This is a genomic window from Aeromonas fluvialis (assembly GCF_000819885.1).
Lineage (GTDB): Bacteria > Pseudomonadota > Gammaproteobacteria > Enterobacterales > Aeromonadaceae > Aeromonas > Aeromonas fluvialis.
In genome coordinates this window covers 1-113,253 of sequence record NZ_CDBO01000036.1, presented here as the reverse complement: position 1 = coordinate 113,253, position 113,253 = coordinate 1, and the positions used below count along the sequence as shown (strand labels likewise).

The following is a 113,253-nucleotide window of genomic DNA, read 5'->3' as shown; positions in this document are numbered from 1 at the left end:
CAACCTGCATAGCCGTTCAAGGGACGGGCATATCCCCATCACGATCCCACTTTTCATATGGACTTTTGGTAAAAGCCTCCCACTGGCGCTATCTTGTTGCTCCCCCTTGTCAGCATCACAGAGAGCAGATGAAGATCGTCGCCGTCACCGCTTGCCCGACCGGTATTGCCCATACCTATATGGCTGCCGATGCCCTGCAAAAAGCCGCCACTGCGCTGGGGCTCAAGATCAAGGTCGAGACTCAGGGCGCCATGGGCATGGAGAATATGCTGACCGCCCGCGATATTGCCAGCGCCGACCTGGTGCTGATTGCCTCCGATATCGAGATTGAGCAGAAAGAGCGCTTCCTCGGCTGTCCCATCCGTCAGGTGAGACTGGAAACCGTGCTACTGGATGCCAAGGCCGTGCTCAAAGCGCTGCCGCTCCCGGCCTGATGCTGACCCGCGAGATCACCTTCTACTGCCAGCAGGGGTTGAGCATCACCCAGGCCAAGCAGTTGAACCGGCTGGCGGGGATGTTCAAATCCACCATCCGCTGCGCTAACCTCACCCGGCGCCAGACCGTTGCCGCCAGCAATCCGCTCTCCCTGCTCACCCTCGCCATCCAGCCCGGTGACCTCTGCCAATTGCAGATTGAAGGGATCGATGCCGAGCTGGCCCATATGGCGTTTACCTGCTGGTGCGGCGAACTGGGTCAACCGCTGGTACGCCCGCGCACCGCCGCACTGGCCGAATTGCGACTGGCCAACGCCCTGCCCGACTACCACTTCGCCCTGCACCAGCTGGCCCACAGTCCAGCGCCGCTAAGCAAAGCCGAAGCCCTCGAGCATCTGATCGATCTGCTGCCCGCCGAGCTGGTCACCGACCGCGCCACACTGACCGCCGCGGTGGAACGGCGCGAGCAGGTCTCGGCCACCATCATCCGCCCCGGCCTTGCCATGCCCCATGTATTAAGCGAAGGGATCAGCCAGCCAGTGCTGACTCTGCTCAGTTGCAACACGCCTATCCAGTGGGGCTCTCAAATCGGGCCGGTGCAGACCATTATTCTGCTGGCGGTGCCGGTCGGCAGCGGACGGGAGACCCTGCGCCCCCTCACCCGACTGGCGCAGGCGATGATCGACGATGTGGTCAGCCACGCCCTGCTGTTGGCGGGCTCGCCCCCCGCCCGTCAGGCTATCGTCATCGAGAGCCTGCTGAGCTAGCCGAATTGGCTCTGGGCGCTTCTTGCTGTAACGCCAGCCATTCATCCCGCCCTCAGCCCCCTGTGGTACACTCGCTGCCATCGTCTGTCTGAAGTGTGTATCCGATGAAATCTCCCCGCCCCCGTCTCTCTGTCAGCCGTGCGCCGCGCGATAACGCCCCGCGCTCGGCGGCCAAACCAGCAGCCCCCCGCAAACCGGAGCTGGCCCCCGAGGATCGTAAGTTACTCCTGCTGAACAAGCCCTACATGGTGCTGTGCCAATTCACCGACGAGGCGGGCCGGGAGACCCTCAAGGATTACATCACCGAACCCGGCATCTACGCCGCAGGGCGGCTCGATCGCGACAGCGAGGGACTGCTGCTGCTCACCAACGATGGTAAGCTGCAGGCGCGCCTCACCCAGCCGGGGGAGAAGACCCCCAAGACCTACTGGGTGCAGGTGGAAGGGATCCCGAGCGAGGAGAAGCTGGCCGCCCTGCGCACCGGTGTCGAGCTCAACGACGGCATGACCCTGCCTGCCGGGGCGCGCATTATGGATGAACCTGCGGTGTGGCCGCGCAATCCGCCCATTCGCGAGCGCAAGGAGATCCCTACCTGCTGGCTGGAGATCAAGATAGTGGAGGGACGCAACCGGCAGGTACGGCGGATGACCGCCCATATCGGCCACCCCACCCTGCGCCTTATTCGCTACGCCATCGGTGACTGGACGTTAGATGGTTTGGCCCCCGGCGAGAGCCGCAGCCTGCCCGCCCCAGAACTGGCGCCGATCTCCACCCGCCGCCCGCGTCCATCATCAGCACGCGCAGGCGAACATGCCAAACCGACAGGGGATGCGCCACGACGCTCAAACCAACCGAAACGGGACGAGCGCACCCGCAGCACTCACTCAACCGAACGCGCAACCCTGAACCCGACCGGCAGCAAACCTCGCAGCAGCGGGCGCAGCACGATGCGCCGACCCGCCCGCACGAGCAATCCCACTAACAACGACAAGGAGTCATGATGAGCAATCAGGTAGGATCCTCGGCCACCAGCCATCCCCCCATGGAAGCGCGCCTGACGGTCGCCGCTCTGGTGCAGTGGCAGGGCCGCTTTCTGGTGGTGGAAGAGGAGATAAAAGACCAGCGCCGTTTCAACCAACCCGCCGGCCATGTGGAGCCGGGGGAGAACCTGCTTGAAGCGGCTTGCCGCGAGCTGAAAGAGGAGACGGGACTGACCGCCACGCCAACCGCCTGGCTCGGCACCTATCTGTTCAAACCGGCCGACAGCGAGGCCACCTATGTGCGCACCGCCATCATCTTCGACCTTGAAAAGGCGCCGGGTCAGCACCATCCAGAGGATCCTGACGGCGATGTGCTGGCTTGCCACTGGCTTACGCTGGAAGAAATAGCGGAATGCAAATCGGCCCTGAGAAGCCCCCTGGTATGGCAGTGCATTCAGGACTATCTGGCGGGTACCCGGCTGCCGCTCTCGGCCCTCAAGGCCTTTATTTGAGGCCATTTGACACTCTTTTCAGGTGGCACAGGCCAACAACAGAAAAACGATTTCCTGCTACAAGGTTCCTGATGGGAACGGCGGCATGGAGATGTGACCGGGGGCGCAAAACTCTGGTAGAATACGCCCCGTTTAAACGAACTGGTAACTTCGACTAATGACAGACAACAGCCAAATCAAGGTGATCGTCGGCATGTCCGGCGGCGTGGATTCTTCCGTCTCGGCCTACCTGCTCCAGCAGCAGGGCTATCAGGTCGAAGGCTTGTTCATGAAGAACTGGGAAGAAGACGACACGGACGAGTACTGCTCTGCCGCCCAGGATTTGGCTGATGCCAAGGCCGTTTGCGACAAGCTGGGGATCAAACTCCACACCATCAACTTCGCCGCAGAGTACTGGGACAATGTGTTCGAGCACTTCCTCGAAGAGTACAAGGCTGGCCGCACGCCGAACCCGGATATCCTGTGCAACAAGGAGATCAAGTTCAAGGCGTTCCTCGAATTTGCCGCCGAAGAGCTGGGTGCCCGCTACATCGCCACCGGCCACTATGTGCGCCGTGACGACAGCACCGGCCGCCCGCGCCTGCTGCGCGGTCTCGACACCAACAAGGATCAGAGCTACTTCCTCTATACCTTGAGCGAAGCTCAGGTGGGTCAGAGCCTGTTCCCGGTTGGCGATCTGGAGAAGCCGGAGGTGCGCCGCATCGCCGAGCAGCTCGATCTCATCACCGCCAAGAAGAAAGACTCCACCGGTATCTGCTTTATCGGTGAGCGCAAGTTCAAGGACTTCCTGGCCAAGTTCCTGCCCGCCCAGCCCGGCCCCATCGAGACCGTGGATGGCAAGGTGATCGGCGAGCATCAGGGCTTGATGTACCACACCCTGGGCCAGCGCAAGGGGCTCGGTATCGGCGGTCGCAAAGATGCCACCGAAGAGGCCTGGTATGTGGTCGACAAAGAGGTCGAGCGCAACGTGCTGGTCGTGGCGCAGGGCGAACATCCCCGCCTCTACTCCGATGGCCTGATCGCCAGCCAGCTGCACTGGGTGGATCGCACCCCAATCCGCGAGCCGCGCCGCTGCACCGTCAAGACCCGCTACCGCCAGCAGGATATCCCCTGCCTGATCCAGCCCATCGACGATGAGACCATCCGGGTCATCTTCGACGAGAAACAGGCTGCGGTGACCCCGGGTCAGTCCGCCGTCTTCTATGACGGGGAAGAGTGTCTGGGCGGTGGCATCATCGAACAGCGTTTCAGCCATCCGGTTTGAATCCTTAACAGAAGGCAGCAGACGTGAGCGATAAATTTCAAGACAGAACCATGGCCTTTGCCGGCATCTGCCAGGCCGCCTATCTGGTACAGAAGGTGGCCCGTGACGGCAACTGTGACGAGGCCGCCCTGCGCGAGAGCCTCTCCAGCGTGCTGGTGACCAATCCGAGCCAGCCCCTTGAGGTGTTCAACAATACCCATCTGGCCATTCGCGACGGCTACCGTGCGCTGGTCGAGCAGCTGGGTGCCGACGGCAGCCAGAAGAATGCCGAGCTGACCCGCTACGTGGTGAGCCTGATTGCACTGGAGCGCAAGCTGGCCAAGCGCAAGGACATTCTCAATATGCTGGGTGAGCGGATCAGCCAGATTGGCCGCCAGCAACAGCACTTCGATCTGCTCGACGAGCAGATTTTGGCCAACATGGCGAGCATCTACAGCGATCTTATCAGCCCCATCGGGCCGCGCATCCAGGTGGCGGGTACCCCGCTGTTCCTGCAGCAGCCGCTGGTGCAGCACAAGGTGCGCGCCCTGCTGCTGGCGGGCATTCGTGCCTGCGTGCTGTGGCGTCAGCTCGGTGGCAGCCGCACCCAGATCATCTTCGCTCGCAAGAAGATGGTTGAGCTGGCCAAACGTTACTAATCATCGGCTCGCGTGCGGGGCCACAGGATCAATAGCAAGGTGAACAGCCGATCTCCCTTGCCAACGACCGGGCCACTGCGTGAGTGAATACGGATCCCCCACACCAATCATCAGGAGTTCACCCCATGGAGCTGTCCGCGCTGACTGCTGTTTCCCCGATTGACGGTCGTTATGGCGACAAGGCCGATGCCCTGCGCCCTATCTTCTCCGAATTCGGCCTGCTGCGTTTTCGCGTCGAAGTCGAGGTGCGCTGGTTGCAAAAACTGGCCAGCCACGCCGGGATCCCGGAAGTCCCTGCCCTGAGCGTGGCCGCCAACGCCCTGCTCGACGGCATCGTCCTCAACTTCAACGAGAGTGACGCCGCCCTCATCAAACAGATCGAGCGCACCACCAACCATGATGTGAAAGCGGTGGAGTACTTCCTCAAAGATAAAGTCGAAGTGAACCCGGAGCTGGCGGCTGTCAGCGAGTTCATCCACTTCGCCTGCACCTCGGAAGACATCAACAACAACTCCCACGGGCTGATGCTGAAAACCGCCCGCGAAGAGGTCATCAAGCCTTATTGCGAGAAGCTGATCAGCGAGCTCAAGCGTCTGGCCCATGAGTACCGTGACATGCCGCTGCTGTCGCGCACCCACGGTCAGCCTGCCACCCCGAGCACCATGGGCAAGGAGATGGCCAACGTCGCCTACCGTCTGGAGCGCCAGTACAAGCAGATCATGGCGGTGGAGATCCTCGGCAAGATCAACGGTGCCGTGGGGAACTACAACGCCCACCTCAGCGCTTACCCGGATGTGGACTGGCACCAGTTCTCCGAGGAGTTCGTGACCTCCTTGGGGCTGACCTGGAACCCCTACACCACCCAGATCGAGCCGCACGACTACATCGCCGAGCTGTTCGATGCCATGGCTCGCTTTAACACCATCCTGATCGATTTCGACCGCGATGTGTGGGGTTACATCTCCCTGGGTCACTTCAAGCAGCGCACCATCGCGGGCGAGATCGGCTCCTCCACTATGCCGCACAAGGTCAACCCCATCGACTTCGAGAACTCCGAAGGCAATCTGGGTCTGGCCAACGCCGTGTTCCAGCATCTGGCAAGCAAGTTGCCCATCTCCCGCTGGCAGCGTGATCTGACCGACTCGACCGTACTGCGCAACCTGGGTGTGGCGGTGGGTTACTCCCTGATTGCCTATCAGGCGACCCTCAAGGGGATCTCCAAGCTGGAAGCCAACGACGCCGCCATGGCCGCCGATCTGGATGCCAACTGGGAAGTGCTGGCCGAGCCGATCCAGACCGTGATGCGCCGCTACGGTATCGAGAAGCCCTACGAGAAGCTCAAAGAGCTGACCCGTGGTCGCCGCGTCGATGCCGAAGGGATGCGTACCTTTATCGACACGCTCGAACTGCCCGAGGAGGTCAAGGTTGAGCTGAAGAAGCTGACTCCGGCCAACTATATCGGCGACGCCCAGCGTCTGGTCGATCTGCTGAAATAAGCAGATAACCAATGAACAGGGGCCCTGTGCACGATACGCCACAGGGCCCCTGTTATTTTCCCAGCCACGGCAGGATCCCGAGTGGCCTTGCCCAAGCCCGCCTTGGGCAAGCCCTCTCTCACAAGATACGAGAAGCACCATGTACCAACTCAATCTGGATATCGCTCACTTCCTCGAGCACTACTGGCAGAAGCGCCCGCTCCTTATCAAGGGCGGCTTCACCGACTTTCAGGATCCCATCAGCCCGGACGAGCTGGCGGGTCTGGCCATGGAAGAGGTGATAGAGTCCCGCCTCGTCACCCGTTTCGACGGCAAGTGGGAGGCAGCCCACGGTCCCTTCGAATCCTACGACCATCTGGGCGAAGAGAACTGGACCATTCTGGTACAGGCTTGCAACCACTGGGCTCCCGAGGTGAACGAGCTGGCGCTGCCGTTCCAGTTCATCCCGGGCTGGCGTTTTGACGATGTGATGGTGAGCTTCTCCACCCCCCATGCGGGTGTCGGCCCCCACATCGACAACTACGATGTGTTCATCACCCAGGGTCTTGGCAAGCGCCACTGGCGTGTCGGCGATGCCACGCCGCGCCACGAGTTCGCCGCCCATGCCGCCCTGCTGCACTGCGAGCCGTTCGAGGCGATCATCGACGTCATCATGGAACCGGGCGACATCCTCTACATTCCGCCCGGATTCCCCCACGAGGGCTATGCCATCGAGCCCTCCATGAACTTCTCGGTGGGCTTCCGCGCGCCGGATGCCAAAGCGCTTATCTCCTCCTTTGCCGACCATCTGATCGACAACGAGGTGCGCACCGAGCGTTACGGCGATGCCGACCTCAAGCCCTGTGCCCGTCACGGCGAGATCCAGCCCCACGAGCTGCACCGCCTGCGCGAGCTGATGCAGCAGGCGCTCGATGATGAGACCCTGTTCAAGGAGTGGTTCGGCACCATGATCTCCGAGGCCAAGCACGATCTGGATGTCAACCCGGTCGAGCCGGACTACAGCGCCGAAGAAGTGGCTGACCTGCTGACCCAGGGCGAGCCCGCCATCAAGGTGCCGGGCCTGCGTAGCGTCTGGTTCAGTGGCGAGAGCCAGCAGTGCTATATCGATGGCGAAGCCTGGACCCTGCAAAGTATCGATCCCACCGCCATTTCGCTGCTGTGCGACAAGGACATCATCACTCAGGCCGACATGGTGGAGCTGGCCGATCAGGCCGGCTTCCTGCAACTGCTGACCCGTCTGGTCAACCGCGGTTACTGGTTCTTCAACTGATCCGGCGGTAACAAAGGGCGCCCTTGGCTCTCATGCTAGTCAACTGCTAGTCAACCAAGAAAATGTGAGTCCCAACCCGCGAGTGATAAGAGTTAAAGAGGGAGGCATGATGCCTCCCTCTTTTTATTGCAAGCCAATCAAGGCAAGGGTTGGAGCCAGATTGATCCTTTAACCATGACGCCGATCTCGGTTGATTAATGGCGTCAACCGCTTAGCGTACTGCTTCTTTCGCCGAATGGAGCGCCAACAGAGTGGATGGCGTCGTGCGGCCATAGTCGTGTGTTCTGCCCTCAAACAGCAGCCTCTGCTGATACCAGGTAGACGACCAGGTGAAATCACGCTGTTTGAGCGCCTCGGCATCGCATGGCAACGGCTTGCGTAGAGGCAGATCTTGCTTCCAGTTAAAGCAAGTTACCTTGTTCGGGGTGCTCATCGGGAATTCAATGACCTTGTCTCCATAGACCCGGCCCAAAGCACCGCTGGTGGCATAGATGCCTCCTTGTGGTGGTTCATGGAGCAGTGAGTGCCCGGTAAACCAAGGCGCTTTGCCACCAAGTAAATCGAGGATGGTCGGGGCGATATCTTGTTGGGCACCGATGCCAGGTTGATGGCGTGGTGCGATGGAGCCATCCGTTGCGAAGACCACGAAAGGAAGCCAATAGCGCCCCATATTGCCACTGCGCTCGCCAGAAGTGTGATCCGCCGTGATCACGAACAGCGTCGGGCCTAAATTTGCTTTTTTATACTCCTCGATAAAGTGACCAAGCGCCTTGTCGGCATAGTGCATCACGCTCATTTTACGTTGGCTGCGACTGTCGTGACCAAATGTCCAAGGCTCACCAGCGGGGAGCTTATCATCGTGAGTCGTGGTGTTGTTAACCATGTAGAAAAAGGGGCCCCGCTCTTCTTTAGCCTTACTGAGGACAAAGCGATAGAGGTCAGGATCCTGATAACCCCACCCATTTTGTTCGACCTCCGGGGCTGGCATTTCCAGTTTTCCGTAGGACGATTGTGCGCCAAGCTGTTGGACAAACTGTCCGGTTATCCCTTTATGCATGCCCTGGAAAATAGCGGTATGCCAACCGGCATCACTCAACAGCTTGGGAAGACATTCATAGCGGCGCTCTTGCAATAGGGTGTTGGGAATAGCCGATTCCAGCGGATTTTGATAGGAGCACAGCGTAGCAAAGAAGCCTTCAACCGTACGACGGCCACCTGAAATCAATCCGTCAGTACGAACCCCCTCCCCCTGGAGTGCATCCAGATTGGGAGTGATGACAGGAGACTCGGGGTTGTAACTGCGCATCATCTCGGCAGGCCAGCTTTCCAGCAGGAGCAGGACGATGTTCATCTTGCGCTGAGGCGGTTGGTAGTTCGCCGCATCATCAAACGCGCCCAATTGTGCCAATTGTGGCGAACTCGGCATTGGCAGTTGCAGATAGAGCGGCGTGCTCTTTGATTTCTTGTCTACCGCGATGGAGCTCATCAGCATGGCATAGGCCGGGTTCAGGGCGAGCAATGCCTGGTTGGGGTTGCCGATAGCATAGGCGCGATCGGGCTTCATCGGTGGTTCACTCAGTGAACCGCGAACACCGAGTACAGCGATAGCAAGCACCAATAACAGCGGCAGTTCGGTATTTTTCACGGTGATGCGCTGAGGCAGCTGCGACTGGCGGCGACACACGATGGCGCTGACGATCATCCCTACCAATAAGATGAACATCGGCAGCGGATACTGTTCAAATGCCGTGGTCAACAGGCTGCCAGCCTCACGGGTTAGCTCCCCCAATTCATAGCCGACATGGCGTCCTGAGTTATCGAAATACATCAGGTCGCCAAGATGCATACCCGCCAATGCGATGGCAGGTACCCACCACCAAAGCCAAGAGAGGCGACGTAACCCGCAGCGAACGGCTAACCAGCAAGCCAGTGCTATCGGTGCCCAAAGCAAGGCTGCCGCAGCCAGATCAAAGCGAAAGCCCCACAGTAGGGCTTCAAGCTGCTGCGCCATCGTCAGCATGCTAAAACTGTCTGGAGACCAGAACAGTAACAGGGATTTTAGTGACAGCGCGAGTAGCGCAAGCAGTGCCAAGCCAAGTAGCTGAAAGCGAGCAAACATGATTAATCCTGAGTGTTAACCTATCATCGGGTGATACTTTGTTGTCGTGTAAAGAGTGGCTGCGTATTGGGTGTAAATACCTCGGTGTCACTAGGGCTGTCGTCATAAGATAGAGGCCCATAAATACGCGCAACGGCAACGGTAATAACGCGACCTCTAATGGTTTTTTCGTGACGAACATGGCCAATCGAACAACTTGTCAGCCAGTGAGTGGCCCCAGCAAAAAGCCCCCCTCCGTAAAAAGGAGGAGGGCTTTTGTCACCAGAAGCCCTCATCGACGAGAGCTTTGTGCTACTCACACGTAGTGTGGTGCTCTGATGCCACCTCATCAGGCTGTTGATCAAACAGGGGGTGATAGAGTACCTCGCCCTGCACACCCGCAAAACCGCGCTCCTGCAGCTCCATCGCCATAAAGCAGTCGGCAGGTACCTCATAGATGCAGTGCAGGCCAAACTCGCTGGCCGGGCGGAAACCGAAACGGCTGTAATAGGCCGGATCCCCGAGTACCACCACCCCTTTCCAGTCCATCTCGAGCGCCGTATCAAGCCCTTCACGGACAAGATCCGAACCGACCCCCTGGCCTTGCCAGTCGGGATGAACCGCGACCGGCGCCAGACCGAGCCAGGGCCCTTCCATGCCGTTAATGGTGATCGGGCTTAGCATCAGGTGCCCCATGAACTCGTACTCTTCCTCTTCGACCATGGTCACCACAGCAGCGCCACATTCGCGCAGGCGGTTGACCAGTTCGGCCTCATCGGAACGACCGAAGGCGGCACTCAGCAGCTCATAAACCGGCAGCATGTCACCGGGGCGCTCGGTTCTCAACATCAGGTATTACTCCTCGTACAGCAGTGGCGGCATTATTCCACACAACGGCTGCTCACTCTGAGTACCTTTGTCCAAAAATGGGAGGGTGCACTCAGGAAAACGCGCTGCAAACTGCAGTTGCAAGGCGTTTAGCGTCGCTGGGGTGACCCTGTTCATCGCCTCGCGGTAGGCCAGCCAGAGGGAGGGTGCCTCCCGCGCCAACCGCTCGAAGGTCAATTCGGGCGCTTGATGCCAACAGCCATCCAGCTCGTCGACCAGCTCCGGCAGCTCCACCAGCAGCCGTAACTGCTGATAACGTATCTGCGGCGACTCATCCTGGTCACCCAGCGCCTGCGCCATCAATTGGTTGAACCAGTGGAGCCGTGATACACGCTCCTCACGGCTGAGCAGATCGGGCCCCTGACGCTGCAGCGCGGCCAGTTGCAGCAGCCACGCCAGCCCCTGTTCATCCCTGTCTTTCAGCAAGACGCCACCAAGATGGGACATCTGCTCCGGATCGGCCTGCTCCAGCAGATCGACGGGGTAACAGTGCAGCGCCAGCAAACGCTCAAGATGCGGCGGGCAGCGCGGAGAGCAAGACTCCTCCCCCGCGACCCTCTCATCCACAAAGAGCGAGATAGCCAGCTTGCCGTTGGCACTCTGCCGATTGGTCGTGGCGGGATCCCACAGGATCACCACGGCGATCCGCTCATCTGCCAGCCAGCGGGTAATTTCCTCGGGCAAGGGATTGAGTAAGGAGGGAGCGCGATCCAGCCGCCAGTAGCTCACCTCGCACGGCTGGCGACCACTGATATGGCGCTGACCGCGATAGTGCATCCCCACTTTTGCCATCACCCGGCCGGAGGCGAGATTGTCCGGCATATGGCGAGCCGTCAGCGCAGGCAGTTGCAGTTGGTCAAAGGCGAACCCCTTGACCAAGTGTGCGGCCCGGGTGGCCAGACCGCGATTCTGCCAGGGCACGCCCACCCACCAGGCCAGCTCGCCGTTCCAGTGCAGGGAGATCACCCCGACCAGCGCCGTCCCGTGCGCCTCTGGCAAAGTGATGGCCCAGCTCCAGCCAAGCCCAAGCGCTGCCTTGCGCCAGCTGAGGGCCAGCCAGTCGCGGGCCCCCTCCGGCGGATAGGGGTGAGGAATATTGAGGGTGTAGCGGGCCAGCGCCTCGTCGCTGCAATAGCGCACTATCTCGCGGTCATCGGCCGCCTGCAGTGGTCGCAGCACGACACCTGATAGCGGATGCCCCTCAACCAGGGTCGGCACCGTCACGCGGCGCGCCAGCAGGCGATTGAGCACGGCGCCCAAATCAGCCTCGGGGGTGAGTGGCAAATCAGCCCCCACCGGCCCCAGGGTGAGCAGCCCTTGCTCCCTGGCGAGGGTCAGCAGCGAGGTGGAGGCACTGATCAGGATCTGGCGGCTGGGATCAACATGAAAATCCGCCAGCAGATCCCCATCGAGCCAGGCAGCCAGCAGGGCCCCCGGGCAGAGCACTCCGTCAGGAGGACTGCTCGCCCAGGGTGCATCGGTTTGATCGAGGGCGGCCGCCGCCTCTTTGCCCAGCAGCAGCTGCCAGCGATGACCTTGCTGCTGCCAGTGCAGCAACAGCGCAGCCCACTGCGGTTGCCACAGACTGGCCTCGATCAGCAGTTCCATCAGCTGGCCTGACAGGCCGCTGGCAGCGTCAGATGGCGGGGATGGGCTTCGATACGGGCGATCCAGCTACGGATAGCGGGCCACCCCTGCAGGGAGAAGATCCCCTCCTCTGCCACATGGGTATAGGCATAAAGGGCGATATCGGCGATGGTAGGCGCATCACCGCACAGGTAGGGGCTCTGTTTCAGCTGCTGCTCCATTACCGCCAGCGCCTTCTCGCCACCGGCTTTCAGACCGTCGAGCCGCGCCTCCTGCGACTCGGGTCGGCCGAGATAGTGAACGATAAAACGGGCCACCGCGATGTATGGCTCATGGCTGTACTGCTCGAAGAACATCCATTTGAGCACCTCGGCCTGCTTGCGCGGATCGGTTGGCCACAATGCGCTGCCTTGCGCCAGATAGAAGAGGATGGCATTGGATTCCGCCAGCGTATCGCCCTGGCCAATCTCCAGCACCGGGATCTTGCCGTTGGGGTTCATAGCCAAAAATGCGGGGGTACGGGTATCCCCCGCCTGAATATCCACCGCTACCCACTCAAGGGGCAGCGCCAGCCAGCGGGCCAACAGCCACACCTTGTAACAGTTGCCGGAACGCAGATCACCATACAGACGCATACACACTCCTTGTGAAAACAGATTTGAACAGCGCGATCAGGGGGCCAGACGCTCGATATGCCAGCCATCCCCTTCGCGGGTGTAGTAGAAGCGGTCATGCAGCCGGTGCTCGCCCCCCTGCCAGAACTCCACCGTCTCGATCACCACCCGGAATCCGCCCCAGAAGCTCGGCAGCGGCACCTCGCCATTGGCAAACTTCTGCTTGAGCTCGAGGAACTTGGCCTCCAGCACGCCGCGGGCCGAGATGCGGGTCGACTGCTGGGAGACCCAGGCAGCGATCTGGCTATCCTTGGGACGGCTGTGGAAATACTTCATCACCTCGAAGGTGCTCATCTTCTCCACCCGGCCGGTCACATGAACCTGTCTGTCCAGCGTGTGCCAGGGGAAGAGCAGGCTGATACGGGGGTTGCCTTCCAGCTGCTGCGCCTTGCGGCTGCCCATGTTGGTGTAAAAGACCATCCCCTGGGCATCGTAATGCTTGAGCAGCACGGTGCGCTGCCAGGGCTGACCATCAGCATCGACGGTCGCCACTACCATGGCGGTGGGATCGGTCAGTTTGGCCTCACAAGCCTGCGCCAACCACTTCTCGAACAGTGCCAGCGGCTCGGCCGGCAGATCGGCCCGGTGCAGCCCGCCACGGGAGTATTCACGGCGCAGATCAGCAACATCCATCATCTTGATTTTCCTTCAAATAAATGATGGTTCCACGACCATCAAGAGAGTGACGCAGGCATTGTGCTCCGCTCATCTGCCAGTGACAAGCCATAACGCAGCGGGGAGGCTGTTGCCTCCCCGCTGTTGATTCACGACATGGTCATCACTGGTTAGAAACGCTTAATTTCAATGGGCAGTGAGTCACCATGCGCCGGTTATATTCACTGGCATAGCTGCTCAGTTTGGCGTGTGTTTCGTGCTGGCCGGGCCTGATAACATCTCCCAGCCCATCCAGATAACGCACCCCACAGCGCCCCTTGGCCTCCGCCTGCTGTTCAGCGGTAATACCGGGGGCGAACTCTCCCCGCCCGGCTATCACGATGAGACGGTAATCCTGCTTGGCAAGATTCGCACTCAGCGCCTGCTCCAGCGTGCTGGCATCAGCCTGACAACCGCCCAGCATGGCAAGCAGCAACAGAGGGACTCCCCTCATGTGCGCCTCCGTTGCCAGCCGAGCAGCGCCAGTGCCAGGGTCCACAATCCAAGCGACCCGCCGCCGCCACCGCCACCACCTGAAGTCGAGCCAGCTTGTGCCAGAGGCAACTTGAGGGGACTGATGGCAAAGAAGATGTTGTCACTGCAAGCGACTTTCAGCCTGACGCTGCTGGTGAGGTTGCCCGGCAGGGTCACGGTAGCCGATCCGCTGTTGGACTGGCTGGAGGCCAGGGGCGCCCAGCTTGCCCCCTCGTCCTGGGTCACAGATATATCCACCTTGCTGCAACTGATAGGGGCTACCGTGGTGCCCGCCACGTCCCATGTCAGTGACTGACTGCCCCCCGGCGTGAGGGTGACCCCGGAAATTGGGCTGGTGATGCGAAATGCCGTGCCGGTATTGACCACCTGCACCTTCATGTCGTCGCTGGCAACGCCCCCTTTGCCATCGCGTACCGTGAGCCGGAAGTTGAGATCCCGATTGGTGGTCGGCCAAGCCTCTCCCTTGGCGAGGGTACCCGAGAACAGAGATGGCAGGCTGGGCAGGATCCGCTCGGGTGAACTGGTGGGTGACACAAAACGAAACAGTGGCCGGGTGCCATCATCAACCATGGTGGCGATACTGCTCGATTCGTTACCCAGATCGATCTGCTCCCAGTTGTAGAGCAGAGGATCACCATCCAGATCGCCACCCGCGCCTTTCAACATAAAGGCCGTATTGGCAGGGATCACATAGTCCCCCCCTGCTGCTGCCTGAGGCGCATTATTGCTCAACGCGAGCGTGGTTCCGCAAGCCGATACACTCGCCATGTGAGCCCGCATCTGCTCGATGGATTTGCTGTGAAAATAGGGATCACTGTGCGGCTGGATATTCTCCTCTCCGCAGATGCCCGCATAGGCCATGATGGAGCTGCCACTGCCCGGCTCCCAGGCTTGATCCGCAGTCCGGTTACCCGCCCCACAATTGCCGGTCGTGCCGTTGAAGGTATGTTCAGCCCCGAACTGGTGGCCGATCTCATGGGCCACATAGTCGATAAAGAAGGCATCACCTACAGGCTCTGTTGAACCCGTCATGCCAGATGACTTGGCACCATAGGCGTAATAGGGCGGCATGGCATCGACACATAACCCCCCCAAACTCGCCACCCCCCCCTCACTGGTATTAAGGACATGACCGATATCAAATACCCCCAGATCTCCGTCAGCCAGCGCCTGCGCCTGCACATCGACGTTGCGATCAGCATCCGCATTAGTGTTATCAAACGGATCGCTGGCTGGATCAGTAAAGACCAGATTGTCATTGCCACTGGCCAATACAAACTCAGCCCCCACATCCTGTTGATAGACCTGATTCACCCGGTTGAGCAGGGTCGCGATGGCCGCCATGGTCAGCACCCTGGAGCCTCCGTGGTATTGGGTGTATTCCCCCGTCGCCGACATGGCTATGGTGTAGCGTTTGCGCACATTGCCATCCACCTGCACCCTTTGCAGCAACGCCCTGTTGGCGCCATGACCGAGCACCTTGTCCGCCTCATCGTTCAGGCGACTATGGGCATCCTGTTGGTAATAGACGGCATAGCCTTCCGCGTTGCGCAGCGGATCGACAAATACCAGCTTGCCCTGATGGCTGAACATGGCATGGAAACCTTGCGGTCCCAGATCGAAGCGCCCCGTCTCGACCGGTTGCGCCGGGTTGTACCCTTTGAAGGTGCGGATCTGCGGGTACTTGGCGGCAAGATCTGCAGGCAGCAGGTCATAAGCCTCCAGCGTAAAAGTCACCTCGCCCCCATCAGGCAGCGGCAGGGCCAGCTCACTCGCCCCCGCTTCCAGCCCGGCAAAATAGTCCAGCGGCACCTTGGCCACCCGAAACTGATGGGCACGCACCTCATAACCTTCATCCGCGGTCGCCCTGGCCGCAACCGTGCGCCACTCGCTGGCCATCAAACCGGTTGACCCCAACACACCGGCCACCAACAGGGCCAACGAACGATTACTGGTCACCTGCATCTTTGTCATCCTTGTAGTCATGCACTGTTTTGAACCATTTCCGGCTGCATTATCCCGTCGTATCAATAAGCCCGGCGCCATCGTTTCAGTCACTCATCCCATGGGGATGTATTGCACCAACTCCGTCTAACCCCTATCATTGCGCGGATTTGTCATTTTTAGAACAGCTCCTCTTCAAAGGTGCGGTTCATTTCTATCTGGCCAAGGTTAATCTCATGCTCAAATCCCCACTGTTGCCCCGTTTCGGGGATCTGGTCGTTGCCATTGTTGACGATGTGCTGGGTCAGGGTCTTACCCTGGACCGCGCTTATGCCCGTCACTTCTCCGGCATCGAACTCAAACCGCAAGAACAGGCAAGGATTGCCCTGGTCACCGGCGACCTGCTGCGTCGTCTCAGCCTCTATTGCTTCCTCACCGGCATTCAGGTACGTCAGGCCGAAAAGAATGTCTGGCCGCTGCTGCACAGCTGGCACGCTTTCCACAAAATAGCTCAACCCAACCACCCGACCCTGGATCGCTTCAATGAGGAGGCGTTTCGTCGCCGCCTGACCGAAGCCAAAAAAAACCCGGTATTGATGGATGGTTGCCCAAGCTGGCTGGAAAAGCTCGGCAGCGAGCAGTTGGGCGAGGCCTGGCCTGCCGAGCGTGCCGCCCTGGCCTGGATGCCCAAGCGCTACCTGCGGGTCAACACCCTCAAGTGCACCCGTGATGAGCTGCAGGCTGCGCTGGCCAAAGAGCAGGTCACCACCATTCCGGTTGAAGGTGTGGAGACTGCCCTGCAGGTCACCTCTGACGCAGCCCTGTTCCGCACCAAAGCCTTTGCTGACGGCTGGTTCGAACAGCAAGATGCCGGTTCCCAGCACATCGCGGCGGCGCTGGACGTGGCACCCGGCATGCGGGTGATCGACGCCTGCGCCGGAGCCGGTGGCAAGACCCTGCACATCGCCGCCATGATGAAGGGCAAAGGCCGCCTGCTGGCGATGGACGTAGAAGAGTGGAAGTTGGAGAACCTCAAGCAACGCGCCCGTCGCGCCGGCGCCCACAACGTGGAGACCCGGGTCATCACCAGCAGCAAGACCGTCAAGCGCCTCAAAGAGAGCGCCGACCGCCTGCTGCTTGACGTACCCTGCTCCGGCCTTGGCGTACTCAAGCGCAATCCGGATGCCAAGTGGCGCGATACCGCCGAGCGTCTGCCGGTGCTGGTCGCGCTGCAAGCCGAGATCCTGCAGCGTTACAGCCAGATGGTGAAGGTGGGTGGTATGCTGGTCTACGCCACCTGCTCCATCCTGCCCGAGGAGAACCGCCAGCAGGTGGACAAGTTCCTCGCGGCCAACGAGAACTTCCGCCTGCTCGATGATCACACCGTGAGCCCGGCAGCCACCGGCTTCGACGGTTTCTACCTGGCGCGTATCGAGCGCATCGCCTGATACCGTCTTGCAGCATAAGAAAAGGGGAGCCGATGGCTCCCCTTTTTGCTTAATACTGTGATGGCCTTATTCGGCAGCAGCATCATCCTGCTTGTACTTGGCGGCAGTTTCCTTGATCAGAGTCTGCAACTCGCCAGCCTGGAACATCTCGATCATGATGTCGCAGCCGCCGATCAGCTCGCCCTCCACCCACAGCTGCGGGAAGGTGGGCCAGTTGGCAAACTTCGGCAACTCGGCGCGGATGTCCGGGTTTTGCAGGATATCGACGTAAGCAAACGGCTCGCCACAGGACATCAGAGCCTGAGAGGCCTGTGCAGAGAAACCGCAGCTGGGTAGCTTGGGGGAGCCCTTCATGTAGAGGATGATGGGGTTATCAGCCAGCTGCTGTTTGATCTTTTCAATAGTTTCCATAAGTGCCTCACTAGAGCGATTTCGGTCGCCATTCTACTGCAATCCGGGCAGAGCACAAACTGGCAAACCGCGGCAACTGCAAGAAGTGACGAATCAATAAGCCGCAGCTTGATCCGGATCATGGCGCCAATCAAGAGTTGTTAGGCCATCTTTGATACTGCTACAATCCCCTGGCTTTGGGCCAACTGGCCCCATCACTTCAAAAACAACTCTTTTCAAAATAGAAAAGAGTACGCAATGTCTTGCAACCGTTGCCTTCGCACGGCCAGCCAATGGAGAGTAGAAAATGGCATTCGAACTTCCCGCTCTGCCCTATGCAATCAATGCTCTGGAACCGCACATCTCCCAGGAAACCCTGGAATACCACCACGGCAAGCACCACAACACCTATGTGGTCAACCTGAACAATCTGGTGCCGGGTACCGAGTTTGAAGGCAAGTCTCTGGAAGAGATCATCAAGACCTCCACTGGCGGCATCTTCAACAACGCTGCCCAGATCTGGAACCACACCTTCTACTGGCACTGCCTCTCCCCGAACGGCGGTGGCGAGCCCACTGGCGCCCTGGCCGATGCCATCACCAAGGCGTTCGGCTCCTTCGCCGAGTTCAAGGATGCGTTTACCAAGTCTGCCATCGGCAACTTTGGCTCCAGCTGGACCTGGCTGGTGAAGAAGGCTGACGGCTCCCTGGCCATCGTCAACACTTCCAACGCCGGTTGCCCGCTGACTGAAGCCGGTACCACCCCGCTGCTGACCGTCGACCTGTGGGAACACGCCTACTACATCGACTTCCGCAACCTGCGTCCGAAGTACATGGAAACCTTCTGGACCCTGGTCAACTGGGAATTTGTGGCCAAGAACCTGGCTGCCTAATTAGCCTCGCTTGCCAACACGCCCCGCACTGCGGGGCGTTTTTTATCTCCAGATAGCCAAGAAAGTAAAAAAGCGCCCGCAGGCGCCTTTCACATATCGAGATATGTGCGCTTACTGGTCCAGCTCGTCCATATATTCATCCAGATTGGCATCGTCAGCCTGCTCTTGCTGAGACGCTTTCAGCTCAGTCTGCTTGCCGGTCACCTTGTTCTGGTTGTACTGCAGATAGAAGTCCTTGGTCAGGGCATAGGGATCGAGCGCATTGTCGATGATCCGCTCCTGATCGATCAGCTTGGAACGGGTGCCGAGGCCATCCAGCGTCCAGTGCACCACTTTCAACGGCAGAGTCAGCAAGGCATAAGGGAAATACAAGGTATCAACGGTATCCCCCACCAGCTTGCGTGTGGTGGTCGGACCGAAGACAGGGACCATCAAGTAGGCACCATCCCCGATATCGGCGCGACCCAGCACGGTATCGAGCTCCAGCTTGTCACGTTCCAGCCCAACATTTTTAGCTACGTCAAAAATACCTAGCAGACCGAGCGTGGTGTTGAGCGTAAAACGTCCTAAATTGACACCCGCCCCCTTCACGTCGCCGGTCAGCAGATGGTTGACCATGCTGCTCGGCTCATTGAAGTTCTCTACCAGATTCTCGATACCATCCTTCATTCCTTGTGGAACATAGCGAGCGTAGCCATGCACCACGGGTCTGGCGACATGTGGCTCCAGCACATCGTAGTTAACTGCCCACATGGCCCGGTTGGCCCCTTCAAAGGGGTCGCGGGAATCATTCGCCTTGCGGGTTACTTTCGGATGATATTCTCCCACCTTGAGGTCTAGGCTCTCGGGGCCCGGCTTGGGTGGCCCACCAGCACAACCTGTTATCAAGAGAGCTGCCAATATGGCCCCTGAACGTAGATGCATATGGAAGTCCTAGACTTTTATTTTGATTAATCAGAAGTATAGACAACCCGGCCCCCATAATGGGAGCCGGGTAGAGGGTTATATTAGAGGGCGTGATCGATACGGATGTCAATCGGCGCCGCCGGGATCTCGGCCGTCTTGACCGGTACGGATAACCCTTCAAAAGCGCCTTCCTTGTTCATCACATTGCCACCGCGCGAGAGACGCGCCTTGAATTGCAGCTCCGGATAGGTCGCCAGCTTGCTGCCTTCCATCATGGCATCGCCATCTCCCAGTGACAGGGTAACTGGCAGGGTTGGCCCGGCGATACGCTTCACGGCGATGGGCATGGGCGGCCCGTTAGGCACCACAGCAAAGACGAAAAGATGGGCATCTTCCGGTATCTGAATGCCGGCCGCCAGCGTGATATGGATGGGGAACTCCCCCTCCTTCACTGCGAGTTGCTGTCCCTGCTCCGCGTCTGTTTTGGCCGCCCCCGGATGCGTCACCTCAATGCCGCGCTGCTTGAGCTGCGCGCGAGCATACTCCATGGAACGCTCCACCATCACATAGCGAGGTGTCTCTTTTTCCATCAGCGGCAGCATCTCCTGCCAGCGCGCCAGTGCGGTCTGAAAATCCTCTTTCTGCAGCGCCATAAAGGCATAGACGGAGCGCGCCTCGATATTACCCGGCTCTTCGGCAATAGCCGCCTGCAGCAGGCTGTCGGCCTGAGCTTCGTCCCCGGTCATCATCAGAGCCTGGGCGTAAGGCACCGCCACCATGGCTTTTTGGGGCGCCAGCTCATAGGCATGGGCCAGCGACTCGCGGGCCATCTCGGGATCGTTGCCATCCAGAGACAGGCGACCCAGCAGCAGCCAGCCACGGTAATCGTTCGGCTCGTCTTTCAAGCGGGTACGCAGGGCCAGGGTAAAGTCCAGCAGATCCTGCTCGGTCACCTCGGCATTGCGCTCCACCAGAATGCGATTGCTGAGCTCGCCGATGCGGCTGCTGGCATCCTGCCAGCGGGCCACTTCCTGCCAGGCGCCCAGCTTGTAGTAGAGCCCCAGACTCACGATGAGGAGGACCAGCACGCCGGGGATCCAGATCAGGCTCTTTCCGCCACGAGCGGTCTGCTCCACGTCGGGAATGTCGTCCAGCAGACTGCGTTGCAGTTCGACCAGCGAATCGGACTCCTCCGCCAGTACACCCTGCTCGCGCTCTTCGCCAATCTCCAGCAGCCGCTGACGATAGAGCTGTTTGTTGAGGGCCGAACGGCTGATGCTTTGTTTACCTTCACCACGCCACAGTGGCAATACCAGTGCCAGGCTCGTCAGCACCAGCAAGCCCGCAATCACTATCCAAAAAGCGGTCATTGTTTCTCTTCCTCTTTGAGCAGCTCGGTCAGACGACGCCGCTCCTCCTCACTCAGGGCGTTATCCAGTTGTTGTTTCATCACGGGGGGCCGGCGGCTGCGCATCACCACCACGGCCAGACCGATGACGATGACCAGCAACGGGCCGAGCCAGAGGATCAGGGTGGAGGCCATCAGGGGCGGGTTATAGAGGATAAAGTTGCCATAACGGGCCACCATGTAGTCCACGATCGCCTCTTTATCCTTGCCCTCACGCACCATCTGGTAGGTCTTGTCGCGCAAGTCCTTGGCCAGCCCCGCATTGGAGTCGGCGATATCCTGGTTCTGACACTTGGGGCAACGCAGCTCCTTGATCAGTTCGCGAAAGACCTGCTCCTGATTGTCGTTGTCAAAGGTGTAGACATCGATGGCAGCCATGGCCGGCGCTTGCACTATCCATCCCAGCAACAGCAGCAGGGAAGCAATAAATACTCTCATCAGGACTCCCCTCACTTCATGGCGTCAAAGATGGGTTTGAGGGTCGCCGCCCAGTTTTCGGGGTTGATATCCCCCACGTGGCGATAGCGGATAATCCCCTGGCTGTCGATGAAGAAGGTCTCCGGTGCGCCATACACCCCCAGATCCAGCCCCAACATGCCATCGGGATCATAGAGGTTGATCTGGTAAGGGTTGCCAAGCTCTTCCAGCCACTTGATCGCCTTGTCCCGCTCATCCTTGTAGTTCATCCCGACAATGGTGATCCCCTGCCCCGCCAGCTCCTTGAGATAGGTGTGCTCACCGTAGCAGGTCGGACACCAGGTCGCCCAGACGTTGAGCAGCATGGGACGACCGGTCAGGATGGTGCGATCATGCTGCTTGTTGAGATCATAGATATCCTGCAGGGTGAAGACAGGCACCTCTTTGCCTACCAGCACGGATTCGAGCTTGGTGGGGTCGGAGTAGAGCCCTTTAAACAGAAAAACGGCCCCCAACAAGAAGATCACGAAGGGGATCAGAAACAGCCAGGTCTTGCGAGTCATGCTTTCACCTCCTCTTCACGACGGCCGAAGCGGTAACGCTTGTCGAGCATCGCCAGCACACCCCCGATAGCCATGAAGACGCCGCCAAACCAGATCCAGCGAACGAATGGCTTGTAGTAAATACGCACCGCCCAGGCACCGTTGTCGAGGGGCTCGCCCAGCGCAGCATAGAGATCCCGGGTCACGCCAGCATCGATGGCGGCTTCGGTCATCGGCATGCGGCTCACCGTATAGACCCGTTTCTCGGGTTTGAGGGTACCGACATGCTTGCCGTTCTTGTGCACTTCCAGCACGCCCTTGAAGCCGTCGTAGTTGGGACCGTTCTTTTCGGCAATGCCGGTAAAGACAAACTCGTAATCGGCAAACTGCACCCGATCACCCGCCTGCATCCGCAGGTCCTTTTCGATGCTGTAGTTCTGGGTACAGGCGATACCTATGATGCTGACCGCAAGGCCCACGTGCCCCAGGATCATGGCCCAGTGGCTGTTGCCAAGGCGGCGCACGCCGACCGCAAAGCGGTGCTTGTGGGTGGCACGGACCCAGGTCTCCTGGGCACTGGTGACAATGATCCAGACGCCCAGGCCAATACCCACCGCAGCCCAGGGCTTGAAGTCCTCGGCAAATGTCAGCGGCAACAACAAGGCGGCCGCCAGGCTCAATACCAGGGCCAGGATCACCTTGCCCTTGAGCTCGCCAAGCTCCTGACGACGCCAGCGAAACAGCGGGCCAATCCCCAGCAGCAGGGCAAACGGGATGATCAGCCAGCTGTAGATGTGGTTAAAGAAGGGGGTGCCGATAGAGATGCTCCCCAACCCCAGCTCCTTGTGTACCAGCGGCAACAGGGTGCCCAGCAGCACGGTGAGCAGACCCGCCACCAGCATGATGTTGTTGGCGAGCAACAGGGTCTCGCGGCTCCACAGCTCGTGTTTGCCGTGGCTCTTCACATGGGAGCCCTTGAAGGCGAACAACAGCAGGGAGGAGCCGATCACCGCCAGCAGGAAGCCGAGAATGAACAACCCGCGGGCCGGGTCAGAGGCAAACGCATGGACCGATACCAGCACGCCGGAGCGTACCAGGAAGGTACCGAGCAAACTCAACGAGAAGGCTGACAGGGCCAGCAGCACGGTCCAGGCCTTGAAAGTGGCGCGTTTCTCGCTCACCGCCAGCGAATGGAGCAGCGCGGTCCCCGCCAGCCAGGGCATAAACGAGGCGTTTTCTACCGGATCCCAGAACCACCAGCCGCCCCAACCGAGCTCGTAGTAGGCCCACCAGGAGCCGAGCACGATCCCCAGCGTCAGGAATACCCAGGCCGCCATGGTCCAGGGGCGAGACCAGCGGGCCCAGGTGGCATCCAGCCGGCCGGTCATCAGCGAAGCAATGGCAAAAGCAAACGCAACCGAGAAGCCCACGTATCCCATGTAGAGCATCGGCGGATGGAAGATGAGACCGGGATCCTGCAGCAACGGATTGAGGTCGCGTCCATCCACCGGGAAGTAGGGCAGCGTACGGGTGAAGGGATCGGAAGTGAACAGCACGAAGGCGGTAAAACCGACCGAGATGAGACCGAGCACACCGAGCACCCGCGCTACCGCATCGAGCGGCAGACGGCGGCTGAACAGGGCAACGGCGGCGGACCAGCCACCCAGGGTCAGCACCCACAGCAGCAGGGAACCCTCGTGGGCGCCCCACACGGCGGAGATGCGATACGCCAGCGGCAAGCGGCTGTTGGAGTTGGTGGCCACATACTGTACGGTGAAGTCGTTGTCGATAAAGGCCCAGGTCAGGCAGAGGAACGACAGCAGCAGCAGCAAGAACTGGGCATAGGCGAGCGGGCGAGCCGTCGACATCATACCAAGACGCCCCCATTTGGCGCCAAGCAGCGGGTAGCTCCCCAGCAACAGGGCTGTGGCAAACGCCATGATCAGAGCAAACTGTCCTAATTCTGGAATCATGGACGGGTTCCTTTCTGGTGAGCCGAGCCCCTGACAGGGGCACAAAGACGATACGAGGGAATGACAGCGACGGGGATCATTGCTTGGATCCCTTCAACTGCGCGTCGGTATATTCCGGCTTGTAGTGCATACCGCTGGTGGCTTCCGCCACTTCCGGCGGCATGTAGTTCTCGTCATGCTTGGCCAGCACCTCGAAGGCTTCCACCGTAGTGGCATCCTTGAGGGTGCCCTGAGCGACGATGCCCTGCCCCTCGCGGAACAGGTCCGGCAGGATGCCGTCATATTCGACCGTCACCAGATGGCCGCCGTTGTCCACCAACTGGAAGGCAACCCTGAGGCTCTGGGGATCCCGCTTGACCGAACCGGGCACCACCAGCCCCCCGATGCGCAGACGCTGGCCCTCTTCCGGCTTGATCTTGTCCGGTCCTTTGCCTTCAACCAATTCGCTCGGGGTATAGAAGAGATCGATATTCTGGCTGAGGGCATAGAGCACCAGCCCGCTAACGGTGGCCAGACCCAGGGTGATGGCTAGGATGATGGTGAGGCGTTTCTTGCGTCTCGGGTTCATAGGGTGTTCTCCATCTGCTGGGCCGCCTTGCGACGGGCCTCGCGTGCCTGCTTGCTACGCAATTCGCCGAGCAGGTTGCGGGTTTTCATACGGGTAGAAATGACGATGCCGACTAGGCAAAGCAGGGTCAGGCCAAAGGAGAGCCAGACGTAGAAGGCGTAGCCACCCATCGCCAGAAAGTCACTGAAAGAGGCAAAGTGCATGCTTACTTCTCCTGCTCGGCAATCTCTTTGACCCAGGGGCGATGCCACTCCCGCATCAAGAGCTCGTTACGAAAACGCATCAGGGTCAGGGCCCCGAGGAAGGTGGCAAATGCCAGGATCATGATGAGCAAGGGCCACAGCATCTCGGCCGAAATAGAGGGCTTGTCGAATTTGGTGATGGTGGCCCCCTGGTGCAGGGTGTTCCACCACTCCACCGAGTAGTGAATGATGGGCAGGTTGATGACCCCCACCAGCGCCAGAATGCCGGCGGCACGGCCAGCAACCACCTTGTCACTGAAGGCGTTGTAGAGGGCAATCACGCCGAGGTAGAGAAACAGCAGGATCAACTCAGAGGTGAGTCGCGCATCCCACACCCACCAGGTGCCCCACATGGGTTTGCCCCAGGCGGCACCGGTAAAGAGCGCGATGAAGGTGAACACGGCGCCAACCGGCGCGATGGCTGCCACCGTCATGTCCGCCATGCGCAGTTGCCACACCAGTCCGATAAAGGCAGCCACCGCCATGGTGGAGTAGGCCCCCATGGAGAGAATGGCGGAAGGCACGTGGATATAGATGATCCGGAAGGAATCCCCCTGCTGATAATCGGCGGGGGCGAATGCCAACCCCCAGATAGTGCCGATCACAAACGAGAGCAGACTAATCACAGCAAACCAGGGCAGCAGGGTACCAGCCAGCTGATAGGCCCGCTCCGGTTTGGCATAAGGGTGCAACCATTTCCACATAGCTCACAAAACCTTTTGTTATTAATCATTTGGCGAGGCATACCATACCTATCACGGGTTTACATCAAATACCCCGAAAGCGATAAGCGAGCCTCTCCTTGATCCACAGCAACTTAATCTTTTCAAAAAGAACCCCATTCGGGACCTTTGCAATCTAACTAACTGTGAGGTCAGTTGAGGCTGACCCGTAATGCGGCCGAAACGGCCAGCGGCGTCAGGGTCAGGGTTCCCACCAGCATGGCGGCCAAAATAGCGAGCTGGCCGCCATAGGGCAAGCCCATCCCCGCCGCATCAATGGCGGAGGTAGCAAAAATCAGTACCGGAATATAGAGCGGCAAAATTAGCAGGCTGAGCAGGACACCGCCCTTGCGCAGACCGACAGTCAGGGCCACCCCGACTGCGCCGAGCAGGCTCAGCACGGGAGTACCCAGGGCCAGAGTGGCCACGACCGCCAGATAGCTGTTCATGTCCAGCGACAACAAGATGGCGAGCAAGGGGGAGATCAGCAGCAAGGGCAAGCCGGTCAGCAGCCAGTGAGCAACCACTTTGGCCAGCGCCAGCAGCCCGAGCGGATGAGGCATCAACATCATCTGCTCCAGCGAACCATCGCTGAAATCATCGCGAAACAGCCGCTCCAGCGACAGCATGGCCGCCAGCAGGGCCGCCACCCAGATAATCCCGGGGGCAATACGGGCCAGCAACTTGGGCTCTGGGCCAATACCGAGTGGAAACAGGGTGATAACAATAAGGAAGAACCAGAGCGGGTTGAGAATATCGGAGCGCTGGCGCAGGGCGATCAGCAGTTCACGATGAATAAGGTGCATAACGGCGCGCAGCATGAGCTTACTCCTGCAATAGAGGGGTCAGCGACAGGGTTTTCAAACGTCCCTGCATCAGGGTGAGATCCTGGTGGGTGGTCAGGATCACCATGCCCCCCCGATCTGCATGGGCCAGGAACAGTTGCTCAAGCACCTTGACCCCCTGCTTGTCGATGGCGGTAAACGGCTCGTCCAGGATCCATAGAGCCGGTTTGTCACTGAGCCAGAGCCTGGCCAAAGCAACCCGGCGCTGCTGACCGGCAGAGAGCTGCCCGGTCGGATTCTCTTCGAAACCGGCAAGCCCTACCCGGGCCAATATCTGCCACAGGTCGTAGTCCTGTTGCTGAGGGTGATGCAACTGCTGATAGAACTTGAGGTTTTCAAAAGGGGTCAGCGCCGCCTTGACCCCGGCATGGTGGCCCAGATAGAGCAGATTGGCATGATATTCGTCGCGGCAGTGGCGAATGTTCTCCCCATTCCAGCACACCTCGCCGGCAAATGGCTGTGACAACCCGGTCAGCAGACGCAACAAGCTGGTCTTCCCCACCCCGTTGGGACCTTCAATCTGCAGCAGATCGCCAGGCGCTACCGTAAAGGAGAGATGTTCAAACAGGGTGCGATCTTCACGCACGCAGCTCAGATTGTTGACTTGAAGCAGCATGAGGGTGTTGTCAGGTGGAAAGAAGCGGCGTGCATATTAACATAGTATTGAAGGGGGTCTTTTCAAAGATGCCAATAATCAGCAGGATTTGTGGCGAAGATCGCGCCACAAACGCTTAGAAAAACGGCCAAAACAAATCAGGAATGCCGTTGCCTTCCTGACCCATCAAGAACGCCCTTTTCGTAATGAGATCAAGAGCTCGGCTTCTGCCTTTGGCAACTCGCACTCACTCATGACCTCATCAAGATCGGCGCCCAGTTCAACCATTTTGGCCGCTCGACTGTAAAGACGTCGCTCGGGATCCTGCAGGGTGAGCTCTTGCTGGCGATCATTGACCTGCTGCATCGCCCCTTCTACCGACTGCAGCCGCTGTCCCATGCCGATGGCGCCGGTATGAAGCTCCATCATCTGTTTGCGCAAGCTTTCCAACTGCCCCTGCAACGTGGCCACACTGGCCTCGGACTCCTGCTTGCTACGCTTGCTCTTGAACCAGATATAAGAGGCAAACACCAATGCAATCAGGGACAACCCCAAGGCAACCATCTCGATTATCAAAACATCACCTTATTTATCAGAGGGAACCGATATCTTCCCACTCTTCATCGGAGAGCAGCTTGTTGAGGTCGACCAGGATCAGCAGCTGACCATCACGGTTGCTGACTCCCTGGATGAACTTGGCACTCTCTTCGGTACCAACGGCAGGCGCAGCATCGATTTCGGACGATTTCAGATAAACCACTTCCGCCACGCTGTCGACCATGATGCCGATCACCTGCTTCTCCGCCTCGATGATGACGATGCGAGAGTTTTCACTCACATCGCCGGAGGGCAGGCCAAAACGGGAGCGAGTATCGATGACAGTCACCACATTACCGCGCAGGTTGATGATCCCCAGCACATAATCAGGAGCCCCCGGCACCGGCGCAATTTCGGTGTAGCGCAACACCTCCTGAACCTGCATCACATTGATGCCGTAGGTTTCATTCTCCAGCTGGAAGGTTACCCATTGCAGCACTTCATCTTCGGCCAGATTCTGTGCGATATTGCGCTTTTCTGTCATGTTTTTATTCCTTTTATGAAAACGTCTAATGCTAAAACTAGCAATAAAACAGCTCGATTGCAGAAGTTATCAGCGACCTTCTATGTTAACCCCGCGCTCCAGCAAGAGGAGCAGTTCGCGGACGTGTAACAGGGCACACATTTTTTCTTTGACCATGCCCGCCAACCAGGGGCGCTTGCCCTCCTGATGGCGCCATTTCACCTGGTCACGGTGTAACAATTCAGTCCCTTTGAGATGATGGCAGGCTAATCCCCACGGAGATTCACCAAGCATAATCAGATACTTGTAATCATCCATCTCGAGATGCTGACCCGGCATGACCCACTGGGCAGTATCGACCACATTCATCTTCTGCTCGCGAGAGGTCATGATCCCCTTGTACCAGCCAGGCTGGCCAAAGAGGGAGCTGATCTCGCCCAGCTGATGAATACCACCCAGCTCGGTCAACGGCACAGCAAACGTCACGCCCGCGACTTCAAAGAAAAGGGCCTGAAACTCGTTACCGGTATCGATATTCTCCCAGGCAACAGGTTCACTGGCCTCTACCGGATCAACCTCCAGCGCAGTCTCGGTCAGGATGGTTGTATGGGGCTCCGCAACCTCGGGAAGCAGCACCTCCGCAGGCCATTCAGGCTCCACCGGCAACAGTGACTCCTCCGCCACAATCTCCAGCGGAGCGGTGAGTGTTATCTCCTGGGTGAAGGCATCATTTTCGAACTGAACTTGCCCTACCTGTGCGAGCAATTCACCCAGCTGGGCAAGGCGTGGATCGCTTTCGAGGTAAGGTGCGGCGACTACCTCGGGGACGCTCTGGGGCTGACGTTGCAACGGTAAAACAGGGGCAGATTGAACCTCTTCCACCTCATCCAGCACCAGCGGCTCATCGAGCAGCAGGGAGTGGAAGTAGTCATCCATCGCACGAACTTGAATGGTGTCGCTCATGACATCACCTCATGAGCCCGCTGCCGCTCAAGGGCATCAAGATGATTGAGCAGCGTCTCATAGGCATAGGTGCCGCGACTCCCGGGGGAATAAATAGATGGGGGAATATGCAATAAACTGGCATCCCGAAACTTGGTGTCGATAGGGATAACGGCATTCCACACCGATTCACCATATTGATCCTTGATCGATTTCAAGGTCATCAGAGAAGCACGGGTGCGCTTGTCGAACATGGTCGGGATCACGGTATAGCGGAACTTGTCACGCTTGGAACGCTGCATGATCTCGAATGTTTTCATCATCCGCTCCAACCCTTTGAGGGCCAGAAATTCGGTCTGGACCGGTACCAGAATGCGATCGCAGGCAGCCAGCGCGTTGACCATCATCACCCCCAGTACTGGCGGGCAGTCGATCAGCACATAATCATATTGATCCTGAATGCGCAGCAGTGCCCGCTTCAGTACCAGTCCCATACCTTCACGATTGCCCATCACTCGATCAAGGGTCGCCAAGGTAATAGATGCTGGCAGTAAGTTAATATTTTCGAATTTGCTCTTGAGCGTCAGTTTATTGACAAGCTCGGCTGTCGGTTTGACAGCTTGAAACAACTCATAGAGGGTTCCATCCAGGCGATCTGAATCAAAATCAAGATATGCAGTCAACGAAGCATGGGGGTCGGTATCAATCAACAGCACCCGCTGGCCACGCTGGGCCAGGATCCCCGCAAGCGAGACCACTGTGGTGGTTTTACCCACACCACCTTTCTGGTTGGCAACCGTCCAAACAATCACTGTATCAATCCTGCCTTGTTGTTATGCGTATGCCACCACCGGGCAAGGTGATCACCTTTATCTCTCCTGCCTCCACCGCCTGCTGTACAGCAGGAACCGGTTCGGCAACTACCTTAGGCGTTGCAACCACAGGTGCCGGCGGCACCCAGGCAAATTTGGAGATAGCGACGACCACCTTGCGATTCTGCAGTCTGCCCTGCTCGCTGCCGTTGTCAGCAAAAGGGGAAAACTCGCCATATGCCTCGAACGCCAAACGCTGAGGGGCGATCCCATCGGCAATCAAGCCATTGAGTACCGCCTCGGCCCGAGCAGCAGACAGCGCCCAGTTAGAACGATAAATTTCATTATTTATCTGTTGGTTATCGGTATATCCCCGAACTCTTACGTAGTTATCGACCGGTTTGAGAATACTTGAAAGAGTATTGATAACCGGTGCAGCATTCGGTCCCATGAAGGCACTACCACTGCCAAACAGCAGACCAGAACTGAGTTCAATGGTCAGCCAATTCTCATCTTGCGTCAGTTTAACGATGCCGGCGTCCACCAGCGATCCCATGCTTTGTTGCAACTGCATATCGAGTTTGGCAAGTGTCGTGCCATCTTGCAGCACTGGCACACCAGAAATGGGAGCAAGTGAAGGGGAGGGTGATGCTACGCTTTCCAGCAACGACGGAGAGGCAGAGGCCGCGTTATCCAGCAGGGAACTGCCCTGCCCTTCAAGCAAGCCATTGCTGCCAGACTGCACAACACTGAATGCCTGACTCATGCCATCGATCACCGCTCGATATTTGTCCTTGTTCACCAGCGCAACGGAGTAGAGCACCACGAACAAAGCAAATATCAGCGTCATATAATCGGCATAGGAGACCAGCCAGCGATCAAGGTGCTCACGCCCCTGCAAGTGCAACCGATAGCGCTTGCGCATGGCTACTCTCCTTTTAAATAGGCCCTGAGCCGACGTTCAACCTGTAAACCATTCTCACCATGGGCGATGGCTAACAGCCCTTCCAGGGTCATCTCCTGAAACAGTGCATAGTGATAGTGAAATGCGCGCAACCGGTTGGCGATCGGCAGATAAATGAGGTTGGCAAATCCCACCCCATAGATGGTTGCCACAAATGCAACTGCAATACCCGCCCCCAGTGCTGACGGATCTTCGAGATGAAACATGGCCTGGATCAGGCCCAGCACGGCACCGATGATCCCGATGGTCGGACTGTATCCCCCCATGGCTTCAAACACCCGGGCCGCATGTTCATTGCGCTCCTGCTCGATATCGATATCGGCTTCGAGCAACATGCGAATATCCTCCGTAGATACCCCATCGACAATCAAGTTCAACCCTTGACGGGTAAAGTGTTCTTCCTCCTGATCAGCCTGATTTTCGAGGGCCAGCAGTCCCTGCTGGCGCGCAAAAGCAGCCCAGGATTGCAGTCGTTCAGCCTGCGCAGAGAGATCTTGCCGGGGAGGGGTAAAAATCCATAATAGCTGACGCAACGCCAGCAGAATGTACTTGGCAGGAGTCTGCAGTGTGACGGCACCAACAGTGCCTCCCAGCACGATGAGAAAAGCGGGCCCGTCCAACAACGTCAACAGGGAGCCACCATGCCACAGCTGGGCAATAGCAATAGCCCCCAATGCCAGGAGCAGACCGAGCAAGCCCATGATCAGCGCCCCAACTCAACCAGAATACGCTGGGCCACCTTGTCCAGAGGAAGTGATTCACTGGCAATCCCTGCCTTGGCAACCGCTTGGGGCATGCCATATACCACGCAGGATGCCTCGTCCTGAGCCCAAATAGTCGAGCCCTGCTCTTTCAGCAACCGGGCCCCATCACGACCATCGGCCCCCATACCGGTCAGCACAATCGCCAACACCTTGTCGGCATAGGTCTTGGCAGCAGACGCGAAAGTAATGTCGACACAAGGCTTGTAGTTCACCTTGTCATTGCCATCAATAATCCGGATGCGGGCTCCTGATCCACGCCCCTCCAACAGCATCTGCTTGCCACCGGGCGCCAGGTAGGCATGTCCCGGTTTGAGCACATCACCATCCTCCGCCTCCTTGACACCAATCTGGCATAAGCCGTTTAGACGGGCAGCAAAAGCCGCGGTGAAAGTAGCGGGCATATGCTGGATAAGCAAGATTGGATGGGGAAAGTCCCCCGGCAACTTGGTCAGTACGTTTTGCAAGGCGACTGGGCCACCGGTAGACGTCCCGATCGCCACCAGTTGATAACTCTTGCCACTTCGCTTGAATGAGGTGCCTGGAACAGTACGCTGCAGTTCAGACTGACGTTCAGCCGTTCTGGGTACTGTACTGCCCTGTATCATGCGCTCAACAGGCTCCGGTGTTTTAGGTCGTGCTGCCGTCGTCATCAGGAAACGCTTGCGGGATATCTCTTTCACCCGCTGTTGCAACAGCCTGACCGCTTCATCCTTGTCTCTGGCAATGTCTTCAAATTTCTTGGGCAAGAAGTCGAGGGCACCAGCATCCAGGGCATCCAGCGTCGCTTTGGCCCCTTCATGGGTCAGTGAGGAGAACATCAGAATAGGGGTCGGACACTTGGCCATGATCTCCCGCACCGCACTGATACCATCCATCACGGGCATTTCTATGTCCATGGTGATCACATCAGGGCGCAGCGACATGGCCTTATCTACCGCTTCACGCCCATTCTGGGCAGTATCAAGCACCGTCAGCATGGGATCCTGATTGATTATCTCGCTCACCCGACGGCGAAAGAAGCTCGAATCGTCGACAACTAATACCTTGACTGCCATTGTTATTTTTCTAACTCCTTGGGCCTGAGCGATTAATGTCTACGCGCATATGCTTTTAGCAGACTCGGCACATCCAGAATAAGGGCAATACCGCCATCACTGGTAATGGTCGCACCAGCCATCCCCGGGGTGCCTTGTAGCAGGTTATCGAGCGGCTTGATCACCACCTCTTCCTGTCCAATCAGACTGTCGACCACAAACCCGATTTGCTGAGTGCCAATCTGCACGATCACCACATGTCCGGAATCCTGACGTGAACGCTTATTGGCGCCACGAATCAACCACTTGTGTAGATAAAAGAGTGGAATCGCCTTGTCACGCACTATGATTGTGAGCTGGCCATCGACCATATTGGCCTTTTTCAGATCCAGATGGAAAATCTCGTTCACGCAACCGAGTGGCAATGCGAAGGTCTGTTCACCCACCTCCACCATCAGGGTAGGCAGGATAGCCAGTGTCAGGGGAACCTTGATTTCGAGACGGGTGCCTTTCCCCCACGTAGAATCGATATGCACCGAACCATTGAGGCTGACAATACTGGTTTTGACTACATCCATCCCGACACCGCGGCCGGATATATCGGAGATCTCGGCCTTGGTCGAAAATCCGGGGGCAAAGATCAGGTTATAGGCATCGTTATCGCTCATGCGAGCAGCCGTATCGGCATCGAGCACGCCACGACTGATAGCAATAGACTTGAGTTTTTCCGGATCCATCCCGGCACCGTCATCCTCAATGCAAAGCAGGATATGGTCACCTTGCTGGGAGGCGCTAAGGGTTATAGTCCCTTGCCGCGGCTTACCGGCTTTCTCCCGCACATCCGGCATTTCGACCCCGTGATCGCAGGAGTTGCGAACAAGGTGAACCAGCGGATCGGCGAGCGCCTCCACCAGGTTTTTATCCAGGTCGGTCTCCTCCCCCACCATCACCAGCTCAATCTCTTTTTTCAGCGTTCTGGCCAAATCACGCACCACGCGCGGGAAACGACCAAACACTTTCTTGATTGGCTGCATGCGGGTTTTCATCACCGCACCTTGCAGATCAGCCGTGACCACATCCAGATTGGCAACCGCCTTTGACATCTCTTCATCATTGCTGGCAATACCCAGGCTCACCAAGCGATTACGCACCAGCACCAGCTCGCCCACCATGTTCATGATGACATCGAGTGTTTTGGTATCGACACGGACAGTCGTATCGCTCTGCACCGCACTGTTTTCGGCTGGCGCTGGCGCAGCCTTGGCGGCGGGCGCGGGTGTCTTGGGGCTCTCTGCTGGTTTCGCAGGAGCAGCTTGTACGGGTTTCGCTACAGGCGCAGCCGGTTTGGACGGAGTCACCGCGGCTGGTGCCATCGTACTCTGTGGCCCCTGGCCACGACCATGCAATTCATCAAGCAGACGCTCAAACTCATCATCATCGATAAGCTCGTCCACCTCTTTTTGCACGGACTTCAAGGGGTTAACCTCTGGCGCCCCCATGTGCTGCCCCTGACCATGAAGCTGATCCAGCAAGGCCTCAAACTCATCATCGGTGATATCACCAGAACCGCCAATAACAGGAGGGGCTGTCGTCATTTTGGTGGGTGTACCACCCACGCCATGAAGTTCATCCAGCAAACGCTCGAATTCATCCGCAGAAATCTCGTCGATCGATCCACCACCATTGACAGGTGCTGGCTCATTGCTGACGATAACGGGCTCGACAATTTTGGGGATAACCTCGACGATCGGCGCAACAGGTTCCGGCTCGGCGTCACCAGCAGAGCTGGTAGCAGTACGCAACTGCTCTTCACCTTCAGGCTTGCACAGCTCATGGAGGTCATGAAGCAAATCATCCGACGCAGGGCTAGGCGCTTCGCGATTTTGAACCTGAGTGAACATGACATTGATGGCATCCAGCGCTTGCAGGATCACATCCATCAGTTCGGCGGTCACGGTTCGCTTGCCATTGCGCAAGATATCGAACACGTTTTCCGCACCGTGACATACATCAACCAGTTCACCGAGCGACAGGAAGCCGGCCCCCCCTTTCACGGTATGGAAACCGCGAAAGATGGCGTTCAACAGGTTCTTGTCGTCGGGCCGCTTTTCCAAGTCGACCAGTTGTTCAGACAACTGTTCCAATATTTCGGATGCTTCGACCAGAAAGTCTTGCAGTATGTCTTCATCAACTTCGAAGGCCATGCGTCACTCCATTAGAATCCCAGGCTAGACAGCAGATCGTCCACATCATCCTGACCATTAACCACATCGGCGCGAGCCTCCGGATTCATGATCGGTCCTTCTGCTTCAATCCCGCTGACAGGAAGAGTACGAGTTGAATGCTCAGCAGAAGCCTCACCAAACATGGTCAGCATTTCTATTAATTTTGTTTCAACTTCCTGAACCAGTTTGATGACCTTGCGGATCATCTGACCGGTCAAATCCTGAAAATCTTGCGCCATCAGGATTTCTGTCAGCAGTTGCCGTAATTTATCGGCATCAGACTCTGAAGCCTTAATAAAATCATCAAGTTGGTGACATAAGGATTTGAACTGCCCCACGCTCATGTCACGAGACATAAGGGCATTCCAGTTCGGCATCACCAGCTGGATATTGTCATTCAGGCGATCCGCTATCGGCAAACTGGCTTCCACCGCATCCATGGTGCGATTGGCAGCTTTGTCCGTCATATCGATAACGTAGCTCAAACGTTCCCGTGCATCGGGAATGTCATGAGTAGCCAAGTCAGGAATACGGGGGTCAATGCGAAATTCTTGAAGTGAATCATGCAGTTGTCTGGTCAGCTTACCTACTTTTTCAAACAGATCGGCTGCGTTGGGGGCACATACATTGGCAAGCAGTTCATCGGCCTGCTCGAATTCACCTTGCTCCAGATGAGCAACAAGCATCCTTGCCTGGTCGAGCGAAATCATTGCTCTCATTTTGGCCATCATCCCTGCAGTTCCTTAGCCGAGGCGTTCAAAAATTTTGTCGAGTTTTTCTTTGAGCGTTGCTGCAGTGAAAGGCTTGACGATATAACCGTTAACGCCAGCTTGGGCGGCTTCGATGATCTGCTCACGTTTGGCTTCCGCCGTCACCATCAGCACCGGCAGATGCTTGAGCTTTTCATCGATACGAATGGCTTTCAGCAGGTCGATACCTTGCATCCCTGGCATGTTCCAGTCAGTCACTACAAACTGGAAATCACCATTTTTCAGCATCGGCAGTGCTGTGTTGCCGTCATCCGCTTCATGGGTGTTATTAAACCCAAGGTCGCGCAGCAAGTTCTTGATAATCCGGCGCATCGTTGAAAAATCGTCAACAATGAGGATTTTCATGTTCTTGTCCAAAATTCCCTCCTCAATAGCCACCTGAGTGGCTCACTTACATGATGCTAAAAACGGGGTGTGTCATGCGGATTATGCCTTAGAGTTTCATCTCAGTGTAGCCAATACAAACACTTATAGATGCCAATCTCTCAAACGAGCGCGCAGTCTGTGCATTGCTTGGCTGTGTATCTGACTCACACGCGACTCGCTCACACTCAAAACCTCGCCAATCTCACGTAAATTCAACTCTTCATCGTAGTAAAGAGAGAGAACCAGGGCCTCTCTCTCCGGTAAGCGACCAATTTGCTCCGAAAGTTGAATTTGAAATCGTTCTGCAGCCAATTCATCAAACCCCGAACCTGACGGGGCGTCATCAGGATTGCCGATCACATCCTCACTGACGCCAAGATCCTCGATACCGATGATCTTGCCGCAGGAAACATCCTGCAACATGGCATGATAATCAGCGAGAGAGACCCCCATTTGCGCGGCGACTTCCGTGTCACGAGCATCTCGCCCATTGGCTTGCTCCACATTTTCGATCGCCTCGGCGATCGCCCGGCTGTTGCGATGAACGGAACGGGGCACCCAGTCACCACGACGGATCTCGTCCAGCATGGCGCCACGGATGCGGATCCCGGCATAGGTCTCGAAACTGGCCCCCTTGCTGCCATCAAAGTTACGCGATGCTTCGATCAGCCCAATCATACCTGCCTGGATCAGGTCATCCAGCAAGACACTGCTGGGCAGGCGAGCCAACAAATGCTGGGCAATTCGCTTGACCAGAGGAGCGTGACGCTCCACCAGCACATAGGAATCCTGATGACGCAAGTACGCTTGGGCTTTATTCACGGGAACCTTCCTGTGTGGTGGCCGGTTTTTGCAACAAGTTCTCCAGGAAAAACTCTAGGTGGCCGCCCGGTTGGTTGGGCACAGGCCAGCTTGCTGCCTTGTTGGCCAGGGCTCGGAATGCCAGCGCCGCAGGTGACTTGGGAAATGCCTCGACAATCAGTTTTTGCTTGCGCACGGCAGCGCGCAAATTGGTGTCATAAGGTACGCAAGCGACCAGCTCCAGCGAGGTGTCTAGGAAGCGATCGGTCACCCGGGTCAGCTTGGCAAAGAGCTCCTGCCCCTCGCGCAGGCTGCGCACCATGTTGGCCACTACCTTGAAGCGAAACACGCCGTGATCCTTGGAGAGGATCTTGATGAGGGCATAGGCATCGGTGATGGAGGTTGGCTCGTCGCACACCACCACCATGATGTCCTGGGCGGCGCGAGTGAAACTCAGCACCATGTCGGAGATCCCCGCCGCCGTATCCACCATCAGGATATCGACCTGGGTCTTCATCTCACTGAAGGCACGGATAAGCTCGGCATGCTGTACCGGCGAGAGTTCGACCATGGACTGGGTCCCCGAGGTCGCAGGGACAATCATCATGCCATACGGGCCCTCAACGATAATGTCGTCGATAGTGCACTCCCCTGCCAGCACATGAGAGAGATTGCGATGAACCCGCAGTCCCAGCATGACGTCAACATTCGCCAGACCAAGGTCGGCATCCAGCACCATCACCCGCTTGCCTTGGGCCGCCATGGCTCCCGCCACGTTAAGGGTCACGTTGGTTTTGCCCACGCCACCTTTACCACCGGAAACGGCGATCACTTTTACTCGATTGTTTTGACGCATTTTGCGCAGACCACTCGCCTGATCCATATACATGTTACTCATAAAACTCCGAATCTTCGGCCTCGCCAAAGCCTGTGCCCCAGAAATAGGGCTCTGCTGTTTCCTGCTCCAGCGAGCCCATGGCCGCGCCGACAAGCTGCGCCGCATTGGCAACCTGAATATCTTCCGGAACCCTTTGTCCGTCAGTGATATAGCTGATGGGCAAGGCATTCTGGATGCAAACGTTAATCACTTCGCCAAGATTCAGACTCTCATCCAACTTTGTAAGTATGCAGCCGCTCAAGGGAATCCGCCGGAAATGGTCCACCGCCTCCTGCATCACCCGGCGCTGGGAGGTTGCCGACATCACCAGATAACTGCGGATCCGCACCTTGGCATTCTTGACTAGGGTATCGAGCTGCTCGGTCAAGCGGATATCCCGCTGACCCACCCCTGCCGTGTCGATGAGCACCAGCCGACGATGACGGAACTGATATAGCGCATTGGCCAGCTCTTCGGCATCTCTTACCTGACGCACCGGGCAACCCATGATACGGCCATAGGTCTGCAGCTGTTCATGGGCACCGATCCGGTAATTGTCGGTGGTGATGAGCGCCACCTGCTCGGCGCCATACTTCATGGCAAAACGGGCTGCCAGCTTGGCGATAGTGGTCGTCTTGCCCACCCCTGTGGGTCCTAGGAGGGCGACAGCGCCCCCCTGACGTAAAATCTCGTCCTCACTGATCTTGAGCTGTGCGGTCAGCACTTCGGCCAGTTGCGCCATCGCCTGATGGATGGACATATCTTCAGGGATCAGCCCGGCCAATTGATCGGCAAAGGCGTCATCAAACCCTATTTTCTTGAGCTCCTTGATCAGCAGCGCCCGCATCGGTTCGCGGCGCTCCACCTCTTGCCACATCAGCCCGGATATCTGATGCTCCAGCAGTTTGCGAATGCTGGCCATCTCCTTGCGCATCCCCTCCATCTCCTGATCCCGCTGGGCAGGTTGAGACGCGCGCTGGCCGGAGGCAACCCGGGCCTTGGGCTTGGCTGGTTCCGGGGTTGCGCCCCACTGTCCCTGCTCGGCCAATGTTCTGGGCGCGGCATTGGCTGCAGCCAGACCGGCTGACTGGGTGTTGCCCATCGGAGCCCCATTGCCAGGCTTGAGCTTCTGCTGGCGAGCCAGGAGGGCGGCCAGGGTATCGGCATAATGTTCGTTCTGTTCCTTCGCCGAGGTTGGCTCCGGACGGTTCATCTGCCGCGCGGCAGACGAAATATTGACGCTCTCATCGTTCAGCTGACGGCGAACCGGCGCATCCTTCGGACCCGGAACCTGGGATTGATAATCGACTGCGGCGACTATCTCTACCCCTCCGGTGACCTTCTTGTTGGACATGATGACAGCGTCTGGCCCGAGCGTCTCCTTGACCTCGGCCAAAGCCGTTCGCATGTCCTTGGCAAAAAACCGCTTAATCTTCACCCGTCATCTCCGCTAACTAGTTCTGCCCTACCGCACTGACGATACGGATCTGCTTGTCGTCGGGCACTTCCTGATAAGACAGAACGCGCAATCCAGGAATGGCATTCTTGACAAATTTCGCCAGGGTATTGCGCAAGATCCCCGATGTCAGAAGCACGGCCGGTTGACCTTCCAACTCTTGTCGTTGAGTGGCTTCGACCAGCGAACGCTGCATCCGCTCCGCCAGACCCGGCTCAATACCGGCACCATCACCGCCACCCGCCTGCAGGGATTGATGCAATATACGTTCCAATTCCGGCGCCAAGGTAATCACCGGCAGCTCGGGATCGGGGCCTGCAATCTCCTGCACAATCAGACGGCGCAGGGCAATCCGGCAAGCCGCAGTGAGCACTTCCGGATCCGGACTGCGCGGCGCGTATTCAACCAGGGTCTGCAGGATAGTGCGCATATCGCGGATTGGCACGCCTTCATTGAGCAAATTCTGCAATACCTTCACCAGGTTACCCATGCTGATCACTTCCGGCACCAGCCCTTCGACCAGCTTGCTCTGATGTTTGCCAATCATGTCGAGCAGTTGTTGTACCTCGTCATGCCCCAGCAGCAGAGCCGCATGGTTGGTCAGGATCTGGCTCAGATGGGTAGCCACCACGGTCGCGGTATCCACTACCGTATACCCCAAGGTTTGAGCCTGTGACACCTGCTCCTTGGCGACCCATACAGCTTCGAGCCCAAATGCGGGATCCCGGGTGGCTATCCCCTGGATCTGGCCGAACACCTGCCCCGGGTTGATGGCCATCTCCTTATCATGGTAGACATTGGCCTCGCCGGTACTGACCCCCATCAAGGTGATACGATATTGGTTTGGCGCCAGATCCAGGTTGTCGCGAATGTGGACGGCCGGGACCAGAAAGCCCAGCTCTTGCGAGAGTTTCTTGCGCACCCCTTTGATCCGGTTGAGCAACTCGCCACCCTGATTGCGATCCACCAACGGGATCAGCTGGTAACCCACTTCCAGCCCGACGATGTCCACCGGCATCACATCGTCCCAGCTCAACTCTTTCTGCTCATGGGGCTGTTCAGCACTGGTCGGCATCAACTCACCACTGGCCGCTTTGGCGGCCGCCAGTTTCTCGCGGCGCAGCAACCACCAGGCGCCAGCGGCGGCGAGAGCCCCCAGACTCAGGAAGGCGAAGTGCGGCATCCCCGGCACCAGCCCCATCATCAGCAAGATACCTGCAGAGATGATCAAGGCCTTGGGATTGTCAAACAGCTGGCCTAGTACTGCGGTACCCATGTCCTGATCGGTATTCTGACGGGTCACTATGATAGCGGCGGCAATGGAAAGCAGCAGGGAGGGGATCTGCGCCACCAGACCGTCACCGATAGCCAGCAGGGTATAGATCTCGGCCGATTCACTGAAGGTAAGCTGGTGCTGCATCATCCCGATGATGAAGCCGCCGATGATGTTGATAAAGAGGATCATGATGCCTGCAATGGCATCCCCTTTGACAAACTTGGAGGCACCATCCATGGAGCCGTAGAAGTCGGCTTCCTGAGTCACATCCTGGCGGCGCTTCTTCGCCTCTTCCTGATTGATGAGACCGGCGTTCAAATCAGCATCGATGGCCATCTGTTTGCCCGGCATCGCATCAAGGGTAAAACGGGCACTCACTTCCGCGATCCGCCCTGCACCCTTGGTGATCACCACAAAGTTGATGATCATCAGGATGGTAAAAACGATGATGCCGACCGCATAGTTGCCGCCGATCACCACGTTACCGAACGCCTCGATCACATGGCCGGCCGCCGCACTGCCATTATGACCTTCCAGTAACACCACCCGGGTCGAGGCGACGTTCAACGCCAACCGCAGCAAGGTAGCGAGCAGCAGTACGGTCGGGAAGGCAGCAAATTCGAGGGGGCGGCGGGTATAGACGGATACCAGCAGCACCACGATGGAGAGAGCAATGTTAAAGGAGAAGAGCACGTCCAGCATCAGCGGCGGGATGGGTAACACCACCATGCCGAGCGCGGCCAATACCAGCAGAGGGGTACCAAGGCCTTTGCCCAATACTCCCCGGTACTCTTTGAACTGGCCCAATACTGCCTTGAATTCCATCGCGCTTCTCAATTTCAACCTGCTGGTGCCAGATTAAAGCAAACATCAAGCCAACAATACAAGACATTGAAATGCAATGGATTTATTTTGACTACGTCAGAACTTTGTCATTTTCGATATTCGGTCGGAATAGGCAGATCTTTAGCCAGCGGCTGGGGACGGCGCCCCTGACCACGGCGGAATTTCTTGAGCTGGAAGACATAGGCGAGCACCTGGGCAACCGCCGCAAACAGCCCTTCCGGGATCTCGTGGCCCAGCTCGGTTGAGTGGTAAATAGCCCGGGTCAAAGCCGGTGACGGCATGATGGGGATCTCGTACTCTCTGGCGATCTCCCTGATCTTCATTGCAATTTCATCGGTGCCCTTGGCTACGACCTTGGGCGCGGCGCCGGGTTTGCCCGCATCATACTTGAGCGCTACCGAGTAGTGGGTCGGGTTAGTGATTACAACGTCGGCCTTGGGCACATCCCCCATCATCCGGCGCATCGCCATCTGCATCTGCAACTGGCGGATCCGCCCTTTCACTTCGGGTTTGCCCTCACTGTCCTTGAATTCGTCCTTCACCTCCTGCTTGGTCATCTTGAGCTGACGCATGTGGTTCCACTGCTGGAACGGCACATCTATCGCAACGATGGGAAGCAGGGCGCAGCAGAGGATGATCAACATCCAGAGAAACAACTCCAGCGCATCGATAATGCCGCCGGGAAATCCCTCCATGGAAAGGTTGAGCAGGTGATTGAACTGGCTCGATAACATCCACCAGGCAAACAGGGTGATGAATATCACCTTGGCGATGGACTTAACCAGCTCAATCAGTGACTGCACCCCGAACATTCGCTTCAAGCCGGCAAGCGGACTCAGTTTGCTGAACTTGGGCATCATGGCCTCGGTGGAGAAGTTCATTCCCCCCATCAGGGTGTTGCCGATAAAGGCGGCAATCGCCACCAGCGCAAACAGAAGCCCCAGCGGAAGCAGCAGTTCCCCCAGCAGCGCAGGCACCATGGCGATCATGGCGTTGGGATCGAAAGCCTGCTCCCGATCCAGAGTAAAGCCCATGGTGACGACCTTGATCATGGCGGTCGCCAGCGAGCCCTTGAGCATCAGCAGGCCAAATACCGCCGAGAGCAGGACGCTGGCGGTGCCAAGCTCCTTTGAACGTGCAATCTGCCCTTTTTCACGGGCCTGTTGCAGTCGTTTGCCCGTGGGTTGTTCGGTACGTTCCTGATCGGTATCAGCCATGGGTACCGCCAAAGCATTGGGTGTCGATCAACTCGCAGCTAACCTCCTGCACCCGCTCCCACATCATGTCAAAGTGGCCGAGGAAGCCGCCGATAGTGAGCCAGAGGATCAGCAGACCCGACATCATGCTGACCGCAAAACCGATACTGAAAATGTTGAGCTGGGGGGCCGCCCGGGTCATGACACCAAAGGCAAAGTTGATCAGCAGCAGGGCGACGATGGCAGACAGCGCCATCACCAGCGAGGCCTGATACATGATCCCGAGAAAACCGATCAGGGTACGGATGGCGGGCAGAGAGAGCCCGGTATCCGATACTGGCAAGGTCTCGAAACTGAGGATCACCAGCCGCAGCATCACCAGATGGCCATCCAGCGCCAGAAACACCAAGGTCGCCAGCATCAGATAGAACTGGCCCACCACGGGGGCCGACTGACCATTCATGGGATCCACCAGGGTGGCAAAACCCAGGCTGGTCTGCATGGCGATGACCTGACCGGCCATCACGAAGCTCTCCATCAGAAACTGGGTCATCAGGCCGAGGGCAATCCCGATCAGCAGCTGTTGGCCCAACACCAGAAAGCTGCCGGCAGAGAAGAGTTCAATCGCTGGCATTTTCGGCAGCAGTGGCGCAATCAGGAAGGTGATGGCAACTGCCAACCCCATCCGCACCCGCGCAGGGACCAGACGGCTGCCGAATACCGCCATCACCATCAGCAGGCTACTTACCCGCGCCAGCGGCCAGAGGATGGAAGACAACCACTCCATGATCAGAGCGGTTGTGTAGGTCATCCCACCACCTCGGGGATTTGATTGACCATCAGTACGAAGAAGTCCATCAGGCTCTGCAAGCCCCAGTGTGCCCCAGCCCCCAGCGCAAACAGGGTCACGATGAGGCGGGGCAGAAAGCTCAGGGTCTGCTCGTTGATGGAGGTCGCAGCCTGAAAGATGGCCACCACCAGACCAATCATCAGACTCGGCAGGATCACGGCGCACACCATGATGGTCACCAGCCAGAGCGCCTCACGAAAGACGTCGACAAAGGTTTCAGGACTCATGTTCGGGCTCCTTGCACTCGACCGGCTAACCGGCACCCAGTCCGAAGCTGTTGGCCAGGGAGCCCAGGATCAGGTTCCAGCCATCCACCATCACGAACAGCATCAACTTGAAGGGTAGCGAGACGATCATCGGCGACAGCATCATCATCCCCATCGCCATCAGGATACTGGCCACCACCAAATCGATGACAAGAAACGGCAAGAACAGCATAAAGCCAATCTGGAAGGCGGTTTTCAGCTCGCTGGTGACAAACGCCGGGATCAGCACCCGTAGCGGCACATCGGCAGGTTTCTCCACCTGCACGTTGGCGATCTCCATAAAGGTATTGAGATCCTTGATCCGGGTCTGGGCCAGCATGAACTGGTGGATGGGCAACTCGGCTCGCTCCAGCGCCTCCTTTGCCTGAATGGTCTCGGCAAGATAGGGCTGCAGCGCCTCATCATTGATCCGATCCAGCACCGGCGACATGATGAAAAAAGACATGAACAGCGCAATGCCGATCAACACCTGGTTGGAAGGGCTCTGCTGCAGACCGATCGCCTGACGCAAGATACCCAGCACCACTATGATGCGGGTAAACGAGGTCATCATGATCACCATGGCCGGCAAGAAGGAGAGCGCAGTCATCAGCGCCAGCACTTGCAGGGTCAGGCTGTACTCCTGGGAGCCATCCCCCATGGTCTTGACGGTCACCGCCGACATGGCATCCTGCGCCAGCACAGGCCAAGAGCAGAGCAGTGGTAGCAGCAGACTGGCCAGCAGCCCTGTTTTCAGCAATGCGCCGTTAGCTTTTTTCATGCTTGCCCATCAATTTGCCAAGCTGCTGGGAAAACGCCTGAGGCTGGTTTTCGTCCAGTGGCTCCTCCAGCCGGTAGAGAAAATTGACCTGCTGCGGCGTGACCCCGAGCAGCAGCTGCTGCTCGCCCACCTTGACCACCAGCAGCTTCTCCTTGTAACCCACCGGCAACGAGGCGATGACCCGCATCTGGCCGCCCCCCATGGCGGTCGCCAGCTTGCTCTTCTTGAGCAGAAAACCCAACACCAGAATGAGACCGATCACCATCAGACTGGAGAGCAGCCAGGAGCTCAGAGTGGGCGCATTGACTGCCCCCTGAGTGTCAGCAAAGGCTGGCAGAGACATCGACAGTAACAGCAGCAAACGCATCATTTGAGTTTCTTTATCCGCTCGATCTGGCTGATGACATCGGTCAAACGGATACCAAACTTGTCGTTCACCACCACCACCTCGCCATGGGCAATCAGGGTGCCGTTGACCAGCACGTCCAGCGGCTCACCCGCGACGCGATCCAGCTCCACCACCGAGCCTTGGTTGAGCTGCAGCAGGTTGCGAATACTGATCTGGCTGCGGCCTACCTCCATGGCGATGGTCACCGGAATATCGAGAATGGTATCGAGCTTGCGCCGCTCCTCGGCACTGATGGGGGCATCGTCAGTCAGCTCTTCAAGGGGGGCAGGCTTGGCTTCGGCAATCACCTGCTCTTCCAGCGCTGCAGCCCAGGCATCAGCCATCAAATCCTCTTCCTCAGTTCCGCTCATCTTGTGTCCTTATGCTACTTCGTGACCGTTTACCGCAATAAACCGTCGATTATCGTTGTTGATCTTCGATACTGCGCTCGAGCTCTTCCAGCTCGGCCTCACCATCAATACGTACACCGCCCCGGGTCACCAAATGCATCTCGGTCTTGACCCCTTCCGGGCGCTTGAGTTTGTCGGTTATCTTGAGTGCCACATTCTCTTTGGTCCGCCCCATTTTGGCGTGGAAGGTGGGCAAATCTTCCACCAAGACCAGCAGATTTTCCGGCATCTCTACCGGGATGATGTCACCGGGCTGCAACTCCATCAGTTCACGCAGGGTGAGTTCCGTCTCAAGCAGTTTGGCCCTCAACTCGACCTTCACATCCATGATCTCGTCGCGCAGCGCCTTGCTCCAGCGCACGTCGGTGTCCCCCTTGTCACTCTGCACACCGGCATCAAGCAGTTCACGGATCGGCTCCAGCATGGAGTAGGGCATGGCCACATGGAAATCACCGCCACCACCATCAAGTTCGATGTGAAACGAGCTCACTACAATCACTTCGGTCGGACTGACGATGTTGGCCATCGCCGGGTTCACCTCGGAGTCAAGATACTCGAAGCCCACATCCATCACCGGCGCCCAAGCATCCTTGTAATCCTCGAACACCAGCTTGAGCAGCATCTGAATGATGCGCCGCTCGGTGGGCGTAAACTCACGCCCCTCTATCTTGGCGTGATAACGACCGTCACCACCGAAGAAATTCTCCACCAGGATGAAGACCAGACGCGCCTCCATAGTGATAAGAGCCGTCCCTTTCAGCGGTCGGAAACGCACCATGTTGAGGCTGGTCGGCACAAACAGGGTGTGAACATATTCGCCAAACTTCAGCATCTGTACCCCATTGATGGAGACCTCGGCAGTACGACGCATCATGTTGAACAGGCTGATCCGCATGTGACGGGCAAAACGCTCGTTCACCAGCTCCAGGGTCGGCATGCGGCCACGGACGATGCGGTCCTGAGAGGAGAAATCAAACTGGGCAACGCCGGGGTCTCCGGCAGCGCCTATCTCTTCCTCTTCGACATCATCGACACCGTGCAAGAGGGCATCAATTTCGTCCTGACTTAACAGATCGCTCACGTTTCACCTACTGCATTACAAAGCCGGTAAACAGCACTTGTTCGATAACGGGGGAAGAGACCAGCTCATTGAGCACCCGACGGCACTCTTCCAGTGAATCCTTGCGCAGCTTCTCCTTGCCTTCAAAGGTCATCAGCTGTTCGGCACTGGCCGCACTGAATACCCGCAGCAAGGTGCCCTCAATCAGGGGAATATTCTGTGTGGCCAGCGTCTCGTCGGCGGTACCGCGTACCATCAGCTGGATCTTGATCTGCACCAGTCGATCCCGCTGTGCGCCCACGACATTGAACACAAAAGGACGGGGCATCCCCACATAGAGAGAAGGCTTGATCGCCTCAGCCTCCTTGGGTTTCCCTTCGCCCCCCTCTGCCGATTCGGCAGGGGGCGTATCCGAGCCGGACAGCATAAACCAGACGCCAGCACCACCACCGCCTAGCAAAACGACCGCCAGGGCAATGATAATGATCAGCTTCTTTTTCTTGCCCGCGGCCGGAGCTTTTAGCGTCAATTCGTTATCGTCAGCCATCCCTTGTCCACCCTAGTCTCAAACTTGTTCGATATCATAAACTTACTCGGGATTGCATCAAGCATAGAAATCTATTCCTGAATCATTTGGCGATTCCACCAGCAAACTGAGGTTGGCTGTGGTGAGTCCCCCTTCAACCAGCCCGTTACCGGTACGTGGCTGACCGCCACTCTGACCCTGCTGCCCCTGCTGCCCCTGCTGCCCCTGCCCGCTAAAGGCAGGCTGGCCCTGTTGTTGCTGTTGCTGCGACTGCTGTTGAACCTGCGTCTGGCCAAGCTGGATCCCCTGCCCGGCCAGCATGTCACGCAGACGGGGCATCGCCTGCTCCAGCATCTCGCGGGTCTGCCCATGTTGTACCACGAAATGGACGTTGGCCTGGCTGTCGGCCCCAATCTGGATCTGGATCTTCATCTTGCCAAGGCCGAGGGGGTCGAGCTGAATTTCCGCCTGTTGCAGTTTGTCGGCCAGCATCACATTGACCTTCTGGTGCAATTCGGCAGGCGCTTCCTGACTGGCCAGTTTCAAATGAGGTAAATTCTGCGGTTCACGGCGCACGCTCCCCTCTGCAGCAGATATCCGGTTTTCAGCGGCCTGAGGTTGAGGCTGACCCTGCTGATTATGCTGTACTGGCTGATGCTGGTTACTGTCATCGGCAGAGGCGGTAGTAAGAGAGCCCATGTCCGGCTCCCCCACTTTCGCCTTCACCTCCGGCTGTACCGCTTTACGTACCTCCTCGCTGCCCGTCACTTCCATCTGCCTGATCCCGGCTGAAAGGGTCGACAGCGGCGCTTGCGGCCCCTGAGATTCGGCCTGTGCCAACACCTGTTGCGGCGCCACCATCACGGGTGCGGCAGCGCTATCGGTCTGAGTCGTCGCATTTGGCGTCACGCTGCTCTGGGCTGCGGCACGTTGCGCCGTCGTCACGTGCGCCGAACCTTGATTGACGGCAGTGGCTGGCTGCGGGCTTCCCTCGGCGGCACTCTTCTCAGCCCCCTTGCCAGTCGAGCCATTCGCGGTGCTCTCTACGGCAGTGGAAGTGGGTGTGCTACCCGCATCAGGTTGTTTGACCCCCTCACCGAATGCCTTGAGGGTAGCCCCCTGAGTCGCGGCTTGCGCCGTTTGCCCCTTACCGGTCACGACGCTGCTGGCTGCGGGGCCGGATTTGCTCTCGCCCCCCTCTGTTGCCGCGAGTAACTCATCGCTTTTGACCCCGTTTGCCGCCTCATCGACCGGCAGCCCCCTGGCCAGCTGGGCAATCCGCTCGGCCCCCGTGAGAGGCTTGGTGTGCTTGCCATCTGTCCCGAGGGTTTCGCCCTTGGCAGAGGCTTTCTCCCCGGACTGGCCATCTGCAGTAGTGGCGGTATCTTCACCCTCAGAGGAGAGAACGGCAGAAGAGGCATCGCCCTGCGCCACCACTCGCGCCGCAGAGGGCGATACGGTGGTTTCAAGAGTCGATTTGGCGGTCGTCGCCAGCGGCGACTGCGCCTCGGCCTGACCGTTAGCAAGCTGGCGGGCAAGCCTAGCAGCCGCAGAGGCCTGTTCACTGTCATCAAGCGCAATGCCCTCCTGCTCACCCTGTTGCGGCAACGGATTGCCGTCTACCGCCGGTGCGCTCTGCTGGATCGCCAGCGGTGGCGGTGGCGGTGGCGTCACCAGCGAGGTATCGAGTTTGAGGGCGTCTTGCAAGCGCAGCAGAAAGTCGTTGGCAGGGATCTCCTCCACCTTGTTGACGGCGTCAGGAGCCGGTTCCTTGCTGGTCTCATTGTTGGAGGAAGCGCCCTCGGTCGCCAAAGATTTGGCTGACTGGAGACTGTTACCGCTCCGGCTGCTATCAACCATGCTCTGTTCACTGCTTTGGACCTTGGCAATCAGGGAGGCGAAATCGTCATTGCTATCGCAGCCTGCCCCTCCATCGATACTCGTGCTGTCAGCGGAACCGCCTAGAGGCGCTTTATCCAAACCGTTAGCCGGCACCGAAGGGGTTTGTGTCAACACTGTCTGCATCATGATGGGATTCCTGAATTCTGGCAGCCCCAACGAGATGGCCGCCGGCAATGTTCAGATCAAAGCAAGTTACAGGCCAGATTGATGAAAACGCCGCAACATGGCGTACTCATCCAGCATTTTCTGCTCCTGACGTTGGGCTTTCTGCCGCTCGCGGCCTGCCTGCTTCTCCAGCAACAGCTCTACCGCCTTGCGCCGCTGCTGAGCTGCCAACCACTCTTCGCGGCGCAGCTCAAGCGCCTGGCGCACCTGCAGCACCCCTTCGTACTGCTGGGTGGCGGCTTGTTCGAGTTTGTTGATAAAGGCGTGATACTGGCTATTTTGCTGGGGCGAGATCCCCTGCAAACCACGATCGGTCCACTGCTGGTGATAGATCTGCCGGTACTGGTTGAGGGCATTTTGCTGATCCATAAACAGCTTGAGATCCTGCTGCGCCTTCACCAGCGCCAGTGCACACTGCTGCTCCGCCTCCACCAGCCGATCGGCCAACAATAGCAACCCTTTACTCATCGTCGACCTCTCTGTTCCCGACCGTCATCAGCGCATCAGTGGCATCGCCACCATCTGCAAGGCTTGCAAGCCATCATCGTAATGAATGACCTCGCGCATCCCCTGCTGCAAGAACTGATCCAGATAGGGTTTTTGAATGATGGCGCGGTCGATGCGCGGATCAGAACCCTGGCTATAGGCACCTATGGTGATGAGATCCCGGTTCTGCTGATAGAGGGAGTAAAACTGCTTGAGGGTACGCGCCAGCTCCATGTGTTCCGGCGAGGTCACCATAGGCATGACCCGGCTGATGGACTTCTCGATGTCGATGGCAGGATAGTGCCCCGCATCAGCCAGCTCGCGTGACAGCACTATGTGGCCATCGAGGATCGCCCGCGCCGCGTCGGCAATGGGGTCCTGCAGATCGTCCCCCTCGGTCAATACGGTAAAGAAAGCGGTGATGGAACCCTGCCCATCGCTGCCGTTACCGGCCCGCTCAACCAGCGCCGGCAATTTGGCAAACACCGAGGGCGGATAACCCTTGGTAGCCGGCGGCTCGCCCACGGCCAGCGCAATCTCGCGCTGGGCCTGGGCATAACGGGTGAGCGAGTCCATCAGCAGCAACACGTTGAGCCCCTGATCGCGGAAATACTCGGCAATGGCCAGTGCGGTTTCGCACCCCTTGAGACGCATCAGCGGCGAGGCATCGGCGGGAGCCGCCACCACCACGGAACGGGCACGCCCCTCCTCTCCCAGAATGTCTTCGATAAACTCTTTTACTTCCCGACCCCGTTCGCCGATGAGCCCCACGACTACCACGTCGGCCACCGAGCCGCGGGTCATCATGCCGAGCAGCACCGATTTGCCGACGCCGGAGCCAGCAAACAGCCCCATCCGCTGGCCCTGACCGATGGTCAGCACCGCATTGATGGCGCGCACCCCCACATCCATCGGCTGATGAATGGGGCGACGCGCAAGCGGATTGATGCGGTGTTGGGCAAACTGCACCGTTTGGGAGGAGAGAATGGGGCCGAGGCCATCGAGGGGCTGGCCAATACCATCGATGACCCGGCCAAGCAGGTTCATGCCGACCGGAATACCGTGTTCTTCGGTGATGGGCACCACCCGGGCACCGGGGATCACCCCCTTGAGCTGTTCACTCGGCATCAGAAAGAGGCGATCGCCCGAAAACCCCACCACTTCGGCCTCAAGGGTTCCCTCGAGCGTGTCGATGCGACACAAGGCGCCGATAGCAGCGCGACAACCGATGGCTTCGAGGGTCAGCCCCACCACCCGGGTCAATTTGCCGGCGACCGGCGGTTTGGGGGCGCTATCGCGCACCTTGTACCCTTGCAACCGGTTCAGTAGCGAGCCGCTCATCTGGCCTCCTGAGAGCTAAAAAGTGCAGCCGGACGGCAGCGTCCGGCATCGGTTATGGGCGTGAGTCTTGCGAGGCTGGGGTCTACGACGCATTGTCTCGCAAGAAGTTGCGCAGCAGCTGATCGATACGCCCCGAGAGGGTCAGGTCAATGCTGGAAAGCTCGGTGGCCAACTGCAGATCGCCGGGGGAGAGGGTGGGATCGCTCTGAAGTCGCCAGTGGCGTCTGGCGCACTCGTCGGCGCCAAATGCCTGCTCGACGCGAGCGATATCATCGGGATGCAGCATCAGGGTGACCCCCTGATCGGCTGCGGGTAGCAACGCCAACCCCTCCTTGAGCGCCTCCAGCAGGGTACGGGGAGAGGTCTCTGCTTCATGGCGAATGAGCGCGCGGGCCAACTGCATCACCAACGAGACCAGCTGCTGCTCTACCGCCTGATCCAGTTCGCTCAGGGGATTGGCGAGGCGAGCGGCGAGCCCCTGCCAGTGGGCAATCTCCTGCTCCACCAGATCGCGCCCCATGGCCAGCCCCTCCTCGCGCCCCTGCTCGAGACCAGCGGCGTGACCCTGTTGCAACCCCTCCAGCTTGCCCTCTTCCAGTCCCTTGGCAAAGCCGGCTTCACGACCTTCGGCCATCCCCTCTTCCCAAGCGGCCTGACGAATTGCTTCGAGCTCTTCTGCGGTAATTGTGGGGGCCGGTTCCTGCTCGGGCTCCGGCTCTACCACCTCCTCTTCCTGCTGATACCAGTCGGGGGCAAGACCGAGTGCATTGGTCCCAACCTCCGCTGCTACGTCCATTTCGGGCCAGCCCCAGGTCTCTACCCGGGTCTCTTCCCCTTCAGGCCGCACATAACCACGCAGCTTGTTGTTCATCTATTTGCGCCGCTCCTTGCCAAGGCCGTATAAAGGACAGGCAGACAGGTTCCATGAGTTCGCCATGGCTTAGAGGAACTCCTCGCCGCCACCGGCACCCAGCATGATCTCGCCGGCATCCGCCAGACGGCGGGCGATGGAGAGGATCTCTTTCTGGGCCGCTTCCACTTCGGAGACCCGGATCGGCCCCATGGCCTCCAGATCGTCCGCCAGCATTTCGGCCGCCCGTTTGGACATGTTCTTGAAGATCTTCTCGCGCATCTGATCGTCGGAGCCCTTGAGGGCTCGTTGCAGCAGATCCCCCGGCACTTCCCGCAGCATGGTCTGGATGCCGCGATCGTCCACATCGATGAGGTTTTCGAACACGAACATCAAATCCTGGATCTGCTGGCTCATCTCTTCGTCCGACTCGCGGATGGAGTCCATCAGCTGGCCTTCGATATTGGTATCCAGGTAGTTCATGATGTTGGCGGCTGCCTTCAGGCCACCCATCTTGGCTGCCTGGGCACCGGCCGCACCGGCGAACTGTTTCTCCATGATGTCGTTCAACTCTTGCAGTGCCGCCGGTTGCACCTCTTCGAGGTTGGCGATACGCATCACCAGATCGAGGCGCACCTGCTCCGGGAACTGGCTCAGGATCTCGGCGGACTGCTCCGGCTCCAGATAGGAGAGCACGATGGTCTGGATCTGCGGGTGTTCGTTCTGGATGATGCTGGCCACCTGACGGGCATCCATCCACTTGAGCGAATCGAGGCCGCGGGCGCCGGAACCAAGAATGATCTGATCCACCAGATTGCTCGCCTTGTCCTCGCCAAGGGCCGCCACCAAGGCCTTGCGCACGAAGTCTTCGCTGCCGATACCGATGTTGGTGTACTTCTGGATATCGTCGATAAATTGACGGTGCACCGCCGCCACCCGATCGTGACTGAAATCGGACATGGAGGCCATCGACATACCGAGCCGCTGCACCTGCTTGGGTTCGAGATGACGGAAGATCTGGGCGGCATCCTCTTCATTGAGGCTCAGCATCAGCACCGCAGCCATCTCCATCCCCGACATCTGGTCGAGGATCTGGCGCTGACTGTCGGTGATGTCATTGCCGGTGACTTGACTCTTCTTTTCTTCAGGCATCTTTGTTCGTTACCCATTCTTTAATGACCTGAGCGGCCAGATCCGGCTCGTTCGCCACCAGCGCACGCACCGCCTTGAGCAAGTCTTCGTCACGGTGCAGATCCGGTAGTTTCAGCTGGCCATCGCGCACCCCGAACACCGGCTCTCCCTCAACCTGGGCTGCCAGCAGGCTGAGCTCGTCGTCACCACCCAGTACGGTGTGGTTGTCAAAGTCCACTTCCCCTTCCTGCCTGGCATCCGGATAGAGCAGCCGCTTGAGCATGGGGCGAACCACGGTGACGATCAAGACAATAATCACCAGTACAGAGCCCGCTATCCGTACCGCACGCCAGAACCAGGGTTGATCGTAGAGTGGCACCTCGGCTACGGTATCGAGCTCGGGGCGATTGAACGGAATGGCGACCACCTCGAGGGTATCACCACGGGTCACATCAAAGCCAAGGCCACCGCCGAGCAAACGGCGCAGGGTATCGAGCTCTGCCTGGCTGCGCGCCTCGCGGGTCACGACCCCGTCGGCACCGGGCACCGCCTTGTAATCCACGGCAACCGAGACGGTCATGCGGCGAATCCCCCCCATCTGGCGACGGGTATGGCTGACAGTAGTATCCAGCTCGAAGTTGCGGGTCGCCTCTTTACGGGAACGACCGGAGGCCACCGCACCGGCGCCATCGCCGCCAGTGGCCTGTTCAGGAATATTGGACGCGGCAGGCGGCTGGTTGCTGAGCGCCCCCGGCACACCGCCATTGCTGCCGCTGGCACTGTTCTCTTCCAGCGTCATCTCTGATCGCACCGCTGGCAGGTCGGGGTTGTAGGTTTTTCGGGTCTGCTCCTGCTGGGAGAAGTCGAGGGAGAGGTCCACTTCCGCCGTATAGTTGTCAGCCCCGAGCACCGGGATCAGGATGGCGTCAATTTTTTGCTTGTACTCCAGCTCCTGCTTCTGCTGCATGGCAAACTCTTTGCGAGTCTGGGCCGAGATCGGGTCTTGCGAGCCGGAATTAAGCAGGCGGCCATTCTGGTCGGTCACAGTGACACGGGTCGGCTCGAGACCGTGTACTGCAGAGGCGACCATATCGACGATGGAGTCCACCTCCCCCTGCCCCAGCGCCGCCCCTTTCAGATTGAGTACAACGGTGGCACTGGGCTTGCGCTCGTTGCGGGCAAACACGTTGTCTTTCGGGATAGCCAACAGCACCTGGGCCTTCGCCACATTCTGGAACTGCTCGATGGCGCTCGCCAGCTGGCGCTCGCGGCTCAGTTTCAGACGCTCGCTCTCCATTCGCTGGCTAACACCGAAGCTGGAGTCCTTGAGCAGAATATCCTCTCCACCATTGGTCGCATCGGCCGCATTGGTGAGGCCGGCCCGGGTCAGCGCCAATCGGATGCTGGCAAAGTTTTCGGCACTGACCAGCACACTCTTGCCATCCACCTCATAGGGGATCTTCTGCTGATCGAGAAAGTCGAGGGTCTTGACCAGCTCCTGGGTGGTGTAGGTGCCGAGGGGACGCATATCCGGCTCCTTTCCCCACAGCAGGATAAAGACGGCGATAGCCAGACAGATGGCAAGCCCCAGGATCAGGGTGATCTGGCGCAGCATATCGGTATTGGACAAGAATCCCAGTGCCGAGCTCTTCTGCTCATTGGCATCGAGGGCGGCGGTGCCCTCATCGTTTATCAGCAGATCGCCATTTTGGTCAGTAGCCACGATTTATGTCCTTATTGCTGACAGGTCATGATGCACGGTCATCGCTTATACCGGCATATTCATGATGGTTTTGTAGGCATCGACCATCTTGTTGCGCACCTGTACTGTCGCCTCGAAGGCGATGGAGGATTTCTGGCCAGCGATCATCACCTCGGCCAGATCCACCGACTTGTCGCCCATATCGAAACGGGTGCGCAGATCATTGGCGGCCCCCTGCAACTCGTTGACGTTACCGAGCGCCTGCTGCAACAGCAGGCCAAAATCGGAAGTCACCTGACGACCCGGCTGTGACAGCGGGGTTGCACCAGCCTCTACCTTGAGTGCCTGCATCTCTTGCATCAGGCTGCTTGCACTTATTTCCATTTTCTGTCCCCAGACAAATCATTGACGCTGACAGACCAAAGCAATAAAAGTGCCAATTAGTTAAAAATGGTCTCAAACCGCAGAAATGGAGGGAAAAAGAGGGGAAGAGGGGAAGAGGGGAACCTTACCGCCGCAAGCGTGGCACACCCCCCTCGCTGGCCACCCTGTCGAACCATGATGGTTGCCGAGCCACTTGAACAGTAGTTCGTTGTGAAGATTAATCACTCGACGCGCTATTAGTCAGGGCGGGATGGCGAGTGCAGAGCTGGCTATCCAGCTCTGCACGCTTGCGGGCTGATGTGTTCCGGGTGCCCCGGTCACAGCTGACATCGGGCACTGCCGTTATGGCGCAGGGGTATCCCCCCTGGCGGCCAGCGCCTCATCCACCTGCTGATCCCGCGCCCCTGTCATGCCGGCGTGGCGCGCCAGCAGATGGTAGATGGCGGGCACTACCAGCAGGGTGACCAACGTTGCCAACGACAATCCGAAGAAGACCACGGTACCCACCGCCATCCGGCTCTCGTAGCCCGCCCCCATCGAGAGCATCAGCGGCACCGTGCCGATAATGGCGGTGAGCGAGGTCATCAGGATTGGCCGCAGGCGGCGCACCGAGCCTGCGATGATCGCCTGCTCGAACGACTCGCCGCGCTGGCGCAGCTGGTTGATGAACTCGACGATGAGGATGCCGTTCTTAGTCACCATGCCGATCAGCATGATCATCCCGATCTGGCTGTAGATGCTCATCTCCTGCCCCGTCAGCCAGAGGCCCAAAAGGCCGCCGAAGATGCCGAGCGGCACCGTCACCATCACCACCGCCGGGGTCAGGGTGCTCTCGAACTGGGCCACCAGCACCAGATAGACCACCAGCAGGGCGAGGCCGAACACCAGCACCATCTCCCCCTGATTGTCGCGGTAATCCTTGGAATCACCGGCGTAATCCACCGTCATGCCGGTGGGCAGGTTGGCGTTGGCCCAGCCGTCGAGGAAGTCGAGCGCCTCACCCAGAGTGTGATCGGGGTGCACGTCGGCGGTCAGGGTGATCGCTTTTTGCCGCTGGTAGTGGTTGAGGCGGTTGGCGGTCGCTACCTGCTTGACGGTCGCCAGGGTCGAGAGACTGACCATCTCGCCATTAGCGGCCTTTAGATAGATGCGGCCGAGATCCGAGATACCGTTGAACTCGGTCTGGTTGCCGCGCAGGTAGACGTCATACTCCTCGCCCCTGTCGACATAGGTGGTCTTGCTCGTCCCGCCCAACAGGGTCTGCAACGTGCTGGCGACGGTGGAGACCGGAATGCCGAGCTGGCTGGCGCTGTCGCGATTGATGGTCACCTGCAGCTCGGGGGTCTTCTCGGCATAGTCGAGATCCGGGCTCAGCATCAGGCCGCTGCCCTGCGCCGCCTGTTGCAACGCCAACCCTTGCTGGTAGAGTTCGGCATAGTCGTTGCCCTGCAGCACGAACTGCACCGGCGCGGTGGAGCCGCCCCGGAAACCGGGCTGGAAGGTGCGGATCATCACATCGGGAATGCCGGATAGCTTGGCCCCCAGCGAGCGGGAGAAGTCGGTGGCAGTGACGTCGCGCTCGGCCCAGTCGGTGAGCTGGATGATCACCATACCGGTCTGATCGCCGCCACGACCAAAGGCGGGGGTGCTGAAGCTCAGCGCCTGCACCACCCCTTTGCCGAGCATCGGCATGATGGCGGACTCCACCTGCTGCATGTTGCGCTTCATCCGCTCGATGCTGGTCCCCTCTGCCCCCTTGACGAAGACGTAGATGACGCCGCGATCCTCGGTCGGGGTGAGGCTGGTCGGCAGCTGGCTAAACAGGGCACCGATACCGCCCAGACAGAGCAGCAGCACCAGCGGCACCCAGCGGGAGCGCTGCAGCACCCACGCCAGCAGGTGGCGATAGTGCCCCTCCAGCCAGCCCAGCCCGCGATCGAGCCCGGCAGTCAGCCGGTTCGGCTTGTCGAGCGGGCGCATCAGCCAGGAGCCCATGGCCGGGGTCAGGGTCAGCGCCACCAGCGAGGAGCAGAGCACCGCGAGCGATAGCAGGATGGCAAACTCGGTAAAGAGCCGCCCCACCATGCCATCCATAAAGGCGATGGGGACAAACACCATCACCAGCACGGCGGTGGTGGCTATCACCGCAAAGCCTACCTCGCGGGTACCGTGCCAGGCGGCCAGCAGCGGTGGTTCGCCCCGCTGCAGATGGTGGTGGATGTTCTCCACCACCACGATGGCGTCATCCACCACCAAGCCGATGGCTAGGATCAGCGCCAGCAGGGTGATGAGGTTGATGGAGAAGCCGAGATACCAGGCGCCGATAAAGGCGGAGATCAGCGACACCGGCACCGTAATGGCCGGAATGAGCGTGGTGCGCCCCTGCCCGAGGAACAGATAGAGCACAGCCACCACCAGCACGGCACAGATGGCCAGGGTCTCGTACACCTCGTCGATGGCCTGCTTGATAAAGATGGTAGAGTCGTAGTCGACCTCAAGGGTCGCGCCCTCCGGCAGGAAGCGCTGCATCTCGCCGAGCTTCTTCTCCACCCCCTGCGCCACTGCCAGCGGGTTGGCGGTGGACTGGGCAACGATGCCGATACCCAGACTCTCTTTGCCGTTACGCTGGTAGGCGCTGTCCTCGTTCTTGGCCCCCACCTCCACGTCGGCAATATCGGCCAGATAGACGCTCTGGCCGTTGGCGGCAGTGCGGATCTGCAACTGCTGGAAATCCTCCGCGGTGTGGTAGAGACGGGCGATCTGCACCGCCATGGTCATGGCGTTGTTGCGGATCTCGCCCCCCGGCAGCTCGATGTTCTCCCGCTTGAGGGCATCTTCCACATCGCTCACCGTGATGCCACGGGCCGCCATGTCGGCAGGTCGCAGCCGCACATACATCACCTGGGTCAGATCGCCGGAGAGCGCCACTTCACTCACCCCGTCCACCAGGCTCAAGGGGTCGACCAGCACCCGGTTGGCGTAGTCGGTCATGGTGGTACGATTCATCTGGCTGCTGCTGAAGTTGAGCCAGACCGCCACATCGCCGTTGCCGCTGTCCTTGGTCACCAGCGGCTCGTCCACATCATCGGGCAGCCGGGGCCGGGCGCGGGAGAGAGCATCGCGCACATCGGAGATCCCCTCCACCATGTTCCAGCCGAGCTTGAACTCGACGGTGATCATCGAACGCCCCTTGCGGGTCATGGAGTTGATGTTCTTGATACCGCTGATGCCGGAGAGCTGATCTTCGATGGGCTTGGTGACCTGACTCTCCATCACCGAGGGGGCCGCCCCCTCATAGGTGGTGGTGATGGAGACCGAGGGGATCTGCACGTCCGGCATCTCCCGCACCGTCAATTTGCTGAACGCGACCAGACCAAACACGGTGAGCAGGGCGCTGAGCACCACCGCCACCAGCGGGCGACGTACTGAGATATCGGAGAGCCACATCAGCCGTTCACCTCGGCCAGATCGCGCACCTGCACCCCATCACGCAGATTGACCAGCCCCTCGACCACGATGCGATCGCCGACGTTCAGCCCCTCGGTGACCCAGACGGTCTCCCCTTCGGTTTCGCCGAGCACCACAGGTACCCGCTTGACCCGGCCATCGGCCTCGAGACGGTAAACAAAGCGCTGCTCACCGGCGTACTCCACCGACTGGGCGGGGATCAGGGTGAGCTGCTGGGCGGGCAGCGCCAGCTCCACATTGAGCTGCATCCCCGGGCGCAACTGGCCGTTGCCATTGGGGATCATCACCCGCGCCTTGATGTTCTGGGTATCGTTGGAGACGCGGCTATCGAGGGTGGTCAAAGTGCCGTTAAATTGCTGATCCGGCCAGGCGCTGCTGGTGGCGGTGACTGCCATGCCCGGGCGCAGCAGGGAGAGGTAACGCTCCGGCACCGCCAGATCGAGGCGCAGTTTGTCGAGCTCATCCAGATGCAGCAAGGTATCGCCGCTGTTGACCAACGCCCCTTCGCTGAGATCAATCAGACTCACGGTGCCGGCAAAGGGCGCCTGCAAGGTACGCAGAGAGAGTTCGTAGCGGGCGGCATCGAGGCGCGCCTGCACCTGTGCCACCATGGCCTCCTGCCCCTCCAGCTCGGATTGGGTCACGGCGCCACGGGCCACCAGCTTGCGCATATCCCCCAGCTTGCGGTGCTCGTCACGCAGGCTGGCGCTCTGCTCGGCCAGTTCCGCCTGCTGCTTGCCCGCATCCAGTGCGATCAGGGTCGCCCCCTTCGCCACGGTCTGACCCGACTGCATCGCAATCTTCACGATGCGACCGGTCACTTCGGGGCTGATGATGACGGAGCGATTGGCCGCCAGCTTGCCCACCAGCTTGAGGGTCGGCTCGGCCAGACTCTGCTTGACGGTTTGAGTGCGGATATTGACCTGTCTGGCCGGTGCTTTGGCGGCGGGTTCGCTGTGACGCAGCGCCCAGACGCCGGCAACCACGATTAGAAGAAGGCCCAAGCCGAGCCAGATACGCATTTTCATCTAACGGTCCATGAAGAGTGATAGGGTAAATCCAGATTGGGCCATTTTAGCCCCAGACTATGCCGTGACTATGTATAAATGTGACAAAAGGTAACAGCAGTAGAAATAACGCACCCTCATCCGGGCAGGTTGATGCTTTTCATCATGGCGCTTTCATCATGCCCTTTAGCCTCAACCAGCCCAACAACCTCCATGATGGTGAAGATCAGGGCGATGGTGAAGATCAGGGCAGCACCACAGTGGCAACCAACCGGATTGGTGCCAACTGCCACAAAATATGGAGGAGTGACGTCAACTGACTCTCGGGTTAAGCTGACTATCCCCATCAAGATAAGGAGATCAAAGTGTCACGTAAACCCCGTGTTGGCCTCGCTCTGGGAAGCGGGGCCGCCCGAGGATGGGCGCATATCGGTGTGATCCGCGCCCTCGAAAGAATCGGTGTCAAACCGGACCTTATCGCCGGTTGTTCCATCGGTAGCTTTGTTGGCGCCGCCTATGCCACCGGTGAGCTCGACAAGCTGGAGTCCTGGGTGCGCGGCTTTAGCCGCATGCAGGTGGTCAGCCTGCTCGATCCGGCGCTCACCGGTGGTCTGTTCCGGGGGGACAAGGTATTTGGCCTCGCCGCCAGCCATCTCGGCAACCCCGCTATCGAGACACTCCCGATCCCGTTCGCCTGTGTCGCGACCGAACTCGATACCGGCCGCGAAATCTGGCTGCAACAGGGACCGCTGCGCCAGTCGGTGCGCGCCTCTTGCGGCATGCCGGGGATCCTCACTCCGACTCGGGTCAACGATCGCTGGCTGGTGGATGGCGCAGTGGTCAATCCGGTCCCCATCTCACTGGCCCGCGCCATGGGGGCTGAAGTCGTGATAGCGGTCAACCTCAACACTGACATGCATCAACCCTGGGCTGACGAACCGGATCAACCGGGGGGCAGCGGCCTGCTCAGCCAGTGGCTCAATCGCGGTGAATCCGCGCCAGCCCCCCCAGGTCTGTGGAGCGTCATGAGCGGTGCCATCAACATCATGCAAGAACGGATCACCCGCGCCAGGATGGCGGGTGATCCGCCGGAAATCCAGCTCTGCCCACGCCTTGGCAGCTTCTCCATCATGGATTTCCACCGAGCCAGCGATGCCATCAACGAGGGGGAGGCCTGTGTCGAGCGCAACCTCGATCAGCTCAAGGATGAACTGGGCCGCCTCGGGTTGCTGGGCAGCTAGTTGTCACCATGCGGCGATCCTAAATGAAAAAAGCGCCATTTGGCGCTTTTTTTTCAACTTCCTTACTCAGTCACATCCTTACGGTAGAAGAGCAATCCGAGCAGAATGACTGCCACCGACACCAGCAGATACAGCCCCAGGCTGGGATTGGTGATACCACCATAGAGGATGATGAGCGCCCCCAGGGTGGCACAGGTCGGGATCATAAACCGCTTCACCCAGCCCAACTCGGTAAAGGTGCGCATATACCAGACATAGAGGAACAGATAGAGGCCATAAATCAGCACGATCGGCATTTCATCAAGGGCGATGTAACGACCGAATGTCTCGTTGATGCTGCAATACCACAGCACCGAGTAGATCACCGACAACAGCGCTGCCGCCCGGGCCGAGTTAATGGGCATGTGGTGATGAGGTTCAATACGGCTCATCCACTTGGGGGCTGGCCCCTGATTGCGGATCGCCAGCGAGTAGGGAATACGCATGGTCGCCAGCACCAGACCATTGAGGGTCCCGAGACAGGAGATGATCACGAACACGGTCAAAATGGTCGAGGCAGTCCCGCCAAACAGGCTGTTTGTTGCGATATTGACCGCGTTATCCCCTTGCGCCACTATCTCGTCCGTCGGCAAAACACTGGCGATCCCCAGAAAATAGGTGACATAGACCACAAAGACGATCAGGGTGCCAATCACCAGAGCTCTGGGCAGGTTCTTCTTGGAATCGCGAATTTCGCTGTTGATGGTCACGGCGGCGATCCACCCTTCATAGGCGAAGGCGGTAGCAACCACGGCCGTGGCCAGAGTGCCTCCGGTGCTCCCTATCCCATCCATCGCCTGCACAAAGTTGGTCACGGTGACACCATTGATCAGCCCTGAAATGGTGCCCACAATGGCAACCAGGATCAGCGGGATCAACTTGATCAGGGTAGATCCCACTTGCAGCTTGCCCGCCAGGACCGGGGTATAGAAGTTGATCAGATAGGTGACCGTCATATAGACAGCCGCCAGCATCCAGGTGGCACCAGAGTTGGTCGGATTATCGCTGCCGAGCAAGATCATGGTGTATAGCGCCGCAACCCAGGCCAGGATGGCAGAGAGAGGCGCATAATAGAGTACGCCTTTGAACCACCCCACCAGGTAGCCAAACATTTTGCCGTATGCCGCTTCGGCATAATCGACGATACCATTGGACTTTTCTATCCGCTGGGCAAACTCGGCAAACACCAGCGCCCCGAAGATCATGGAAAATGCACCCAATGCCCATGCCAGCAGCGCAATGGCCAGATTACCGCCAGTCAAACGCAATACATCATCGGCCTTGAAGAAGACGCCGGAGCCGATCACCACGCCGACTACCATAGCGATGGCTGTCATCAGGCCATAGCGTTTATCCAACTCATTACTACTCATACCCATTGCTCATATCTTCCTGAATGTAATCGTTCTCGGGTGGTTCGGTACCACCAGGGGACCCATTTTGCGGGGCTGCCTATTCTCGTTGGCCTGCATAGATAATTCAAAGCATGTTAGATAAAAAAATCGATCTGCGACCCAAAAAAATACCGCCCGAAGGCGGCATTTCTATTCACATCGATGATCAGCCCTTGGCGAGGTCATCCGGTCCGATCTGACCGATCTCTGCAACTTTTTTGTCCGCCAACAGCCAGAGGGTAAACTTGTGCAGGTCAGGGTGGTGAGCAAGGGCTACCAGGAAGGCGCCACCTACTTCACGATAACCCAGCTCGTAGTTTTTCAGGGTTGTGGGGGGAACACCGAGCAAATCAGCAAACTTCGGACGGCTCAAACCGACCGCTTCGCGGATCTGACGGATCTTCTTGCCAACAGTGACGATATTTGAATTCATAATGTTCCATACTCCGTCTTTATTTTTCGCGACGACTCGTAGTCAAGTGTATCAGTTTTGTACGGACTCGTTATGGTCGAGCCTCTATCTTATGAGCGCCTTTCGGCGACAACCCTTATTTTCAACGGGGATGGTAATCGCTCAGCTGCCTCAGGTAAACAGTCTCGAAAAGAAACCTTTATTGTCGCCCCCTCAATAACTCGTATAATCCGCAAGCTACCCATTAAGAGGAATAAGTATGGCGTTTCCCGGCATTATCTCTCGCCTTCACCCCGTTTCCAGCCCAGCAAAACTGGCGCAACAGCGCCTGCAAGGTGAACAATATCGCGCCGAAGCATTCTGGCTTCCGGCTCTGCTGTCCCACCACGCCAGCGAGCTGCTGGCCGCCCTGCCGGAGAGTTGCAACCTGTTTCTTGAACAAGCGTCGCAGAACCTGCCCTTGCGCAGCCACGACGGCATCCTGCATAACAATGAGCAGCTCATCTTGATAAATGGTCAGTCTATTGCTCTGGCAACCACCCCGGGTGACGGCGGTCTGGTACCCGAATCCGGCATGGCTGAGATGGCAGAGTGGCTGGAGATGGGACACCGTCATTTCATCTTTTCAGCCGCAGTTCAGCCTGTGGCACGCGCCATCCTCAACATCTGGCCCCTTGATCCCTATCTGGCCAGACATTTCTTGATGACATTTACCCCCCTGCTGAAAAGTGCAACGGAAGCAGACTACCTCGAGGTGTTTCATGTCAGAGCAAACCCTGCCAATCCGCACAGTGACTGGGCTCAGGCCTATATGAAACTGGAGAAGAAACTGCACAGGGCCTATCTGGATCACTAATTAATCAAAATAAACAGCCGGTTAAGGGCACGACACAATTTGCCATAAGGCTCATTTGTGAGCTTGATCATGTTTTAAAATCGGCATAGAGTGCGCCTCGTCATCGGAATGACATCAGTTGCCTGGCAGCGGTTTATCACGCTTTGCGTGCCATGCCAGTGCACTCGACACACCAGGAGAGTGTGCAACCCGGCACAGCCGGGTCATCTGTCAGACTCGACGCCAGCCGTACGGCGGAGCCTGCAGCTTACATAAATGAAAAAGTGCTAAGCACGTGCACTACGTGTGATCTCAACGAGGATTTTTTTATGATGAAAATGGCCCCTTCCATGATCGCCATCGCCATGGCTGCTCTGGGTGCTACCGCTGCTCACGCCGCTGACGACATCTACTTCGGTGCCGGTGTCGGTGTTGCCCACTTCAACGGTCTGGGAAAAGTGACCAGCGATAACACTGGCGAAGAAAATGCAGCTGCGGCCAACGCCTTTGTTGGTTACAACTACACCGAAAATTTTGCAACCGAGTTTGGTTACCTGTACACAGGTCGTGGCAATAGTGGTGGCCAACGCTACGAAAACCAGGGGGCTACCCTGTCCGGTCTCGCTCGTCTGCCGGTTGGCAACGACTTCTCCCTGTTCGCTGAAGGCGGCGCCTACTGGGCTCACACCGACGGCTTGGGCGTGAGCGATACCAAAGTGTCTCCGCTGGCCGGGCTCGGTGTGACTTACCAAGTTAACGATGCACTGGATATCCAAGCGCGTTACCGCTACATGTGGGATGTGGCTGATCTGCATGCTGACAATGGCGACAGCTACAAATCCAACCAAAGCGTGACAACTCTGGAAGCGGTATACCACCCGTTCCGTACTTCCTACGTCGCCCCCGTTGCAGCACCGGTTGTTGAAGAAGCGCCTGCTCCGGCTCCGCAAGTTGTCGAGAAGAACTTCGCCCTGAACTCCGACGTGCTGTTTGCCTTTGGCAAAGAGACCCTGAAGCCGGAAGGCGTTGCAGCCCTGAATGCGCTGTACCAGCAGATCGTTGATTTCCAGCCGAAAGATGGCAACGCTGTTGTTGTTGGTTACACCGACCGTATCGGTTCCGACGCTTACAACCAGAAGCTGTCTGAAGCCCGTGCCCGTACCGTTGCCAACTTCCTGGTGAGCAAAGGTATGGCTGCCAGCAAGGTTGCCATCGAAGGTCGTGGCGAAGCCAACCCGGTTACCGGCACCAAGTGCAACGGCGTAACCGCTAAAGCTCAGCTGATCTCCTGCCTGGCTCCGGATCGTCGCGTAGAAGTTCGCGTATCTGGCGTACAAGAAGTTCAGCAATAATCTGACCTCGTTCAGATAGTGCGAAAAAAAGGGATGCTGCGGCATCCCTTTTTGTTTGTCTCATTCTCGCTTGCATCCCTCATTTGCCCCTCCCTGCGCTTGCCTGCCCCGCCCCGAAAGCATAAAGTAGTTGCGCCTGTAAGATATTGGATAAGCACTAAAAAGCGCTTCTTGTCCGGTCTGTTATCCATGACGCCATTGCATCATGAGAGTCCAAAGCCTTCGCTATCCACTTTGCTGGCGATTTTTCGCAGCAATAAAAACAAGTGCATTGCCCGACCCGGGCTAACACAACGAGGATAAACCGATGAAACTCAAAATGGCTCCTACCCTGATTGCACTGGCGCTGGCCGCCGCTGGCACCACGGCTCAGGCTGCTGTCGATGACTGGTATGGTGGTATCGGTGCTGGCTGGGCCTATGCCCACAATCTGGATGATTTTGGCAAAGACACTGATAAAGATGCCACCGCACTGAGCCTGTTCGGCGGTTACAACTTCAACGACTACTACGCGGCCGAACTGGGCTACCTCTACGCCGGTAAAGCGGGCGTTGACGGTGTCGATTTCAAAACCCAGGGGGCAACCCTCTCCGGTATCGCCCGCCTGCCGCTGGGCGACATCGTCTCCGTGTTTGCTGAAGGTGGAGCCTACTTCAATCACGTCAACGGCAATGACAACAGCGACAACGGCACTGCACCACTCGCGGGTCTGGGCCTGACAGCCAAGGTCTCTGACCTTGTCGATGTGCAAGCACGCTATCGCTACCTGTGGAATCTGGGTGACGAGCAGAAGACCTGGGAGAGCGACATGAGCGTTGCGACCCTGGAGCTGGTACTGCACCCCAACCGGACATCTTATGTCGCCCCGGTGGCCGCTCCGGCCCCCGAGCCGGCTCCCGAGCCGGTACTGGTGGACAAAAGCTTCGCCCTGAGCTCTGACGTGCTGTTTGCCTTTGGCAAATCCACCCTCAAGCCGGAAGGTGTCGCAGCGCTCAACACGCTGTATCAGCAGATCGTTGATGTTCAGCCGAAAGATGGCAGCGCCGTGGTCGTCGGTTACACCGACCGTATCGGCTCTGACGCCTACAACCAGAGACTCTCCGAAGCACGCGCCCGTACCGTGGCCGACTTCCTGGTTGGCAAGGGCCTGCCGGCTGGCAAAGTTGCCATCGAAGGACGCGGTGAAGCCAATCCGGTCACCGACACCCAGTGCAACGGGGTCAAGGGCAAGGCTCAGCTGATCTCCTGTCTGGCGCCGGATCGCCGTGTGGAAGTGCGCGTCACCGGTGTGCAGCAAGTCACACAATAATCCTGATCACCAGGATAAGCAGGAGGCCGAATGGCCTCCTTTTTATTGCCTGCCATGCGACCCACTTCTGGCGCTCTTCCTTCTTCCCGCATGGTTTCAGTGAAATAGGATCACTTATTGCCGCTATCCATACCTCTTGAGTGGTTAAAAACAGCCCGTCACCTATACATAAGTGTGGGGTTTGGCCAACAAGGATCCCCACTCAACCACACATCGACGAGGATACGCGATGAACATAAGATTAAAACCTGTGTGGATTGCACTGGCATTGGCGAGCACAGGCGCACATGCAGTACCGGTCCATGACTGGTATGCCGGGATAGGCGGTGGTTGGGCGATAGCCCACGACCTGAATGATTTCAGCCAGGATGTCAGCAAGGATGCGACTGCACTCTCCCTGTTTGGCGGCTACAACTTCACGGAGAACCTGGGCGTCGAAATGGGTTATCTCTCCACCGGCGACTGGGATATCAACGGTCATGACTTCAATAGCAAGGGGGCTACCCTGTCTGTGATTGGTCGTTTGCCACTCAGCGAGATGTTCTCGGTGTTTGCCGAGGGCGGCGGCTATATCTATCACGTCGAATCGGTCAACGGCGGGGACGACAACCTGGCGCCGCTGGCCGGCCTCGGCCTCACCGCCAGGCTCCATGACTGGGTCGATATCCAGGCCAGGTATCGGTATCTGGTCAGGGTAGGGGACGATCCTGACAACGACAAGGTGAACAGCGCCACCCAGCGCTGGGTCAGCGACATCAGCACCGCCACCCTGGAGCTGGTGATCCATCCCAACCGCAGCAGACCGGTCGAGCCAGCCCCCGCCCCCATGGTCGTTCCCCCGCCACCACCGGCTCCGGAGCCGGTCGATCAGACCTTCAACCTCAGTTCCGATGTGCTGTTTACCTTTGGCAAGGCCAACCTCAAGCCGGAGGGGATGAGCGCGCTGGAAGCGCTCTATCAGCAGATCGTCGATGTTCAACCCAAGGATGGCAGCGCCGTGGTGATGGGCTATACCGACCGCATCGGCTCGGATGCCAGCAATCAGAAGTTGTCAGAAGCACGCGCTCAAACCGTAGCAGACTTTCTGATCGGCAAAGGGCTGCCCGCCGACAAGGTGAGCATTCAAGGCAATGGCGAGAGCAACCCGGTCACCGGCAACCAGTGCGACGATATCAAGGCCAGAACCGCCCTCATCGACTGCCTTGGGCCGGATCGCCGGGTTGAGGTGCGGGTGACCGGCGTAAAGAGCGCCCACGAGTAGTTCATCTTGAGGCGATAACCATGTCAGACGTGCAGTAAAAAGGGATGCTTGCGCATCCCTTTTGCTTTGCCGTGATAGCTATGCCCGTCCAATCAGAACGAGGTGCGGCGGTAGCGACGATACTCCGGATGCCAGAAGTTGGCCTCGATAGCCTGATCGATCACCTCGTCCGGGGTCTGTACCGCCTTGCCCTGCAGCATGGCGGTCTTGGCCACCATCTTGGCGATGTAGCGGGAGACCTGGTGAATCTCCGCCAGATCCGGCAACAGGGAGCCCTCCTCCCCTTTCACCAGCGGAGAACACTCCGCCAGCGCGCGGCTGGCCGACATCAGCATGGCGTCGGTCACCCGGGTAGCGCCGGAGGCGATAACGCCAAGGCCAATCCCCGGGAAGATAAAGGAGTTGTTGCACTGGGCGATGACGTAGCGTTTGCTCTTATACTCCACCGGCGCAAACGGGCTACCGGTGGCTACCAGCGCCTGACCGTCAGTCCAGCGGATAAGGTCTGCCGGCGTCGCCTCGACCCGGGAGGTGGGGTTGGAGAGCGGGAAGATGATGGGACGGGCACAGTGCTTGTGCATGGTCTTGACCACCTCTTCGGTAAACAGCCCCGGCTGACCGGAAACCCCGATGAGGATGTCAGGACGACCGTGCTCCATCACCTCCAGCAGGGAGATATTGTCCCCCACCGGCCAGTCAGCAATCCGCTCCACCGGCTGGGAGAGACGGCGCTGGAAGTCGAGCTGGTTGGGGATCTTGTCGGTGATAAGACCAAAACGGTCCACCATAAAGACCCGGCCACGGGCCTCTGCATCCGTCAGCCCCTCGGCCTTCATCTGCGCCACAATCTGCTCGGCGATGCCGCAGCCGGCGCTACCGGCGCCGAGGAAGGCGACCCGCTTCTCGGAGAGCTTGGCGCCGGAAGCCTTGCAGGCGGCAATCAGGCTACCCAGGGTCACGGCCGCGGTGCCCTGGATATCATCGTTGAAACAGCAGAGTTCGTTCTTGTAGCGGTTGAGCAGCGGCATGGCATTGTTCTGGGCAAAATCCTCGAACTGCAGCAGGATGTCGGGCCAGCGGCGCTTGACCGCCTGAATGAAGGCGTCGACGAACTCGGCATACTCTTCGCCGGAGATGCGCGGATTGCGCCAGCCCATGTAGAAAGGGTCATTGAGCAGCTGCTGGTTGTTGGTGCCCACATCCAGCACCACCGGCAGGCAGTAGGCGGGCGAGATGCCGCCACAGGCGGTGTAGAGCGACAGCTTGCCGATGGGAATGCCCATACCGCCGATCCCCTGATCCCCCAGCCCCAGGATCCGCTCGCCATCGGTGACCACGATCACCTTGACGTTCTGCTTGGTGGCGTTTTGCAGCATGTCATCGATCCTCTCCTTGTCTGGGTAGGAGATAAACAGGCCACGGGCGCGGCGATAGATGTTGGAGAACTCTTCACACGCCTTGCCCACGGTCGGGGTATAGATGACCGGTAGCATTTCGGTCAGGTGGTTGTGCAGCAAGCGGTAGAAGAGCGTCTCGTTGGTATCCTGGATGTTACGCAGGTAAATGTGCTTGTCCATGTCGTTGCCGAACGCCATGAACTGACGGTAGGCCCGCTCGGCCTGCTCTTCGATGGTCTCGATATTCTGGGGCAGCAAGCCTTCGAGGTTGAAGTTGCTGCGCTCTTCGCTGGTGAAGGCGCTGCCCTTGTTGAGCAAGGGGGTCTCCAGCAGGGCGGGACCGGCATAGGGAATATAGAGGGGACGTTTCTGATTATTATCTTCAAACATGGATCTTGATACCTAAACGGTTAGCGAGATGCAGGAAGCCGGAGATCCTAGGGGCTTGTGTCATAAATTTCAAAGAGTTTGCATATCCGTTGCAAAAGGTTTGCGACCCAATCGACGAAAGGCACCGGGGGTCAGACCAGTGAGCCGGCGAAAGCGGTTGGCAAAGTTGGCCCCATCGCTGTAGCCGACCCGGGCAGCCAGCTCGCCAAGGGGCCAGTTGGTGTAGAGCAGTAGTTGGCGCGCCTTGTTCATTCTGAGCTCGGTCACCCTCGCCATCGGTCCCATGCCGAACACTTGCTGGCAGAGTCGGTGCAGATGGGGTACAGAACAGGCCATCTGCTCGGCCAGCCGGGCCACGCTCCAGGGCTCATCGAGACGCGCCTCCACCCGGCGAAACAGTGCCTGTAATCTGAGTTCAGGGGTACCGCGCACCTCCCCTTGCAGGGTGCGTTCCAGCAGCGCCAGCAGCAGGTTGAGCAGTTGAGGTTGCAGCGGGGAACGCACCCCCTCCCCCTGCATCAGGCTGAGCAGATGGTAGAGCTGATCGCCGCCATCCCCTTGCCAGATACGGTGCCCAAGGCGATGCAGGTGCTGCCAGCGCAGCACGTCATCGAGCAGGATCCAGCTGGTGTGCCACTGCTCGCCCACCAGCTTGAGGCCACCCGGCACGGCAGCGGGCAAAAAGATAAGCGACCCGGCCGGGATAGGCTGCTCGCCGCCATCGGTGAGCAGCGCCCCACCCTCGCTGTGGCTCACCATCAGGATGTGAAACTCGGGCCGGTTGCGACGGATCAGGTAGTGATCCCGGATGATCGAGAGGCCGGTCAGGAAGATACCCGCCTCGCCGAGCAGGGGCAGACCTTCACGCCCCAGCATCCGCTCTTCGCAAGAAGGTGCAATTTCCAGACACTCGCTGACAAAGGGCATAAGACCTCAACAGGATAGTTTTACACAAAAAAATCGAGAGCTACTCACAGTGAGTAGCCACACTATCACCCCTTATCATACCCCCCGACAACCCTTGCTTTTCTCATACCCGGTTAACAACGATGAATTATTGGCAAGCGATTTTAAAACAAACCACCGATCGCGAGTTCATGGCCAGACTGTGGCGACTAGCCCTGCCCGTCTCACTGCAATCCATGATGTTCTCCCTGCTCGGCCTCATCGATATCATGATGGTGAGCCAGCTTGGCACCACGGCCGTGGCGGCGGTCGGCTTGGGTAACCGGGTCTTCTTCTTCAATCTGCTGGTGATAGCGGGCCTCGCGGGCGGGGTTTCGGTATTGGCAGCACAATATTACGGTCGCGGCGAGATGGCCGGGGTGCGCCGATCCCTGGCTCTGGCGCTGGTGGGCGCCCTGCTGGTCTCCCTGCCATTTGCCTTTGTCTATGTATTATCGCCGGGCAGTGTGCTGGGCTTTGCCAGCCAGGAGCCCGCGCTGCGCGAGCTGGCGGATCAATTCTTGATGATCACCGGCGCCACCATCCTCTGCACCGCCATCGTGGTACCACTGGAGTCGGCGTTGCGCTCGGTCGGCAATGCCGCTGCCCCCACCCGCATCGGCATTATCGCCATCATCGCCAACGTCATCCTTAACTATGCCCTCATCTTCGGCCATTTCGGCTTCGAGGCGATGGGCGTAGCCGGTTCGGCCTGGGGCACCACCCTCTCGCGACTGCTACAAACAACCCTGCTGCTGATCTACGTGAGACGCTATGAATCGCGGCTGATCCCGCGCGTGCCAGACTGGCTGGCCGCCTTCAAACGCAAGGAGGTGGTGCGCTTCACCCTGATCGCCCTGCCACTACTGTTCCATGACGGCCTCTGGGCCTTCGGCATGCTGATTTACGGCTTTCTCTATGCCCATCTTGGCACCGATTCACTGGCCATCATGACCACCCTGGGGACGCTCGAGAGCATCCTTATCTCCCTCTTCTTTGGGTTGGCGGTCGCCTGCTCCACCCTGCTCGGCCACCGGCTCGGGGCCGAGGAGTACGAGATTGCCTGGCAGCACTCCCAGCTCTTTCTGCTGCTCGCCCCCATCGGCGCCATGCTGGCGGGGATCGCAGTTTGGCTGCTGCAGACCAACCTGTTGCAGTGGGTGGGCAACCTGCCCCCCGAGCTGATGGCCGAGGCGGGCCAGGTGCTCGGCATAATGTGTCTGGGGATGCTGCTCAAGGTATTCAACATGGTGGGCATCATAGGGGTGCTGCGCTCGGGCGGGGACGTGAACTACACCATCTTCATCGATATCGTCGGCATGTGGTGCATCGGTCTGCCACTCGCCTGGGTGGCGGTCAGTCTGCTCGGCTGGCCCCTCTCCTGGGTGGTGGCGGTGGTCTTGCTGGAGGAGCTCAGCAAGGTGCTGCTGGTGCAGCGCCGTATTCGCCAGCGCCGCTGGTTGAAGAATCTGGTGATGGGATAAGGGGCATGGCAAAGGGGGAAAATACGGGATCATATCAATGACAGAAAATCCCCGTTTGCAGTATGCTGGGCGCCTCTTCAATCAGAGGCAGGGATCCACGATCTCCCTGTCCAGTAGTCGTTTAAGGAGACGAGCATGCAACCACAGAAAGAGCTGATCACCGAGACTGCCCTGCTGGAGATGGCCAACAAGATCATCAAGGAACACGAGGATTTCATCCACGGCATGCGCGCCGATTCGGTGGAGCAGAAGGGGGATATTCTGGTGTTCAAGGGGGAGTACTTTCTGGCCGAAGATGGTACTCCGACCGGCAAGACCATGGCCGTGTTCAACATGTTCAAGCTGCTGGCCCAGCAGCTCTCCGGCAAGTACAAGCTTGCCTGATGTCGCCAGCACATTGTCAACACGATGCCGCCCTCAGGCGGCATCTGTTTTTCCACTACTCAGCCCCTCTATCACCACGCAATTGCGCCCGGCCATCTTGGCCTGATAGAGACACTCGTCGGCGCGGTTGATCAGCAGATCCGTGCTCTCGCCGGGTCGGGCCAGCGCAATCCCTATGCTCACCGTCACCTCCAGCAATTCGTCCGAGATGGGGCTTTTCACCAGCCGCGCCTCGACGGCAATGCGCAGCCGCTCCGCCATTTTCCCCACCTGTGCCGGATTGGCGCTGTTGAGCATCAGGATGGCAAACTCTTCGCCGCCATAACGCCCCAGCACCATGTCTGGCTCCAGCTGCTCACCCAGGGTAATCGCAACCTCCTTGAGCACTGCGTCTCCCGCCAGATGACCGTAAATATCGTTGATCCGCTTGAAGCGATCGAGATCCAGCAGCATCACAGCAAAGGGCTTCTTCCTGCTCTGCAGCCTCTCTCTGGCCTGCTCAAGCTGCTTCATCAGCAAGCGGCGGTTCATCATGCCGGTCAACTCATCGGTGGTGGACTCCCGATAGAGCCGCAGCAACATATTAAGTTGACCGCACTGCACCCAGCAGCTGGCCAGAGTAAACATGCCGAGCACCCATACCTGATTCAGGGTGGCCTGACTCCAGATGGTCTGCCCTACCAGCACCCAGTGACCCAGCAACATGGTCACCAACACCACGCAGGCCAGCTGCAGGCCGAGGGAGAGGGGGATGGGGAAGATAGCAAACAGGGAGATCAGCAGATAGGGAAAGGCCGCATAGCCCGCCTGCAACTCCTGTCCGGCACCAAAACTGTGCAGGCAGAAGAGGGAGAAGAGCATCATCACTGCCATCAGGTAACCCAGCGCCAGCTTCATCCGTTCCCGCTTGAAGTGAATAAGGTAGGAGAGCGGGATCAGTGGCGAGAGCGCCAGGGTGCAGAAGATCCTGGCTTGAAACAACTGCTCGAAATGGCTGGGCGGCAAGGTGATCCAGTCAACCAACGCCCAAGCGGGCAGCCCGACCATTAGCAGGCAGGTGAGCAGGCGCAGACGCACAGTCATAAAGCCCATACGGGTGCGGGTAAAATCTTCGGAGTGAACTCTGGCACTCCAGAACTCTGACAACTTGAGCATCCATCGCTTCCACGTCAAGGTCGAGTGGTTCATTCTACACCTACAAAGTAGTAAAAATGTCATGAGAGGGGGAATAAAAGTAGAGGGCGCTCACACAAAACGACAGATGATAATCGCAGCACGCAAACGTTTCAACCCATCAAAAAATAAACCTTTTATCGCAAAATTAGCGCTGGTCAGCCTCATTTCAATCACTACAATAGCGCCCAATTTTTTCCCCTTTCCCACATAATTTGAGGTACTTATGGAACAGGCTGCCGACACGCGCATCACCCCGGAGGCACACCCCCCCAGACGAGCCCAGAGCGAACTGGTCTACGGCATAGATGATGTCCCCCCCTTGCCCCAGACACTGTTCGCCGCCCTGCAGCATATGCTCGCCATGTTTGTCGCCATCATTACCCCGCCCCTGATCATCGCCAATTCCCTCGGCCTCCCCGCCGCTGACACCCGTTATATCGTCTCCATGTCGCTGGTCATGTCCGGCATCGCCTCCTTCATCCAGACCCGCCGTTTCGGCCCCATCGGTTCCGGCCTGCTCTCGGTGCAGGGCACCAGCTTCAACTTCCTCGGTCCCATCATCGCCTCCGGACTCGCCCTCAAACAGGCGGCCATGCCGACTGAAGATATGCTCGGCACCCTGTTCGGCACCATTATGGTGGCGGCACTGACCATGGTGATCCTCAGCCGCTTCCTCCATCTGGTCCAGAAGGTGATCACCCCGCTGGTGACCGGGATCGTGGTCCTGCTGATCGGTCTGACCCTGATCAAGGTGGGACTCATCAGCATGGGCGGCGGTTACAACGCCATGGCCGATGGCAGCTTCGCCAGCCCGAGCAACCTGTTGCTCTCCCTGCTGGTACTCGGCATCATCGTGCTGCTGCAGCGCAGCCGCAATCCCTGGCTGCGCCTCTCCGCCATCATGATCGCCATGCTGGCCGGTTATGCCGTGGCCCTGCTGATGGGCAAGGTCAGTGCGCCGACCTTTACCGGCCCCATGGTGATGGTGCCGGAGCCCTTGCGCTATGGTCTGGGTTTTGACTGGCAGCTGTTCGTGCCCCTGGCCATCATCTTCGCCGTCACAGCACTGGAGGCAATCGGTGACATGACCGCCACCTCGGATGTGTCCGGTGAACCCGTGACTGGCAAGGTCTATATGAAACGCATCAAAGGGGGGGTACTGGCCGATGGCTGCAACTCCATCCTGGCCGCCATCTTCTCCACCTTCCCCATGTCCACCTTCAGCCAGAATAACGGAGTTATCCAGCTAACCGGGATGGCCAGCCGCTACGTCGGCCTGTTTATCGCCGCCATGCTGGCACTGCTCGGCCTGTTCCCGGCGGTCGCCAGTCTGGTGCAGCAGATCCCCGAGCCCGTACTGGGTGGCGCCACTATCGTGATGTTTGGCACCATAGCTGCTGCCGGGGTGCGGATCATTTCCCGCGAGGAGCTGGATCGCCGCGCCCTGATGATCCTGGCCGTCTCCATCGCCATGGGACTGGGGGTCGCCCAGGTACCCGAGGTGTTGCAACACATGCCGGAGCTTATCAAGAGTGTGCTCTCCTATGGCGTCGCTACTGGCGGCATCACCGCCATCGTGCTCAACCTGCTGCTGCCCAAGCGCAGCGCACAACCCGCCTGACACTGCGCCTGGCTGTCACCAGCGCTACGCGTCCATAAAAAAGCCACGACCCGAGTCGTGGCTTTTCGTTTGAATGGATGGTCGTTACATCAGGCCGTCTGCGGCTCCGGTTCGGCTTCACCATCCTGTTCGCGACTAAAGTAGGCACGGGTCTCGGCGATCACCACATGGCGCAGGCCAATGAGGCCGATGAGGTTGGGCACCGCCATCAGGCCGTTCACGATATCGGCCAAGAGCCAAATCATGTCGAGGTGGAGGAAGGCCCCGCTCGCCACCAGCGCCAGATAGATAACACGGTAGGGCTTGATCGCCTTGACCCCGAACAGGTACTCGGTACAGCGCTCGCCGTAGTAGTTCCAGCCAAGGATGGTGGTAAAGGCGAAGAACAAGAGGCCAATGCTCACCAGATACTGGCCAACATGGGCATCGAGCCCCTGGGCAAAGGCCAGACTGGTCATGGCCGCGCCGCTCGCATCGCCGCTCCACACCCCGGTCACCACCAGGGTCAGGCCGGTCATAGTGCAGATGATGATGGTGTCGATAAAGGTACCGGTCATGGAGACCAGCCCCTGCTCCACGCAGGAATCGGTCTTGGCCGCCGCCGCCGCGATGGGCGCAGAGCCCAGCCCCGACTCGTTGGAGAAGACCCCGCGCGCCACCCCGGACTGAATGGCCAGCATGATGCTGGCACCGACGAAGCCGCCGGTCGCCGCATGGCCGGTGAAGGCACTCTCAATAACCAGCATGACGGCATCGGGCAGGGCGCTGGCGTTGTTCACCAACACGCCGAGGCAGGCGACGATGTAGAAGATAGCCATGAATGGCACCACCTTGCTCGACACGCTGGAGATGGACTTGATCCCCCCCAGGGTCACCAGTGCCACGATCAGGGTCAGCACCACGGCCGTCACTTCACGGGGTACCGAGAAGGAGAGAGTCATGGCGTCGGAGATGGCGTTGACCTGCGGGAAAGTCCCGATACCGAAAAAGGCGACGCCAATGCCGAACAGGGCGAACAGCTTGGCCAGCGGCTTGGAGCCGAGTCCCTTCTCCAGATAGTACATGGGGCCACCCGCCATCTGGCCGCTAGCATCCTGCTCGCGGTATTTGACCGCCAGCAGGCACTCGGCGTACTTGGTGGCCATGCCGAACAGCGCCGCCATCCACATCCAGAACAGGGCTCCGGGGCCACCCAGCTTGATGGCGGTAGCCACCCCGACGATGTTGCCGGTACCAATGGTGGCTGAAAGCGCAGTACAGAGGGCGCCGAAGCTGGAAACATCCCCCTGCTTGCCCTTCCCCTGATCGCGGCCAAAAACCAGCCGCAGAGCGAGGGGCAAGCGCACCACCTGAAGCAGACCCAGACGCAGGGTGAGATAGATACCGGTCCCGACCAGCAGGATCAGCAGGGGTGGTCCCCAGATAAAGCTATCGATGGCGGTTAACGCCGATTGAATTGATGACATGCATCCTCCTTAAAAAACAAAAATTAAGGAGGAGAAGGATGATCTTCCCATAGGTGTCGCGATCGGCCAAAGGCGATCGGATGCGGGCCAAGAATGTGTTCACACTCTTACTGCGAGGCCGTGATCAAGGCTCATGCGCTGCTCGCTTATGTGGGACCAAGAGGCTCATGTATTTACATACACTCCGGTTCCTGCGCTGCTCTTTACCTTGCTGACGACCTCTCGTTACAGATCGTGAACAGTTCCAAGCTCAGGTACAACCATCCCATCCCCTCTGTCCTTTTGCCTGAGAGTTTCCGGCGCCAGCCTGCCCTTGCGGGTGGTCATGGTGCCTTGCTCCTTCGGCGCCCGATTTAACGGGTCTCTCCAGAGTATCGTCCAGTAGCAGTCCACACCGGTTGCCCGGTACCTGAAAGATTCACTTCTTCGGTGGATGGTTGCCCATCGCTCTCCTGCTACCTTCATCCGAACTAGTTTGGATTAGGAAGTCGGCATGTTAATCCAAAAAATGTGAGCTGTCTCGCACTTGGCTGCCCCCATTTATATTTTTTAGTGACCGCCAGAACCGCAACAAGAATGTTAAATGTTAGTTAAGTATCAATAAGTTAGGCTCTCACCGATCAAATGTGGCCCAAACGGGAAAAATGGCGGATAGAGAACAGTGATCCCTCTCGTTTCGCCAAGAAAATCTTGCCGACATATCCAATCAAAATGCTTGCACAAAGAATCAATAAGCCGATAATCCGCTGCATAACCAAGCACTTTACCATCAATTTATGCACTGTGTTCGGTTGGTCCCACCGGACCGCTCGCCTGACCCGGCCGTCGCCGGTTCAATCGCATATGGCTTGGGCATATCACGCCCCCTAAGGATGACCAAAAGAGAATGAACGAGACCCTGGTTGCAAAAGATGTGGTCGCACAAGATTACCGTCAGCTGGTTGAACAATTCGGCTCCCCCCTGCTGCTGCTCGACAAGGCAGCCGTCCGCAAACAGTATCGGGCGCTGGCCGCCGCCCTGCCCGATGTACGATTGCACTATGCACTCAAACCCCTGCCCCACGAGGCAGTGGTCTCTGTCTTGAAGGAAGAGGGGGCTTGTTTCGATCTGGCCACCAATGGCGAAGTGGATCTGGTGCGCAGTCAGGGGGTTCGCCCGGGACGTTGCATTCATACCCATCCCATCAAGCGCGACAGCGATATCCGTTATGCGCTGGAGTTCGGCTGCACCGTGTTTGTCTACGACAACCCGCTGGAGCTGGAGAAGTTCATTCCCTACAAGGACGAAGTAACACTGCTGCTGCGGGTCAGCTTCCCGAACCCCGAGACCAAGGTCGATCTCTCCAAGAAGTTCGGCTGCACCCCGGAGCAGGCGCTGCCGCTGCTGCAGCTGGCCCACGCCAAGGGGATCAAGGTGATGGGGCTGTCGTTCCACGTCGGCTCTCAGGTCCCCCACGCCCGTCGCCACGTGCAGGCCATCGACGCTTGCCGCGAGATCATGGAGCAGGCCTGGTCGATCGGGCTCAAGCCCTGGGTACTGGATATCGGCGGCGGTTTCCCGGTCGATTATGATGGCGGCGAGTTCGATATCGACGGCTTCTGCGCCCCGATCCGCGAGGCACTGGCCAAGTTGCCCGCCACCGTGCAGAAGATCGCCGAACCGGGCCGCTTTATCAGCGCGCCAGCCATGACCTCGGTCGCCAGCGTCATGGGCAAGGCACACCGCGGCGACAAGATCTGGTACTACCTGGATGACGGCCTCTACGGCAGCTATAACGGCCAGCTCTATGACCATGTCATCTATCCGGTCAGCACGCCCTATGCCCATGGCGAGCTACACAATGCCGTACTCTCCGGCCCTACCTGCGACAGCGTGGACGTGATCCGCGATGGCATCATGCTGCCGGATCTGGCCATCGGCGAGCTGGTGGTGGGCAAGGTGATGGGGGCCTACACCTGGGCATCTGCCTCTACCTTCAACTTCTTCCCCAAGGCGAGCATCCTCATTCTGGACAGCAGCCAGAAAGGACAGAAACTGGTGGCGGTCGCCTGACGACGCCGTTCGCCGGCCCAAAACAAGAGGGGGAAGCTCGAGCTTCCCCCTCTCTCATTTCATCGCGGCTGGTCAGATAAACTGACTGGTCAGCAGCCAGCCGGTATAGGCGACGAAGCAGGTGAGCAGTACGCCCCCCTCCACCCGGTTGATCCGCCCCTTTCCTTTACGGCCCAGACACATCACCAGCAGCAACAGGGTCAGCCCCATCATGATGCTCCAGTCACGGGTGAGCACCTCGGGTGCCACGTCGAGCGGATGGATGCCTGCCGCGATCCCCACCACCGCCAGGGTATTGAACAGGTTGGAGCCAAGCACGTTACCCAGCGCCAGATCGTGCTCGTTTTTCTTGATGGCCATCAGGGAGGAGGCCAGCTCCGGCAACGAGGTACCGATGGCCACTATGGTCAAACCAATCACCAGATCGCTGATACCAAACGCCTGAGCGATGGTCACCGCTCCCCACACCAGCAAACGGGAAGCCCCGACCAGCAACACCAATCCGACGATCAGCCAGAAAATGGCTCTCTTCAGCGGCATGGCTTCGCTGTCGATGTCGTCATTGACGTCGGCATCCAGCGCATCCCCTTTGCCGGTGATCCCGGCCCAGATAGACCAGCCCATCAGAACGACGAAGACGGCCCCCAGAATAGCCGCATCCATGGCACCGAGATGGCCATCTATCAGCAACGCACCGGAAAGCAGGGTAATTGCAAGCAGGATGGGGATCTCCTTGCGCACCACCTGGGAAGAGACCGCAATCGGGCTGATCAGGGCGGTGAGACCCAGGATCAGGGCGATATTAGTGATGTTGGAGCCATAGGCATTACCGAGCGCCAGACCCGGATTCCCCTGCATGGAAGCCAGCGCCGACACCACCATCTCGGGCGCCGAAGTGCCAAAACCGATGATCACCATGCCGATCAGCAGCGGTGGCATTCCCGCATAACGGGCGGTCGCCGCAGCGCCATCGACAAATTTATCCGCACTCCAGACCAGCAGCGCCAGTCCGGCAATCAGGGCAACAAAAGCCAGGGTCATATCGTCTCTATTCCATGGTCTGCAAACACAAAAGCCAGGCACAAGCCTGGCCTCTTCCAGAAGCGGGCCCAGTGTAGCGGGCCCCCTTTCTATTTCAAGGGGAAATCAAACTGCAATTAACATTTCACAGTGCTGCCAGCAGGCTCTGGGCATCCGACACCTCGAACTTGCCCGGTTCCTCCACAAAGAGCTGCTCGACCACACCGTCGTTGGCGATCAGGGCAAAGCGCTGGGCGCGGATGCCACCAAAGGTACCGGTATCCTTGGCAAGGCCCAACGCCCGGGTCCAGCTGCCGTCGCCATCGGCCAGCATGGTGATGGCCTCGGCATTCTGGGCATCCTGCCACGCCTTCATCACGAAGGGGTCGTTGACCGACAGACAACAGATAGCATCCACCCCTTTGGTGATGAACTGATCGGCCAGCACCACATAACCCGGCAAATGGGCGTTGGAGCAGGTTGGGGTAAAGGCGCCGGGTACGGCAAACAGCACCACTTTTTTACCGGCAAAGAGCGTCTGGCTATCTCGCAGCTGCTTGCCCTCGGCGGTGATAAAGGTAAATTCGCCCGCAGGCAGGGGGTGTCCTACAGCAATCATGATTTCTCATCCTGAGTCGTGGTGGCAAGTCACCAGTTTATCCCAGAGTGACGACACCGCCTAACCGGGCCCCGGAGCCGGACCACTGCTGACGGCAGGCATTTTCCCCTTGGGCAGACTACTCTTGAGCTGGTTTCACGGCGCCAGGAGGCCTCATGCAACACTACTACGATGGTCTGGAAATTCGTCCCCCTGCCCTGCGCGAGCAGCAGCAACTGGATCAGCTCAATCATCAGCTTACCCATGTCAGCCAGTATTGCGCCGGTTACTCCAGCGCCTATCGCCACTGCCGTCTCGAGGATCTGGCAGAGCTGGCCACCCTGCCCCTGCTCGACAGCCAGGAGCTGTTTGCCGCCCAGCAGGCTCATCCCCCCTTTGCCGGACTGACCGGCCGCCCAGCCAGCCAAGCGCTGCGGGTCTTCTGCTGTCCGGGCCAGCTGGCGATCCCCGAATATGCCGGGGCGGACTGGTGGGGGGCCGCCCGGGCGCTGTTCGCCGCCGGTTTCAAGGCGGGGGAAGTGATGCTCAACGGTCACGACTATCACGCCGGTCCCACCGCCTTCATCTTCGATAACGGAGCCCGTCAGCTCGGCGCCCCCGTGGTGCCCTGCGGGCCTCACGATACCCTGCGCCAATTGGAGGCGCTGCAGCGCTATCAACCCACCGGTTACGTCGGCCCGCTGGTGACCCTGCTCGATCTGCTGGAGGCCGCCGAGGCAGCGGAGATCGCCACCGACTCGCTGCGCTGCGCCCTGCTGTGCGAGGCCACCCATCCCGAAACGGCGCCGCTGCGCGCCATTCACGGCATTGCAGCCCTCAACTGTCTGGTGTGGCAGGATGTGGGGGTGGTGGCTTACGAGAGCCAACCAGGACAGGGATTTATTGTCAACGAGAGTTGCATCATCGAGATCATCGATCCCGCCAGCGGCGAGCCGGTGAGCGGCGGCGAGACCGGCCAGTTGGTGGTGACCCGGCTCGATCTGGAGTACCCCCTGCTGCGCCTCGCTACCGACTGGCAAGGACACTGGCTCACAACGCCAAGCCCGTGCGGTCGCACCAACCGACGCCTCAAACTGGTCTAGTCACACAAACCAAATGCAAACGGGCAGCCATCAGGCTGCCCGTCTTGTCTCTGGCGAGGCGTATCTGAAAGTGGTCAGCGTCTCGCCTGCCAGGTGGCGATGGCGAGCAGGGAGTCGGGGGTAAACTCGCCCCTGCGATCAGCAATCTCGGCCAGGCTCATCCAGTGCACCTCGCTCACCTCTTCGGCCTGCAGCCGGAGCGGCCCCTGATAGCGGCAGCTGTAGAGGCCCCCCCAGACCCGATACCCCTCCCCTTCGGCATAGAAGGTGCCAAAGCCTTCCAGCGGCACCCCTTTAATGCCCAGCTCCTCTGCCAGCTCGCGGCGGGCGGAGGGTTCCATCTGCTCGCCTGCGGTGACCACGCCACCGGCGCAGGCGTCCAGCATGCCGGGGCAGAAATCCTTGCTGAGGGTACGCCGTTGCACCAGGATGCGGTCCGCGTCGTCGAGCACCAGAATATAGCTGGCGCGATGGCAAAGATTATCCCGTCGCACCCGAACCCGCTCGGCCACGCCAATCACCCTGTTCTCTTCATCCACCACATCAACCCATTCCACGCACAGGCCCTTTCGTTCGTTCCATTGCCCGCAGTATATCGGGGCAGCTTGTTGTTATGGCACTACTTTTCGGCCGGAGGTGCCGTTTTTATGATGCCCGTCGCCCGAGTAAGGATTCATGCAATTCTATATAAACCGTCATATCAGTGTCATCGAGCGACACCATAGTGTCGCCCAGTCTAGGCAATCAGGGAACTTGTGATGAAGGTATTCAAGCAGTTATCCCCACGGCAAATCGCTCGCTACATCAAGTGCTTTCACCGAGGCTATTTTGCCATCGAGTCGCTGGGGACATTTGAATTCAACGCGGGCAGGATCAGCCTCCATGGCCAGACCTGTCGCCAGCGGCTGAGGTTGGCCCGCCAGATCAATCAGGCGGTCAGTCAGCTTGGTCACAGCGAGCCTTTGTCAGACATGTGAGTCAAAGGGTCTTGCCTTACCGTCTGTTGTGCAGCCATGCCTTGCCCGCCGGTTAATCGCCGCGCGGGCCATTTTCGATCTCGGTGATGATGCCGTTACGCACCGTCACGAAGCGCATGAACTCGTTCTTGCCAAAGTTGTAGGTCCAGCGTTCGCCATATCTGACCTGGACCAGATTGCCAAACTGGTTCTCTTCATTGCGGTTGAGATCTTCGCGCAACATGGGCTCACCGCACTTGAGCAACATCTCGGCTGTGCTGTCTCCCTCGGTGATAAGGGCGTTCTTGCAACGCATGGCATCGGCACTGGCCGGGACGCTCAACAGCAGTAAAGTGAATGCCGCCACCCTGGTCATCTTCTTGCTCATCGGGATCTCCTCCTGTCGCATCACTTGCAGTATGCCTGTTCCTGTGGCCGAAAAAACCGCTACCTGAGCAAAAAAACGGCCCCTCGTCATCTCATGCTGGCCCGGCCCGCCGCAGGCTGCCTGCGGGCACAAAAACAAACGGCGACCCAATGGTCGCCGTTTGCATCAAGTCAGCAGGATCACAGGATGTCCAGCAACTCGACTTCAAATACCAGTGCAGAGTAGGGCGGGATGGAACCTGCACCACGGGCACCATAGGCCAGGTCGTGGGGGATGTAGAGCTTCCACTTGGAACCAACCGGCATCAGCTGCAGGGCTTCAACCCAGCCAGCGATCACGCCGGTCACCGGGAATTCAGCCGGCTGACCACGGGCGACCGAGCTGTCAAATACACCACCGTGGGTAAAGGTACCGTGGTAGTGCACGCGCACGGACTGGCCGGCTACCGGAACGGCACCCTTGCCTTCAACCATGACTTCGTACTGCAGACCGGAGTCGGTCACCTTCACTTCGCCGCGCTTGGCGTTGTCAGCCAGGAAGGCTTCGCCGTCAGCAGCGGCGGCCTTGGCAACGGCTTCCTGCTCTTCTTGCATACGAGCGGTGATCACTTGGAAGGCATCATTGATCTCGTCACGGCTGACCGCGAACTCCAGACCATTCAGAGCATCTGCCAGGCCTTGTTGCAGGGCCGGGATATCCAGACCGGCAAAGGCTTGCTGCGCTAGCTGATCACCCATGTTGCGGCCGATGCCATAGCTGGCCTTCTGTTCGATAGAGTCGTATTGGGACATTGAGATGTTGCTCCAGATCCATGTAGTAAAGAGGCGGGATAATATCAGACTTTTGGCCAAGGTGCTGCCGGGGGCGCCCCTGATTTCCCCCCTGTGGAAGGAACTTCACACAAGAAGGGGATGAACGCCGCCCAATGGCGGCGATCTGCTTAACTGCGATCCAGCAAGGCTGCTGACTACCACAAGACTAGAAAAACACCATCCGGCTTTCCTCACGCCTTGTCGAGCAGTGCCCTCACCGCGGCAACCTTGGCGCCGTCGGTAATATTGAACCGGCCGTCATCCGAGGTGCCCATATTCACGCCGTGCGGCACCATGCCACCACGCCAACCCATGCCGGACATATGCACTTCACTCACCCCGGTGAACTCGATAATGGTACTCACGTTGTCGGCATCGACCCCGGCCCCCGGCATCAGGCTGGCGCGACCCGCCAGCGCCTGCTGCATCGCCTGCAGCGTCTCCAGACCCGCCAGCGCGGTCGGCGCATGACCGGAGCTCAGAATACGCTCACAACCGGCGTTAACGATGATCTCCAGATCCGCTCGCCAGTCGGAGGAGAGGTCGATGGCGCGGTGGAAGGTGACCCCCAACGGGCCGGCGGCATCCACCAGCTGTTTGAGTTTGGCGGCAGGTACCCGTCCCTCCTCATCCAGCAAGCCGACCACCACCCCCTGCAGGCCCGCAGTGCGCGCGGCCGCGATATCCAAAAGCATCATCTCGAACTCGCCGTCGTTGAAGCAAAAATCCCCGGCGCGCGGGCGGATCATAGCGTACACCGGCACGCTGGCGTGGCGGGCAGCCAGTTGCATAAAGCCATGGGAGGGGGTCAGGCCACCCAGCCCCAGCGCAGAGCAGAGCTCGATGCGATCCGCCCCGGATTGCTGGGCGGTGAAGAGGGATTCCAGATTGTCGATACAGATTTCAAGACGGGTCATGAGGACACCTTTTTCGGGGAGATCAGACCCCACATCTGATCTCATAGATTAAGTAAGGCCGCGCCGCGCACCCCACCGCCGCCGCCGAAGCGGGCCTGGCGGATTTCGGGCAGGGCCACACCGGGCAGCAAGTGACCGGGCAGACGCAGCGGCAGCTGTTCATAGAGGGCCGGCAGGCCGCTCAGGCCGCCCCCCAACACCACCACCTCGGGGTCAATCACCGAAATGGCGGTGGCCAGCCCGGCCGCCATGATCTCCAGCCAGCAGTCGACGGTGGCAACGGCATGGGGCTCGTGGGCGTCGAAGCGTCCCACAATCTGGTGCCCCGTGGCGCGCTGGCCATGGAAATGGTGATAGAGGCGCTCCAGACCGATGCCGGAGGCATAGGTTTCAAAACAGACCAGACGGCCGCAGCCGCAACGGGGACGGGGCAACTCGGGGTATTTCATCAGCATGGTCGCGGGCAGGGGGTAGTGACCAATCTCGCCAGCCAGCCAGTTGCGCCCCTGGATAAGCTGGCCCGCCAGATAGACGGCGCCGCCGATGCCGGTGCCGATGGTGACACCGAGCGCGCTGCCTGCGCCGTCGGCGGCGCCTTGCTGCACTTCCGACCATAGGAAGCAGTTGGCGTCGTTATCCACCTTGACCGGCCGCGCCAGCAGCTCGGCCAGATCGGCGCCCAGATGGCGACCATTGATGGAGGGCAAGTTGGCCGCCACTATGCTGTGATCCTGGCTATTGATGACGCCGGGAAAACCAATACCGACCGAGCCTCGGGTGCCAAAACGGATATCCGCCAGCTCAACCCGGGAGCGGATCAACTGCTGCAACACCTCGTAATCGTTGCCCGGGGTGCTCATGCGCTCCTCATGGCAGAGGTTCAATGCACCGTCATAGACCGCGAAGGCGATCTTGGTTCCACCGATATCAAAGCCGTAATACATGCCCGCACTCCCTTGTCAGCCCGTGTTTATCCCACTCCGTCCAGGCGGAACATTGTATTAATTCGCAAAATAAATAAAGTGACCGGGGGCGAAAAACCGGAGAGCGCTCATAGCAAACGGCTCATTTGTCGCTGCAGGCAGGGCTGACCGAGGCTTATCAGGATGCGCTCTTCGCCGTCCAAGACGAAGCCGCGGCGCAGGTAGAACCCCTCGCCGATGTGGTTGCCATCGAGCAGCCACAATTTGACGCTATAGCAACCGGCGCGGCGCATCTGCATCGCCACCGCCTGCCACAGCCGTTTACCATAACCTTGCCGCCAGTGATCGGGATGAAGGTAAAACGCGCGGATCAGGGCACGGGTCTGCCCCTCTTCCTGCTGTGGCTGCCAGTAGAGCAGGCCGATCACCACCTCATCAAGGCAAAGCAGCATGGGCCTTGGGCACGGCTCGGCCAGACGGTTCTGCCAGATCTGCAGATGAGCGGCGACCTCCAACTGCGCCAGCAGGTCGGCGCCGAGTACCTGGCCATAGGCAGCGAGCCAGCTGGCTCGCTGCATCACCGTCATGGCGGCGGCATCGTCGCTGCGCGCCATGCGCAGGCTTATGCCTTGCATTGGGGCACCAGACCGTTGGCACGGGCCTGCTGATAGAGCGGCAGCACTTGCGCCTGTTGCGCCTGCAACTCGGCGATCCGGTTCTCGTTGCTGGGGTGAGTGGAGAGCAGTTGCGGCGGCGTGTTGCCACCGGCTGCGGTACTCATGTTCTGCCACAGGGGGATCGCCTCGGCCGGATTGAACCCGGCGCGCGCCATCAGATCCAGCCCCAACCGATCCGCTTCGCTCTCCTGAGTGCGGCCATAGGGCAGCATTACCCCGACCTCCACCCCGAGGCCAAGGGCGGCCATGGTGGCACCGCGATACTCGCTGGTGCTCATGGCGATGTCGGCCGCCGCCAACCCAAGGCCGGCCAGCTGACTGCGAGAGAGCCGCTCGTTGGAGTGCTGGGCCAGCACGTGGGTCAGCTCGTGGCCGATGACGGTGGCGAGCTGATCCTGATTCCTGGCCACCTTGAGCAGGCCGCTGTAGACCCCGATCTTGCCGCCGGGCAGGGCGAAGGCGTTGACCTGCTTGGAGTCAAACACCACCACTTCCCAGCTGGTAATGCCATAGCTGGCCGGCACCTGGGCGGTCACCGCCTTGGCAACACAGGAGACATAAGCGTTGAGTTTGGCATCCTTGCTCACCTTCTCCTGCTTTTTCATTTGCTCGAAGGAGTCGGCACCAAGCTGGTTCATCTGCTGGGGGGAATAGAGCAGCATCTGGCTGCGGCCGGTCGGCGACTGGGCGCAGGCGACCAGCAGGGAACTACAGAGGGCTACCAGGCCAAACTTGGAGAGGGACGCAATCATGAAGGGATCCTTTGCCATAACGTTGCCCTATTCTCGGAAATGCCGCCCTGCTACGCAAGGGAGCCAGCCCCCGGCTGGCGGAAAAATATCCATCTGGCGCTATTAACAGAACTGACAGCCACCAAAAACAAAACGAGCCCGCTTGGGGCCCGTTTTATCAGGAGGTGTGGGTAGCAAGCCGTTACATAATGCCCAGCTTTTTCAGATCTGCCTGCACCACCTTGGCCGGTACCGGCACGTAGCCATCTTTGGCAACGATGCTTTGGCCCGCCTTGGAGAGCATCATCTTGACGAACTCCTGCTCCATCGGCGAGAGCGGCTTGTTCGGATGCTTGTTCACGTAAACGTAGAGGAAGCGCGACAGCGGATATTTACCGGTGATGGCATTATCAGCCGTGGCTTCGACAAAGGTCTTGCCATCCTTGGAGAGCGGAATGGCACGCACGCCGGAGGTAACGTAACCGATACCGGAATAACCGATACTGTTGAGGGAGGCGGAGACAGACTGCACCACGGAGGCGGAACCCGGCTGCTCGTTCACACCGCTCTTGAAGTCACCGTTACAGAGCGCGTGCTCCTTGAAGTAACCGTAGGTGCCGGATACCGAGTTGCGACCAAACAGTTGCAGATCCTTGCCGGACCAACTGCCATCCAGACCCAGATCAGACCACTTGGTCGCCGCCTTGGCTTCGCCGCACTTGAGGGTGCTGGAGAAAACGGCATCAACCTGCTGCATGGTCAGCCCCTTGATGGGGTTGTCCTTGTTGACGAATACCGCCAGGGCATCGACGGCCACGCGGATGGCGGTCGGCTTGTAGCCGTAACGCTTCTCGAACGCTTCCTCTTCACCGGCCTTCATGGCACGGCTCATCGGACCGAACTGGGCAACCCCTTCGGTCAGGGCAGTCGGCGCGGTAGAAGAACCGGCAGCCTGGATCTGAACGTTAACGTTGGGGTAGACGCGCTTAAATTCTTCTGCCCACAGGGTCATCATGTTGGCCAGAGTATCAGAGCCGACCGAGGACAGGTTGCCAGAGATGCCGCTGGTCGGTGTGTAATCCGGCAGGTCTTTATCCACACCGGCAGCCAGAGCGCTGACAGAAAACAGGGTTGCTGCGGTGAATCCGATTACACCAGCCAGTTTGTTGAGTTTCATCCAATCTCTCCAAAGTTACAGAAGGTCCGTTCTTAAGACGGCGCCAGTATCTGACCTGGCAGTGACAAATTTATGGATTTAATGTGACACTTTAATGACATGGCGACAGATTTGAACAAATGAAAAGAGGGCCCGTTAAAAGGCCCTCTTGTTGCAGCTAACCTATTGCCACAAAAGACTATTTAATCACCACCATGCGACTCGGGATGAGAAAGCTGAAGCGGCTGCCAAAGCCAACACGGCTCTCGATATCGAGCTGGCAGTCGTGATGACTGAGGGCATGCTTGACGATGGCAAGGCCGAGCCCGGAGCCGCCAGTGTGGCGGGAGCGGGCCTTGTCGACCCGGTAGAACCGCTCGGTCAGCCGCGCCAGATGCTCGGGGGCAATTCCCTCCCCTTCATCACTCACGGCAAACAGCGCCATCGCCCCCTGCTTGCGCCACTCCACCCGGATCTTGCGCCCCGCCGGCGTATAGTGGATGGCGTTGTAGACCAGGTTGGAGACGGCGCTGCGCAACTGCTCCTTATCGCCGCGCACAAACAGGCCGGGCTGCACCATGAAGGCGATCTGGTGGGCCCGTTCGCCCGAGAGCGCCCGCGCCTCCAGCTCCAGCAGACCCAGCATGGCGGGCATGTCCACCAGATGGGAGAGATCGACGGTCGGAGCCGCCTCGATGCGCGACAGGGTGAGCAGCTGGTTGACCAGATTGTCCATCCGGATGGTCTGTTCCATCATCACCTTGTGCGCCTTCGCCCACATGGCCGGAGGGGGCGGCTCTTCGGTCATTTCCAGATAGCCCTTGAGCACGGTGAGCGGGGTGCGCAGCTCGTGGGAGACATTGGAGACAAAGTGCTTGCGGGTCTTCTCCAGACTGCGCAGGCGGGTGACATCGCGCACCACCAGCATCGCCTGATCGGAGGCATAGGGCATGATGCGAAACTCGAGAAACTTATCCTCATTGATGGGAGAGTTCATCTCGAACGGTTCGTCATACTGCCCCTTGCCCAGATAGGCGCCAAAGGCCGGACTACGAATGAGGTTGCCTATGTGCTGACCGGCATCTTCCGGCCAGCGAAAACCAAGCAGTTGCTCCGCCAGCCGATTGCACCAGAGGATGCTGCCGTCGGTGCGAAACACCACGGCGGCATCGGGCAGTGCCTCAGCACCTTCCCGAAAGCGGCGAATAAGACCCGCCAGCTCACGGCGACGGGCCCGGTGACGCTGCTGCAACTTGTAGATGCCGTTGAAAATATACTCCCAGCTGCCACTGCCATTGGGGGGAACCAGGCTGCGATCGTGCCACAGCCAATCCGACAGCCGCTTCAGGAAGCGATAGTGCCAGCCCAGGTGCAGCACAGTAGCTGCCAGCAGGCAAAGGGCGAGGGTATTCGTCAACCAGCCGACCAGAACGAAGGGCGCATAGAAGAACGCCATCCGCCACAACTGTCGCCGCCAGGCATAAGGTTGCAACATAACTTCCTCTACAGACGGGTTGAGAAGCGATAGCCTGCGCCGCGCACCGTCTGAATCAATCGATCGTGACCCGTCTCTTCAATGGCCTTGCGCAAGCGACGAATATGCACATCCACGGTTCTGTCCTCGACATACACATTGGTACCCCAGACATTGTTGAGCAACTGCTCGCGGCTGTACACCCGCTCGGGGTGAGTCATGAAGAAGTGGAGCAACTTGAACTCGGTCGGTCCCATGTCCAGCGCCCTCTCTTCGGCACTGACTCTATGGGAAACCGGATCCAGCTTGAGCCCCTGCACCTCGATCACCTCGTCCACCGAGGTGGGGGAGACGCGGCGCATCACTGCGTGCAGGCGGGCGGTCAACTCCTTGGGGGAGAAGGGCTTGGTGATATAGTCATCGGCACCGGCCTCAAGGCCGCGTACCTTGTCCTCCTCCTCACCGCGGGCGGTCAGCATCACCACAGGGATCTGGCGGGTCACCTCATCCTGCTTGAGTTGCTTGATAAACTGGATGCCACTGCCCCCCGGCATCATCCAGTCCAGCACAATCAGCTCCGGATAGGGCTCACACACTTTCGCCAGTCCGTCGGCGAAATCTTCCGCTTCAACCGTCTCATACCCCTTCTGCTCCAGCACGAAACAGAGCATTTCGCGGATCGGTGCTTCGTCCTCGACCACCAGAATTCGCTTAGCCATTCCCTTCTCTCTCCTCTGTGAAGATGGGTGCGCCAATTATTAGAATTTTCTGTGACACTTTTATGACTTTATGACAGGCGGGATGATAAACGTTTTCAGATTCAGTTGGCAGCCGTGCGTTGCAGCAAGTCCCAGCGGTTGCCACTGATATCTTCAAACACCACCACGCTACCATAAGGCTCGTCGCAAGGCTGTTCACAAAAATGTACTCCGTACGCCTGCATACGTTGGTTGTTGCGCCAGAAATCATCGGTTTCGAGGAACAGGAAAAACCGTCCGCCCCCCTGTTTGCCGATGGCGGCCTGCTGCTCCGGGGTCACAGCCCGCGCCAGCAACACTCGATCGGACTGGATTGGGATAGTTCGCTCATCACGCCTCCTGTTCACAAATGGCACGGCTGTCACGATCACTGTCCAGAAATGGCACAGTTTCATGGCCACAGCCGGGGTCACTGGTTAACCAAGATACGCTGCCGCCCCCCGCTTGATAACGTTGTTGTAACTTTTAAAGCGCTGGTCAGACCCTCTGGCACGCCCTTTGCGATATCCTTGGCAACCAGCCCCTCCCGCGCCCGCACTCTCGTGCAGGGCAACCCCCTCGACACCCATACCCAGGTGGGCGCTCAGGCGTCCCGCGAGCAGTTCGACAAGATCCTGATCTACATGGAGAGCGGCCGCGGTGAAGGGGCAAAAATGCTGATCGGTGGCGGCGCGGCCAAGGTGAGTGGGCTGGAGGGAAGCTTCTACATCCAGCCCACCATCTTCCACGGCCAGAACAAGATGCGGGTGTTCCAGGAGGAAATCTTCGGGCCGGCCCTCGGGGTCACCACCTTCAAGGGCGCGGCATCCAGGCTGGCCGGGTCTGGGTCAACTGCTACCACGCCTACCTGACCCACGCGGCCTTCGGTGGCTACAAGAAGTCGGGGATCGGCCGCGAGGCCCACAAGATGATGCAGGACCACTATCAGAACACCAAGAACCTGCTGGTGAGCCACGACATCAACCCCCTCGGCTTTTTCTAAACCGAGCTCCTTCTATAAACAAGGACACGCCATCAAACAAGGCGCCTGCGGGCGCCTTGTTGTTTTTGCACTGCTTGCCAGTGGCCGTCTCAACCTGCCCGACGCCAGCGGTAGCGCCGCTCGGGCCGACCTCGCTGACCGTAGTTGAGGTCCACATCCACCCTGTCTTCCGACTCCAGATACTCCAGATAACGGCGCGCTGTGGTGCGGCTGAGGGACAGCCGCAGCGCCACCGTGTCGGTGGAGAAGACGCTCTCCGGCTCGCCCGCCAGCAGATCCAGCACCTGACGCAGGGTGATGCTGTCGATCCCCTTGGGGGTGACGCGCATCTCCTTGATCTGGGAGCGCCCTCCCTTGCCCAGCAGCTTGTCGAGATCGTCCTGCTCCAGCCGACCTCGCTCGCACAGACGGCTGTGCAGTTGCAGGATCTCGTCCAGACTCTGCTGGATGCGAAACAGCCGCAATGGTTTGATGACGTAGTCATGAACCCCCAGATTGAGGGCCTGCTGGATGGTCTCCACATCCCGCGATGCGGTCACCATGATGACATAGGCTTCGCGGTTGTGGCTGCGCAGGCGGCTCACCCACTCAAGGCCGGAGCCATCGGGCAGGGAGACATCCACCAGCAGCAGTTGGGGCACCACACCGGCCATCATGGCATCGGCCTGGGCCAGGGTGCCGGCCCGCCCCAGCAGGGAGAAACCGGGTGTCGCCGCCACCAGTTCTGACAAGATGGCACCGCTCCGATCGTCATCTTCAATAACAAGCGTGATTATTGGGACCATGGCTCACATTAATTGGTTTTTATTCAAGTAGATACCAAACAGGGTGGTCTGCTCGGCGGTTCGCCGCCATTCTATCACACCCTCGTGCCGACCCACGGTCTCCTTGACCAGGAACAGACCCACCCCGTGATCGCCGCTCTGGCGACTCACCCCGTAATCGAACAGATGATCGGCCAGCTCCTCGTCGACCCCCTCGCCGCTATCCTCCACCTCGATCACCAGTCGCCGCCCCACATCGCACAGAGAGAGCAGCACCCGGGGCGGCCGCTGCTGGCGGTTGCGCCAGGCCGCCTGCAAGCCGTTATCCAGCAGGTTGCCAATGAGGGTAATGAGATCAGCAGAGACCGAGGCAGGATACTCCGCCAGCGCCGAGTCGGGATCGAGCTCCAGGGTCACCCCCAGCTCGCGGGCCCGGCTGAACTTGCCGAGAATAAGCCCCGCTACCGGCTTGTTGTCGATCAGCCGCAGCAGCTCCTGCAACATGGTCTGGCACGCTTCGTTCTCCTGCTGGATCAACTCCACCGCCTGATCCACATGACCCAGCTGCAACAGGCCGGAGAGGCTGCTCAGCTTGTTGGCAAACTCGTGGCTCTGCATTCGCAGCATCTCGGCATACTGGCGCAGATGGGTCACCTGCACCCCCAGACTGGCGGTCACCTCCGGACGGCTGAAGATCAGCAGCCGCCCCGGTGCCTTGCCCTGCACCGCCTGCCAGCGGCCGACAAAGGACTCTCCCTGAATGGTGAAGCTCACCTCCCCCGCCTCCTGCTCCAGACAGGTACTCAGCGGCGGCACCAGCTCCGCCAGCGACTGCCCCAGCAGGGCGTGACGCCCGGTACCGGGCAGCCGCAGCTGATAACTGGCGGTGCTGTTGATCATGTTGATGTTGCCGCGGCCATCGAGCGCGATCACCCCCTCGGTAATGTGCTCCAGCACCAGATCCTGCAGGGTGAAGCGGCGCACGATCGCCTCCGGTTCCAGATCGAGCAGGGTCTTGCGCAGCAGGTATTGCACCCAGAGCGCCAGCAACAGGCCGCATCCCAGCACCGCCACGATGGCGCAGATGAGCAGGGCCACCTGCTCCATATAGATGCCCTCCACCTGCTGCATCAGGTAGCCCACCACCACAGCCCCCATGACACGCCCGTCACCGCCCACCACCGGTGAGAAGCAGCGGATCGCCGGCCCCATGGTGCCCCGATCCTTGGAGCAGTAGCTGCGCCGCTCCTGCAACGCGGGCCAGATATCCTCGCCACGGAACTTCTGCCCCACCAGCTCGGGGTTGGGGTGGCTGAGGCGGCGGCCATGCTCGTCGGTCACCACCATATAGGTGGCATCGGTGCGGTTGCAGACCGCCTCCATGTAGTCGCGCAGGGTCGGGGCACTGCCCTGACGCAGAGCCTCGACCACCCGGGTATCGGCCGCCATGACCCGTGCCAGATCGCTCCCCTTATCCTGCAGGTTGCTCTCCAGCAGATGACGGATAAAGAGGGCCAGCAGGCTGCCCAGAATGAGGATCAGCAGCAGGGAGAGCCCAAGAGAGAGGGTGACCAGCTGGTGGCGAAGTTTCATACACATACCTTAAAAGGTCAGGACGCTGCCCAATAGTGCGGATGCCACCAGACCTGGTCAATCAAAGCTCGACCCGGTGGAGCAGGTCTGGAGCTGGTTGCGACAACATACGCTAGCGAATCGAACCTTTAAGGGGTATGACGATATTGTCGACGCCTGCAGCAATGCCTGGATGGTTTTCATCGCGGACGTAGAGCGGGTGAAATCGCTCTGCCATCGGGATTGGATAACAATGACCTAATGCTTAATGTGATTGGTATTACACCCTGTCCCAGGCCATTGCTGCCTCTGGAGCCCGCTATACGGACGAGTACGAGGCCGTCTGGTGGAGCAAGGGGGATGAGGGCTTTGTCGAGCTGCGCGATGAGGCTGGCGAGTGGCAGACCACCTACAACGACTGCAAACAGCAATAAACGTGACCCTGGCCGGGGTCACGCTTTCTCTGGCATCAGAGTGGTGGGGGGATCAGTTGATCTCGATCTCGAAGCGGTTGGTCACCTCGACCGGAATGGCATCCGGGTTGTCCTCTGCCGGGCTGTAGCGGATCCGCGAGAGGGTCACCAGCGCGCTCTGCTCCAGCTCTCCGGGGGGCTCGGCCGCCACCACTTCGGGCTTGATCGGCGTGCCGCTGGCGTCGATTTGATAGCGCACTTCCACATACCCCTTGACCGGTTTGGCCGGCAGGGCGGGCTCATCATTGTCAAACCATGACCACTGCTTCTCCTGAACCCAGTAGCTTGATAGCTGCTCAAGGGAAATAGCGATCGGATCGCGCTCACGCGCCACCTCCTGACGGGATGAGCACCCCAGCAACAGTGTCACTGCCAGACCTGACCATATTGCGACTTTCCACTTCATGTAACGCTCCTTGTTCTTTGCCGGTGCTTGTTACCGGACTGCGAGAGATCGACTCGCATCCCCCTTGGTCAGTCACCCATCCTAACGAAAAAGCTTTTGTATGAACATGAACAAAAGGGCCAACCCCGAGAGGTTGGCCCTTTTATCGTCAATGAGCTCATTAGCAAGTATCAGCCACGCTTGTCACTCACTACCAACCAGAGCGCATGGACCATGCCCGGCAGGCCGCCCAGCAGGGTCAGCACGATGTTGATTAAAAAGTGCAGGCTAAAGCCCACCTGGATAAAGGCACACACAGGGGGCAGAAAAATGGCCAGCAGGATCTTGAGCAGATTATTCATCTCGGCGCTCCTCTTCAAGAATGTGGTCAGGATTGGCGTGGGCTAACCATAAACATCCCTGACTTTAACTGCAAACCAGACAGGGGATCCGCTCATCCGCATCACGCCAGGCATTGAGGTCGTGGATCTGCTGATTGCTGCTGCCACGCCAGAGCAGGCCCGGGTCTGCCAACTCCTTTTCAAACTTGCCATCCACCAGCACATCCAGCAAGGCCACCAGCTCGCGCTGGGCCTCTGACAGTTCGCCGAGCTGATAACCGGTCCAGCACCAGATATCCTTGCCCGGACACTCGGCGCGCACCCGTTTCACCAGCACCAGCACGTGGGGCACGTTGGCCGGGTGGAGCGGATCGCCGCCGGAGAGCGACAGACCTCGCCGTTTGATGCGGCTGTCGTTGAGATCCGCAATGATGCGATCGCTCATCGCCTCATCGAACGGCTTGCCGCCATCGAGTCGCCAGGTGCGCTGGTTGTAGCAACCAGGGCACTGATGCTCACAACCGGAGACAAACAGGGTGGCACGGGTGCCGGGGCCGTTGATCACATCGACCGGGTAGTATTGGTGGTAGTGCATCGCTTGTTTCCTGCCTCGTTCACGGGACAGCGGCATAACTGCCGCCCTCCAATGAAAATGGCCCCTTGAGTCAGGGGCCAGCTCTTCATCGCTTGTGCGCTTACATATGTTTGACGCGGCGCTTCACCTCTTCCTGCTTGCCCGCATTGAAGGGGCGCGCATCCGGGCTGCCGAGGTAGCCGCAGACACGGCGGGTCACCGACACCTTGGCGGGGTCATGGTTACCGCAGCGCGGGCAGGTGAAGCCCTTGGAGGTACACTCGAACTCGCCGGTGAAGCCGCACTCGTAGCACTCGTCGATGGGGGTGTTGGTGCCGTAGTAGGGCACCTTGTCATAGCTGTAGTCCCAGACGTTTTCGAGCGCCTCCAAGTTGTGCTGGATGTTGGGGTACTCGCCATAGCAGATGAAGCCGCCGCTGGCGATAGGCGGATAGGGCGCCTCGAAGTCCAGCTTGTCGTACGGATCGACCTGCTTCTCCACGTCGAGGTGGAAGCTGTTGGTGTAGTACCCCTTGTCGGTCACACCGGATACCACGCCAAACTCCTTGGCATCGATGCGGCAGAAACGGGTGCAGAGGTTCTCGCTCGGGGTGGAGTAGAGGCTGAAACCGTAGCCGGTCTCCTCTTTCCACTCGTCGATGGCCGCCTTGAGACGGGCGATGATGGCGATGGCCTTCTGTTGCAGCTCGGCGCTGTCAAACAGGTGCACCTTGTCACCAAACAGGGCGTTGATGGTCTCGTGAACGCCGATATAACCGAGGGAAATGGAGGCGCGACCGTTCTTGAAGATCTCGCTGACGTTGTCGTCCGCCTTCAGCCGCACGCCGCAAGCCCCTTCCATATAGAGGATGGGAGCAACCCGCGCTTTCACCCCGTCCAGACGGGAGATGCGGTACATCAGCGCCTTCTTGGCGACCCTCAGAGAGGCATCCAGACGATCCCAGAAGTCCGCTTCGTCACGGGATTTCAGGGCAATGCGCGGCAGGTTGAGGCTCACCACCCCCAGGTTGTTGCGACCTTCGTGGATCAGCTCACCATTCTCCTCGTAGGCACCGAGGAAGGAGCGGCAACCCATGGGGGTCTTGAAGGAGCCGGTCACCTTGACCACCTGGTCGTAGTTGAGGATGTCCGGATACATCCGCTTGGAGGCACACTCCAGCGCCAGCTGCTTGATGTCGTAGTTGGGATCGCCCTGCTTGTGGTTGAGGCCATCCTTGATGGCGAACACCAGTTTCGGGAACACGGCGGTCTTCTTGTTCTTGCCAAGGCCAGCGATACGGTTGCTGAGGATGGCGCGCTGGATCATCCGCGACGCCCAGCTATCCCCCAGACCAAAACCGAAGGTGACGAACGGCGTCTGGCCGTTGGCGGTGTGTAGGGTGTTGACTTCGTACTCCAGCGACTGGAAGGCGTCGTAGCACTCCTTCTCGGTGCGGGCCATGGCGTAGGCCTCCACATCGGCAATGCCCCACTCTTCGGCCACTTCACGGTGCTTCTGCCAGCTGATGGTCACATAGGGAGCCAGCACTTCGTCGATGCGGTTGATGGTGGTGCCACCATAGATATGGCTCGCCACTTGGGCGATGATCTGGGCAGTCACGGCGGTAGCGGTGCTGATGGATTTGGGGGTATCGATCTCCGCATTGCCCATCTTGAAGCCGTGGGTCAGCATCCCCTTCAGATCGATCAACATGCAGTTGAACATCGGGAAGAAAGGCGAATAGTCGAGATCGTGGAAGTGCAGATCACCGCTCTCGTGGGCCTGGACCACATCACGGGGCAGCATGTGGCTGGTGGCGTAGTGCTTGGCGACGATACCGGCCAGCAGGTCGCGCTGGGTCGGGATCACCTTGGAATCCTTGTTGGCGTTCTCGTTGAGCAGGGCTGCGTTGGTCTGCTCGACCAGACCGCGGATCTCCTGCGCCAGACGACCGCGCGCCTCGCGGGCCTGATCCCGATCGTGGCGATATTCGATATAGGCACGAGCGATGGCCTTGTCGTCGGAAGCCATCAGGTGGTTTTCAACCCGGTTCTGGATCTCGTGGATATCAACTTCACCACGCCCTTCCAGCTCCTGACTCACCGAGCTTGAGATACGCTGTGCCAGTGCCGGATTGGCCTGATTGACCGCTTCCGCCGCTCGGCTGACCGCATCGCTAATCAGCTGGGCATTGAATGGTGCGCGACATCCGTCACGTTTGATCACAACCGGTTTCATGAATTTTCCCCGTTAAAAGGCCAGGCATTTGCCTCTGGCTCACCCTTGTTGGCCCCCCTCCCTGCATCTCGTCCTGGACACAAATAAATTCAGCCGAGGCTTGACAAGCCTGGGCTGAAGATTGGAGGGAAACAGCTTATACACAGCTTAACAACACAACATATAGGCATAAAAATCGAATACATCCCTATATATGGTGTCTATTAGGCACCAAAGCGCGTCCTCATTTCTTGATCCAGAACAGGTTTTTCAGCGAGCGGGACAGTTCACGACCAACCATAAAAAGCTCCATTCGAATCAAACCTCAAGCGTAGTGCGGGCTGGAGTCCGATCCTGATACCTGAAAATAAATCGCGTCTCGCCGCACCGATTTCGGGATGACAGTGCCAGTCAAAACCACACATACTGAGCAGGTACACACTATCCCTTGATACCGGAGCCGTTATGCTCAAGTCGCTGCTGTTATTGCTGCTGACCAGCCTATCTTTACCGCTCTATGCCGCCCATATTCTGGTGATCAGCAGTTACCATCCCGAATACCTGTGGGACCAGAGCTACAACGAAGGTTTGCTCGATGGATTAGATGGGGAACACCAGATTTCTCACTTCTATATGGATACCAAACGCTATCCGCGGGAAGCGTTTGACGACATTGCCCAGCAGGCCATCGCCTTCTATCTCAAGAGCAAACCGGATCTGGTGGTGCTGGGCGATGACAACGCTATCAACTATCTGGCCAACGATATCGCCTCGCTGGGCACCCCTGTGGTGTTTCTCGGTATGAGCGAGAATCCGCGCCTCAAGGGATTTGTCGGCCACCCCAAGATCACCGGGGTACTGGAACGCCCCCTGCTCAAACGCAATATCAACGAGATAAGCCAGATGATGGGGGGGCTCGACAAGGCACTGGTGCTGTTTGATTCCAGCAATGTGGCCCTCACCGCCATCGAGGATGAATTCAAGACCCGAACCGAACTGCGGGTCGGCCAGACCCTGATCAACAGCCAGCTGATAGGCGACTACAGCCTCTGGCAAGAGGCGGTGCTCAACGCCAAGAAGAACGGCTATCAGGCGATCTTCCTCGGCCTCTACCACACGCTGGTCGACGATAATGGCAAGCATGTGAGCGAACAGACGGTGCTGGAGTGGACCAGCGCCAACACGCCGGTGCCGCTCTTCTGTTTCTTGGAGTTTACCGTCGGCAAGGGGATGGCCATCGGCGGGCTGGTGCTGGACGGCCACGATCAGGGGATACAGGCAGCCAGCCTCATCAACACCATACTGGCAGGTACCCTGCCCCGCACCCTCTCCCCGCGCGCGGCCCTGCGCGGCGAATATGTCTTCAGCAAGAGCGAGCTGGCCCGCTGGCAGCTCACCGTGCCCGACAAATGGCGCAACAAGATAATGTGGCGTGAGTAACAATAAATAACCCGGCACATCGGCCGGGCAACACATGCACAGTCAGATGACTGATGACAAAAAGTGGCGCTCGTCAGTTGACAGAAAAAGGCAGAGAGAGACGCTTGGCCAGCGCCTGGAAGTGCTGGCTGACCTCGGCGCCAAACAGGGGATCACCAATGGCGCGGTTCTGCCAGACTTGCTCCAAATGACGCCAGTCATCCTCGGTCAGGGAGTCACGCAGATGGGGGAAGAGCACCCCCTCTTCGTAGTTCATGTGCGCCTCTTGCAACGCTACGAAGCGCTCCAGCTTGGCGGTGAACTGATCGAGCGGTATCACCGCATCCATCAGGATCATCTCAACCATTTCCTTAAGCTCGGTCCCAGCCTCTAGCAGATTGAGGTGCTCCTCATGCAAACGGTTAGCGACATCCCCCTCTACCACCCGGTATTTCAGGTAGTAGTCATAGATAAGGTCTTCCTTGGGATGGTGATACGTGTCAGAGACCTCCCGCAGATAATCGATGACATCGCGCACCAGAAAATAGCTGATAGGCTGCTCGGCACGAATGGCCGCCAGCTTCTGCTTTAGCAGATCCAGCAGTCGGGTGATATTCAGGTGATCCTTGTGCAGACTCGATAACATGGGCACTCCTTGGCGCTGAAATAAAATGTTACTGTCCTGAGTATACGGTCATTTGTCGCCCGAACGTTGCACTCAATCAAATGGTTGGCAGACTGATTGCCACTCGATCGGGCTTTTGCCCTGTAATTCCAGCAGGCGATTGGTCTCGGAAAAGTGGCCGCAACCGATAAAACCACGGTGGGCAGAGAGGGGACTGGGATGGGGTGCCGTCAACACGTGATGGCGCTGCCGGTCGATGAAACGCCCCTTCTTCTGGGCATGGGAGCCCCACAACAGGAAGACCACGCCCTGACAGCTTGCATTGATCTGCTCGATGACCCGATCGGTAAAGGTTTCCCACCCCAGATAGGCATGAGAGTGTGCCTGACCGGCCTGCACCGTCAGCACAGTGTTAAGCAACAGAACCCCCTGCCTGGCCCAGGACTCCAGAAAACCGTGATTGGGTATGACGAAACCGGGCAGATCCCGCAGCATCTCCTTATAGATGTTGACCAGTGAAGGGGGCGTGCGAACCCCGGGCAGGACGGAGAAACAGAGACCATGTGCCTGATTGGGTCCGTGGTAGGGATCCTGCCCCAAGATCACCACCTTGACCTGATCCAGTTCGGTCAGTTTGAAGGCGTTGAATACATCGGCTGCAGGAGGATAGACCACCTTGCCTGCTTCCCGTTCGGCCCTGACGGTCGCCAGCGTACTCTTGAAATAGTCCCGCTCTTTCTCAGAGCCAATCACATCACTCCAGGTCAGCACCCCGGCCTCCTCACTTGATACGGCGAAGGGGTCAGGATAGGGGGGCAGCCCGCAAGACGCAACCGTGGCTCACACTTTCCAGAGCTTGGCGAGCTGGCCGGAGCGTTCCAGTTTGTGCTGACCGGCGTTAAACCGCAACAGAACAGAGCCAACCATCCCCACCTTCATCACTTGATATTCATCCGACACTCTCCTTGCTTTCTGCTGAGTGTAGCCATCCCCTCAATTAACCATAGAAAAGCAGAAAAAAGGTGTAGTTAAATTACTACATTTACAGGATAAAAGATGCATGATTAGGATATCTTACAAAATCAGAAAAATGACCTATTCTTGATTCAACTCAAGAATTTAATCCCACCAAAATGGAGTTTTATCGACTTTTGTTGATTTGGATCAATTTTTGTAATATTACCAACGTGGTATATATGACCCCATCAAAGCAAAGGTGTAAGGCAAGGGCCCTTTAAGCCATCGCAATTAACGGTAGCTTAAATACATCAGGGTAATTTCCTTACAATTGGATTCGCGTTCCCATTGAGGAGTCATACCATGATCAAAGGCATTCAAATCACCCAAGCTGCCAACACCGCTCTGCTGAACTCTTTCTGGCTGCTGGACGAAGAGAAGCAACAGGCTCGCTGCATCTGTGTCAAAGGCGATGCCTTTGCCGCCGATCAGGAAGTCGCACTCTCTGACCTGGGCCAGTTCGAATACCGTGAACTGCCGGTTCAGGCCGAGCCTGCTGTTGAAGGTGGCCAGCACCTGAACGTCAACGTGCTGCGTCGTGAAACCCTGGAAGATGCTATCGAGAACCCGGAGAAGTACCCGCAGCTGACCATCCGTGTATCTGGCTACGCAGTGCGTTTCAACGCTCTGACCCCGGAACAGCAGCGTGACGTGGTCACCCGTACTTTCACCCAGAGCCTGTAATCAGCGCCCTGCGGTGAACCGCTGATACTCGTGGTATCAGCACCAAAAAAACGGCCAATCGGCCGTTTTTTTATGCGCGCTTTTCACTAGGTGAGCATAAAAAAACAAGGCCTCGCATTGCGAGGCCTTGTGATAAGAGCTTGCCCAATCAGGCTGAGGTATCGAGGGGTTCAAAACCCTTGATGAGATCGTCGATGGCCTTCATCTGCTTGAGGAAACCTTCCAGCTTCTCCAGCGGCAACGCGCTCGGGCCATCGCAACGGGCAATTTTCGGGTCCGGGTGGGACTCTATAAAGAGACCAGCCAGACCGACCGCCATCCCGGCGCGCGCCAGCTCGGTCACCTGTTCGCGGCGACCACCGGAGGCCGCCCCCAGCGGATCACGGCACTGCAATGAGTGGGTGACGTCAAAGATCACCGGATAGCCGCCGGTGCTCTTCTTCATCACGCCCAGACCCAGCATGTCCACCACCAGGTTGTCGTAGCCGAAGTTGGCACCGCGCTCGCAGAGGATCAGCTGATCGTTGCCGCACTCCTCGAACTTGTCGGTGATGTTCTTCATCTGGCTTGGGCTCAGGAACTGCGGCTTCTTGATGTTGATGACGTTGCCGGTGCGGGCCATCGCCTCCACCAGATCGGTCTGGCGTGCCAGGAAGGCGGGCAACTGGATGACGTCAACCACTTCGGCGACCGGCTTGGCCTGATGGGGCTCGTGCAGATCGGAGATCACCGGCATGCCGAAGGTCGCTTTCAGCTCCTGGAAAATCTTCATCCCCTCTTCCAGACCCGGGCCGCGGTAGGAGTGGATGGAGGAGCGGTTGGCCTTGTCCCAACTCGCCTTGAAGACGAACGGGATGCCCAGCTTGCTGGTCACTTCCACATACTTTTCGCACACCGCCATCGCCATGTCGCGGGATTCCAGCACGTTCATACCGCCAAACAGCACGAACGGTTTGTCATTGGCAACGTCGATCTGGTTGATCTTGATATTCTTCTGTTCCATCTAAGACATCCTTAATGAAGGGGCCTGAAGCCAAGTTAGTCCGTTGCAACCGGGCGCAGCGGCCTTGATATTCTTCTGTTTAAGTTTCAAGCCGTCCTTAATGGAGGGGCTTGGGGCTCAGATCCAGCGCGGCCAGCTGCACTTTCAGCACGTCGGCTACCGGATCGTCCGGGCATTGCTCAATAAAGTATTCAAAATCGTCGGCGGCCTGACGGGGACAATCGAGCTGCTCGTAGATAAAACCGCGATCCCGCGTCTCCAGGGGATCGCCAGGCTTCATCCGCAACAACAGCTCGCTGCAACGCAGCGCCTCGGGCATGCGATCTTCCCGCAGCAAGGCCCCCTTGCTGACGTTGAGCAGCCGCTCGATGATCTCCCACTGGCCGGAGGGCTGCAGATAGTCGGGGGTCAGGGTCGCCAGATCCCCCAGCGCGCCGCGCAGCAGCAACTCGATATGGGCCAGGCTCAGCTCGTCGCCGGTGAAAGGATCGACATAGACCTCTCCCTCGTCGCCGGCAAAGCTCACCAGGAAGTGACCGGGGAAACATATACCCTCTACATCGAGTCCAATCTTGCGCCCAAGCTGGATAATGAGAATGCCGAGGCTGACCGGGATCCCCTTGCGCTGAACCAGCACCTGATTGAGATCGCAGTTGTTGGCCGAGAAGTAGTCCTGCCAGTCGCCGTGAAAGCCGAGGCGATGGTAGACCCCCTGCAGCAGCTGTTGGCGTACCTCATCGCAAGTGCCTTCGGAGATCTGCTCGTCAAGCCACTCGTCCAGCAGGTTCAGCTCGCGGATCCCCTCCTCAACCGAGCCATAAATCTCGTCGCTGACTGACAACGCCAGCTCGACCAGCTCATGGGCTTCAAAATCGGTCCATTCGTCTATGTGTAACATCTTCTTCATGCCTTAGCCGAACACACTCGCCTGTTTGAGCACTGCCAATTTGGCAATAAAGTAGATCCAGCCGAGCGCCCCCAGAAAGGAGCACCAGCGCACCAGATTGCTTTTGGCCAGTCGCAGCGCCATCGCGGCCAGAAACAGCAGCACCAGAATCGCCATCAACTTCTCGCTGAGCCAGGGCGTCCCGTTATTGAGCGGGTTGAGATCCAGCACCATGCAGAGCAATACGCCGGAGAGCACCACCAGACCGTTGAGCCAGCCGCTGACCTTCATCACCAGCGCGCTGTAGGCACGGCCAGTGGCGGTCTGAACCCAGTAAAAACGAACCATGAACAAGAGCAGGGCCCCGGCAATCAGGGTCAGGTGCAGATGCTTGAGCACAAAAACCATATTCAATCCTTGGCCGCTGGTCATCACCCAGCGACGCGTCAAACCGGTAGTAAAAGCGTTCAGCAGGCCGGGCACATGCCCAGAGTGACCCGCTCGTTATCCCCGTAATCGCGCACCGTGGCTACCTCGCGGTAGCCACCATCGCGCAGTAACTGACGCACCGCCTCCCCCTGATCCCAGCCATGCTCCAGCAGCAACCAGCCGTCAGGCAACAGATAAGCGGGGGAATGGGCCACGATGTGGCGGATATCCGCCAGCCCGGCGTCATCGGCAACCAGCGCCGAACGGGGTTCAAAGCGCACGTCACCCTGCTCAAGATGGGGATCGGCGCCATCAATATAGGGGGGATTGGAGACAATCACCGCAAATCGTGGCGTTTTGTCGCGATCCGGCTCGCCAAGGGGCTCGAACCAGCTGCCGTCGCGCACCTCGACGGGTAACCCCAGCGCGGCGCTGTTCTCGCGGGCCAGCGCCGCGGCATCCGCCATCCGATCCACTGCCCATACATCGACCTCAGGCCGCTCGGACTTGAGCGCCAGCGCGATGGCGCCGGTGCCAGTGCCGAGATCCAGCACGGCGCACGGCCCTTGCGGGATTCTGGTCAGCGCCTGCTCCACCAGCACCTCGGTATCGGGGCGCGGGATCAGGGTGGCCGGGCTCACTTTCAGCGGTAGCGACCAGAACTCTCGCTCTCCGATGAGGTGGGCGATGGGCTCGCCAGCCAGGCGGCGGTCAAGCCACTCCTGCAGGGTAGCCTGCTGGGCGGCATCCAGCTCACGCTCCGGCCAGGTCATCAGATAACTGCGACGACACCCGAGCAGATGGCAGAGCAGCACATCGGCGTCGGCGCGGGGGGATTCCCCCCCAGCCAGCACGGTCATGATATGGGCGCGAGCCTGCTGGATCTGCATCAGTTGTTTTCAGCCAGCGAGGCGAGCTGATCTGCCTGATACTCCTGCACCAGCGGGGTGATGATGCAGTCCAAATCACCTTCCAGGATCTCCGAGAGACGGTAGAGGGTGAGGTTGATGCGGTGCTCGGAGAGACGCCCCTGCGGGTAGTTGTAGGTACGAATTCGCTCCGAGCGATCACCGGAGCCCACCAGATTGCGACGAGTGTTCTGCTCGGCGGCGCGGTGGCGCTCATCCTCGGCCGCTTGCAGGCGGGCGGAGAGCACCGACATCGCCTTGGCACGGTTCTTGTGCTGGGAGCGCTCGTCCTGACACTCCACCACCAGACCGGTCGGCAGGTGGGTGATGCGAATGGCCGAGTCGGTCTTGTTGACGTGCTGACCACCGGCGCCAGAGGCGCGGAAGGTGTCGATCTTCAGATCCGAGGGATTGATCTCGATCTGTTCAGCTTCCGGCACCTCCGGCAGCACGGCGACGGTACAGGCGGAGGTGTGCACCCGGCCCTGAGATTCGGTCTCCGGCACCCGCTGTACCCGGTGACCACCGGATTCAAACTTGAGGCGGCCATAGACGCGCTCGCCATCGATCTTGGCGATCACCTCCTTGTAGCCGCCATATTCACCGTCGTTGCAGCTGACGACAGAGACGCGCCAGCCCTGACGCTCGGCAAACCGCGAATACATGCGAAACAGGTCACCGGCAAAGATGGCCGCCTCGTCACCACCGGCTCCGGCGCGGATCTCCAGATAGCAGTTGTTGTCATCCTTGGGATCCTTGGGCAGCAACATCAGTTGCAGCTCCTGCTCCAGCGCCTCCAGATTGGCCTTGGCCAGCGGCAGCTCCTCCTGCGCCATCTCGCGCAGGTCGGCATCATCCTCTTCCAGCATCATCTGGGTGGTCTCCAGATCATCCTGCGCCTGGCGGAAACGCTGGAAGGCGTGAACGATATCTTCCAGCTGGGCATATTCACGGGTCAGGGCACGATAGCGCTCCTGATCCGAGACCACGTCCGGCTCGCCGAGCATGGCCTGTACTTCTTCGTGGCGCTCGATGAGGCCTTCCAGCTTTCTGATCAGTGACGGATTCATAACTATTGCTATCTCGAATGGAGGAGAGGGCAACCAGCATGGTAGCCCCAAACAATTACTCTTGTGACAACCCCAGCGCCTGCCGCAGCCGGGACAGCGCACTCTCGTCGCCCCGGGAGGCCGCCTGGCGCAGGGCCTGGGTCGGCGCATGGATCAATTTGTTGGTGAGGCGATGGGCCATCGCCTTGAGCGCCTGCTCGGCACTCTCGCCCTGAGCCAGTGCCAGCAGGGCCCGTTGCAGCTCCTCGTCAGCGACCTGCTGGGACTGCTGGCGGTAATCGCGGATGAGATCGACCGAGCGCTGGCCGCGATACCAGCCCATAAACTCGTCGCGCTCTTCCTGCACGATCACTTCCGCCTGCGCGGCAGCCCGCTTACGGGTTTCGAGATTCTGCTCGATGATCCCCTGCAGATCGTCCACCGTGTAGAGATAGGCATCGGAGAGCTCATCCACTTCGGCCTCGATGTCGCGCGGCACGGCAATATCCACCAGAAACATGGGCTTGAAGCGACGGGCCTTAAGCGCCCGCTCAACCATCCCCTTGCCGATGATGGGCAGCGGGCTCGCCGTCGAGCTGATGACGATATCCGCCTCGTGCAGATAGTCGGGAATCTCTTCAAGCGTCATCACCTGGGCGCCGAATTCGGTCGCCAGGGTCTGGGCGCGCTGCAGGGTGCGGTTGGCCACCATCATCTTGGTGACGTTCTGCTCGCGCAGGTGACGGGCCACCAGTTCGATGGTCTCCCCCGCCCCGACCAGCAGTACCTTGGTCTGGGAAAGATCGGAGAAGATCCGCCGACCCAGGCTGACCGCTGCAAACGCCACCGACACGGCACTGGCGCCAATCTCGGTATCGGTACGTACTCTTTTCGCCACCGAGAAGGATTTCTGAAACAGCCGCTCGAGCGCCCCCTTCACCGACTCGGCCTGCTGGGCATGGGCGTAGGATTGCTTGATCTGCCCCAGGATCTGCGGCTCTCCCAGCACCAGCGAATCTAGCCCGCATGCTACCCGCATCACGTGGCGCACCGCCTCTTCATCGTGATGCTGATAGATGGCGGTGACCAATTCGGCTGCGTCCAGCCCGTGGAATTGCTGCAGCCAGCGCAACACCTCACCCTGCTGCTCGCCATCCAGATTGCAGTAAAGCTCGGTGCGGTTGCAGGTGGAGACGATCACCGCCTCGTTGATGCCGGGCTGGTTCACCAGCTCACGCAGGGCACGATCGATGCAGTCCGGGCCAAAGGCGACCCGTTCCCGCAAGGCGACACTGGCGGTGTTGTGGTTGATTCCGAGGGCAAGCAAACTCATGAGTGGGCGACGATCATTTCATACGCTGGGTGCAAAGGTTGCCAATTGTACGAGAAAGGGTAAGTCTTTAAAAGCAATACGGCCGCCCCGTATACTGTGGCAAATTTCTCTCTCTGGAGCCTTGCCGTGCTGCTGCGTATTTTTACCCTCACCTGTCTGTTCATCCTTGGCGGTTGTGCCACCACCCAGCCCCAGCGTGACCAGGTGAACTGGAACCAGGAGCGAGCCCGCCTCGAACAGCTCACCCATTGGGAGCTCTCCGGCAAGATGGCCATCATCACCCCCCAGCAAAAGGGCAGTGCCCGCCTCAACTGGCAGCAGGAGGGCGATGACTATCGCCTCAACCTCACCAGCCTGATCGGCACCAGCATTCTGGAACTCTCCCGCAGCAAAGGGGAGATCACCCTGCTCGACAGCGACGGCAAACGCCACCAGAGCCAGGACGCCGAAGCGCTGATCTATCAGCTCACAGGCTGGAATATTCCGGTTGCCGGACTGCCGCAGTGGATCAAGGGGCTGCCGGGTCAGGCCGACTTCGAGCTCAATCCCGACAGCAGTCTGGCCCGCGTCCGTGATGGCCAGTGGCAGATCGTATATGGCGACTATCGGGATCAGGATGGCTACCGCCTGCCGCACCAGCTGACCATGACCGGCCAGAACAGCCGCCTCAAGCTTCAGATCAACCAATGGACTCTTGCACGCTAATGGCTTCCACCCGCTGGCCGGCACCGGCCAAACTCAACCTGTTTTTACACGTCAATGGCCGTCGTCCCGATGGCTATCACGAGCTGCAAACCCTGTTTATCTTCCTCAATCACAGCGACTGGCTCGAATTTGAGGTGATTCCTGATAGCGACACCCTCACCCTGAGCCCGGCCATTCCCGGTGTGCCGGATGAGCAGAATCTGATCATCCGCGCGGCGCGCCTGCTGCAGGCCAGACTGCCGAGCCCGCAGGGGGCCCATATCCGGCTGGAGAAGGTGTTACCCATGGGAGGCGGCATTGGCGGCGGTTCGTCCGATGCGGCCACCACGCTAGTGGCGCTTAACCACCTCTGGCAAGCGGGTTCGAGTGAAGATGAACTGGCAGCGCTCGGCGTCCAGCTCGGCGCCGACGTGCCGGTGTTTGTCCGCGGCAAGGCGGCCTTTGCCGAAGGGGTCGGTGAGCGGCTGCAGCCGGTCGAACTACCCGATGCCTGGTATCTGGTGCTCAAGCCCGATTGCCATGTGGCGACGGCGGCGGTATTTCAAGATCCAGACCTGCCCAGAGCCACCCCTAAAGTGGCATTGCACAACCTGCTGGAAGGGGTGTGGAAAAACGATTGCGAATCACTGGTGAAAAAGCGCCACCCCGAGGTTGCCAATGCGCTCGGCTGGTTGCTAGAATACGCGCCGTCAAGAATGACGGGCACAGGAGCTTGCGTCTTTGCTCAGTTTGAAGACGAAGTGACTGCTCGGGAAGTGTTGGTCAGAGTGCCGAAGGGGCTGGATGGGTTTGTCGCCAAGGGCGAGAACATATCACCACTCCTCGCCACTTTGCAACAGCTCAAATGATTGGGGTATCGCCAAGCGGTAAGGCAGCGGGTTTTGATCTCGCCATTCCTAGGTTCGAATCCTAGTACCCCAGCCAATTTGATGTCATGGCAGTGACGCGGGCGAGGTCGTGCTCGCCCACGCTCAAGGGCTCACCCCCCTTGCAGCCATCCCGATGCGGCCAATCCCTTGCTCGTTATCTGGCTAAATCGTTTGCCCCAAAACGATAAGGGTCTGATTTCAGACTCCCCCACATACTGGATGCAACCCCGAGGTTTCAAACCGTGCCTGACATGAAGCTGTTTGCTGGTAACGCAACGCCGGAACTAGCCCAGAAGATCGCAGATCGCCTGTTTATCAAACTCGGCAATGCTGCCGTAGGTCGCTTTAGCGACGGCGAGATCAGCGTACAGATCAACGAGAATGTACGTGGTGGCGATATCTTCATCATTCAATCCACCTGTGCCCCGACCAACGACAATTTGATGGAATTGATCGTCATGGTGGATGCACTGCGTCGTGCTTCAGCTGGCCGTATCACTGCCGTTATCCCCTACTTTGGTTATGCCCGTCAGGACCGCCGCGTCCGCTCCGCCCGTGTCCCCATTACCGCCAAGGTTGTCGCTGACTTCCTCTCCAGCGTGGGTGTGGATCGCGTGCTGACCGTTGACCTGCATGCCGAGCAAATTCAAGGTTTCTTCGACGTTCCGGTAGACAACGTGTTCGGTAGCCCGGTGCTGCTGGAAGACATGAAGGCCAAGAACCTCGAGTCTCCTGTTGTCGTCTCCCCGGACATCGGTGGCGTTGTGCGTGCCCGCGCTATCGCCAAGCTGCTGGATGACACCGACATCGCCATCATCGACAAGCGCCGTCCCCGCCCGAACGTCTCCCAGGTCATGCACCTGATTGGTGACGTGGCCGGCCGCGACTGCGTCATCGTCGATGACATGATCGACACCGGCGGCACCCTGTGCAAAGCCGCAGAAGCCCTGAAAGAGCGCGGCGCCAAGCGAGTATTCGCTTACGCCACTCACCCGGTCTTCTCCGGCACTGCCGTCGAGAACATCAAGAACTCCGTGATCGACGAACTGATCATCACCGACTCCATCCCGCTCACTGCGGAGATGAAAGCGGTAGGCAAGGTCAAGCAGCTGACTCTGTCAACTGTACTGGCCGAAGCCATTCGTCGCATCAGCAACGAAGAGTCCATCTCTGCCATGTTTGAGCATTGATAGATTCAGCAATAACGAAAACCGCCATCAGGCGGTTTTCGTCTTTCTGGACTTTCTCTTTCCCACTTTCTGCTATCTGGTACGACCCTGCCCCCGGCAGGCTTAAGGATTTACCCATGAATTGCTTGCGTCCCCTCCTGCTCGCGACCCTCACCTCCGCCCTGTTCGCCTGTCAGCCCGTCAAAGAGAACCCGCCCTTCGTGCTGACCCTGGCTCACATGAACGACACCCACTCCCAGTTTGATCCGGTCAATGCCGAGCTCAAAGGGCAGATCTTTGCCCAGCAGGAGGAGACGGACACCCTCTATACCCGCTTTGGCGGTTATCCGCGCTTGCTGACCATGGCGAAAGCCTATCAGGCCGATGCGCTGGCCAAGAACCAGCCTATGCTGTTGCTGCACGGTGGCGATGCCTGGCAGGGCAGCGGCTACTTCAAGCTCAATGAGGGGATGGCTAACGCCGAGTTGCTGAGCCAATTTGGCCTCGATGCCATGGCGCTGGGCAACCACGAGTTCGATCTGGATAACCAGAAGCTGGCCCGCTTCATCGAGGGAGTCAACTTCCCGGTGCTGGCCGCCAACCTGGATACCCAGGCCGACCCTGACCTTGGCAAGGCCACCAACCTCAAGCCCTTCGTGGTCTACGCCTTTGACGGCAACCAGAAGAGCCCTGTCACCGACATCAATAACCTGCCGCAAAGCAAACAACTGGTTGCCGTCATGGGCTTGGTGCTGGAAGACATGGGCAATATCGCCCCCAATGTCGGCAAACTGCGCTTTGGCAAAGAGGTCGCCTCGGCTCAGGCCACGGTCGACATGCTGCAAGCCAGGGGGATCCATCAGATCGTCGCCCTGACCCACATCGGCAACGAGCGGGATCTGGCGCTGGCCGCCAAGGTAAACGGCCTCGATGCCATCGTCGGCGGCCACTCCCACAGCCTGCTCGGCGATTTTCGCAATATCGGCTGGGGCAAGACCGGCGACTACGCCAAGCTGGTGACCAATCCGGACGGCATCGGCCAGACCTGCGTGGTGCAGGCGGGCTCCTATGCCCAGGCCATCGGTCTGGCGCAGGTGACCTTTGACAGCAAGGGTCAGGTGACCGACTGCCAGGGCCACAACCGCCTGCTGGCCAGCCGCGACTTCTTCGCCGATGCGGCGCGCAAGCAGGCGCTCGATGAGGCCCGCAGCAGAGAGGCGAGCCAGTTTGTCGACAACCAGCCCAATCTAGTGACCGTGGATGAAGATCCGCGCCTGCGCGGCATCATCGACAGCCACTACAAACCGGCGCTGGAGAAAGCCTACGGCCCAGTGATCGGCACCATCCCCGCGCAGCTGCAAAATGCCCGTCGCCCCGGCGACAACGGCAGCGACAACCATGGCTCGGATATCGCTCCCCTGGTTGCCGAAGGGGAGTTCTACTGGGCCAATACCCCAGCAGTACAGGCCCTGACCGGTGGCCCGGTCGACTTCGCCCTGCTGGCGGTGGGCGGCGTGCGCGCCGAGCTGCCGGCCGGCGAGTGGCGCGAGGGGGATAGCGCCCTCACCCTGCTGCCGTTCAAGAACCAGCTCTCGGTACTGACCCTTACTGGCGCTGAGGTACGCGCTCTTTTGACCGAGACCATCACCGCCACCCTGCCCGCCAGCGCCCATGCCGGCAAGTTCCCCTATGGCGGCCACCTGCGTTACACCTTCCAGGAGACCGACGCAGGCAAGGCGGGCACCCTGACCCAATTGCAACGCAAGACCGCAAGCGGCGAGTGGCAAGATCTGGTGGATAGCCAGCGCTATCGGGTGGTGATGAACGCCTACAGCGCCAACGGCAACGATGGCTGGCAGGCACTGGCCAATGCCCAGCGCCACCAGAGCGAGCGGGTCGACATCGCCAGCGTCAATGGCAAGCTGACCGCCTTCCCGGTGCTGAAGGTGGCACAAAACGGTGAACTGCTGAGCGCCGTCTATGCCCCGGGCCAGGCCCTCGATTGCAAAGCCAGCGGCGTGGATTGCGGCACCGATGCGGCCTCTTTCGTCGAGTATGTGCGCGATGCCCGCCCCACCCTGACCGCGCTGAATGAAGAGACGGTGACCCTGCTGCGCGCCAACTAACCGCCAGCAAGTGACAACGAACGGGCCTCTTGCAAGCGGCCCGTTTAGCCACTGTTTACCGCTTATTAGCCGCAATAGGGGTGCAAATCCCGCCATAACATGCGCATTGGTTGAGTGATCGCCACTCGGCGGCTAGAATATTGCGTCCTATTGCTCTGGGTAGTGTGCCCACGGCAGCTGCGAGTGAAGACATCAAGCGTGACAAGCGAAATCAAACTGATCGTCGGACTGGGCAACCCCGGCCCGGAATATGCCAAGACCCGCCACAATGCGGGCGCCTGGTATGTGGAGCAACTGGCCCGCTGGCACAATGTCAGCCTGCGTGAAGAACCCAAGTTCTTCGGCCACACTGCCCGCATCCTGGTCGAGGGGCAGGATGTGCGGCTGCTCATCCCGAACACCTATATGAACCTCTCTGGCAAAGCGGTGGCCGCACTGGCGCGTTTTTATCAGATTGAGCCGGAAGCGATGCTGGTGGCCCATGACGAACTGGATCTGCCGCCTGGCATCGCCAAGTTCAAGCAAGGTGGTGGTCACGGTGGCCATAACGGCCTCAAGGACATCATCGCCAAGATGGGCAACAACAATAACTTCTTCCGGCTGCGTCTCGGGATCGGCCATCCCGGCAGCAAAGAGCAGGTGGCCGGCTTCGTCCTGACCAAGGCCCCCGGCAGTGAACAGAACCTGATCGACGCCGCGCTGGACGAGTCGCTGCGTGCCACCGACATCCTGTTCAAACAAGATATGACCAAGGCCATGAATCGCTTGCACAGCTTCAAGGCTGAAAAAGTTTGAATACAGATGCCTGACACGCGTCAGGCTCGAACAATATGACGGGGACGCCCAAGAACCTGTTCACACTCTGTAACGAGAGGTTGTCAGCAAGGTGAAGCGCAGCGCAGGAACCGGAGCGTATAGTCATACGTGAGGATTCCGAGCAGCACATGAGCCTTGATCACAGCCTCGCAGTAAGAGTGTGGACAGGTTCTGCGACCCTCAACAGCATCCATCAAGTAAGGTAACAATCCATGGGTTTTAAATGCGGTATCGTGGGCCTGCCCAATGTAGGTAAATCCACCCTGTTCAACGCGCTGACCAAGGCCGGTATCGAAGCCGCCAACTTCCCGTTCTGCACCATCGAACCGAACACTGGCGTGGTCCCGATGCCGGATCCCCGCCTCGATCAGCTGGCTGCCATCATCAATCCGCAGCGCGTTGTGCCGACCACCATGGAATTTGTCGACATCGCAGGCCTGGTTGCCGGTGCCTCCAAGGGTGAAGGTCTGGGTAACCAGTTCCTGGCCAACATCCGTGAAACCGAAGCGATCGGCCACGTGGTGCGCTGCTTCGACGACGAGAACATCATTCACGTTGCCGGCAAGGTCTCCCCTGCTGACGACATCGAAGTGATCAACACCGAGCTGGCCCTGTCGGATCTGGACGCCTGCGAGCGCGCCATTCACCGTCAGTCCAAGCGCGCCAAAGGCGGCGACAAGGATGCCAAGCTGGAAGTGGAAGTGCTGGAGAAGATCCGCGTCGCGCTGGAAAACGATCAGATGATCCGTGGCATGAAGCTGGACAAGGAAGAGCTGGCTGCCGTGAGCCACCTCAACTTCCTGACCCTGAAACCCACCATGTATATCGCCAACGTGGCAGAAGACGGTTTCGACAACAACCCCTACCTCGACAAGGTGCGTGAAATCGCCGCCGCCGAGAACGCGGTTGTGGTGGTGGTCTGCTGCTCCATCGAGTCAGACATCGCCGAGCTGGATGACGAAGACCGCGCCGAGTTCATGGCTGATCTCGGCATCGAAGAGCCGGGCCTGAACCGGGTGATCCGCTCCGGTTACGAGCTGCTCAACCTGCAAACCTACTTCACCGCCGGTGTAAAAGAAGTGCGCGCCTGGACCATTCCGGTCGGAGCCACTGCCCCGCAGGCGGCAGGCAAGATCCACACTGACTTTGAAAAAGGCTTTATTCGCGCCCAAACCATCGCCTTCGAAGACTTTATCACCTACAAGGGTGAGCAGGGCGCCAAGGAAGCGGGCAAGATGCGCGCCGAAGGGAAAGATTACATCGTCAAAGATGGCGATATCATGAACTTCCTGTTTAACGTCTAATCCCATGACAGGCCAGCATTTGCTGGCCTGTTTTTTATCTGCCATCACCCGGCCCATGATGGCCATGTCTTAAAAAAACCAGATTGTTGGGCTTTTGCGCAACAGAGGCCAATAACTGGTCAAACGCACTCAAATTGCGTTTTTCTGGCAAAAAAAGGGTTGACGCCCCAGAGCCAGATACGCATAATTCGGCCCGCACGGTGACGAGGCAACGAATCATCGCGGTGACGAGGCAACGAATCATCGGACGCAAGGTTGGCTATGTAGCTCAGTTGGTTAGAGCATCGCACTCATAATGCGGGGGTCACAGGTTCGAATCCCGTCATAGCCACCATTTCTAGTTGGGGTATCGCCAAGCGGTAAGGCAGCGGGTTTTGATCTCGCCATTCCTAGGTTCGAATCCTAGTACCCCAGCCATCTTTAAAAGTTTTTTGCCAGTCTAATGACTGTTGAGGAACGCTGTTGGGGTATCGCCAAGCGGTAAGGCAGCGGGTTTTGATCTCGCCATCCCTAGGTTCGAATCCTAGTACCCCAGCCATTTTTAAAGTTGGTGTTTGATGGTTTCTGTCAGGCATCACTGTTGGGGTATCGCCAAG

Annotated in this window: 111 protein-coding genes, 4 tRNA genes, 4 pseudogenes and 1 riboswitch; of the genes and pseudogenes, 36 read left to right on the top strand and 83 right to left on the bottom strand. The window is 58.9% G+C overall.

What is annotated here, in order from left to right:
* Positions 1–128: 128 nt before the first annotated feature.
* From BN1125_RS08265 to BN1125_RS08230, 8 genes are all read left to right on the top strand, one after another.
* Positions 129–434 (top strand): PTS fructose transporter subunit IIB, encoded by a 306-nt coding sequence (locus BN1125_RS08265; protein WP_042011708.1) that lies wholly within the window; start codon positions 129–131, stop codon positions 432–434.
* Positions 434–1,201, top strand: a complete 768-nt coding sequence (locus BN1125_RS08260; RefSeq protein ID WP_042011705.1) for a PTS sugar transporter subunit IIA — start codon at positions 434–436, stop codon at positions 1,199–1,201. The genes BN1125_RS08265 and BN1125_RS08260 overlap by 1 nt, the downstream gene beginning before the upstream one ends.
* Positions 1,202–1,305: 104 nt before the next feature.
* On the top strand, positions 1,306–2,202 hold the full coding sequence (rluE, locus tag BN1125_RS08255; RefSeq protein WP_042011704.1) for a 23S rRNA pseudouridine(2457) synthase RluE: 897 nt from the start codon (positions 1,306–1,308) through the stop codon (positions 2,200–2,202).
* A complete protein-coding gene (locus BN1125_RS08250; protein ID WP_042011700.1) occupies positions 2,202–2,693 on the top strand; it encodes an NUDIX hydrolase in 492 nt (163 codons plus the stop codon). Before rluE ends, BN1125_RS08250 begins: the two co-directional genes overlap by 1 nt.
* A 157-nt stretch (positions 2,694–2,850) precedes the next feature.
* Complete coding sequence (gene mnmA, locus BN1125_RS08245) at positions 2,851–3,957, top strand: tRNA 2-thiouridine(34) synthase MnmA (RefSeq protein ID WP_042011699.1); 1,107 nt, start codon at positions 2,851–2,853, stop codon at positions 3,955–3,957.
* A 23-nt stretch (positions 3,958–3,980) separates the two neighbouring features.
* Entirely contained in the window at positions 3,981–4,595 is a 615-nt protein-coding gene (gene hflD / locus BN1125_RS08240) for a high frequency lysogenization protein HflD (RefSeq protein ID WP_042011698.1), read from the top strand.
* 125 nt (positions 4,596–4,720) lie between these two features.
* Complete coding sequence (purB, locus tag BN1125_RS08235; protein WP_042011696.1) at positions 4,721–6,091, top strand: adenylosuccinate lyase; 1,371 nt, start codon at positions 4,721–4,723, stop codon at positions 6,089–6,091.
* Positions 6,092–6,230: 139 nt separating this feature from the next.
* Entirely contained in the window at positions 6,231–7,361 is a 1,131-nt protein-coding gene (locus tag BN1125_RS08230) for a ribosomal protein uL16 3-hydroxylase (RefSeq protein WP_042011695.1), read from the top strand.
* A 211-nt stretch (positions 7,362–7,572) separates the two neighbouring features.
* Here BN1125_RS08230 and BN1125_RS08225 read toward each other — a convergent pair whose 3' ends face one another.
* From BN1125_RS08225 to BN1125_RS08195, 7 genes are all read right to left on the bottom strand, one after another.
* On the bottom strand, positions 7,573–9,480 hold the full coding sequence (locus BN1125_RS08225) for an LTA synthase family protein (RefSeq protein WP_042011694.1): 1,908 nt from the start codon (positions 9,478–9,480) through the stop codon (positions 7,573–7,575).
* A 291-nt stretch (positions 9,481–9,771) separates the two neighbouring features.
* Positions 9,772–10,308 (bottom strand): GNAT family N-acetyltransferase, encoded by a 537-nt coding sequence (locus BN1125_RS08220; protein WP_042011693.1) that lies wholly within the window; start codon positions 10,306–10,308, stop codon positions 9,772–9,774.
* Positions 10,309–10,314: 6 nt separating this feature from the next.
* Complete coding sequence (locus BN1125_RS08215) at positions 10,315–11,955, bottom strand: GNAT family N-acetyltransferase (protein ID WP_042011691.1); 1,641 nt, start codon at positions 11,953–11,955, stop codon at positions 10,315–10,317.
* On the bottom strand, positions 11,955–12,569 hold the full coding sequence (locus BN1125_RS08210; RefSeq protein ID WP_042011690.1) for a glutathione S-transferase family protein: 615 nt from the start codon (positions 12,567–12,569) through the stop codon (positions 11,955–11,957). Before BN1125_RS08210 ends, BN1125_RS08215 begins: the two co-directional genes overlap by 1 nt.
* A 36-nt stretch (positions 12,570–12,605) precedes the next feature.
* A complete protein-coding gene (gene pdxH, locus BN1125_RS08205; RefSeq protein ID WP_042011689.1) occupies positions 12,606–13,244 on the bottom strand; it encodes a pyridoxamine 5'-phosphate oxidase in 639 nt (212 codons plus the stop codon).
* Positions 13,245–13,386: 142 nt separating this feature from the next.
* The gene (locus BN1125_RS08200) at positions 13,387–13,716 is read right to left on the bottom strand and encodes a hypothetical protein (protein WP_042011688.1); all 330 of its coding nucleotides are present in this window, start codon (positions 13,714–13,716) and stop codon (positions 13,387–13,389) included.
* The gene (locus tag BN1125_RS08195) at positions 13,713–15,722 is read right to left on the bottom strand and encodes a reprolysin-like metallopeptidase (protein WP_042011686.1); all 2,010 of its coding nucleotides are present in this window, start codon (positions 15,720–15,722) and stop codon (positions 13,713–13,715) included. Before BN1125_RS08195 ends, BN1125_RS08200 begins: the two co-directional genes overlap by 4 nt.
* Before the next feature lie 215 nt (positions 15,723–15,937).
* Between BN1125_RS08195 and BN1125_RS08190 the strand changes: the two genes are divergently transcribed.
* Complete coding sequence (locus BN1125_RS08190) at positions 15,938–17,149, top strand: RsmB/NOP family class I SAM-dependent RNA methyltransferase (protein ID WP_042011684.1); 1,212 nt, start codon at positions 15,938–15,940, stop codon at positions 17,147–17,149.
* A 66-nt stretch (positions 17,150–17,215) separates the two neighbouring features.
* On the opposite strand, the gene BN1125_RS08185 is transcribed toward BN1125_RS08190, so the two are convergent.
* Positions 17,216–17,560: a Grx4 family monothiol glutaredoxin gene (locus BN1125_RS08185; RefSeq protein WP_042011682.1), complete on the bottom strand. Its 345-nt coding sequence runs from the start codon at positions 17,558–17,560 to the stop codon at positions 17,216–17,218.
* A 286-nt stretch (positions 17,561–17,846) separates the two neighbouring features.
* Here BN1125_RS08185 and sodB point away from each other — a divergent pair, with 286 nt between their 5' ends.
* Positions 17,847–18,431 carry a superoxide dismutase [Fe] gene (gene sodB, locus BN1125_RS08180; protein ID WP_011705306.1) on the top strand — a complete coding sequence of 195 codons (585 nt, stop codon included), beginning with the start codon at positions 17,847–17,849 and terminating at the stop codon, positions 18,429–18,431.
* Positions 18,432–18,542: 111 nt separating this feature from the next.
* On the opposite strand, the gene BN1125_RS08175 is transcribed toward sodB, so the two are convergent.
* From BN1125_RS08175 to BN1125_RS19020, 42 genes are all read right to left on the bottom strand, one after another.
* Positions 18,543–19,355, bottom strand: coding sequence for an MlaA family lipoprotein (locus BN1125_RS08175; protein WP_042011680.1), 813 nt, complete (start codon positions 19,353–19,355; stop codon positions 18,543–18,545).
* Between the two features lie 83 nt (positions 19,356–19,438).
* Positions 19,439–20,707, bottom strand: coding sequence for a c-type cytochrome biogenesis protein CcmI (ccmI, locus tag BN1125_RS08170; protein WP_042011679.1), 1,269 nt, complete (start codon positions 20,705–20,707; stop codon positions 19,439–19,441).
* Complete coding sequence (locus BN1125_RS08165) at positions 20,704–21,183, bottom strand: cytochrome c-type biogenesis protein (RefSeq protein ID WP_042011677.1); 480 nt, start codon at positions 21,181–21,183, stop codon at positions 20,704–20,706. Before BN1125_RS08165 ends, ccmI begins: the two co-directional genes overlap by 4 nt.
* Positions 21,184–21,194: 11 nt before the next feature.
* On the bottom strand, positions 21,195–21,725 hold the full coding sequence (locus BN1125_RS08160; protein ID WP_042011676.1) for a DsbE family thiol:disulfide interchange protein: 531 nt from the start codon (positions 21,723–21,725) through the stop codon (positions 21,195–21,197).
* On the bottom strand, positions 21,722–23,677 hold the full coding sequence (locus BN1125_RS08155) for a heme lyase CcmF/NrfE family subunit (RefSeq protein ID WP_042011675.1): 1,956 nt from the start codon (positions 23,675–23,677) through the stop codon (positions 21,722–21,724). Before BN1125_RS08155 ends, BN1125_RS08160 begins: the two co-directional genes overlap by 4 nt.
* A 76-nt stretch (positions 23,678–23,753) precedes the next feature.
* On the bottom strand, positions 23,754–24,245 hold the full coding sequence (gene ccmE / locus BN1125_RS08150) for a cytochrome c maturation protein CcmE (protein ID WP_026456547.1): 492 nt from the start codon (positions 24,243–24,245) through the stop codon (positions 23,754–23,756).
* Positions 24,242–24,448 carry a heme exporter protein CcmD gene (gene ccmD / locus BN1125_RS08145; protein WP_042011673.1) on the bottom strand — a complete coding sequence of 69 codons (207 nt, stop codon included), beginning with the start codon at positions 24,446–24,448 and terminating at the stop codon, positions 24,242–24,244. Before ccmD ends, ccmE begins: the two co-directional genes overlap by 4 nt.
* 2 nt (positions 24,449–24,450) lie before the next feature.
* Entirely contained in the window at positions 24,451–25,191 is a 741-nt protein-coding gene (locus BN1125_RS08140) for a heme ABC transporter permease (protein ID WP_042011672.1), read from the bottom strand.
* 170 nt (positions 25,192–25,361) lie between these two features.
* Positions 25,362–26,030 carry a heme exporter protein CcmB gene (ccmB, locus tag BN1125_RS08135; protein WP_042011671.1) on the bottom strand — a complete coding sequence of 223 codons (669 nt, stop codon included), beginning with the start codon at positions 26,028–26,030 and terminating at the stop codon, positions 25,362–25,364.
* Positions 26,031–26,034: 4 nt separating this feature from the next.
* Positions 26,035–26,670 (bottom strand): cytochrome c biogenesis heme-transporting ATPase CcmA, encoded by a 636-nt coding sequence (ccmA, locus tag BN1125_RS08130; RefSeq protein WP_042011670.1) that lies wholly within the window; start codon positions 26,668–26,670, stop codon positions 26,035–26,037.
* Between the two features lie 165 nt (positions 26,671–26,835).
* Complete coding sequence (locus BN1125_RS08125) at positions 26,836–27,213, bottom strand: DUF2802 domain-containing protein (RefSeq protein ID WP_042011720.1); 378 nt, start codon at positions 27,211–27,213, stop codon at positions 26,836–26,838.
* A 28-nt stretch (positions 27,214–27,241) separates the two neighbouring features.
* Positions 27,242–27,730 carry a chemotaxis protein CheW gene (locus BN1125_RS08120; RefSeq protein ID WP_042011669.1) on the bottom strand — a complete coding sequence of 163 codons (489 nt, stop codon included), beginning with the start codon at positions 27,728–27,730 and terminating at the stop codon, positions 27,242–27,244.
* Between the two features lie 69 nt (positions 27,731–27,799).
* Complete coding sequence (locus BN1125_RS08115; protein ID WP_042011668.1) at positions 27,800–28,672, bottom strand: chemotaxis protein CheW; 873 nt, start codon at positions 28,670–28,672, stop codon at positions 27,800–27,802.
* Complete coding sequence (locus BN1125_RS08110; protein ID WP_042011666.1) at positions 28,669–29,463, bottom strand: ParA family protein; 795 nt, start codon at positions 29,461–29,463, stop codon at positions 28,669–28,671. The genes BN1125_RS08115 and BN1125_RS08110 overlap by 4 nt, the downstream gene beginning before the upstream one ends.
* Before the next feature lie 4 nt (positions 29,464–29,467).
* Positions 29,468–30,388 carry a flagellar motor protein MotB gene (locus BN1125_RS08105; RefSeq protein ID WP_042011665.1) on the bottom strand — a complete coding sequence of 307 codons (921 nt, stop codon included), beginning with the start codon at positions 30,386–30,388 and terminating at the stop codon, positions 29,468–29,470.
* Between the two features lie 2 nt (positions 30,389–30,390).
* Positions 30,391–31,128, bottom strand: coding sequence for a flagellar motor protein (locus BN1125_RS08100; RefSeq protein WP_042011664.1), 738 nt, complete (start codon positions 31,126–31,128; stop codon positions 30,391–30,393).
* Positions 31,129–31,130: 2 nt separating this feature from the next.
* Positions 31,131–32,246 carry a protein-glutamate methylesterase/protein-glutamine glutaminase gene (locus BN1125_RS08095; protein ID WP_042011663.1) on the bottom strand — a complete coding sequence of 372 codons (1,116 nt, stop codon included), beginning with the start codon at positions 32,244–32,246 and terminating at the stop codon, positions 31,131–31,133.
* 32 nt (positions 32,247–32,278) lie between these two features.
* Complete coding sequence (locus BN1125_RS08090; protein ID WP_042011662.1) at positions 32,279–34,429, bottom strand: chemotaxis protein CheA; 2,151 nt, start codon at positions 34,427–34,429, stop codon at positions 32,279–32,281.
* A gap of 11 nt (positions 34,430–34,440) precedes the next feature.
* Positions 34,441–35,181, bottom strand: coding sequence for a protein phosphatase CheZ (locus tag BN1125_RS08085; protein WP_042011661.1), 741 nt, complete (start codon positions 35,179–35,181; stop codon positions 34,441–34,443).
* 12 nt (positions 35,182–35,193) lie between these two features.
* Complete coding sequence (gene cheY / locus BN1125_RS08080) at positions 35,194–35,565, bottom strand: chemotaxis response regulator CheY (RefSeq protein WP_425283627.1); 372 nt, start codon at positions 35,563–35,565, stop codon at positions 35,194–35,196.
* 123 nt (positions 35,566–35,688) lie between these two features.
* A complete protein-coding gene (locus BN1125_RS08075) occupies positions 35,689–36,408 on the bottom strand; it encodes an RNA polymerase sigma factor FliA (protein WP_042011659.1) in 720 nt (239 codons plus the stop codon).
* A complete protein-coding gene (locus BN1125_RS08070) occupies positions 36,401–37,276 on the bottom strand; it encodes a MinD/ParA family protein (protein WP_042011658.1) in 876 nt (291 codons plus the stop codon). Before BN1125_RS08070 ends, BN1125_RS08075 begins: the two co-directional genes overlap by 8 nt.
* 1 nt (position 37,277) lies before the next feature.
* Complete coding sequence (gene flhF / locus BN1125_RS08065) at positions 37,278–38,702, bottom strand: flagellar biosynthesis GTPase FlhF (protein ID WP_042011656.1); 1,425 nt, start codon at positions 38,700–38,702, stop codon at positions 37,278–37,280.
* 16 nt (positions 38,703–38,718) lie between these two features.
* Entirely contained in the window at positions 38,719–40,821 is a 2,103-nt protein-coding gene (gene flhA / locus BN1125_RS08060; RefSeq protein ID WP_042011655.1) for a flagellar biosynthesis protein FlhA, read from the bottom strand.
* Positions 40,822–40,928: 107 nt separating this feature from the next.
* A complete protein-coding gene (gene flhB / locus BN1125_RS08055; protein ID WP_042011718.1) occupies positions 40,929–42,059 on the bottom strand; it encodes a flagellar biosynthesis protein FlhB in 1,131 nt (376 codons plus the stop codon).
* Positions 42,052–42,849 carry a flagellar biosynthetic protein FliR gene (gene fliR, locus BN1125_RS08050; RefSeq protein WP_042011654.1) on the bottom strand — a complete coding sequence of 266 codons (798 nt, stop codon included), beginning with the start codon at positions 42,847–42,849 and terminating at the stop codon, positions 42,052–42,054. Before fliR ends, flhB begins: the two co-directional genes overlap by 8 nt.
* On the bottom strand, positions 42,846–43,115 hold the full coding sequence (fliQ, locus tag BN1125_RS08045; protein WP_042011652.1) for a flagellar biosynthesis protein FliQ: 270 nt from the start codon (positions 43,113–43,115) through the stop codon (positions 42,846–42,848). Before fliQ ends, fliR begins: the two co-directional genes overlap by 4 nt.
* 25 nt (positions 43,116–43,140) lie before the next feature.
* On the bottom strand, positions 43,141–43,914 hold the full coding sequence (fliP, locus tag BN1125_RS08040; protein ID WP_042011651.1) for a flagellar type III secretion system pore protein FliP: 774 nt from the start codon (positions 43,912–43,914) through the stop codon (positions 43,141–43,143).
* Positions 43,901–44,284, bottom strand: coding sequence for a flagellar biosynthetic protein FliO (fliO, locus tag BN1125_RS08035; protein ID WP_042011649.1), 384 nt, complete (start codon positions 44,282–44,284; stop codon positions 43,901–43,903). Before fliO ends, fliP begins: the two co-directional genes overlap by 14 nt.
* Positions 44,281–44,673 carry a flagellar motor switch protein FliN gene (gene fliN, locus BN1125_RS08030; RefSeq protein ID WP_042011648.1) on the bottom strand — a complete coding sequence of 131 codons (393 nt, stop codon included), beginning with the start codon at positions 44,671–44,673 and terminating at the stop codon, positions 44,281–44,283. The genes fliO and fliN overlap by 4 nt, the downstream gene beginning before the upstream one ends.
* A gap of 49 nt (positions 44,674–44,722) precedes the next feature.
* Entirely contained in the window at positions 44,723–45,793 is a 1,071-nt protein-coding gene (gene fliM, locus BN1125_RS08025; protein WP_042011646.1) for a flagellar motor switch protein FliM, read from the bottom strand.
* A gap of 7 nt (positions 45,794–45,800) precedes the next feature.
* Positions 45,801–46,319: a flagellar basal body-associated protein FliL gene (gene fliL / locus BN1125_RS08020; RefSeq protein WP_042011643.1), complete on the bottom strand. Its 519-nt coding sequence runs from the start codon at positions 46,317–46,319 to the stop codon at positions 45,801–45,803.
* A gap of 57 nt (positions 46,320–46,376) precedes the next feature.
* The gene (locus tag BN1125_RS08015) at positions 46,377–48,326 is read right to left on the bottom strand and encodes a flagellar hook-length control protein FliK (RefSeq protein WP_042011642.1); all 1,950 of its coding nucleotides are present in this window, start codon (positions 48,324–48,326) and stop codon (positions 46,377–46,379) included.
* Between the two features lie 66 nt (positions 48,327–48,392).
* Positions 48,393–48,833, bottom strand: a complete 441-nt coding sequence (fliJ, locus tag BN1125_RS08010) for a flagellar export protein FliJ (protein ID WP_042011641.1) — start codon at positions 48,831–48,833, stop codon at positions 48,393–48,395.
* Positions 48,834–48,860: 27 nt separating this feature from the next.
* Positions 48,861–50,192: a flagellar protein export ATPase FliI gene (gene fliI, locus BN1125_RS08005; RefSeq protein WP_042011639.1), complete on the bottom strand. Its 1,332-nt coding sequence runs from the start codon at positions 50,190–50,192 to the stop codon at positions 48,861–48,863.
* Between the two features lie 82 nt (positions 50,193–50,274).
* Positions 50,275–51,063 (bottom strand): flagellar assembly protein FliH, encoded by a 789-nt coding sequence (gene fliH / locus BN1125_RS08000; RefSeq protein ID WP_042011638.1) that lies wholly within the window; start codon positions 51,061–51,063, stop codon positions 50,275–50,277.
* 69 nt (positions 51,064–51,132) lie between these two features.
* Complete coding sequence (fliG, locus tag BN1125_RS07995; protein ID WP_005334749.1) at positions 51,133–52,194, bottom strand: flagellar motor switch protein FliG; 1,062 nt, start codon at positions 52,192–52,194, stop codon at positions 51,133–51,135.
* Positions 52,187–53,896, bottom strand: coding sequence for a flagellar basal-body MS-ring/collar protein FliF (gene fliF, locus BN1125_RS07990; RefSeq protein WP_042011637.1), 1,710 nt, complete (start codon positions 53,894–53,896; stop codon positions 52,187–52,189). The genes fliG and fliF overlap by 8 nt, the downstream gene beginning before the upstream one ends.
* A gap of 45 nt (positions 53,897–53,941) precedes the next feature.
* Positions 53,942–54,259 (bottom strand): flagellar hook-basal body complex protein FliE, encoded by a 318-nt coding sequence (gene fliE / locus BN1125_RS07985; RefSeq protein ID WP_042011636.1) that lies wholly within the window; start codon positions 54,257–54,259, stop codon positions 53,942–53,944.
* 342 nt (positions 54,260–54,601) lie between these two features.
* Positions 54,602–57,706: an efflux RND transporter permease subunit gene (locus tag BN1125_RS07980; RefSeq protein ID WP_042011635.1), complete on the bottom strand. Its 3,105-nt coding sequence runs from the start codon at positions 57,704–57,706 to the stop codon at positions 54,602–54,604.
* Positions 57,706–58,755 carry an efflux RND transporter periplasmic adaptor subunit gene (locus tag BN1125_RS07975; protein WP_042011634.1) on the bottom strand — a complete coding sequence of 350 codons (1,050 nt, stop codon included), beginning with the start codon at positions 58,753–58,755 and terminating at the stop codon, positions 57,706–57,708. The genes BN1125_RS07980 and BN1125_RS07975 overlap by 1 nt, the downstream gene beginning before the upstream one ends.
* A gap of 116 nt (positions 58,756–58,871) precedes the next feature.
* Positions 58,872–59,084: a hypothetical protein gene (locus BN1125_RS19020; protein ID WP_156993204.1), complete on the bottom strand. Its 213-nt coding sequence runs from the start codon at positions 59,082–59,084 to the stop codon at positions 58,872–58,874.
* A gap of 15 nt (positions 59,085–59,099) precedes the next feature.
* Here BN1125_RS19020 and BN1125_RS07970 point away from each other — a divergent pair, with 15 nt between their 5' ends.
* The gene (locus BN1125_RS07970) at positions 59,100–59,975 is read left to right on the top strand and encodes a patatin-like phospholipase family protein (protein WP_042011632.1); all 876 of its coding nucleotides are present in this window, start codon (positions 59,100–59,102) and stop codon (positions 59,973–59,975) included.
* Positions 59,976–60,037: 62 nt separating this feature from the next.
* Here the strand turns inward: BN1125_RS07970 and BN1125_RS07965 are convergent, their stop codons facing one another.
* Both BN1125_RS07965 and BN1125_RS07960 read right to left on the bottom strand, forming a co-directional pair.
* Entirely contained in the window at positions 60,038–61,387 is a 1,350-nt protein-coding gene (locus BN1125_RS07965) for an APC family permease (protein ID WP_042011717.1), read from the bottom strand.
* 187 nt (positions 61,388–61,574) lie between these two features.
* A complete protein-coding gene (locus BN1125_RS07960; protein ID WP_005343938.1) occupies positions 61,575–61,841 on the bottom strand; it encodes a helix-turn-helix domain-containing protein in 267 nt (88 codons plus the stop codon).
* A gap of 238 nt (positions 61,842–62,079) precedes the next feature.
* Here BN1125_RS07960 and BN1125_RS07955 point away from each other — a divergent pair, with 238 nt between their 5' ends.
* The 4 genes from BN1125_RS07955 (at position 62,080) to BN1125_RS07940 (ending at position 66,577) form a co-directional block, all read left to right on the top strand.
* Positions 62,080–62,676 (top strand): hypothetical protein, encoded by a 597-nt coding sequence (locus BN1125_RS07955; RefSeq protein ID WP_042011631.1) that lies wholly within the window; start codon positions 62,080–62,082, stop codon positions 62,674–62,676.
* Positions 62,677–62,984: 308 nt separating this feature from the next.
* Entirely contained in the window at positions 62,985–64,007 is a 1,023-nt protein-coding gene (locus tag BN1125_RS07950) for a porin OmpA (protein WP_042011630.1), read from the top strand.
* A gap of 307 nt (positions 64,008–64,314) precedes the next feature.
* Complete coding sequence (gene ompA, locus BN1125_RS07945; protein ID WP_042011629.1) at positions 64,315–65,316, top strand: porin OmpA; 1,002 nt, start codon at positions 64,315–64,317, stop codon at positions 65,314–65,316.
* A 229-nt stretch (positions 65,317–65,545) separates the two neighbouring features.
* Positions 65,546–66,577, top strand: coding sequence for an OmpA family protein (locus BN1125_RS07940; RefSeq protein ID WP_042011627.1), 1,032 nt, complete (start codon positions 65,546–65,548; stop codon positions 66,575–66,577).
* A gap of 92 nt (positions 66,578–66,669) precedes the next feature.
* Here BN1125_RS07940 and BN1125_RS07935 read toward each other — a convergent pair whose 3' ends face one another.
* Together BN1125_RS07935 and BN1125_RS07930 are read right to left on the bottom strand one after the other, a co-directional pair.
* Positions 66,670–68,364, bottom strand: coding sequence for an NAD-dependent malic enzyme (locus BN1125_RS07935; protein ID WP_042011626.1), 1,695 nt, complete (start codon positions 68,362–68,364; stop codon positions 66,670–66,672).
* A gap of 69 nt (positions 68,365–68,433) precedes the next feature.
* On the bottom strand, positions 68,434–69,291 hold the full coding sequence (locus BN1125_RS07930) for a helix-turn-helix transcriptional regulator (RefSeq protein WP_042011624.1): 858 nt from the start codon (positions 69,289–69,291) through the stop codon (positions 68,434–68,436).
* Positions 69,292–69,413: 122 nt separating this feature from the next.
* Here BN1125_RS07930 and BN1125_RS07925 point away from each other — a divergent pair, with 122 nt between their 5' ends.
* Positions 69,414–70,793, top strand: a complete 1,380-nt coding sequence (locus BN1125_RS07925; RefSeq protein ID WP_042011623.1) for an MATE family efflux transporter — start codon at positions 69,414–69,416, stop codon at positions 70,791–70,793.
* Positions 70,794–70,928: 135 nt separating this feature from the next.
* Positions 70,929–71,177 carry a YciN family protein gene (locus BN1125_RS07920; RefSeq protein WP_005338382.1) on the top strand — a complete coding sequence of 83 codons (249 nt, stop codon included), beginning with the start codon at positions 70,929–70,931 and terminating at the stop codon, positions 71,175–71,177.
* A gap of 33 nt (positions 71,178–71,210) precedes the next feature.
* Here BN1125_RS07920 and BN1125_RS07915 read toward each other — a convergent pair whose 3' ends face one another.
* Positions 71,211–72,332, bottom strand: coding sequence for a GGDEF domain-containing protein (locus tag BN1125_RS07915; RefSeq protein ID WP_042011622.1), 1,122 nt, complete (start codon positions 72,330–72,332; stop codon positions 71,211–71,213).
* Between the two features lie 244 nt (positions 72,333–72,576).
* On the opposite strand from BN1125_RS07915, the gene BN1125_RS07910 reads away from it, so the two are divergent.
* Positions 72,577–73,974: a nucleobase:cation symporter-2 family protein gene (locus BN1125_RS07910; protein ID WP_042011621.1), complete on the top strand. Its 1,398-nt coding sequence runs from the start codon at positions 72,577–72,579 to the stop codon at positions 73,972–73,974.
* Between the two features lie 89 nt (positions 73,975–74,063).
* Here BN1125_RS07910 and BN1125_RS07905 read toward each other — a convergent pair whose 3' ends face one another.
* Complete coding sequence (locus BN1125_RS07905) at positions 74,064–75,440, bottom strand: alanine/glycine:cation symporter family protein (protein ID WP_042011620.1); 1,377 nt, start codon at positions 75,438–75,440, stop codon at positions 74,064–74,066.
* Positions 75,441–75,704: 264 nt separating this feature from the next.
* A riboswitch (glycine riboswitch) is annotated at positions 75,705–75,820 on the bottom strand.
* Positions 75,821–76,326: 506 nt separating this feature from the next.
* On the opposite strand from BN1125_RS07905, the gene BN1125_RS07900 reads away from it, so the two are divergent.
* The gene (locus BN1125_RS07900; RefSeq protein WP_042011619.1) at positions 76,327–77,493 is read left to right on the top strand and encodes a type III PLP-dependent enzyme; all 1,167 of its coding nucleotides are present in this window, start codon (positions 76,327–76,329) and stop codon (positions 77,491–77,493) included.
* A 72-nt stretch (positions 77,494–77,565) separates the two neighbouring features.
* Here the strand turns inward: BN1125_RS07900 and BN1125_RS07895 are convergent, their stop codons facing one another.
* Both BN1125_RS07895 and BN1125_RS07890 read right to left on the bottom strand, forming a co-directional pair.
* A complete protein-coding gene (locus BN1125_RS07895; protein ID WP_042011618.1) occupies positions 77,566–78,534 on the bottom strand; it encodes a calcium/sodium antiporter in 969 nt (322 codons plus the stop codon).
* 124 nt (positions 78,535–78,658) lie between these two features.
* Positions 78,659–79,132 (bottom strand): peroxiredoxin, encoded by a 474-nt coding sequence (locus BN1125_RS07890; RefSeq protein WP_042011616.1) that lies wholly within the window; start codon positions 79,130–79,132, stop codon positions 78,659–78,661.
* A 155-nt stretch (positions 79,133–79,287) separates the two neighbouring features.
* Here BN1125_RS07890 and BN1125_RS07885 point away from each other — a divergent pair, with 155 nt between their 5' ends.
* Positions 79,288–80,214: a phenylacetate--CoA ligase family protein gene (locus BN1125_RS07885; RefSeq protein ID WP_042011614.1), complete on the top strand. Its 927-nt coding sequence runs from the start codon at positions 79,288–79,290 to the stop codon at positions 80,212–80,214.
* Between the two features lie 74 nt (positions 80,215–80,288).
* Here BN1125_RS07885 and yfcD read toward each other — a convergent pair whose 3' ends face one another.
* A complete protein-coding gene (gene yfcD / locus BN1125_RS07880; RefSeq protein WP_042011613.1) occupies positions 80,289–80,771 on the bottom strand; it encodes an NUDIX hydrolase YfcD in 483 nt (160 codons plus the stop codon).
* A gap of 201 nt (positions 80,772–80,972) precedes the next feature.
* Here yfcD and BN1125_RS07875 point away from each other — a divergent pair, with 201 nt between their 5' ends.
* Positions 80,973–81,191, top strand: a complete 219-nt coding sequence (locus tag BN1125_RS07875) for a DUF1107 family protein (RefSeq protein ID WP_042011612.1) — start codon at positions 80,973–80,975, stop codon at positions 81,189–81,191.
* 52 nt (positions 81,192–81,243) lie between these two features.
* Here BN1125_RS07875 and BN1125_RS07870 read toward each other — a convergent pair whose 3' ends face one another.
* The 10 genes from BN1125_RS07870 to BN1125_RS07825 form a co-directional block, all read right to left on the bottom strand.
* On the bottom strand, positions 81,244–81,558 hold the full coding sequence (locus BN1125_RS07870) for a DUF2845 domain-containing protein (protein WP_042011611.1): 315 nt from the start codon (positions 81,556–81,558) through the stop codon (positions 81,244–81,246).
* A gap of 179 nt (positions 81,559–81,737) precedes the next feature.
* Positions 81,738–82,349 carry a BamJ family beta-barrel-assembly machinery protein gene (gene bamJ, locus BN1125_RS07865; RefSeq protein WP_042011610.1) on the bottom strand — a complete coding sequence of 204 codons (612 nt, stop codon included), beginning with the start codon at positions 82,347–82,349 and terminating at the stop codon, positions 81,738–81,740.
* A 212-nt stretch (positions 82,350–82,561) separates the two neighbouring features.
* Entirely contained in the window at positions 82,562–83,287 is a 726-nt protein-coding gene (locus tag BN1125_RS07860) for a copper homeostasis protein CutC (protein ID WP_042011609.1), read from the bottom strand.
* A gap of 41 nt (positions 83,288–83,328) precedes the next feature.
* Positions 83,329–84,231 (bottom strand): ROK family protein, encoded by a 903-nt coding sequence (locus tag BN1125_RS07855; RefSeq protein ID WP_042011608.1) that lies wholly within the window; start codon positions 84,229–84,231, stop codon positions 83,329–83,331.
* A 107-nt stretch (positions 84,232–84,338) separates the two neighbouring features.
* The gene (locus tag BN1125_RS07850; RefSeq protein ID WP_042011607.1) at positions 84,339–84,845 is read right to left on the bottom strand and encodes a GNAT family N-acetyltransferase; all 507 of its coding nucleotides are present in this window, start codon (positions 84,843–84,845) and stop codon (positions 84,339–84,341) included.
* Positions 84,833–85,639, bottom strand: coding sequence for a M48 family metallopeptidase (locus tag BN1125_RS07845; RefSeq protein ID WP_042011606.1), 807 nt, complete (start codon positions 85,637–85,639; stop codon positions 84,833–84,835). The genes BN1125_RS07850 and BN1125_RS07845 overlap by 13 nt, the downstream gene beginning before the upstream one ends.
* Positions 85,640–85,820: 181 nt before the next feature.
* On the bottom strand, positions 85,821–86,795 hold the full coding sequence (locus BN1125_RS07840) for a PstS family phosphate ABC transporter substrate-binding protein (protein ID WP_042011605.1): 975 nt from the start codon (positions 86,793–86,795) through the stop codon (positions 85,821–85,823).
* 178 nt (positions 86,796–86,973) lie between these two features.
* Positions 86,974–88,269, bottom strand: a complete 1,296-nt coding sequence (gene phoR / locus BN1125_RS07835) for a phosphate regulon sensor histidine kinase PhoR (RefSeq protein ID WP_042011604.1) — start codon at positions 88,267–88,269, stop codon at positions 86,974–86,976.
* 8 nt (positions 88,270–88,277) lie between these two features.
* Positions 88,278–88,967, bottom strand: a complete 690-nt coding sequence (gene phoB / locus BN1125_RS07830; protein ID WP_042011603.1) for a phosphate regulon transcriptional regulator PhoB — start codon at positions 88,965–88,967, stop codon at positions 88,278–88,280.
* A 101-nt stretch (positions 88,968–89,068) separates the two neighbouring features.
* Positions 89,069–89,407: a VOC family protein gene (locus BN1125_RS07825; protein ID WP_244268480.1), complete on the bottom strand. Its 339-nt coding sequence runs from the start codon at positions 89,405–89,407 to the stop codon at positions 89,069–89,071.
* 126 nt (positions 89,408–89,533) lie between these two features.
* Between BN1125_RS07825 and BN1125_RS18530 the strand changes: the two are divergent.
* Positions 89,534–89,988: pseudogene (locus BN1125_RS18530) on the top strand (aldehyde dehydrogenase family protein); the annotation flags it as partial.
* Between the two features lie 89 nt (positions 89,989–90,077).
* On the opposite strand, the gene BN1125_RS07815 reads toward BN1125_RS18530, so the two are convergent.
* A complete protein-coding gene (locus tag BN1125_RS07815; protein WP_042011599.1) occupies positions 90,078–90,773 on the bottom strand; it encodes a response regulator in 696 nt (231 codons plus the stop codon).
* A gap of 3 nt (positions 90,774–90,776) precedes the next feature.
* Complete coding sequence (locus BN1125_RS07810; protein ID WP_042011597.1) at positions 90,777–92,345, bottom strand: ATP-binding protein; 1,569 nt, start codon at positions 92,343–92,345, stop codon at positions 90,777–90,779.
* A gap of 67 nt (positions 92,346–92,412) precedes the next feature.
* On the opposite strand from BN1125_RS07810, the pseudogene BN1125_RS19500 reads away from it, so the two are divergent.
* A pseudogene (locus BN1125_RS19500) lies at positions 92,413–92,586 on the top strand (IS630 family transposase); the annotation flags it as partial.
* A gap of 19 nt (positions 92,587–92,605) precedes the next feature.
* Positions 92,606–92,758, top strand: a pseudogene (locus tag BN1125_RS18525) (MliC family protein); the annotation flags it as partial.
* Positions 92,759–92,810: 52 nt separating this feature from the next.
* Here BN1125_RS18525 and BN1125_RS07805 read toward each other — a convergent pair.
* The 4 genes from BN1125_RS07805 to nrdD form a co-directional block, all read right to left on the bottom strand.
* On the bottom strand, positions 92,811–93,203 hold the full coding sequence (locus BN1125_RS07805; RefSeq protein ID WP_042011596.1) for a TonB family protein: 393 nt from the start codon (positions 93,201–93,203) through the stop codon (positions 92,811–92,813).
* A 170-nt stretch (positions 93,204–93,373) separates the two neighbouring features.
* Positions 93,374–93,544, bottom strand: a complete 171-nt coding sequence (locus tag BN1125_RS18520; protein ID WP_005343870.1) for a YqaE/Pmp3 family membrane protein — start codon at positions 93,542–93,544, stop codon at positions 93,374–93,376.
* A 64-nt stretch (positions 93,545–93,608) separates the two neighbouring features.
* A complete protein-coding gene (gene nrdG / locus BN1125_RS07795; protein WP_042011595.1) occupies positions 93,609–94,118 on the bottom strand; it encodes an anaerobic ribonucleoside-triphosphate reductase-activating protein in 510 nt (169 codons plus the stop codon).
* A gap of 100 nt (positions 94,119–94,218) precedes the next feature.
* Positions 94,219–96,336 (bottom strand): anaerobic ribonucleoside-triphosphate reductase, encoded by a 2,118-nt coding sequence (gene nrdD, locus BN1125_RS07790; RefSeq protein ID WP_042011594.1) that lies wholly within the window; start codon positions 96,334–96,336, stop codon positions 94,219–94,221.
* 444 nt (positions 96,337–96,780) lie between these two features.
* Here nrdD and BN1125_RS07785 point away from each other — a divergent pair, with 444 nt between their 5' ends.
* A complete protein-coding gene (locus BN1125_RS07785) occupies positions 96,781–97,755 on the top strand; it encodes an ABC transporter substrate-binding protein (protein ID WP_042011593.1) in 975 nt (324 codons plus the stop codon).
* 73 nt (positions 97,756–97,828) lie between these two features.
* Here the strand turns inward: BN1125_RS07785 and BN1125_RS07780 are convergent, their stop codons facing one another.
* Positions 97,829–98,380 carry a hemerythrin domain-containing protein gene (locus tag BN1125_RS07780; RefSeq protein ID WP_042011591.1) on the bottom strand — a complete coding sequence of 184 codons (552 nt, stop codon included), beginning with the start codon at positions 98,378–98,380 and terminating at the stop codon, positions 97,829–97,831.
* A 72-nt stretch (positions 98,381–98,452) separates the two neighbouring features.
* On the bottom strand, positions 98,453–99,130 hold the full coding sequence (gene ung / locus BN1125_RS07775; RefSeq protein WP_042011590.1) for a uracil-DNA glycosylase: 678 nt from the start codon (positions 99,128–99,130) through the stop codon (positions 98,453–98,455).
* A 549-nt stretch (positions 99,131–99,679) separates the two neighbouring features.
* Here ung and grcA point away from each other — a divergent pair.
* The gene (gene grcA / locus BN1125_RS07770; RefSeq protein WP_005343856.1) at positions 99,680–100,060 is read left to right on the top strand and encodes an autonomous glycyl radical cofactor GrcA; all 381 of its coding nucleotides are present in this window, start codon (positions 99,680–99,682) and stop codon (positions 100,058–100,060) included.
* Between the two features lie 148 nt (positions 100,061–100,208).
* On the opposite strand, the gene kdsA is transcribed toward grcA, so the two are convergent.
* The 6 genes from kdsA to hemA form a co-directional block, all read right to left on the bottom strand.
* Complete coding sequence (gene kdsA, locus BN1125_RS07765) at positions 100,209–101,063, bottom strand: 3-deoxy-8-phosphooctulonate synthase (protein WP_005334937.1); 855 nt, start codon at positions 101,061–101,063, stop codon at positions 100,209–100,211.
* 97 nt (positions 101,064–101,160) lie between these two features.
* Positions 101,161–101,961, bottom strand: a complete 801-nt coding sequence (locus BN1125_RS07760) for a SirB1 family protein (protein ID WP_042011589.1) — start codon at positions 101,959–101,961, stop codon at positions 101,161–101,163.
* Positions 101,962–101,973: 12 nt separating this feature from the next.
* Positions 101,974–102,357, bottom strand: a complete 384-nt coding sequence (locus tag BN1125_RS07755) for a SirB2 family protein (protein WP_042011588.1) — start codon at positions 102,355–102,357, stop codon at positions 101,974–101,976.
* A gap of 59 nt (positions 102,358–102,416) precedes the next feature.
* Positions 102,417–103,268 (bottom strand): peptide chain release factor N(5)-glutamine methyltransferase, encoded by an 852-nt coding sequence (gene prmC / locus BN1125_RS07750; protein ID WP_042011587.1) that lies wholly within the window; start codon positions 103,266–103,268, stop codon positions 102,417–102,419.
* Positions 103,268–104,356, bottom strand: coding sequence for a peptide chain release factor 1 (prfA, locus tag BN1125_RS07745; RefSeq protein ID WP_042011585.1), 1,089 nt, complete (start codon positions 104,354–104,356; stop codon positions 103,268–103,270). The genes prmC and prfA overlap by 1 nt, the downstream gene beginning before the upstream one ends.
* A 55-nt stretch (positions 104,357–104,411) precedes the next feature.
* Positions 104,412–105,668, bottom strand: coding sequence for a glutamyl-tRNA reductase (gene hemA / locus BN1125_RS07740; RefSeq protein ID WP_042011584.1), 1,257 nt, complete (start codon positions 105,666–105,668; stop codon positions 104,412–104,414).
* A 126-nt stretch (positions 105,669–105,794) separates the two neighbouring features.
* Here hemA and lolB point away from each other — a divergent pair, with 126 nt between their 5' ends.
* From lolB to BN1125_RS07690, 10 genes and pseudogenes are all read left to right on the top strand, one after another.
* Entirely contained in the window at positions 105,795–106,373 is a 579-nt protein-coding gene (gene lolB, locus BN1125_RS07735; RefSeq protein ID WP_042011582.1) for a lipoprotein insertase outer membrane protein LolB, read from the top strand.
* Positions 106,373–107,243 (top strand): annotated as a pseudogene (gene ispE, locus BN1125_RS07730) (4-(cytidine 5'-diphospho)-2-C-methyl-D-erythritol kinase). Before lolB ends, ispE begins: the two are co-directional and overlap by 1 nt.
* Positions 107,223–107,297: transfer RNA gene (locus tag BN1125_RS07725), tRNA-Gln, on the top strand. Before ispE ends, BN1125_RS07725 begins: the two are co-directional and overlap by 21 nt.
* A 187-nt stretch (positions 107,298–107,484) precedes the next feature.
* The gene (locus BN1125_RS07720) at positions 107,485–108,432 is read left to right on the top strand and encodes a ribose-phosphate pyrophosphokinase (protein ID WP_042011580.1); all 948 of its coding nucleotides are present in this window, start codon (positions 107,485–107,487) and stop codon (positions 108,430–108,432) included.
* 116 nt (positions 108,433–108,548) lie between these two features.
* On the top strand, positions 108,549–110,537 hold the full coding sequence (locus BN1125_RS07715) for a bifunctional metallophosphatase/5'-nucleotidase (protein ID WP_042011578.1): 1,989 nt from the start codon (positions 108,549–108,551) through the stop codon (positions 110,535–110,537).
* Positions 110,538–110,735: 198 nt separating this feature from the next.
* Positions 110,736–111,332 (top strand): aminoacyl-tRNA hydrolase, encoded by a 597-nt coding sequence (pth, locus tag BN1125_RS07710; protein WP_042011577.1) that lies wholly within the window; start codon positions 110,736–110,738, stop codon positions 111,330–111,332.
* A gap of 233 nt (positions 111,333–111,565) precedes the next feature.
* Positions 111,566–112,657, top strand: a complete 1,092-nt coding sequence (ychF, locus tag BN1125_RS07705) for a redox-regulated ATPase YchF (RefSeq protein WP_042011576.1) — start codon at positions 111,566–111,568, stop codon at positions 112,655–112,657.
* A 257-nt stretch (positions 112,658–112,914) separates the two neighbouring features.
* Positions 112,915–112,991: transfer RNA gene (locus BN1125_RS07700), tRNA-Met, on the top strand.
* 8 nt (positions 112,992–112,999) lie between these two features.
* A tRNA-Gln gene (locus tag BN1125_RS07695) sits at positions 113,000–113,074 on the top strand.
* 46 nt (positions 113,075–113,120) lie between these two features.
* Positions 113,121–113,195, top strand: a tRNA-Gln gene (locus tag BN1125_RS07690).
* Positions 113,196–113,253: the final 58 nt, after the last annotated feature.

Excerpts from the sequence above, each read along its gene's own strand:
- BN1125_RS08265 (WP_042011708.1), top strand. The coding sequence starts at position 129 with ATGAAGATCGTCGCCGTCACCGCTTGCCCGACCGGTATTGCCCATACC.
- BN1125_RS08260 (WP_042011705.1), top strand. The coding sequence starts at position 434 with ATGCTGACCCGCGAGATCACCTTCTACTGCCAGCAGGGGTTGAGCATC.
- rluE (WP_042011704.1), top strand. The coding sequence starts at position 1,306 with ATGAAATCTCCCCGCCCCCGTCTCTCTGTCAGCCGTGCGCCGCGCGAT.
- BN1125_RS08250 (WP_042011700.1), top strand. The coding sequence starts at position 2,202 with ATGAGCAATCAGGTAGGATCCTCGGCCACCAGCCATCCCCCCATGGAA.
- mnmA (WP_042011699.1), top strand. The coding sequence starts at position 2,851 with ATGACAGACAACAGCCAAATCAAGGTGATCGTCGGCATGTCCGGCGGC.
- purB (WP_042011696.1), top strand. The coding sequence starts at position 4,721 with ATGGAGCTGTCCGCGCTGACTGCTGTTTCCCCGATTGACGGTCGTTAT.
- BN1125_RS08230 (WP_042011695.1), top strand. The coding sequence starts at position 6,231 with ATGTACCAACTCAATCTGGATATCGCTCACTTCCTCGAGCACTACTGG.
- BN1125_RS08225 (WP_042011694.1), bottom strand. The coding sequence starts at position 9,480 with ATGTTTGCTCGCTTTCAGCTACTTGGCTTGGCACTGCTTGCGCTACTC.
- BN1125_RS08220 (WP_042011693.1), bottom strand. The coding sequence starts at position 10,308 with ATGTTGAGAACCGAGCGCCCCGGTGACATGCTGCCGGTTTATGAGCTG.
- BN1125_RS08215 (WP_042011691.1), bottom strand. The coding sequence starts at position 11,955 with ATGGAACTGCTGATCGAGGCCAGTCTGTGGCAACCGCAGTGGGCTGCG.
- BN1125_RS08210 (WP_042011690.1), bottom strand. The coding sequence starts at position 12,569 with ATGCGTCTGTATGGTGATCTGCGTTCCGGCAACTGTTACAAGGTGTGG.
- pdxH (WP_042011689.1), bottom strand. The coding sequence starts at position 13,244 with ATGATGGATGTTGCTGATCTGCGCCGTGAATACTCCCGTGGCGGGCTG.
- BN1125_RS08200 (WP_042011688.1), bottom strand. The coding sequence starts at position 13,716 with ATGAGGGGAGTCCCTCTGTTGCTGCTTGCCATGCTGGGCGGTTGTCAG.
- BN1125_RS08195 (WP_042011686.1), bottom strand. The coding sequence starts at position 15,722 with ATGCAGGTGACCAGTAATCGTTCGTTGGCCCTGTTGGTGGCCGGTGTG.
- BN1125_RS08190 (WP_042011684.1), top strand. The coding sequence starts at position 15,938 with ATGCTCAAATCCCCACTGTTGCCCCGTTTCGGGGATCTGGTCGTTGCC.
- BN1125_RS08185 (WP_042011682.1), bottom strand. The coding sequence starts at position 17,560 with ATGGAAACTATTGAAAAGATCAAACAGCAGCTGGCTGATAACCCCATC.
- sodB (WP_011705306.1), top strand. The coding sequence starts at position 17,847 with ATGGCATTCGAACTTCCCGCTCTGCCCTATGCAATCAATGCTCTGGAA.
- BN1125_RS08175 (WP_042011680.1), bottom strand. The coding sequence starts at position 19,355 with ATGCATCTACGTTCAGGGGCCATATTGGCAGCTCTCTTGATAACAGGT.
- ccmI (WP_042011679.1), bottom strand. The coding sequence starts at position 20,707 with ATGACCGCTTTTTGGATAGTGATTGCGGGCTTGCTGGTGCTGACGAGC.
- BN1125_RS08165 (WP_042011677.1), bottom strand. The coding sequence starts at position 21,183 with ATGAGAGTATTTATTGCTTCCCTGCTGCTGTTGCTGGGATGGATAGTG.
- BN1125_RS08160 (WP_042011676.1), bottom strand. The coding sequence starts at position 21,725 with ATGACTCGCAAGACCTGGCTGTTTCTGATCCCCTTCGTGATCTTCTTG.
- BN1125_RS08155 (WP_042011675.1), bottom strand. The coding sequence starts at position 23,677 with ATGATTCCAGAATTAGGACAGTTTGCTCTGATCATGGCGTTTGCCACA.
- ccmE (WP_026456547.1), bottom strand. The coding sequence starts at position 24,245 with ATGAACCCGAGACGCAAGAAACGCCTCACCATCATCCTAGCCATCACC.
- ccmD (WP_042011673.1), bottom strand. The coding sequence starts at position 24,448 with ATGCACTTTGCCTCTTTCAGTGACTTTCTGGCGATGGGTGGCTACGCC.
- BN1125_RS08140 (WP_042011672.1), bottom strand. The coding sequence starts at position 25,191 with ATGTGGAAATGGTTGCACCCTTATGCCAAACCGGAGCGGGCCTATCAG.
- ccmB (WP_042011671.1), bottom strand. The coding sequence starts at position 26,030 with ATGCTGCGCGCCGTTATGCACCTTATTCATCGTGAACTGCTGATCGCC.
- ccmA (WP_042011670.1), bottom strand. The coding sequence starts at position 26,670 with ATGCTGCTTCAAGTCAACAATCTGAGCTGCGTGCGTGAAGATCGCACC.
- BN1125_RS08125 (WP_042011720.1), bottom strand. The coding sequence starts at position 27,213 with ATGGTTGCCTTGGGGTTGTCCCTGATTGCATTGGTGTTTGCCTCTTAT.
- BN1125_RS08120 (WP_042011669.1), bottom strand. The coding sequence starts at position 27,730 with ATGACAGAAAAGCGCAATATCGCACAGAATCTGGCCGAAGATGAAGTG.
- BN1125_RS08115 (WP_042011668.1), bottom strand. The coding sequence starts at position 28,672 with ATGAGCGACACCATTCAAGTTCGTGCGATGGATGACTACTTCCACTCC.
- BN1125_RS08105 (WP_042011665.1), bottom strand. The coding sequence starts at position 30,388 with ATGCGCAAGCGCTATCGGTTGCACTTGCAGGGGCGTGAGCACCTTGAT.
- BN1125_RS08100 (WP_042011664.1), bottom strand. The coding sequence starts at position 31,128 with ATGGGCTTGCTCGGTCTGCTCCTGGCATTGGGGGCTATTGCTATTGCC.
- BN1125_RS08095 (WP_042011663.1), bottom strand. The coding sequence starts at position 32,246 with ATGGCAGTCAAGGTATTAGTTGTCGACGATTCGAGCTTCTTTCGCCGT.
- BN1125_RS08090 (WP_042011662.1), bottom strand. The coding sequence starts at position 34,429 with ATGGCCTTCGAAGTTGATGAAGACATACTGCAAGACTTTCTGGTCGAA.
- BN1125_RS08085 (WP_042011661.1), bottom strand. The coding sequence starts at position 35,181 with ATGATGGCCAAAATGAGAGCAATGATTTCGCTCGACCAGGCAAGGATG.
- cheY (WP_425283627.1), bottom strand. The coding sequence starts at position 35,565 with ATGAAAATCCTCATTGTTGACGATTTTTCAACGATGCGCCGGATTATC.
- BN1125_RS08070 (WP_042011658.1), bottom strand. The coding sequence starts at position 37,276 with ATGTATATGGATCAGGCGAGTGGTCTGCGCAAAATGCGTCAAAACAAT.
- flhA (WP_042011655.1), bottom strand. The coding sequence starts at position 40,821 with ATGGAATTCAAGGCAGTATTGGGCCAGTTCAAAGAGTACCGGGGAGTA.
- flhB (WP_042011718.1), bottom strand. The coding sequence starts at position 42,059 with ATGGCTGATACCGATCAGGAACGTACCGAACAACCCACGGGCAAACGA.
- fliR (WP_042011654.1), bottom strand. The coding sequence starts at position 42,849 with ATGACCTACACAACCGCTCTGATCATGGAGTGGTTGTCTTCCATCCTC.
- fliQ (WP_042011652.1), bottom strand. The coding sequence starts at position 43,115 with ATGAGTCCTGAAACCTTTGTCGACGTCTTTCGTGAGGCGCTCTGGCTG.
- fliP (WP_042011651.1), bottom strand. The coding sequence starts at position 43,914 with ATGAAAAAAGCTAACGGCGCATTGCTGAAAACAGGGCTGCTGGCCAGT.
- fliO (WP_042011649.1), bottom strand. The coding sequence starts at position 44,284 with ATGATGCGTTTGCTGCTGTTACTGTCGATGTCTCTGCCAGCCTTTGCT.
- fliN (WP_042011648.1), bottom strand. The coding sequence starts at position 44,673 with ATGAGCGGAACTGAGGAAGAGGATTTGATGGCTGATGCCTGGGCTGCA.
- fliL (WP_042011643.1), bottom strand. The coding sequence starts at position 46,319 with ATGGCTGACGATAACGAATTGACGCTAAAAGCTCCGGCCGCGGGCAAG.
- BN1125_RS08015 (WP_042011642.1), bottom strand. The coding sequence starts at position 48,326 with ATGATGCAGACAGTGTTGACACAAACCCCTTCGGTGCCGGCTAACGGT.
- fliJ (WP_042011641.1), bottom strand. The coding sequence starts at position 48,833 with ATGAGTAAAGGGTTGCTATTGTTGGCCGATCGGCTGGTGGAGGCGGAG.
- fliI (WP_042011639.1), bottom strand. The coding sequence starts at position 50,192 with ATGAGCGGCTCGCTACTGAACCGGTTGCAAGGGTACAAGGTGCGCGAT.
- fliH (WP_042011638.1), bottom strand. The coding sequence starts at position 51,063 with ATGAACAACAAGCTGCGTGGTTATGTGCGGCCTGAAGGGGAAGAGACC.
- fliG (WP_005334749.1), bottom strand. The coding sequence starts at position 52,194 with ATGCCTGAAGAAAAGAAGAGTCAAGTCACCGGCAATGACATCACCGAC.
- fliE (WP_042011636.1), bottom strand. The coding sequence starts at position 54,259 with ATGGAAATAAGTGCAAGCAGCCTGATGCAAGAGATGCAGGCACTCAAG.
- BN1125_RS07980 (WP_042011635.1), bottom strand. The coding sequence starts at position 57,706 with ATGTGGCTCTCCGATATCTCAGTACGTCGCCCGCTGGTGGCGGTGGTG.
- BN1125_RS07975 (WP_042011634.1), bottom strand. The coding sequence starts at position 58,755 with ATGAAAATGCGTATCTGGCTCGGCTTGGGCCTTCTTCTAATCGTGGTT.
- BN1125_RS07965 (WP_042011717.1), bottom strand. The coding sequence starts at position 61,387 with ATGAGTAGTAATGAGTTGGATAAACGCTATGGCCTGATGACAGCCATC.
- BN1125_RS07960 (WP_005343938.1), bottom strand. The coding sequence starts at position 61,841 with ATGAATTCAAATATCGTCACTGTTGGCAAGAAGATCCGTCAGATCCGC.
- BN1125_RS07955 (WP_042011631.1), top strand. The coding sequence starts at position 62,080 with ATGGCGTTTCCCGGCATTATCTCTCGCCTTCACCCCGTTTCCAGCCCA.
- BN1125_RS07950 (WP_042011630.1), top strand. The coding sequence starts at position 62,985 with ATGATGAAAATGGCCCCTTCCATGATCGCCATCGCCATGGCTGCTCTG.
- ompA (WP_042011629.1), top strand. The coding sequence starts at position 64,315 with ATGAAACTCAAAATGGCTCCTACCCTGATTGCACTGGCGCTGGCCGCC.
- BN1125_RS07940 (WP_042011627.1), top strand. The coding sequence starts at position 65,546 with ATGAACATAAGATTAAAACCTGTGTGGATTGCACTGGCATTGGCGAGC.
- BN1125_RS07935 (WP_042011626.1), bottom strand. The coding sequence starts at position 68,364 with ATGTTTGAAGATAATAATCAGAAACGTCCCCTCTATATTCCCTATGCC.
- BN1125_RS07930 (WP_042011624.1), bottom strand. The coding sequence starts at position 69,291 with ATGCCCTTTGTCAGCGAGTGTCTGGAAATTGCACCTTCTTGCGAAGAG.
- BN1125_RS07925 (WP_042011623.1), top strand. The coding sequence starts at position 69,414 with ATGAATTATTGGCAAGCGATTTTAAAACAAACCACCGATCGCGAGTTC.
- BN1125_RS07920 (WP_005338382.1), top strand. The coding sequence starts at position 70,929 with ATGCAACCACAGAAAGAGCTGATCACCGAGACTGCCCTGCTGGAGATG.
- BN1125_RS07915 (WP_042011622.1), bottom strand. The coding sequence starts at position 72,332 with ATGCTCAAGTTGTCAGAGTTCTGGAGTGCCAGAGTTCACTCCGAAGAT.
- BN1125_RS07910 (WP_042011621.1), top strand. The coding sequence starts at position 72,577 with ATGGAACAGGCTGCCGACACGCGCATCACCCCGGAGGCACACCCCCCC.
- BN1125_RS07905 (WP_042011620.1), bottom strand. The coding sequence starts at position 75,440 with ATGTCATCAATTCAATCGGCGTTAACCGCCATCGATAGCTTTATCTGG.
- BN1125_RS07900 (WP_042011619.1), top strand. The coding sequence starts at position 76,327 with ATGAACGAGACCCTGGTTGCAAAAGATGTGGTCGCACAAGATTACCGT.
- BN1125_RS07895 (WP_042011618.1), bottom strand. The coding sequence starts at position 78,534 with ATGACCCTGGCTTTTGTTGCCCTGATTGCCGGACTGGCGCTGCTGGTC.
- BN1125_RS07890 (WP_042011616.1), bottom strand. The coding sequence starts at position 79,132 with ATGATTGCTGTAGGACACCCCCTGCCTGCGGGCGAATTTACCTTTATC.
- BN1125_RS07885 (WP_042011614.1), top strand. The coding sequence starts at position 79,288 with ATGCAACACTACTACGATGGTCTGGAAATTCGTCCCCCTGCCCTGCGC.
- BN1125_RS07875 (WP_042011612.1), top strand. The coding sequence starts at position 80,973 with ATGAAGGTATTCAAGCAGTTATCCCCACGGCAAATCGCTCGCTACATC.
- BN1125_RS07870 (WP_042011611.1), bottom strand. The coding sequence starts at position 81,558 with ATGAGCAAGAAGATGACCAGGGTGGCGGCATTCACTTTACTGCTGTTG.
- bamJ (WP_042011610.1), bottom strand. The coding sequence starts at position 82,349 with ATGTCCCAATACGACTCTATCGAACAGAAGGCCAGCTATGGCATCGGC.
- BN1125_RS07860 (WP_042011609.1), bottom strand. The coding sequence starts at position 83,287 with ATGACCCGTCTTGAAATCTGTATCGACAATCTGGAATCCCTCTTCACC.
- BN1125_RS07855 (WP_042011608.1), bottom strand. The coding sequence starts at position 84,231 with ATGTATTACGGCTTTGATATCGGTGGAACCAAGATCGCCTTCGCGGTC.
- BN1125_RS07850 (WP_042011607.1), bottom strand. The coding sequence starts at position 84,845 with ATGCAAGGCATAAGCCTGCGCATGGCGCGCAGCGACGATGCCGCCGCC.
- BN1125_RS07845 (WP_042011606.1), bottom strand. The coding sequence starts at position 85,639 with ATGATTGCGTCCCTCTCCAAGTTTGGCCTGGTAGCCCTCTGTAGTTCC.
- BN1125_RS07840 (WP_042011605.1), bottom strand. The coding sequence starts at position 86,795 with ATGAAACTCAACAAACTGGCTGGTGTAATCGGATTCACCGCAGCAACC.
- phoR (WP_042011604.1), bottom strand. The coding sequence starts at position 88,269 with ATGTTGCAACCTTATGCCTGGCGGCGACAGTTGTGGCGGATGGCGTTC.
- phoB (WP_042011603.1), bottom strand. The coding sequence starts at position 88,967 with ATGGCTAAGCGAATTCTGGTGGTCGAGGACGAAGCACCGATCCGCGAA.
- BN1125_RS07815 (WP_042011599.1), bottom strand. The coding sequence starts at position 90,773 with ATGGTCCCAATAATCACGCTTGTTATTGAAGATGACGATCGGAGCGGT.
- BN1125_RS07810 (WP_042011597.1), bottom strand. The coding sequence starts at position 92,345 with ATGAAACTTCGCCACCAGCTGGTCACCCTCTCTCTTGGGCTCTCCCTG.
- BN1125_RS07805 (WP_042011596.1), bottom strand. The coding sequence starts at position 93,203 with ATGAAGTGGAAAGTCGCAATATGGTCAGGTCTGGCAGTGACACTGTTG.
- BN1125_RS18520 (WP_005343870.1), bottom strand. The coding sequence starts at position 93,544 with ATGAATAATCTGCTCAAGATCCTGCTGGCCATTTTTCTGCCCCCTGTG.
- nrdG (WP_042011595.1), bottom strand. The coding sequence starts at position 94,118 with ATGCACTACCACCAATACTACCCGGTCGATGTGATCAACGGCCCCGGC.
- nrdD (WP_042011594.1), bottom strand. The coding sequence starts at position 96,336 with ATGAAACCGGTTGTGATCAAACGTGACGGATGTCGCGCACCATTCAAT.
- BN1125_RS07785 (WP_042011593.1), top strand. The coding sequence starts at position 96,781 with ATGCTCAAGTCGCTGCTGTTATTGCTGCTGACCAGCCTATCTTTACCG.
- BN1125_RS07780 (WP_042011591.1), bottom strand. The coding sequence starts at position 98,380 with ATGTTATCGAGTCTGCACAAGGATCACCTGAATATCACCCGACTGCTG.
- grcA (WP_005343856.1), top strand. The coding sequence starts at position 99,680 with ATGATCAAAGGCATTCAAATCACCCAAGCTGCCAACACCGCTCTGCTG.
- kdsA (WP_005334937.1), bottom strand. The coding sequence starts at position 101,063 with ATGGAACAGAAGAATATCAAGATCAACCAGATCGACGTTGCCAATGAC.
- BN1125_RS07760 (WP_042011589.1), bottom strand. The coding sequence starts at position 101,961 with ATGTTACACATAGACGAATGGACCGATTTTGAAGCCCATGAGCTGGTC.
- BN1125_RS07755 (WP_042011588.1), bottom strand. The coding sequence starts at position 102,357 with ATGGTTTTTGTGCTCAAGCATCTGCACCTGACCCTGATTGCCGGGGCC.
- prmC (WP_042011587.1), bottom strand. The coding sequence starts at position 103,268 with ATGCAGATCCAGCAGGCTCGCGCCCATATCATGACCGTGCTGGCTGGG.
- prfA (WP_042011585.1), bottom strand. The coding sequence starts at position 104,356 with ATGAATCCGTCACTGATCAGAAAGCTGGAAGGCCTCATCGAGCGCCAC.
- hemA (WP_042011584.1), bottom strand. The coding sequence starts at position 105,668 with ATGAGTTTGCTTGCCCTCGGAATCAACCACAACACCGCCAGTGTCGCC.
- BN1125_RS07715 (WP_042011578.1), top strand. The coding sequence starts at position 108,549 with ATGAATTGCTTGCGTCCCCTCCTGCTCGCGACCCTCACCTCCGCCCTG.
- ychF (WP_042011576.1), top strand. The coding sequence starts at position 111,566 with ATGGGTTTTAAATGCGGTATCGTGGGCCTGCCCAATGTAGGTAAATCC.